General features: G+C 60.3%; 104 protein-coding genes, 4 tRNA genes, 1 pseudogene and 1 riboswitch (2 of these 110 cut by a window edge). Of the genes and pseudogenes, 68 read left to right on the top strand and 41 right to left on the bottom strand.

Annotated elements, in window-relative coordinates:
* The 4 genes from ACLH0I_RS22750 to ACLH0I_RS22735 all read left to right on the top strand — a co-directional run.
* A protein-coding gene (locus ACLH0I_RS22750) for a sensor histidine kinase (RefSeq protein ID WP_186706307.1) crosses the window boundary here: on the top strand, positions 1–311 show its 3' portion. Its footprint begins 967 nt before the window's first position; 311 of the gene's 1,278 nt are visible here — the last part of the coding sequence; the start codon falls outside the window, past its left edge; the stop codon is at positions 309–311.
* 114 nt (positions 312–425) lie between these two features.
* Positions 426–1,094 carry a class I SAM-dependent methyltransferase gene (locus ACLH0I_RS22745; protein WP_411385445.1) on the top strand — a complete coding sequence of 223 codons (669 nt, stop codon included), beginning with the start codon at positions 426–428 and terminating at the stop codon, positions 1,092–1,094.
* A gap of 4 nt (positions 1,095–1,098) precedes the next feature.
* Entirely contained in the window at positions 1,099–1,815 is a 717-nt protein-coding gene (locus tag ACLH0I_RS22740; RefSeq protein ID WP_250963912.1) for a lipopolysaccharide kinase InaA family protein, read from the top strand.
* Positions 1,812–2,039 carry a hypothetical protein gene (locus tag ACLH0I_RS22735; protein WP_186706304.1) on the top strand — a complete coding sequence of 76 codons (228 nt, stop codon included), beginning with the start codon at positions 1,812–1,814 and terminating at the stop codon, positions 2,037–2,039. The genes ACLH0I_RS22740 and ACLH0I_RS22735 overlap by 4 nt, the downstream gene beginning before the upstream one ends.
* A 256-nt stretch (positions 2,040–2,295) precedes the next feature.
* Here ACLH0I_RS22735 and ACLH0I_RS22730 read toward each other — a convergent pair whose 3' ends face one another.
* From ACLH0I_RS22730 to ACLH0I_RS22680, 11 genes are all read right to left on the bottom strand, one after another.
* Entirely contained in the window at positions 2,296–5,322 is a 3,027-nt protein-coding gene (locus tag ACLH0I_RS22730; RefSeq protein WP_411385444.1) for a multidrug efflux RND transporter permease subunit, read from the bottom strand.
* A gap of 13 nt (positions 5,323–5,335) precedes the next feature.
* Positions 5,336–6,484, bottom strand: a complete 1,149-nt coding sequence (locus ACLH0I_RS22725) for an efflux RND transporter periplasmic adaptor subunit (RefSeq protein WP_411385443.1) — start codon at positions 6,482–6,484, stop codon at positions 5,336–5,338.
* Between the two features lie 155 nt (positions 6,485–6,639).
* Entirely contained in the window at positions 6,640–7,737 is a 1,098-nt protein-coding gene (locus tag ACLH0I_RS22720) for a DUF1513 domain-containing protein (protein ID WP_411385442.1), read from the bottom strand.
* Positions 7,738–7,739: 2 nt separating this feature from the next.
* Positions 7,740–8,804: an imelysin family protein gene (locus ACLH0I_RS22715; RefSeq protein WP_250963916.1), complete on the bottom strand. Its 1,065-nt coding sequence runs from the start codon at positions 8,802–8,804 to the stop codon at positions 7,740–7,742.
* Between the two features lie 28 nt (positions 8,805–8,832).
* The gene (locus tag ACLH0I_RS22710; RefSeq protein ID WP_411385441.1) at positions 8,833–10,260 is read right to left on the bottom strand and encodes a di-heme oxidoredictase family protein; all 1,428 of its coding nucleotides are present in this window, start codon (positions 10,258–10,260) and stop codon (positions 8,833–8,835) included.
* A 256-nt stretch (positions 10,261–10,516) separates the two neighbouring features.
* The gene (locus ACLH0I_RS22705; RefSeq protein ID WP_186706298.1) at positions 10,517–11,857 is read right to left on the bottom strand and encodes an ATP-binding protein; all 1,341 of its coding nucleotides are present in this window, start codon (positions 11,855–11,857) and stop codon (positions 10,517–10,519) included.
* Between the two features lie 67 nt (positions 11,858–11,924).
* A complete protein-coding gene (locus ACLH0I_RS22700) occupies positions 11,925–12,362 on the bottom strand; it encodes a Spy/CpxP family protein refolding chaperone (RefSeq protein WP_411385440.1) in 438 nt (145 codons plus the stop codon).
* A gap of 313 nt (positions 12,363–12,675) precedes the next feature.
* Entirely contained in the window at positions 12,676–13,353 is a 678-nt protein-coding gene (locus ACLH0I_RS22695; protein ID WP_207964883.1) for a response regulator transcription factor, read from the bottom strand.
* 7 nt (positions 13,354–13,360) lie between these two features.
* Positions 13,361–13,771, bottom strand: a complete 411-nt coding sequence (locus ACLH0I_RS22690) for a translation initiation factor 2 (RefSeq protein ID WP_186706295.1) — start codon at positions 13,769–13,771, stop codon at positions 13,361–13,363.
* Between the two features lie 102 nt (positions 13,772–13,873).
* Positions 13,874–14,173 (bottom strand): YciI family protein, encoded by a 300-nt coding sequence (locus ACLH0I_RS22685; RefSeq protein ID WP_250963920.1) that lies wholly within the window; start codon positions 14,171–14,173, stop codon positions 13,874–13,876.
* A 1-nt stretch (position 14,174) separates the two neighbouring features.
* A complete protein-coding gene (locus ACLH0I_RS22680; protein ID WP_250963921.1) occupies positions 14,175–14,771 on the bottom strand; it encodes a septation protein A in 597 nt (198 codons plus the stop codon).
* A gap of 87 nt (positions 14,772–14,858) precedes the next feature.
* On the opposite strand from ACLH0I_RS22680, the gene ACLH0I_RS22675 reads away from it, so the two are divergent.
* The 5 genes from ACLH0I_RS22675 to rluB all read left to right on the top strand — a co-directional run bounded on the left by ACLH0I_RS22675 (position 14,859) and on the right by rluB (position 19,727).
* Positions 14,859–15,722, top strand: coding sequence for a PHP domain-containing protein (locus ACLH0I_RS22675; RefSeq protein ID WP_411385439.1), 864 nt, complete (start codon positions 14,859–14,861; stop codon positions 15,720–15,722).
* A 13-nt stretch (positions 15,723–15,735) separates the two neighbouring features.
* Complete coding sequence (locus ACLH0I_RS22670; protein WP_186706291.1) at positions 15,736–16,365, top strand: L-threonylcarbamoyladenylate synthase; 630 nt, start codon at positions 15,736–15,738, stop codon at positions 16,363–16,365.
* Positions 16,366–16,497: 132 nt separating this feature from the next.
* Positions 16,498–17,196: a segregation and condensation protein A gene (locus tag ACLH0I_RS22665; protein ID WP_186706403.1), complete on the top strand. Its 699-nt coding sequence runs from the start codon at positions 16,498–16,500 to the stop codon at positions 17,194–17,196.
* 11 nt (positions 17,197–17,207) lie between these two features.
* A complete protein-coding gene (gene scpB, locus ACLH0I_RS22660) occupies positions 17,208–18,167 on the top strand; it encodes an SMC-Scp complex subunit ScpB (protein ID WP_411385438.1) in 960 nt (319 codons plus the stop codon).
* A 324-nt stretch (positions 18,168–18,491) separates the two neighbouring features.
* Positions 18,492–19,727, top strand: coding sequence for a 23S rRNA pseudouridine(2605) synthase RluB (gene rluB, locus ACLH0I_RS22655; RefSeq protein WP_186706289.1), 1,236 nt, complete (start codon positions 18,492–18,494; stop codon positions 19,725–19,727).
* A 226-nt stretch (positions 19,728–19,953) separates the two neighbouring features.
* Here rluB and ACLH0I_RS22650 read toward each other — a convergent pair whose 3' ends face one another.
* Positions 19,954–20,919: a leucyl aminopeptidase gene (locus ACLH0I_RS22650; protein WP_186729823.1), complete on the bottom strand. Its 966-nt coding sequence runs from the start codon at positions 20,917–20,919 to the stop codon at positions 19,954–19,956.
* Between the two features lie 92 nt (positions 20,920–21,011).
* Positions 21,012–21,149, bottom strand: coding sequence for a hypothetical protein (locus ACLH0I_RS22645; protein ID WP_003178782.1), 138 nt, complete (start codon positions 21,147–21,149; stop codon positions 21,012–21,014).
* Between the two features lie 655 nt (positions 21,150–21,804).
* On the opposite strand from ACLH0I_RS22645, the gene ACLH0I_RS22640 reads away from it, so the two are divergent.
* Both ACLH0I_RS22640 and arfB read left to right on the top strand, forming a co-directional pair.
* The gene (locus ACLH0I_RS22640; protein WP_411385437.1) at positions 21,805–23,226 is read left to right on the top strand and encodes an amino acid permease; all 1,422 of its coding nucleotides are present in this window, start codon (positions 21,805–21,807) and stop codon (positions 23,224–23,226) included.
* 253 nt (positions 23,227–23,479) lie between these two features.
* Complete coding sequence (gene arfB / locus ACLH0I_RS22635) at positions 23,480–23,893, top strand: alternative ribosome rescue aminoacyl-tRNA hydrolase ArfB (RefSeq protein ID WP_018604539.1); 414 nt, start codon at positions 23,480–23,482, stop codon at positions 23,891–23,893.
* Here arfB and ACLH0I_RS22630 read toward each other — a convergent pair.
* The 3 genes from ACLH0I_RS22630 to ACLH0I_RS22620 form a co-directional block, all read right to left on the bottom strand.
* Complete coding sequence (locus ACLH0I_RS22630; RefSeq protein ID WP_411385436.1) at positions 23,890–25,089, bottom strand: MFS transporter; 1,200 nt, start codon at positions 25,087–25,089, stop codon at positions 23,890–23,892. The genes arfB and ACLH0I_RS22630 overlap by 4 nt on opposite strands.
* Positions 25,090–25,191: 102 nt before the next feature.
* Positions 25,192–25,422: a hypothetical protein gene (locus ACLH0I_RS22625; RefSeq protein ID WP_250963929.1), complete on the bottom strand. Its 231-nt coding sequence runs from the start codon at positions 25,420–25,422 to the stop codon at positions 25,192–25,194.
* Positions 25,423–25,459: 37 nt separating this feature from the next.
* Positions 25,460–25,603, bottom strand: a complete 144-nt coding sequence (locus tag ACLH0I_RS22620) for a hypothetical protein (RefSeq protein ID WP_162893862.1) — start codon at positions 25,601–25,603, stop codon at positions 25,460–25,462.
* A 289-nt stretch (positions 25,604–25,892) separates the two neighbouring features.
* Here ACLH0I_RS22620 and ACLH0I_RS22615 point away from each other — a divergent pair, with 289 nt between their 5' ends.
* The gene (locus ACLH0I_RS22615) at positions 25,893–27,518 is read left to right on the top strand and encodes a methyl-accepting chemotaxis protein (protein ID WP_411385435.1); all 1,626 of its coding nucleotides are present in this window, start codon (positions 25,893–25,895) and stop codon (positions 27,516–27,518) included.
* 208 nt (positions 27,519–27,726) lie between these two features.
* On the opposite strand, the gene ACLH0I_RS22610 is transcribed toward ACLH0I_RS22615, so the two are convergent.
* From ACLH0I_RS22610 to ACLH0I_RS22600, 3 genes are all read right to left on the bottom strand, one after another.
* Complete coding sequence (locus tag ACLH0I_RS22610) at positions 27,727–28,749, bottom strand: transporter (protein WP_186706282.1); 1,023 nt, start codon at positions 28,747–28,749, stop codon at positions 27,727–27,729.
* 186 nt (positions 28,750–28,935) lie between these two features.
* Entirely contained in the window at positions 28,936–29,241 is a 306-nt protein-coding gene (locus ACLH0I_RS22605) for a PepSY domain-containing protein (protein ID WP_250965845.1), read from the bottom strand.
* Between the two features lie 125 nt (positions 29,242–29,366).
* The gene (locus ACLH0I_RS22600; protein WP_411385434.1) at positions 29,367–30,494 is read right to left on the bottom strand and encodes a glycerophosphodiester phosphodiesterase; all 1,128 of its coding nucleotides are present in this window, start codon (positions 30,492–30,494) and stop codon (positions 29,367–29,369) included.
* A gap of 242 nt (positions 30,495–30,736) precedes the next feature.
* Between ACLH0I_RS22600 and ACLH0I_RS22595 the strand changes: the two genes are divergently transcribed.
* Entirely contained in the window at positions 30,737–31,063 is a 327-nt protein-coding gene (locus tag ACLH0I_RS22595; protein ID WP_250965846.1) for a DUF2025 family protein, read from the top strand.
* Positions 31,064–31,390: 327 nt separating this feature from the next.
* On the opposite strand, the gene ACLH0I_RS22590 is transcribed toward ACLH0I_RS22595, so the two are convergent.
* A complete protein-coding gene (locus tag ACLH0I_RS22590; protein WP_186710585.1) occupies positions 31,391–31,705 on the bottom strand; it encodes an antibiotic biosynthesis monooxygenase family protein in 315 nt (104 codons plus the stop codon).
* Positions 31,702–32,412: a CTP synthase gene (locus ACLH0I_RS22585; protein ID WP_411385433.1), complete on the bottom strand. Its 711-nt coding sequence runs from the start codon at positions 32,410–32,412 to the stop codon at positions 31,702–31,704. Before ACLH0I_RS22585 ends, ACLH0I_RS22590 begins: the two co-directional genes overlap by 4 nt.
* Positions 32,413–32,426: 14 nt before the next feature.
* On the opposite strand from ACLH0I_RS22585, the gene ACLH0I_RS22580 reads away from it, so the two are divergent.
* On the top strand, positions 32,427–33,374 hold the full coding sequence (locus ACLH0I_RS22580) for a LysR family transcriptional regulator (RefSeq protein ID WP_411385432.1): 948 nt from the start codon (positions 32,427–32,429) through the stop codon (positions 33,372–33,374).
* A 3-nt stretch (positions 33,375–33,377) separates the two neighbouring features.
* On the opposite strand, the gene ACLH0I_RS22575 is transcribed toward ACLH0I_RS22580, so the two are convergent.
* The gene (locus tag ACLH0I_RS22575) at positions 33,378–33,986 is read right to left on the bottom strand and encodes a TetR/AcrR family transcriptional regulator (protein WP_411385431.1); all 609 of its coding nucleotides are present in this window, start codon (positions 33,984–33,986) and stop codon (positions 33,378–33,380) included.
* Between the two features lie 188 nt (positions 33,987–34,174).
* On the opposite strand from ACLH0I_RS22575, the gene ACLH0I_RS22570 reads away from it, so the two are divergent.
* Positions 34,175–35,233, top strand: a complete 1,059-nt coding sequence (locus ACLH0I_RS22570; protein ID WP_411385430.1) for an MBL fold metallo-hydrolase — start codon at positions 34,175–34,177, stop codon at positions 35,231–35,233.
* A gap of 17 nt (positions 35,234–35,250) precedes the next feature.
* Here the strand turns inward: ACLH0I_RS22570 and ACLH0I_RS22565 are convergent, their stop codons facing one another.
* Positions 35,251–35,568: a helix-turn-helix domain-containing protein gene (locus ACLH0I_RS22565; RefSeq protein WP_250965852.1), complete on the bottom strand. Its 318-nt coding sequence runs from the start codon at positions 35,566–35,568 to the stop codon at positions 35,251–35,253.
* An 84-nt stretch (positions 35,569–35,652) separates the two neighbouring features.
* Positions 35,653–36,429, bottom strand: a complete 777-nt coding sequence (locus ACLH0I_RS22560) for an AraC family transcriptional regulator (protein ID WP_411385429.1) — start codon at positions 36,427–36,429, stop codon at positions 35,653–35,655.
* Between the two features lie 112 nt (positions 36,430–36,541).
* On the opposite strand from ACLH0I_RS22560, the gene ACLH0I_RS22555 reads away from it, so the two are divergent.
* Genes ACLH0I_RS22555 through ACLH0I_RS22545 form a run of 3 tightly spaced genes read left to right on the top strand, consistent with a single transcriptional unit; the run spans position 36,542 to position 38,466 of the window.
* Entirely contained in the window at positions 36,542–37,357 is an 816-nt protein-coding gene (locus ACLH0I_RS22555) for a sulfite exporter TauE/SafE family protein (protein WP_411385428.1), read from the top strand.
* Between the two features lie 44 nt (positions 37,358–37,401).
* Positions 37,402–37,752, top strand: coding sequence for a hypothetical protein (locus ACLH0I_RS22550; RefSeq protein ID WP_186710577.1), 351 nt, complete (start codon positions 37,402–37,404; stop codon positions 37,750–37,752).
* Positions 37,753–37,770: 18 nt separating this feature from the next.
* Positions 37,771–38,466 carry a DUF6933 domain-containing protein gene (locus ACLH0I_RS22545; protein ID WP_411385427.1) on the top strand — a complete coding sequence of 232 codons (696 nt, stop codon included), beginning with the start codon at positions 37,771–37,773 and terminating at the stop codon, positions 38,464–38,466.
* 34 nt (positions 38,467–38,500) lie between these two features.
* On the opposite strand, the gene ACLH0I_RS22540 is transcribed toward ACLH0I_RS22545, so the two are convergent.
* A complete protein-coding gene (locus ACLH0I_RS22540; protein WP_411385426.1) occupies positions 38,501–39,484 on the bottom strand; it encodes a hypothetical protein in 984 nt (327 codons plus the stop codon).
* Positions 39,485–39,799: 315 nt separating this feature from the next.
* Between ACLH0I_RS22540 and ACLH0I_RS22535 the strand changes: the two genes are divergently transcribed.
* Positions 39,800–40,672 carry a LysR family transcriptional regulator gene (locus ACLH0I_RS22535; RefSeq protein ID WP_411385425.1) on the top strand — a complete coding sequence of 291 codons (873 nt, stop codon included), beginning with the start codon at positions 39,800–39,802 and terminating at the stop codon, positions 40,670–40,672.
* Between the two features lie 27 nt (positions 40,673–40,699).
* Here ACLH0I_RS22535 and ACLH0I_RS22530 read toward each other — a convergent pair whose 3' ends face one another.
* Positions 40,700–41,320, bottom strand: coding sequence for a LysE family translocator (locus ACLH0I_RS22530; RefSeq protein WP_411385424.1), 621 nt, complete (start codon positions 41,318–41,320; stop codon positions 40,700–40,702).
* A 351-nt stretch (positions 41,321–41,671) separates the two neighbouring features.
* Between ACLH0I_RS22530 and ACLH0I_RS22525 the strand changes: the two genes are divergently transcribed.
* Together ACLH0I_RS22525 and ACLH0I_RS22520 are read left to right on the top strand one after the other, a co-directional pair.
* Positions 41,672–42,097 carry a helix-turn-helix transcriptional regulator gene (locus tag ACLH0I_RS22525; RefSeq protein WP_411385423.1) on the top strand — a complete coding sequence of 142 codons (426 nt, stop codon included), beginning with the start codon at positions 41,672–41,674 and terminating at the stop codon, positions 42,095–42,097.
* Positions 42,098–42,110: 13 nt separating this feature from the next.
* Positions 42,111–42,356 carry a type II toxin-antitoxin system Phd/YefM family antitoxin gene (locus ACLH0I_RS22520; RefSeq protein ID WP_411385422.1) on the top strand — a complete coding sequence of 82 codons (246 nt, stop codon included), beginning with the start codon at positions 42,111–42,113 and terminating at the stop codon, positions 42,354–42,356.
* 362 nt (positions 42,357–42,718) lie between these two features.
* On the opposite strand, the pseudogene ACLH0I_RS22515 reads toward ACLH0I_RS22520, so the two are convergent.
* From ACLH0I_RS22515 to ACLH0I_RS22500, 4 genes and pseudogenes are all read right to left on the bottom strand, one after another.
* A pseudogene (locus tag ACLH0I_RS22515) lies at positions 42,719–42,844 on the bottom strand (HNH endonuclease); the annotation flags it as partial.
* Between the two features lie 164 nt (positions 42,845–43,008).
* The gene (locus tag ACLH0I_RS22510; protein ID WP_411385421.1) at positions 43,009–43,542 is read right to left on the bottom strand and encodes a Bro-N domain-containing protein; all 534 of its coding nucleotides are present in this window, start codon (positions 43,540–43,542) and stop codon (positions 43,009–43,011) included.
* 390 nt (positions 43,543–43,932) lie between these two features.
* Entirely contained in the window at positions 43,933–45,183 is a 1,251-nt protein-coding gene (locus tag ACLH0I_RS22505) for a ribonucleotide-diphosphate reductase subunit beta (RefSeq protein ID WP_030142465.1), read from the bottom strand.
* Between the two features lie 489 nt (positions 45,184–45,672).
* Entirely contained in the window at positions 45,673–45,936 is a 264-nt protein-coding gene (locus tag ACLH0I_RS22500; RefSeq protein ID WP_186729835.1) for a DUF2790 domain-containing protein, read from the bottom strand.
* A 534-nt stretch (positions 45,937–46,470) separates the two neighbouring features.
* Between ACLH0I_RS22500 and acs the strand changes: the two genes are divergently transcribed.
* From acs to astE, 13 genes are all read left to right on the top strand, one after another.
* The gene (gene acs, locus ACLH0I_RS22495; protein ID WP_186710565.1) at positions 46,471–48,426 is read left to right on the top strand and encodes an acetate--CoA ligase; all 1,956 of its coding nucleotides are present in this window, start codon (positions 46,471–46,473) and stop codon (positions 48,424–48,426) included.
* A 725-nt stretch (positions 48,427–49,151) separates the two neighbouring features.
* Positions 49,152–49,925 carry an ABC transporter substrate-binding protein gene (locus ACLH0I_RS22490; protein WP_411385420.1) on the top strand — a complete coding sequence of 258 codons (774 nt, stop codon included), beginning with the start codon at positions 49,152–49,154 and terminating at the stop codon, positions 49,923–49,925.
* Between the two features lie 90 nt (positions 49,926–50,015).
* Positions 50,016–50,705: an ABC transporter permease gene (locus ACLH0I_RS22485; protein ID WP_411385419.1), complete on the top strand. Its 690-nt coding sequence runs from the start codon at positions 50,016–50,018 to the stop codon at positions 50,703–50,705.
* Entirely contained in the window at positions 50,702–51,400 is a 699-nt protein-coding gene (locus ACLH0I_RS22480) for an ABC transporter permease (RefSeq protein ID WP_053124415.1), read from the top strand. The genes ACLH0I_RS22485 and ACLH0I_RS22480 overlap by 4 nt, the downstream gene beginning before the upstream one ends.
* A gap of 56 nt (positions 51,401–51,456) precedes the next feature.
* Positions 51,457–52,221, top strand: a complete 765-nt coding sequence (locus ACLH0I_RS22475; protein WP_186710561.1) for an ABC transporter ATP-binding protein — start codon at positions 51,457–51,459, stop codon at positions 52,219–52,221.
* 113 nt (positions 52,222–52,334) lie between these two features.
* Positions 52,335–53,315, top strand: coding sequence for a GlxA family transcriptional regulator (locus ACLH0I_RS22470; protein ID WP_411385418.1), 981 nt, complete (start codon positions 52,335–52,337; stop codon positions 53,313–53,315).
* Between the two features lie 356 nt (positions 53,316–53,671).
* The gene (locus ACLH0I_RS22465) at positions 53,672–54,892 is read left to right on the top strand and encodes an aspartate aminotransferase family protein (protein WP_411385417.1); all 1,221 of its coding nucleotides are present in this window, start codon (positions 53,672–53,674) and stop codon (positions 54,890–54,892) included.
* A 236-nt stretch (positions 54,893–55,128) separates the two neighbouring features.
* A complete protein-coding gene (gene aruF / locus ACLH0I_RS22460; RefSeq protein WP_003178851.1) occupies positions 55,129–56,148 on the top strand; it encodes an arginine/ornithine succinyltransferase subunit alpha in 1,020 nt (339 codons plus the stop codon).
* 54 nt (positions 56,149–56,202) lie between these two features.
* The gene (astA, locus tag ACLH0I_RS22455) at positions 56,203–57,228 is read left to right on the top strand and encodes an arginine N-succinyltransferase (protein ID WP_186707069.1); all 1,026 of its coding nucleotides are present in this window, start codon (positions 56,203–56,205) and stop codon (positions 57,226–57,228) included.
* On the top strand, positions 57,225–58,694 hold the full coding sequence (gene astD, locus ACLH0I_RS22450; RefSeq protein ID WP_411385416.1) for a succinylglutamate-semialdehyde dehydrogenase: 1,470 nt from the start codon (positions 57,225–57,227) through the stop codon (positions 58,692–58,694). Before astA ends, astD begins: the two co-directional genes overlap by 4 nt.
* A 144-nt stretch (positions 58,695–58,838) precedes the next feature.
* Entirely contained in the window at positions 58,839–60,185 is a 1,347-nt protein-coding gene (astB, locus tag ACLH0I_RS22445) for an N-succinylarginine dihydrolase (protein WP_250963461.1), read from the top strand.
* 69 nt (positions 60,186–60,254) lie between these two features.
* Positions 60,255–60,542 carry a hypothetical protein gene (locus ACLH0I_RS22440; protein WP_003178862.1) on the top strand — a complete coding sequence of 96 codons (288 nt, stop codon included), beginning with the start codon at positions 60,255–60,257 and terminating at the stop codon, positions 60,540–60,542.
* A gap of 12 nt (positions 60,543–60,554) precedes the next feature.
* Complete coding sequence (gene astE / locus ACLH0I_RS22435) at positions 60,555–61,562, top strand: succinylglutamate desuccinylase (RefSeq protein ID WP_411385415.1); 1,008 nt, start codon at positions 60,555–60,557, stop codon at positions 61,560–61,562.
* 123 nt (positions 61,563–61,685) lie between these two features.
* Here the strand turns inward: astE and ACLH0I_RS22430 are convergent, their stop codons facing one another.
* Positions 61,686–62,195 (bottom strand): 6,7-dimethyl-8-ribityllumazine synthase, encoded by a 510-nt coding sequence (locus ACLH0I_RS22430; RefSeq protein WP_411385414.1) that lies wholly within the window; start codon positions 62,193–62,195, stop codon positions 61,686–61,688.
* 98 nt (positions 62,196–62,293) lie between these two features.
* Positions 62,294–62,462, bottom strand: a riboswitch (FMN riboswitch).
* A gap of 253 nt (positions 62,463–62,715) precedes the next feature.
* Here ACLH0I_RS22430 and ltaE point away from each other — a divergent pair.
* From ltaE to ACLH0I_RS22395, 7 genes are all read left to right on the top strand, one after another.
* On the top strand, positions 62,716–63,720 hold the full coding sequence (ltaE, locus tag ACLH0I_RS22425; protein ID WP_411385413.1) for a low-specificity L-threonine aldolase: 1,005 nt from the start codon (positions 62,716–62,718) through the stop codon (positions 63,718–63,720).
* A 146-nt stretch (positions 63,721–63,866) separates the two neighbouring features.
* Positions 63,867–66,491 carry an alanine--tRNA ligase gene (gene alaS / locus ACLH0I_RS22420; RefSeq protein ID WP_411385412.1) on the top strand — a complete coding sequence of 875 codons (2,625 nt, stop codon included), beginning with the start codon at positions 63,867–63,869 and terminating at the stop codon, positions 66,489–66,491.
* Between the two features lie 90 nt (positions 66,492–66,581).
* Complete coding sequence (locus ACLH0I_RS22415) at positions 66,582–67,823, top strand: aspartate kinase (protein ID WP_053124398.1); 1,242 nt, start codon at positions 66,582–66,584, stop codon at positions 67,821–67,823.
* Between the two features lie 184 nt (positions 67,824–68,007).
* Complete coding sequence (gene csrA, locus ACLH0I_RS22410) at positions 68,008–68,196, top strand: carbon storage regulator CsrA (protein ID WP_003178872.1); 189 nt, start codon at positions 68,008–68,010, stop codon at positions 68,194–68,196.
* Positions 68,197–68,258: 62 nt separating this feature from the next.
* Positions 68,259–68,349 (top strand) — tRNA-Ser (locus ACLH0I_RS22405).
* A 107-nt stretch (positions 68,350–68,456) separates the two neighbouring features.
* Positions 68,457–68,533: transfer RNA gene (locus tag ACLH0I_RS22400), tRNA-Arg, on the top strand.
* A gap of 72 nt (positions 68,534–68,605) precedes the next feature.
* Positions 68,606–68,682, top strand: a tRNA-Arg gene (locus ACLH0I_RS22395).
* 40 nt (positions 68,683–68,722) lie between these two features.
* Here the strand turns inward: ACLH0I_RS22395 and ACLH0I_RS22390 are convergent.
* On the bottom strand, positions 68,723–69,226 hold the full coding sequence (locus tag ACLH0I_RS22390) for a cell envelope protein SmpA (RefSeq protein ID WP_250963467.1): 504 nt from the start codon (positions 69,224–69,226) through the stop codon (positions 68,723–68,725).
* A gap of 321 nt (positions 69,227–69,547) precedes the next feature.
* On the opposite strand from ACLH0I_RS22390, the gene mgtE reads away from it, so the two are divergent.
* Positions 69,548–70,990, top strand: a complete 1,443-nt coding sequence (mgtE, locus tag ACLH0I_RS22385) for a magnesium transporter (protein WP_060741018.1) — start codon at positions 69,548–69,550, stop codon at positions 70,988–70,990.
* A gap of 449 nt (positions 70,991–71,439) precedes the next feature.
* Here the strand turns inward: mgtE and ACLH0I_RS22380 are convergent, their stop codons facing one another.
* Positions 71,440–71,766 (bottom strand): Arc family DNA-binding protein, encoded by a 327-nt coding sequence (locus ACLH0I_RS22380; protein WP_186707061.1) that lies wholly within the window; start codon positions 71,764–71,766, stop codon positions 71,440–71,442.
* Between the two features lie 527 nt (positions 71,767–72,293).
* Between ACLH0I_RS22380 and ACLH0I_RS22375 the strand changes: the two genes are divergently transcribed.
* The 15 genes from ACLH0I_RS22375 (at position 72,294) to ACLH0I_RS22305 (ending at position 95,072) form a co-directional block, all read left to right on the top strand.
* Positions 72,294–72,370, top strand: a tRNA-Arg gene (locus ACLH0I_RS22375).
* 454 nt (positions 72,371–72,824) lie between these two features.
* Entirely contained in the window at positions 72,825–74,486 is a 1,662-nt protein-coding gene (locus ACLH0I_RS22370; protein WP_411385411.1) for a ShlB/FhaC/HecB family hemolysin secretion/activation protein, read from the top strand.
* Between the two features lie 9 nt (positions 74,487–74,495).
* On the top strand, positions 74,496–75,014 hold the full coding sequence (locus ACLH0I_RS22365) for a toxin-activating lysine-acyltransferase (RefSeq protein WP_411385410.1): 519 nt from the start codon (positions 74,496–74,498) through the stop codon (positions 75,012–75,014).
* Positions 75,015–75,059: 45 nt separating this feature from the next.
* Complete coding sequence (locus ACLH0I_RS22360) at positions 75,060–84,281, top strand: hemagglutinin repeat-containing protein (protein ID WP_411385409.1); 9,222 nt, start codon at positions 75,060–75,062, stop codon at positions 84,279–84,281.
* The gene (locus ACLH0I_RS22355) at positions 84,281–84,610 is read left to right on the top strand and encodes a hypothetical protein (protein WP_250963470.1); all 330 of its coding nucleotides are present in this window, start codon (positions 84,281–84,283) and stop codon (positions 84,608–84,610) included. Before ACLH0I_RS22360 ends, ACLH0I_RS22355 begins: the two co-directional genes overlap by 1 nt.
* A 294-nt stretch (positions 84,611–84,904) precedes the next feature.
* Entirely contained in the window at positions 84,905–85,084 is a 180-nt protein-coding gene (locus tag ACLH0I_RS22350) for a hypothetical protein (RefSeq protein ID WP_411385408.1), read from the top strand.
* A gap of 70 nt (positions 85,085–85,154) precedes the next feature.
* On the top strand, positions 85,155–85,487 hold the full coding sequence (locus tag ACLH0I_RS22345; RefSeq protein WP_250963472.1) for a hypothetical protein: 333 nt from the start codon (positions 85,155–85,157) through the stop codon (positions 85,485–85,487).
* Positions 85,488–85,649: 162 nt separating this feature from the next.
* Positions 85,650–86,201 carry a DUF6990 domain-containing protein gene (locus ACLH0I_RS22340; protein WP_411385407.1) on the top strand — a complete coding sequence of 184 codons (552 nt, stop codon included), beginning with the start codon at positions 85,650–85,652 and terminating at the stop codon, positions 86,199–86,201.
* A gap of 10 nt (positions 86,202–86,211) precedes the next feature.
* On the top strand, positions 86,212–87,279 hold the full coding sequence (locus ACLH0I_RS22335) for a hypothetical protein (protein ID WP_411385406.1): 1,068 nt from the start codon (positions 86,212–86,214) through the stop codon (positions 87,277–87,279).
* Between the two features lie 51 nt (positions 87,280–87,330).
* Positions 87,331–87,945, top strand: a complete 615-nt coding sequence (locus ACLH0I_RS22330; protein WP_411385405.1) for a GAD-like domain-containing protein — start codon at positions 87,331–87,333, stop codon at positions 87,943–87,945.
* A 52-nt stretch (positions 87,946–87,997) separates the two neighbouring features.
* Complete coding sequence (locus tag ACLH0I_RS22325; RefSeq protein WP_411385404.1) at positions 87,998–88,867, top strand: hypothetical protein; 870 nt, start codon at positions 87,998–88,000, stop codon at positions 88,865–88,867.
* A gap of 916 nt (positions 88,868–89,783) precedes the next feature.
* Entirely contained in the window at positions 89,784–91,391 is a 1,608-nt protein-coding gene (locus ACLH0I_RS22320) for a tetratricopeptide repeat-containing response regulator (protein ID WP_186707053.1), read from the top strand.
* A complete protein-coding gene (locus ACLH0I_RS22315) occupies positions 91,384–92,076 on the top strand; it encodes a sensor histidine kinase (protein ID WP_060741029.1) in 693 nt (230 codons plus the stop codon). The genes ACLH0I_RS22320 and ACLH0I_RS22315 overlap by 8 nt, the downstream gene beginning before the upstream one ends.
* A gap of 328 nt (positions 92,077–92,404) precedes the next feature.
* Positions 92,405–93,646 (top strand): glutamine synthetase family protein, encoded by a 1,242-nt coding sequence (locus tag ACLH0I_RS22310; protein ID WP_411387548.1) that lies wholly within the window; start codon positions 92,405–92,407, stop codon positions 93,644–93,646.
* A 70-nt stretch (positions 93,647–93,716) separates the two neighbouring features.
* Positions 93,717–95,072 carry an MFS transporter gene (locus ACLH0I_RS22305; RefSeq protein ID WP_411385403.1) on the top strand — a complete coding sequence of 452 codons (1,356 nt, stop codon included), beginning with the start codon at positions 93,717–93,719 and terminating at the stop codon, positions 95,070–95,072.
* 61 nt (positions 95,073–95,133) lie between these two features.
* On the opposite strand, the gene ACLH0I_RS22300 is transcribed toward ACLH0I_RS22305, so the two are convergent.
* The 4 genes from ACLH0I_RS22300 to flgA form a co-directional block, all read right to left on the bottom strand.
* Positions 95,134–95,880 carry a flagellar brake protein gene (locus ACLH0I_RS22300; RefSeq protein WP_186707051.1) on the bottom strand — a complete coding sequence of 249 codons (747 nt, stop codon included), beginning with the start codon at positions 95,878–95,880 and terminating at the stop codon, positions 95,134–95,136.
* A gap of 92 nt (positions 95,881–95,972) precedes the next feature.
* Positions 95,973–96,440 (bottom strand): flagella synthesis protein FlgN, encoded by a 468-nt coding sequence (locus ACLH0I_RS22295; protein ID WP_250963480.1) that lies wholly within the window; start codon positions 96,438–96,440, stop codon positions 95,973–95,975.
* 47 nt (positions 96,441–96,487) lie between these two features.
* Complete coding sequence (gene flgM, locus ACLH0I_RS22290; protein WP_186707049.1) at positions 96,488–96,802, bottom strand: flagellar biosynthesis anti-sigma factor FlgM; 315 nt, start codon at positions 96,800–96,802, stop codon at positions 96,488–96,490.
* Positions 96,803–96,974: 172 nt separating this feature from the next.
* Positions 96,975–97,739, bottom strand: coding sequence for a flagellar basal body P-ring formation chaperone FlgA (gene flgA / locus ACLH0I_RS22285; protein ID WP_250963481.1), 765 nt, complete (start codon positions 97,737–97,739; stop codon positions 96,975–96,977).
* A 78-nt stretch (positions 97,740–97,817) separates the two neighbouring features.
* On the opposite strand from flgA, the gene ACLH0I_RS22280 reads away from it, so the two are divergent.
* The 6 genes from ACLH0I_RS22280 to flgE all read left to right on the top strand — a co-directional run bounded on the left by ACLH0I_RS22280 (position 97,818) and on the right by flgE (position 102,928).
* A complete protein-coding gene (locus ACLH0I_RS22280) occupies positions 97,818–98,744 on the top strand; it encodes a chemotaxis protein CheV (protein WP_186707047.1) in 927 nt (308 codons plus the stop codon).
* Positions 98,745–98,803: 59 nt separating this feature from the next.
* The gene (gene cheR / locus ACLH0I_RS22275) at positions 98,804–99,631 is read left to right on the top strand and encodes a protein-glutamate O-methyltransferase CheR (protein WP_003178919.1); all 828 of its coding nucleotides are present in this window, start codon (positions 98,804–98,806) and stop codon (positions 99,629–99,631) included.
* A gap of 353 nt (positions 99,632–99,984) precedes the next feature.
* Positions 99,985–100,392, top strand: coding sequence for a flagellar basal body rod protein FlgB (flgB, locus tag ACLH0I_RS22270; RefSeq protein ID WP_186707045.1), 408 nt, complete (start codon positions 99,985–99,987; stop codon positions 100,390–100,392).
* A 3-nt stretch (positions 100,393–100,395) separates the two neighbouring features.
* On the top strand, positions 100,396–100,845 hold the full coding sequence (gene flgC, locus ACLH0I_RS22265; RefSeq protein WP_411385402.1) for a flagellar basal body rod protein FlgC: 450 nt from the start codon (positions 100,396–100,398) through the stop codon (positions 100,843–100,845).
* A gap of 15 nt (positions 100,846–100,860) precedes the next feature.
* On the top strand, positions 100,861–101,583 hold the full coding sequence (flgD, locus tag ACLH0I_RS22260) for a flagellar hook assembly protein FlgD (protein WP_250963484.1): 723 nt from the start codon (positions 100,861–100,863) through the stop codon (positions 101,581–101,583).
* Between the two features lie 28 nt (positions 101,584–101,611).
* On the top strand, positions 101,612–102,928 hold the full coding sequence (gene flgE / locus ACLH0I_RS22255; RefSeq protein ID WP_411385401.1) for a flagellar hook protein FlgE: 1,317 nt from the start codon (positions 101,612–101,614) through the stop codon (positions 102,926–102,928).
* A gap of 272 nt (positions 102,929–103,200) precedes the next feature.
* On the opposite strand, the gene ACLH0I_RS22250 is transcribed toward flgE, so the two are convergent.
* Entirely contained in the window at positions 103,201–106,092 is a 2,892-nt protein-coding gene (locus tag ACLH0I_RS22250; protein ID WP_053124363.1) for a ribonucleoside-diphosphate reductase subunit alpha, read from the bottom strand.
* Positions 106,093–106,958: 866 nt separating this feature from the next.
* On the opposite strand from ACLH0I_RS22250, the gene ACLH0I_RS22245 reads away from it, so the two are divergent.
* Positions 106,959–107,681, top strand: coding sequence for a response regulator (locus tag ACLH0I_RS22245; RefSeq protein WP_186707042.1), 723 nt, complete (start codon positions 106,959–106,961; stop codon positions 107,679–107,681).
* A complete protein-coding gene (locus ACLH0I_RS22240) occupies positions 107,678–109,288 on the top strand; it encodes an ATP-binding protein (protein ID WP_208665517.1) in 1,611 nt (536 codons plus the stop codon). Before ACLH0I_RS22245 ends, ACLH0I_RS22240 begins: the two co-directional genes overlap by 4 nt.
* Positions 109,289–109,433: 145 nt before the next feature.
* On the opposite strand, the gene ACLH0I_RS22235 is transcribed toward ACLH0I_RS22240, so the two are convergent.
* Both ACLH0I_RS22235 and ACLH0I_RS22230 read right to left on the bottom strand, forming a co-directional pair.
* Positions 109,434–110,159 carry a 4'-phosphopantetheinyl transferase family protein gene (locus tag ACLH0I_RS22235; RefSeq protein WP_411385400.1) on the bottom strand — a complete coding sequence of 242 codons (726 nt, stop codon included), beginning with the start codon at positions 110,157–110,159 and terminating at the stop codon, positions 109,434–109,436.
* A 199-nt stretch (positions 110,160–110,358) separates the two neighbouring features.
* On the bottom strand, positions 110,359–111,150 hold the full coding sequence (locus ACLH0I_RS22230; protein WP_411385399.1) for a dienelactone hydrolase family protein: 792 nt from the start codon (positions 111,148–111,150) through the stop codon (positions 110,359–110,361).
* Positions 111,151–111,295: 145 nt separating this feature from the next.
* Here ACLH0I_RS22230 and ACLH0I_RS22225 point away from each other — a divergent pair, with 145 nt between their 5' ends.
* The 3 genes from ACLH0I_RS22225 (at position 111,296) to ACLH0I_RS22215 (ending at position 114,026) form a co-directional block, all read left to right on the top strand.
* Positions 111,296–111,895 carry a hypothetical protein gene (locus ACLH0I_RS22225; protein ID WP_411385398.1) on the top strand — a complete coding sequence of 200 codons (600 nt, stop codon included), beginning with the start codon at positions 111,296–111,298 and terminating at the stop codon, positions 111,893–111,895.
* A 110-nt stretch (positions 111,896–112,005) separates the two neighbouring features.
* Complete coding sequence (locus tag ACLH0I_RS22220) at positions 112,006–112,683, top strand: response regulator (RefSeq protein ID WP_053124352.1); 678 nt, start codon at positions 112,006–112,008, stop codon at positions 112,681–112,683.
* Positions 112,680–114,026 carry an ATP-binding protein gene (locus ACLH0I_RS22215; protein WP_250964203.1) on the top strand — a complete coding sequence of 449 codons (1,347 nt, stop codon included), beginning with the start codon at positions 112,680–112,682 and terminating at the stop codon, positions 114,024–114,026. The genes ACLH0I_RS22220 and ACLH0I_RS22215 overlap by 4 nt, the downstream gene beginning before the upstream one ends.
* A gap of 145 nt (positions 114,027–114,171) precedes the next feature.
* On the opposite strand, the gene ACLH0I_RS22210 is transcribed toward ACLH0I_RS22215, so the two are convergent.
* A protein-coding gene (locus ACLH0I_RS22210; RefSeq protein ID WP_250964202.1) for an AraC family transcriptional regulator crosses the window boundary here: on the bottom strand, positions 114,172–114,327 show its end. 843 nt of this gene lie beyond the right edge of the window; only the last 156 of its 999 coding nucleotides appear in the window; the start codon falls outside the window, past its right edge — the gene reads right to left on this strand; the stop codon is at positions 114,172–114,174.

Raw genomic sequence — 114,327 nt, 5'->3', positions numbered from 1 at the left:
CCACGTTCCTGACGGCGGTGATGGGCAACCTGCTGCGTAATGCCCTGCACTACACCGACCAGGGGTTCATCCGTCTTTCGCTGACCAGCACCGGATTCATGGTCGAGGACAGCGGTGTGGGTATTCCCGAGGAAAAACGCGAGGCGATGTTCGAGCCTTTCGTGCGTGGTAACGAAAAGCGCGGCGAAGGCCTGGGGCTGGGGTTATCCCTGGTGCAGCGCATTTGCGAGAACCGAGGCTGGACAGTCAGTCTCAGTACGATGGAACCCAACGGTTGCCATTTCGAAGTGGAATTGAATCCAAAGGGCTAAGCGACTGTGTTGAAAAGTCTTGTAAACATTGGAAGCTTTACCTGACTTTATTTTCACAAGGACATGACATCCCGATTCATAAGGTGGGGCCGATCAGTCATCGAGGCCCCGCCAATGTCCAAGCCCATCAAGTTGGCTTTTTCCGAAAAGTACAACGAGCAGCACGCCAGGGAATATTTTCATAAACATCGCACAGGTTTGAGTCGTCGTCTTTCCAATCAGCGAGACCAGCAATTGGCCCGGCGCGCTTTGACACTTGTCGGCGACCCCGGTCTCATCCTCGACTTGCCGTGCGGTGCCGGGCGTTTCTGGCCCTTGTTGGCGGAAAAACCGAACCGGATCATCATCGGCGCGGACAATTCCGAAGCCATGCTCAATACCGCATTGGACGCTCAACCGAGCGACGTCGTAAAACGGGTACGACCTTTGCACACTTCTGCGTTCGACATCGCCTTGCCTGATAACGCCGTCGATAGCATTTTTTGCATGCGCTTGCTGCACCACATCGGTGAACCCGCGCATCGATTGGCAATCCTGAAGGAATTCGAGCGTGTCAGCCGTGACAGCGTGATCGTTTCATTGTGGGTCGATGGCAATTTCAAGGCCTGGAAACGCAAGCGCCTGGAACGCACCCGTGGGCAGAAAGACTACCAGAATCGATTTGTGTTACCGACGGATACAGCAGAGAAGGAGTTTCGGCAGGCTGCGTTTCGCATTCAGGAACGGCTGGATTTCCTACCGCTTTATGCCATGTGGCGAGTCTATGTATTACGCAAGGGGTAACAGCATGGTTGTGCAGGCCGTAGAGACACCTGGCATTTCCCGCAGCAGCTTCGAACACTTCTGGAACCAGCAAGGCGAGTGGGTGGAAGAACCCAATGTGCGGCGTGGTGGTGAAAGCGGCGTGCAGCGGATCAGCAGCAACGATGGCGAGCTGTTGTATGCCAAGCGTCAAATCGGCCATATTTATCGCAGTTGGTTGTACCCGCTCGGTCGTCCGACCGTGCTGCGAGAGCAGGACGCGTTGCTGGCCTTGAGCCGCCTGGATGTCCGTGTGCCCGAGCTGATTTTTTGCGGCGCCCAGCGCGACCCGGCCTGCAAGTGGCGGGCGCTGCTGGTGACCCATGCCTTGGAAGGTTTCGAGCAGATCATGCACTGGTACGCCGGAGGCGGACGTGAGCGCCATGGCGAAGCGGTGCATGACCAGATCCTCCAGGGCCTGGCTGAGAACCTGGCCCGTATGCACAAGGGCCGCTGGCAACATGGCTGCCTCTACATCAAGCATGTCTTTGTACGTGTGACAGGCGAGGGCGAAGCGGCGAAGGCTGAAGTCGCCCTGCTGGATCTGGAAAAATCTCGCCAGCGCCTGACCGCCCGGCAGGCGGCCTTCCATGACCTGAGGCAACTGCGGCGCCATTCGTCGTTCAGCGATGCTGACTGGAAAAAAGTCGTCTATTTTTATGAGGCGGCGTTTGGCAGCGCTATCAAAGGTTTATGGCAATGAAACTCGAAATTGCTAGAGGTTTGTTTTTAGTAGGAGCCTTGGGAGTTGCATCGATGGCGGTGGCGGTATGGGAACAGCCACGCTCGCAGGTCCTCAGCGTTTCGAATGCTGGTACACATTGTCCTTTGCCACGGGTGGCAAAGGCCAGCGAGGCGATCCAACCGGACAATGACCTGCTGCTGTTCATGTTCAGCCTGTCCCAAGGGATGAGGCCGCAGAGTTGAAAGCCCCGAAACCAGGATAAAGGCCTCCCTTGTGTGAGGCCTTTATTTTTTTGTTTTTCCAATGCCACCACAAACCTTCAGCCAAACACACAACCCGTGGCGAGGGAGCTTGCTCCCGCTGGACCGCGAAGCGGTCCCCATCGGTTTTCATGACCAGGCAGGCGTTCGTGCATGACGACTGCTTCGCAGCCGAGCGGGAGCAAGCTCCCTCGCCACAAAAACATCCCGTATCCGCGTGAGTTTGCTTGAACAGTCCTCAGGCTTTGTCTGGCTTGGCCAGCAGCGTGTAGATGCAAGGCAAGACGAACAGCGTGAACAAGGTCCCAATCGACATGCCGGTGGCGATTACCATGCCGATGTCGAAGCGGCTTACTGCCCCGGCGCCTGTGGCGAAAATGAGCGGTACCATGCCGAACACCATCGCCGCAGTGGTCATTAGCACCGGCCGCAGGCGAATCGACGCGGCTTGTTCTATGGCTTCTCGCGGCGTCAGATGTTGTTCCCTGCGCAGTTGGTTGGCGAACTCGACGATCAGGATCCCGTGTTTGCTGATCAGCCCGATCAGCGTCACCAGGCCTACCTGGGTGTAGATATTCATGCTCGACCAACCGAGGAACAGCGGAATCAGGGCACCGCAAATGGACAACGGTACAGTCACCAGGATCACCAGTGGGTCGCGGAAGCTTTCGAACTGCGCGGCCAACACCAGGAAGATAATCGCCAGGGCCAGGGCAAAGGTTACCCACAACGCGCTGCCTTCCTGTACGAATTGGCGCGAAGCCCCTGCGTAATCAAAGGCGAACCCCACCGGCGCTTCTTCTCGGGCGATCTGGCGGATGGTCTCGATGGCCTCGCCCATGCTCACGATGGGGAAGCCTGAAATCGTCACCGCATTGAGCTGCTGGAACTGGTTCAGCTGTCGCGGTCGCGCCCGGTCGCTGACCTTGATCAGGGTCGACAGCGGTAGCGATTCACCCTGGGCATTTTTCACGTAATAGCTGTTCAACCAGTCCGGGTTGTCCCGGAACGGCCGTTCGACTTGGGCAATGACTTTGTAGCTGCGGCCCTCGAGGGTGAAGCGGTTGATCTCGGATTCGCCCAGCAGTGTCGCCAAGGTGCCGCCCAAGTCCTCCATGGATACGCCCATCTGGGCAGCCTTGGCGCGATCGATATCCACCACGACTTCTGGCTTGTCGAACGCCAGGTCAATGTCCATGAAAGCGAACTTGCCGGATTCCAATGCGCGCTTTTTGACCCGGTCGGCAACCTCCAGCAACGTTGCATAGTCTTTCGGGGAGTTGATGACGAACGCGAACGGCAAGCCTTCGCCAGTGCCCGGCAGCGAGGGCAGGTTGAAACCGAAGATCTGCAGGCCAGGCACGCTTTCCAGCCTGGCCTGGACCTCTGGCAGGATTTCCATCTGGGTGCGGCTGCGTTCGTTCCAAGGCTTGAGCAGGAAGCCGCCGATGCCCGACTGCACACCGTCATAACCATTGATCTGGAACGAGGAGTAATACTCCGGGAACTCCTTGAAGAGGGTGATGAAGTGATCGGTATACGTGTTCAGGTAGTCGAGGTTGGTGGGCTGCGGGGCGTTGGCCATCATGAAGATAATGCCCTGGTCCTCGTCGGGGGCCAGTTCGGACTTGCTGAACATGATCAGCACCGGGATCAGCAACAGCACGATCGCCGCGAACACCAGCACCACCGGCCGGGTATTGAGCGTGCCATGGAGCATGCGCTGGTAACGGCTCTTCAAGCGTTCGAAAACCATGTCCAGCCGATGGGCGAGCCCCGAGGGGTTCTCGTCGTGGCGCAGGAGCAGGGCGCACATCATCGGCGACAGGGTCAGGGCGACGATCCCGGAGATCACCACCGCCCCGGCCAGGGTCAAGGCAAATTCCTTGAACAAGGCGCCCGTCAGGCCCTCGAGCAGGCCGATCGGTGCATACACCGCCGCCAGGGTGATGGTCATCGAGACCACCGGCATGGCGATTTCCCGGGCACCTTCTATCGCAGCGTCGAACGGGGTCTTGCCTTCCTCGATGTGCCGGTGGATGTTCTCCACCACCACGATGGCATCGTCCACCACCAGGCCGATGGCGAGTACCATGGCCAGCAGCGTCAGGAGGTTCATCGAATAGCCCATCAACTGCATGAAGAACATCACGCCGATCATCGATAAGGGGATGGTTACCACCGGGATGACCACCGAGCGCAAGGCGCCGAGGAACAGGAACACCACGACGATGACGATCAGTACTGCCTCGAACAGGGTTTTCACCACCTCGTCGATGGACGCCTGGATGAACAGGGTGGCGTCGTAGGCGATCTCGGCCTTGAGATTGGTCGGGAGCTGGGCCTCCATCTCCGGCATGATCTTGCGCACTTCCTTGATCACATCCAGCGGGTTCGCACCCGGCGTGGCCTTGATCCCGATGTACACCGAGGGCGTGCCGCCAAAGGAACTGATGCTGTCGTAGTTCTCTGCGCCCATTTCCACACGGGCGACGTCCCGCAACAATACGCGGCTGTCGCCCTCGGTCTTGAGCGGGATCGCGGCGAAGTCCTCGGCGGACTTGAGTTCGGTGTTGGCGTTGATGCTGGTGACGACGTATTCGCCTTTCACTTCACCGGCGGCGGAGAGGAAGTTGTGCTGGCGCACGGCATTGGTCACGTCGGCGGCGGTCAAGCCGAAGCCTGCGAGCTTGATCGGGTCCAGCCACAGGCGCATGGCGAAGACCTGGTTGCCGAGGATCTCCGCCTCGGCCATGCCGGGCAGTGTCGCCAGCTTGGGCTGGATCACCCGGGACAGGTAGTCGGTGATCTGCGGGTTGTTCAGTTCCTTGCTGAAAAAGCTGATGTACATCAGTGCCGAGGCATCGGCGGCCTCGCGGCTAAGGACCGGGTCCTCGGCGTCCTGGGGCAGTTGGTTCTTGACCTCGTTGGCCTTGGCCAGCAGTTCGGTGAAGAGCCGGTCGCTGTTGGAACCGATGCGGGCATAGACCGAGATCACCGAGAAATTCTGGCGACTGACCGAGGTCATGTAGTCGATGCCCTCGGCACTGGCCAGGCTCTGTTGCATCGGTTGGGTGATGTAGCCCTGGATGGTCTCGGCGTTGGCCCCGGGGTAGGCGGTGGTCACCGTGATCAGGGCGTTTTCCATTTGTGGATACTGACGCAGGGGCAGCTTGCTCCAGGCCTGGAAGCCCAGCAGCACGATCAACAGGCTGACCACGGTGGCAAGCACCGGGCGGCGGATGAACGGATCGGTAAAAGCCATGGGGGTTCCTTGATCAGTCCGCGCGCGGCGGGCTGTTCTGTTCGGTCAGGGTCTTGTCGTCGCTGATGGCGATCGGCGTACCGTTATCGAGCTTGAGCTGGCCGGCGATCACGACTTGTTCGCCGCTCTGCACGCCTTTGGACACCAGTACCTGCCCGTCGCGTCGCTCACCGGTTTCAACGAAACGCCGTTCGGCGATCAGGACCGGCTGGCCCTTGTCGTCTTTCTCGACGGTGCCGTCGGCGGCTTTCTTTTGCGTCACCACGTACATGGAATTGCCGTAGAGGGTGTAGGTCACGGCACTTTCCGGGACGACGATCCCGGCGGAGACATCCGGCAGGATCACCTGCAGGTTGGCGAACATGCCGGGCAGCAATTTGCCGTCGGGGTTGGCCAGGGTGGCGCGCACCAGGACGTTGCGGGTGCTGTCCTCGACCTTGGGGTTGATCGCGCTGATGGTGCCGACGAAGGTCTGCCCGGGGTAGGCCGAGACGCTGACATTGACCGGCTGTGCCACGGCGAGCCGGGGCACGCTTTGCTCAGGGACGTAGAAGTCCACGTACAGGCTGCTGAGGTCCTGCAGGGTGGCGATCACCGTGCCACTGGCCAGGTAGTCGCCGACATCCACCTGGCGAATGCCGATGGTGCCGCTGAACGGCGCCAGGATGTGTTTCTTGGCCAGCGAAGCCTTGAGCTGGTTGACCGTGGCCTGGTTCTTCTTCAGTTGCGCCGAAAGCCGGTCGAATTCGCCCTTGGAGATCGCCTGGCTGCCCACCAACTGTCGGCCACGACCAAAATCCAGTTGCGACAGGCCAAGATCGGCCTCGGCGGTTTCCAGCAGGGCGCTTTCGACTTCGCTGTCCAGTTGCAGGAGCGGCTGGCCGGCCTTGACCTTCTGCCCGGACTGGAATTGAACCTTCTGCACGGTCCCGGCGATTTCCAGGCTCAGGTCCACGCCTTGCAGCGCCTTGAGACTGCCAACGGTGGGTAGGCGGGCCTGCCAGGGTTGCTGGGCCGCTGTGGCCACTGCGACACTGACCGGTGGTTTGGGGGCAGAAAACGTCTGGATCTGCTGGTAAACGGAGAAGGCCTTGTAGCCGGCGAGCAACAGCACCACCAGCAGCACAACACCCAACATGATCAGCATGCGGCGTCGCAGCATGTTCCACTTCCTTGGAAAGAGCCGAGAGAAAATACAGATAGGCCGGCACATTACTCTGAGTGTGCGGGCTATTCCAGATGCTGGCGGGACGGTGGAGCGTGGGACTTTTCCGAAAAACCGAGGCGCTCGGCGCCGATCGGCTTCGCTCCCCGGCGTCAGACCAGATGCAAATGGTTGTCCCAGAGCCCCGCCGGCAGATCCAGTGGTTTTGCAACCAGTTGTGTCTGCCGACAATCGTAATAGCGACAACGGCCTTGGCCCGACGTCACGACAAAACCGTCGGCCACCGCGCCCACGCCAGCACAGTCCGGCAGGGGCGCATCCAGGCGGACTTCGCCGCTGTCCAGGTCCCAGATGAAAAAGCGGTTGCCGCGGGGGGCGGTCAGGGCCACCAGGCGCAAGTCGCTGTGTACGGCAACGCTGGCGGTGTAGTGCCCCATGGCCTGCAATTGCTCTGCGGGGACCGGGAATGCCTGGAACGGTTGTCCTGGCCGTTTGATCGCCACCAGTTCCGACGATTCGTGGGCTGCGCCCATGAACTGCTGGCCGGAGACGATGGTGCCGTCGCTGGCGATGCCCAGGTGGCGCACGCTGTTCATCGATTGGGCGAGGGTTTCCTTGCTCAGCAGGGTGCCATCGCGTTGCATCAGCACCAGGCTCGGCTCCATGGCGTCGAGGTTCATTTCGACCCGGCTTTCGGCCTCGGTGCGAATGCCGCCGTTGGCGACCACCAGCGTCTCGCCATCGGGCATCCACGACACCTGGTGAGGACCGATGCCATGGGTGGGAATCTCGCCGCTGTGCACCAGTCGCTCGCCGTCGAAACGGTACACGCCCAACAGGCCGCGTCCCGGATCGGTGGTGTCGTTCTCGGTGGCATACAGCCATTCGCCGCTTTTATGGATGACCGCGTGGCCGTAGAAGTGCCGGTTCGGCAACGAGGCGATGGTTTGCAGCAGCGCCCCGTCGCGCAGGTCGATCAGGTAGCTTTCGGTGCCCGGGCGACGGGCGACGAACAGCGCAATCGGCTGCGTCGGATGGTTGATGATGTCATGGCAGCGCTGGCCGACCTGGGTGGCAAACACCCGCGTGCCGTCCAGTCGATAGCCGACGGCATAGTGCTTGCCGTCGCCATCGTCCCGTGCCGAAAGCAAGAGTGGGTGCTTGTCCTTTTGCTTGAACAGCGTCCAGCCGCCCAGGGTGACGGCGCCGAGCAGCAAGCTGCCCAGTGCCAGGACCTGACGTCGAAACATGATCAGTCACCGTCGTTGGCATTGAAGCCCAGTTGAATGCCCAGCGCCTTGGCCAGTTCGCCTTCATGCAGGCGATGGACGACGTTGAGGCTGTCGTACAAATCGTTGAGTTGCTGGCGCCCGGCATCGTCGCCGAGCATTTCGGTCAGCGAGCGCTGGCTGCTGGCGAACAGTTTCAACGAGGCATCGTAGGCGGCGTCGATCTTGTCCGCCAATGGCTTCTGGTCGCTCGGCAGCAGGCCGCGCAGGCCCTTGTTGTCCACGCCGACCCAGACGGTCCTGGCCGCGCCCAGGCTGGCTTCCAACCCTTGCAGCGACGACTGGCTGCGCCAGGCATCGGCCTGGAATGGCTGAGGTACGCCTTTGCTCTGGCGGCCCATCGGCGTGCCGAGTTTTTTCTTCAAAGTATCCAGGGCAGTGACCTGCACACGGAGCAGGTCGGCGATGGCCTCGTGGGAATCGGCGTAGCGCTGGTTGGGAAACTTGCTCATCTGGGCGAGCATGCCGTCGTTGCTGTTCCAGCCCGACAGGATCTCTTCGGCCAGCTGTTTCTGGCGTTCGCCAATGGCGATGAGCAGCGGGCAGTACTTGGCTTTCTGTGCGCTGTCGGCCATGTCGATTTTCGCGTCGAACAGCAGGTATTCGTAGGCCGACAGCCCTTGCACGACCACGCTGGACTTGGCCAGGCCGGCGGCGTCGATCTGTGGCTGGCTGTTGACCAATTGCTCGACCTGACGACCCACCAGGTTTTTCTTGTCCGGCCAGAATTGCACCTGCCAGGCGCGGTTGCCCTCGGCCAGCGGCCCGATCAGCAGCGGTTGCAACTCGGCCCAGGCTTTTTGCGCCTTGAGGAAGTCGGCGCGGGCGGTCTCCAGGTTTTCTTTACCTTGGCAGAACGCCAGGGCGCTGGTCGCCAGTTGCCGGTCGGCCTCGACCCAGCGGCTGTAGGTCGGCAGGATCACTTGCTTGGCGATGGCGGCCGAAGTGACGGCTTGCGGATCCTGGGGCGAGCAGGCGCCGAGGGCGAGGGCGGCGAGGCTGGTGAACAACAATTTGGGACGGAACATGTCAGGCTCCCATTTCTGGAAAAGGCATTTAAAGGGAATTCAGAAAGGCCAGCAACGCAGCGCGCTGCTCGGCATCGAACGCTAAAACCTGTCGCTGCGCCGCTTGTGCTTCGCCGCCATGCCACAGCACGGCTTCGAGCAGGTTGCGGGCACGGCCGTCATGCAGGAACTGGGTGTGGCCGTTGACGGTTTCGGTCAGGCCGATGCCCCACAGCGGCGGGGTTCGCCAGTCGCGGCCACTGGCCTTGAATTCGCTGCGGTTGTCGGCCAGGCCTTCGCCCATGTCGTGCAGCAGCAGGTCGGTGTAGGGGCGGATGACTTGGTTCGCCAGTTCCGGCTCGGCGGCGTTGGCGGCGGTGGTGTATTTCGGTGTGTGGCAGGACTGGCAACCGGCCTGGAAAAATAGATTCTTGCCTGCCAGCACTTGGGGGGAATTCACGTCGCGACGGGCCGGCACCGCGAGGTTGCGGCTGTAGAACAGCACCAGGCGCAGGATGTTGTCGCTGACTTCCGGTTCGCCGTCCGGGCTATTGCCGCTGGGCGCACGCTTGCAGTCGACTTGGGTCTCGGTGCAGTCGTCGAACGGCCGCAGGCTGGTTGTCAGGCCCATGTCGCCGGAAAACGCGTGGACGTTCTGTTGGTTGAGGTTGGGCTGTCCGGCTTTCCAGCCGAAACGTCCCAGCACGGTCTTCTGCTGCACATCGTCCCATACCTGGTTGGGGCGACCGGCGATGCCATCGTTCTCCCGCGCCTGGGCTTCGGCGTTCGCCAGCAGCGCCTCGTCGGGGATGGCTTCCAGCAGGCCCAGGCCGATCATCGGCGGTGCCACGCGGGCCGAAAAACGCGTGTCGGGGTGCATCGGGCCATATCCCAACTGAGTGATCTGCAGGATTGGCTTGCGCAATTCGACGACGGTGCCGTCCTTGAAACGCACCGGGACCGGGGTGTAATCGACCCGCACCTTGCCTTCGGGGGCGACGCCGGGCACTGACATGTCCTGCAACTGCCCACCATAGACCGGCTCTGGCACTACGCCCAGTTGCTCAATGACCTTGGCGTAGGCGGGTGCGTCGGGAATCGACAGGCGCACCAGCATCGACACCGCGCTGGTCGCATCCGGCGCCGGCGGATGGCCGCGACCGTCCTTGACGTGGCAGTTCTGGCAGGCGTTGGTGTTGAACAAGGGCCCGAGGCCGTCCCGGGCGGTGGTGGTCGAGGGGGCGATCACCCAGGGGCTGCGGAAGAAACTGTTGCCGACACTGAAATCCACGCGCCGCGAGGGTGGCAGGTTGGCCGAGGGCAGGGAAAAGGCGTTCTGATCACTCTTGCGGACCGTCACGGCGCCACCGGAACGGGCTTCACCCGGTTCGGCCTGGGTAAAACGCGGGGCATCATCGCAGGCACTCAGGCCCAGGGCCATGAACAGTGCACATAAACGAAGAGGCAACGACAGCATCGGGCGTCCCGGGGATGAGTGAAAACGAGGGCGCAAAGTCTAACAGGGCGGGGCTGTTTGAATAAGAGGAATTATCGTTTGGTTTGAGGGGGCGCGCTTGCCGTTGGGTTTGGCCACGCCGCTCAACTCGCCTTGTTTGATTTCCCGTGGCGAGGGAGCTTGCTCCCGCTGGGCTACGAAGTAGCCCCAAGATTTTACGGTTGCTGCGCAACCGAGCGGGAGCAAGCTCCCTCGCCACAGGGGGTATTTGCAATGCTTACGGCTGGACGACAGCCCCCGGCACCAACGGCAGTTCCAGTGTCGCAATGAAACCACCTTCGGGATGATTGCCCAGCACCAGCGCACCGCCATGGCGTTCAGCGGCACGGCGTGCGATGGCCAGGCCCAGGCCATGGCCGGCGGCGGTCTGGCCGGGGGCGCGGTAGAACGGCTCGGCCAATTGCCCGAGGTGTTCGGCCTCAACGCCGGGCCCGTGGTCACGTACGCTGACCAGGATCCGTTCGCCTTGGCGCCGCGCGTGCATCTCGATCGATTGCCCGGCCGGATTGAAGCGCTGGGCGTTGCGCAGCAGGTTGTCCACTGCTCGCTCGATCATGGTCGGCCAACCCTTGAGAGTCAGGTCCGCCTCGGCTTCAAGCTGCACGGTTTGCTCCGGTGAAGCCAGCTGCGCATCTTTTTGCAGGGTGACCAGCAGCGCGTTGAGGTCGACTTCTTCGGCGCTGGCGTTGTCGGCATCGACCCGGGCGAGGACCAGGATTTCGCTGATCAGCGCCTCCAGGCGATCGCATTCACGGGTCAGGCGCGGCCAGAGCTTTTCACGCTCCTCGGGGCTGGCCCGTTCCGCCAATGCCAGGGCAATGCGCAGCCGGGCCAGGGGCGAGCGCAGTTCGTGGGACACGTCCCGCAGCAGTTGCCGCTGGCTGGCGATCAGGCTTTGTAAACGCGCGCCCATGCGGTTGAAGTCGGTGGCCAATACGCCGAACTCGTCCCGCCGGTTGGCCAGTTTGGCGAGGCTGTTCTGCTGGTAGGTGGCTTGGCCCAGGTCATGCACCGCACCGCGCAGTCGACTCAGCGGACGAGTGATGGAGAGCGTCACCAACAAGCTGAACAGAGTTAGCACCACCAACGCGATCCCCAGGGCACTGAGGGGCCAGAGCAGACTGCCGCGGTGCCAGGCGTCCAGTTCGGGATGGGGGATGCGGTAGATGAATAGGTAGGTGTCGCCGCTTTTGGCGCTGGTGAACTCGTCGGTGAGCCGGCGCCAGGGCAGGCGGCGGTCGTCGTTGTTCTGCCGAGCCTCGAAGGCGGCGGCGCGATGGGGAAAAGTGCCACGTACCACCGGGTCGCCGCTTTCGTTGAACACCTGGACGTCAATGTGATACTGGCGCTTGCGCTGTTTCAGAATTTCCTGGGCGGCGTCCTCGCCTTGGGTTTCGTAGGTCTGCGTCCACTCTTCGGGCAGGGTATTGAGCCCCGGGTGGCGGCTGAGGATCCAGGCGTCCTGGTTCAGCATGTGGCCCATCAGGATCGAAAGGCCTGCAACCAGAGTGATGGCCAGCCAGAAACTGGCCAGGATGCGCCAGAACAATGAACGCACGATAAATCCTCGAAAACAAAGAAAGCCCAACGGCGCTTGACCGTTGGGCTGGGGGAACTTCAGCGCATTATTGCGCTTTTTGCGGCTGTTGCGCTTTCCAGGCCTTGAATTCGGCCCACTCGGCGCGACGCTCGGCCTGTTTCTTCTGGATCGCGTCGAATTCTTTTTGCTGCTCAGGCTTCAACAATCCACGAATCTGGGCGTCGACCTTCTGGTGCCGGGCTTGCATTTCGTCCTGCATGGCTTTCTGGTCGGCTGGGGACAGCTTGGCCAGGTACTTGTCGACCAGTTCCCGTTGTTCGTGGCGCTGTTCGCCCATGATGTGGCGAATCTGCTGGCGTTGTTCGCGGCTCAGGTCCAGTTGGCTGTACGGGCCTTTGTCGTGCATCTGGCCGCCGTGACGCGGGCCGTCCATCGGCCCCATCGGGCCAGGGCCTTCAGGCATGGCCATGGCCACGGTCGGCAGGGCAGCAGCGAACAGCAGAGCGATAAGGGTCTTGCGCATGGTGTGTCTCCTTGTCTCATTCCCGGTCAGTTCCGGATGTGTGCAGATTACGGAGATCAAGGTCAGCGGCGGTCAGGGGTGGGTAAAGCTTGGGTAAAGACGGTTTGGTGCAGGCCTGACAAATCTGCAGGACAACACAAGATCCAGGGGGGCGGCTCTTGTGGCGAGGGAGCTTGCTCCCGCTGGGCTGCGAAGCGGCCCCAGGATTTTGCGGTTGCTGCGCAACCGAGCGGGAGCAAGCTCCCTCGCCACAAAAGTCTCCAGAGGCTGTGATAGCCGCCGCCACCTCTGGCTGTAATCGCAGCGACAACCTCTAGAGGCTGTAGTAGTAACCGCGGCTACGCAGCGCCACGATGCGCGGGCGGCCGTCGGGGTGGGGGCCGATTTTCTTGCGCAGGTTGCTCACGTGCATGTCGAGGCTGCGGTCGTACAGGGTCAGCTTGCGGCCCAGGGCGATCTGCGCCAGTTCCTGCTTGTCCAGCGGCTCGCCCGGCTGCTTGAGCAGCGCTTCGAGCAGGCGGCTTTCGGACACGGTGAGGGTTTGTTCCTGTTCGTCGATGCTGACCACGCCACGCACCGGGCTGAAGGTCAGGTCACCCAGTTCGATCTGGCTGGACACGGCCGTCGGATGGCTGCGGCGCAGCACGGCGCGCAGGCGGGCGGTCAGTTCCCGTGGGTCACAGGGCTTGGCCAGGTAGTCGTCGGCCCCCAGTTCCAGGCCCAGGATACGGTCCAGCGGTTCACCCCGGGCCGACAGCATCAGCACCGGCAGCTCCGCGTGATCGCTGCGCAATTGCTTGAGCAGTTCCAGGCCACTGCCGTCGGGCAGCATCACGTCCAGGACCACGGCAGCCGGGGCGGTTTCGGCCAAGGCCTTGCGGGCACTCTGGCCATCGTGACAGGCGCGGACCTGAAACCCTTCCTGGCTCAGCCAACTTACGAGGAGCTCACACAGCTCCTGGTCATCATCTATCAGTAACAGCTCGCTCATGACTCACTCAATTTAGCCATTGCCGACGTTGTCTACGTCCACCGCTGGCAAAGATACCGCAGAGCAAGGCCAATAGCGCTACCCCGGCACCAATGACGAACCACTGCTGTTGATCGGTCAACAGGCGCGGCAGGGGGCTGGCCTGGGCTTCCTTGAGTTGCAGTTTCAGGCGCTGGTTCTCCTGGCGCAGCCGGCCCACCAGCGCGCTTTCCCGTTCGCCGTTGGTGTTTTGGAGTTGCTGGGTGAGTGCTTCACGCATGCGCTCGCTGTCTTTCAAGCGTTGCTGCAATTCGGCGATCTGGCCGCCAGCGCTCAGGGACAAGGGCGCCGAATGACTGCCCTCGGTGCTTTCCTCGCCATGGGCAGGCGCCCCGATCGCCAACGAGACCAACAACAGGCACAACGGACCTTTGCGCATTGCAACTCCTGAATTCCAATCGAGATTAGACAGGTTGTCGGCAGGCGAACGAGAAAGATGAGCAACAGGGCAATGAGCCGCGCAGGCTCATTGCCCTGGGATTTACGGCAGGACTTGCTTGAACGGCTTGACCACGACCTCGGCGTAGACGCCGGCCTCCACGAACGGATCGGCCTTGGCCCAGGCTTGCGCGGCGGCCAGGGAGTCGAATTCGGCCACGATCAGGCTGCCGGTGAAACCCGCGGCGCCCGGGTCATTGCTGTCCACCGCCGGGTGCGGGCCGGCCAGCACGATGCGACCTTCGGCCTTGAGCTGTTGCAGTCGCTCCAGGTGGGCTGGGCGCACGGCCAGGCGTTTTTCCAGGGAGTCGGCGACGTCGGTGGCAATGATTGCGTAGAGCATGTCAGTCCTCGGTTTTGGGCGTGGTGGGGTCGGCTTCGTGCAGGTGACGGGACAGGTAGATACCCTGGCCAATCAGGAACAGCAGCGTCATGCCCAGGCTGCCGAAGACCTTGAAGTCGACCCAGTACTCCTGGAACGTGAACGCAACGAACAGGTTGGCGGCGCCGCAGAACAGGAAAAACACGATCCAGGCGATGTTCAACCGGGTCCAGATCAGGTCTGGCAGGTTGATGGCATGGCCCATGATGCGCTTGATCAGCAGGCGGTCACCGATGAAATGGCTGCCAATGAACGCGAGGGCGAACAGCCAGTTGACCACCGGGGCCTTCCATTTGAGGAAGGTTTCGCTGTGGAACGCCAGGGTCAGGCTGCCGAACACCAGGCAGGCGATCAGGGTCAGCCACTGGCTCTTCTCCAGCTTGCGCTGGGACACGAACAGCGCGCCGTAGACCACCAGGGAACTGATGATCAGGACTGCGGTGGCGCTGTAGATACCGCCTACAGTCAAGGAGTGACCGGCGAAGTCGACGGTGCGGGGATCAAGTTTGTAGACGATGAAGAACAGCAGGAGCGGGATGAAATCGATGAATTGTTTCACAGTGGCAGCCAGAAGCAGGATGTGGCGGCATAATAACAAACATCCTTGGCCGCGATAGGGCCAGCTGATTTGAGGTAACAAACTCTCGTGAATGTTGATTTGCACTGCCATAGCACGGCCTCCGATGGTGCCCTGGCGCCTGCGGTTCTGGTGGCGCGGGCGTTCGAGCACGGCGTGCGAGTCCTGGCCCTGACCGATCACGACACCCTCGAAGGCCTCGACGAGGCCCGCGGCGCCGCCACGGCGCTGGGCATGCAGCTGGTCAACGGGGTGGAGTTGTCCTGTACCTGGGGCGGGGCGACCATCCATGTGCTGGGCTACGGTTTCGATGTGAATGCGCCGGCGCTGGTCCAGGCCATCGCACAACTGCACGACGGGCGCTGGCTGCGGTCCGAAGAGATCAGCCGCAAGCTGGCCCTCAAGGGCATGCCTGGTGCGCTGGACGGCGCCCGACAGATCCAGCAGGAACTGGGCGACAGCGGCAACGCACCGGCCCGGCCACACTTTGCCGACTGGATGGTGCGCGAAGGGTTCGTCAAGGACCGCGCCGAAGCGTTCCGCAAATGGTTGGGGGCCGGCAAGCTGGGGGACGTCAAGCAGCATTGGCCGACCCTGGAAGACACCGTCCAGACCCTGCGGGCAGCGGGTGCCTGGGTCAGCCTGGCGCATCCATGGCACTATGATTTCACCCGCAGCAAGCGCCGACGCCTGGTCACCGACTATATTCAAGCGGGGGGCCATGCCATCGAGGTGGTCAACGGCCATCAGCCTGCCGAGCAGGTCGGCAGCCTGGCGATCCTGGCCCGTGAGTTCGGCCTGCTGGTCACCGCCGGCAGTGATTTCCATGGCCCTGGGGGCTGGTCCGAGATCGGCGAATACCGCCCGTTGCCGGAAGATCTGCCACCACTCTGGTGTAGATTCAAACATGATCCCGTTATCGCCGCCGTCTGAACAGGTAGAACACGTGAGTCAATTTTTCCAGATTCATCCGGAAAACCCGCAAGCGCGCCTGATCAAACAGGCCGTGGAAATCATTCGTGGCGGTGGCGTGGTGGTCTATCCCACCGACTCGTCCTACGCCATCGGTTGCCAGATCGGCGACAAGAATGCCGTGGAGCGTGTCAGACGCCTGCGTCAACTGGACGACAAGCACAATTTCGCGCTCATCTGCAGCGACCTGTCGCAGTTGGGCCTGTTCGCCAAGATCGACACCGGCACCTTCCGCCTGCTCAAGGCGCATTTGCCGGGGCCGTACACCTTCATCCTCAATGCCACGCGGGAAGTCCCGCGGCTGTTGCTGCACCCGAAAAAGCGCACCATCGGCCTGCGGGTGCCGAGCCATCCCATCGCCCTGGCGCTGCTGGCGGAACTGGGTGAGCCGCTGATGAGCGTGACGCTGATCATGCCTGGCGAGACCGAGCCGTTGAACGATCCCTATGAGATGCGCCAGATACTCGAACATCAGGTGGACCTGATCATCGACGGTGGTTTCGGCGGCATGTCGGCGTCCACGGTGATCAACCTGGCCGATGGCGAGCCCCAGGTGGTGCGTGTCGGTTGCGGCGATCCGACGCCGTTCATGGTCGAGGCCTGAATGTCCGTCGTGGAAACCGCCGTGGACAATGTCGACAGCCAGGCCGGCGCGCAGCAGGAGTTGCCGTTCGCCATGGTCTATGGCCAGGCGGTCATGGAAATGCCCCTGGACCTGTACATTCCACCGGATGCGCTGGAGGTGTTCCTCGAAGCCTTCGAGGGCCCGCTTGACCTGCTGCTGTACCTGATCCGCAAACAGAACATCAACATCCTCGACATTCCCGTGGCGGAAATCACCCGCCAGTACATGGGCTACGTCGAGTTGATGCAGTCGGTGCGCCTGGAACTCGCCGCCGAATACCTGGTGATGGCGGCCATGCTCGCCGAGATCAAGTCGCGGATGCTGCTGCCGCGCTCGGCAGAGGTCGAAGAGGAAGAAGACGACCCGCGAGCCGAGCTGATCCGCCGCTTGCAGGAATACGAACGCTTCAAGGCCGCCGCCGAAGGCATCGACGGCTTGAGCCGGGTGGGGCGCGATGTGGTGGTGCCCAAGCTCGATGCGCCCGAAGCGCGGGCGCGCAAGTTGCTGCCAGACGTGAGCCTGGAAGAGTTGCTGATGTCCATGGCCGAGGTCCTGCGCCGGGGCGATATGTTTGAAAGTCATCAGGTCAGCCGCGAAGCGCTGTCCACCCGCGAGCGCATGAGTGATGTGCTGGAGCGACTCAAGGGCGGCGGCTTCGTGCCGTTCGTCGAGCTGTTCACCGCCGAGGAAGGGCGGTTGGGGGTGGTGGTGACGTTTATGGCGGTCCTGGAATTGGTCAAGGAATCCTTGGTCGAGCTGGTGCAGAATGAGCCGTTCGCAGCGATCCACGTGCGGGCACGAGCCGAATAACGAGCAAATCAATGAATCTGACTGAACCCCGCGAGCTGGCCCCCTTGCTTGAAGCTTTCCTGTTGGCCTCGGGAAAGCCGCAATCGATGGAGCGCCTGTTCGAACTCTTCGAAGAAGGCGAGCGGCCCGAGCCGGCCGTGTTCAAGAAAGCCCTGACATTGTTGGGCAAGTCCTGCGAGGGGCGGGCTTTCGAACTCAAGGAAGTGGCGTCCGGGTACCGCCTGCAAATCCGCGAGAAGTTCGCGCCGTGGGTGGGGCGCCTGTGGGAGGAACGGCCGCAGCGCTATTCCCGGGCGCTGCTCGAAACCATGGCGCTCATCGCCTATCGCCAGCCGATCACCCGGGGCGAGATCGAAGATGTGCGGGGCGTGGCGGTCAATAGCAACATCGTCAAGACGCTGCTGGAGCGCGAGTGGATCCGCGTCGTCGGTTATCGCGATGTGCCTGGCAAACCGGCGATGTTTGCGACCACCAAGGCCTTCCTCGATCACTTCAACCTGAAGAACCTGGACGACCTGCCGCCGCTGGCCGAATTGCGGGAACTGGAACCCGAACCGATGCTGGAGTTCGACGACGCCCCGGTGCCCCAGGGCTTGCAGGAACTGGCGGACGCCAGCGCCGAGCCTGAGGAACCGAAGGAAGAGACCAGTTTCCACTCGTTGTTGCTGGAGCTGGACACCATGGAGGAGGGCTTGAAGACTGATTTCGACGACTTGCTGCGGGAAGGTCCTGGTCCTGAGGGCGACTCGGATGAGCTGGCGGAGCCCGATAGCGCGGTGGCACCAGAGCCAGAAGCGGAGCCGGAACCGGAACCGGAAGAAGATATCCTCGGCGTTGCCCAAGCCCGGGAAAAACTCCTGGCCGCCGTCGCCGCCCTCCAGCCGCCGGAACCCGAACTGAGCGACGAAGAAGCCGAAGCCCGCGCCTTGGCCGAAGCGATCGAGAACGAACGGCGCCAGTTCGACGATTGATCCAACTGATTTGGAAACGCTGGCTGATCCTGTGGGAGCCGAGCTTGCTCGCGATGACGGAGGAGCATTCGGCATCAATGCAGGCTGACCCACCGCCATCGCGAGCAAGCTCGGCTCCCACAGGGGGGACTCATTAATTCCCCGCCAGGCCGGGCATCACCGGTCGGCGGAAAAAGCGCCGGGCGCTGGTTGATCAGCTAGTCTCTGATGCGCAATCGCTTCAACGCGCGTATGATTCGCGACCCCTTGGCGATCCCTTCGCCAAAGACCCGTATTCAAAGCGTCAGGCCAAGCCTGACCCGACCACACCGGGAGGTGCCCAGAATGAAAGACCAAGACCAGAACGACAGCCAGGAAATCGGCCCAGCAGGCGAGAAGCTGCAAAAAGTCCTCGCCCGTATCGGCGTCGGTTCGCGCCGTGACGTGGAAGCCTGGATCACCCAGGGCCGGATCAAGGTCAACGGCAAAGATGCCACCTTGGGCCTGCGGGTTGACATGCACGATGCCATCACCATCGATGGCAAGGTGATCAAGCGCGAAGAGGCCGCCGAAACGGTGCGCCGCGTGATCATGTACAACAAGCCCGACGGCGAGATCTGCACCCGTGACGACCCGGAAGGTCGCCCGACCGTGTTCGACAAGATGCCGCGTCCGAAAGAAGGCCGCTGGATCAACATCGGCCGCCTGGACATCAACACCACCGGTTTGCTGATGTTCACCACCGACGGTGAACTGGCCAACCGCTTGATGCACCCGTCCTACGAGATGGACCGCGAATACGCCGTGCGTGTGCGTGGTGAGGTCGACGACGAGATGATCGAGCGCCTCAAGGCCGGCGTTGTGCTGGAAGACGGCCCGGCGCGTTTCACCGACATCAAGCAAGCGCCCGGCGGTGAAGGCTTCAACCATTGGTACCACTGCGTGGTGATGGAAGGCCGTAACCGTGAAGTGCGACGTTTGTGGGAATCCCAGGGGTTGGTGGTCAGCCGCCTGAAGCGCGTGCGTTTCGGTCCGGTGTTCCTCAATTCCGACCTGCCGATGGGCCGCTGGCGCGAAATGAGCCAGTACGAAGTCGACATCCTGGCCGCCGAAGTGGGCCTCAAGCCGGTGGCTATGCCGCAGATGACCGCCAAGAGCAAGGACAAGCTGGAGCGGATGCAGCGTAAATCCTCGCGTCCGATGGGCAAGACCGAGCGCGTGCGTACGCTGCGCCCGGCTGCTGATGGCGTGGCGACCGGCCCGCGTCCTTCGCGCGAGCCGCAGATCGAAGGCGAACGCCCGGCCCGCAAGCCTGCACCGCGTCAGGACGGCGAGCGTGGCCCACGCACGCCGCGTCCGGCCAATGGTCGCACTGAGCGCGGCGAAGGTCGCGGTGCACCGGCGGGTCGCGGTACGCCCGTCGCCGATCGCCCGGCCGACACCAAGCGTCCGGCCAAGCCGGCACCGAAAAAGCGCCCGGGCATCATCCTGGCCGACCGCGACACGCCATCGGGCAAGCGCCGTGGTGCCCCGGCAGGTTCGGGACAGCGTCCGGGGTTCGGGCGTCGTAAGCCGGAGTGAGGCAGCGGTGAGTTTCTAGCTGCAAACTGCAAGAAAAAACGCCAACCGTTGGGTTGGCGTTTTTTTTGTCTGACTTTTAGTCAGGCAGTGCTTTTGAGGCCGCCTTCGCGAGCAAGCTCGCTCCCACAATGGAGCGGCGCCGAACACACATCCCCCAGTCACCAAGATCAACTGTGGGAGCGAGCTTGCTCGCGATGGCGTCAGCAGCCCCACAACCGATCCCAGCCTAAAGCACAAACCGCCCATCAAACATCGGCTCTTTGTCCAGCGCCAGCACACCGCTTTCGAAAATCAGATCCAAATGGTGGCTGCCCTTGGCCCCGCCACCCAGTCCCAGGTGCAGGCCGCAGTGGCGCTCTTCGAAACCGGCGTTGCGGGCGTACAGGCTCTTGACCCCTTCGTTGGTGCCGATCCCCAGTTCTTCGATGCGGCGGTTGGACGGGTTGGCGTCCAGGTATTTGTTGAAGTCGTGTTCCAGGCCCGGCACGTCGGTGGCGATTTTCTGGATGGTGGAGTCTTCGATCCACAGCTCGAGGGGCGATTGCAGCACGCCGTACTTGCGTGCGAACGGGATGGTGCTCAGGAACGTGCCGACGAATTTCACCTGGCCGTTGATGGTGTCGCTGTGGGTGGCGATTTCGCCGGGGGCCAGGTCGTAGTTGCCGAGGCCGTTGATGTCGGTCCACTTCTTCACGCTGCCCAGGGCGGTGTCGAAATACGAACCGTGGTCATCCTGGAAGCTCAGGGTTGTCGCTTGGGACATGCGCCGGATCAGGTGACTGTTGAGTCCGGCGATACGCTGGGGAATCACGCTGAAGGTGTCGTAGAAATAATCGCCGTAATCCTTGAACAGCAGCGATTTCTTCCAGTTATCGGCCATCACGCCTTGCAATGCCCGAACAAAGTCCGGGCCGTCGGGGCGTGGATTGGGCAGGGTGGAAGAGTCGTAGAAGAAAATATACAGATCGCTGTCGGCAATGGCCTTGGACAGGCGCTCCGTGGATTCGAGGTCCAGGCGCATGGCGCTGAACCGGAACGGCGAGCCGCTGCCCGCCTGTTCGGCAATGGCGCCGGTCAGTGCTTCGTAGTCAGCGGTATGGCCGAGCAACACCTTGGCGGGCTGGATGCCGGCCAGGGCGGGATGGTGTTCGAGGTAGTAAAGGAAATGTGAGATGGCTCGTTGTGTGTCCATGCTTATTCTTCCCTGACACGTTCATTTAATGTCCCTGACAACCGACAAGAGTGGCGGAGTCGACCGGCCGGATCGCCTCCGCCGGGCAGTGCCTACAGAGGCCACATCGCCGTGCCGAACGGAACCACGGCGTCGGCTTGCATCATTTCAACGGCGGCCTCATGGGTCGGCGCTTCAAACCATTCGTCCAGTTGCAGTTCGGTTTCCAAGTCTTTGTCCAGTGCTTGCATAGTGAATCTCCTAGATGACTTTTGCGGAAAACGCGGGCCGATTCGGCGAGTCATACCCGACAGAACCGGCACCGCAGAACTTGTCGGCACGATGCCTTGGCAAGTCGCTGAAAACCTAGTCGAGGGTTTTTTGGATTGCAAAAAATAATTTTATTTTTTTCTTTTGAACTTTTTGTTCCATTTTTCGCGTTGAAATTACTCATTCAAAAACAGCTGCCTGGGTGATTTATTTAATAGGTAGCTACCTACCGTCAATTTGCAGTCAGCCTACAGAATATTCCTACGTGGAAAGTCTGCGTTACGCGCTGTAAAGGAATGCTGACGATTTTGGCCGTTCGAACTGACCGGTGTCGGCGTTTGGGAGGGCTGTAAGAAAAAGCTGCCGAGTGGGCCGGCTTGGCGGGTTTTTTGAGACTTCGCAGCGCTTGTTTCAAGCCAGCGGGAAAGGTCAGATGCGCGCCAGACCTCAAGTGCGGGGGCAGACGCTGATCCGGTGGTGTCTGGTAGCAGGGGAACTGCAGTGTACAATGCGCCGCGTTTTACTGTGACCCTTCGCGTACCCACGCACTTTCAAGGTTATCCGCCTTGTTCACTCCGCCATGCCATAAGCGTGTCGGGTTCGATTTCGTCACAGATAAAAACAAATAGGTGACGCATGACCGTTGTAGAAAATACGCATTCGGGCGAGCTGAAACGCGGCCTGAAAAATCGCCATATTCAACTGATCGCCCTCGGTGGCGCGATCGGCACCGGCCTGTTCCTCGGCTCGGCGGGGGTGCTGAAATCCGCCGGCCCGTCGATGATCCTCGGCTACGCCATCTGCGGCTTCATCGCCTTCATGATCATGCGCCAGTTGGGCGAAATGATTGTCGAAGAGCCGGTGGCCGGGTCCTTCAGCCACTTCGCCCACAAGTACTGGGGCGGTTTCGCCGGGTTCCTGTCGGGTTGGAACTGCTGGATCCTCTACATCCTGGTGGGCATGTCGGAGCTGACCGCGGTCGGCAAGTACATCCATTACTGGGCGCCCGAGATTCCGACCTGGGTGTCGGCGGCGGCGTTTTTCGTCCTGATCAATGCGATCAACCTGGCCAACGTCAAAGTCTTTGGCGAGGCCGAGTTCTGGTTTGCGATCATCAAGGTCGTGGCGATTGTCGGCATGATTGCCCTGGGCAGCTATTTGCTGGTCAGCGGCCATGGTGGCCCGCAGGCGTCGGTGACCAACCTGTGGTCCCACGGTGGGTTCTTCCCCAACGGCGTGAGCGGGCTGGTGATGGCCATGGCGATCATCATGTTCTCCTTCGGTGGCCTGGAAATGCTCGGTTTCACCGCCGCTGAGGCCGACAAACCGAAAACCGTGATCCCCAAGGCCATCAACCAGGTGATCTACCGGATCCTGATTTTCTACATCGGCGCGCTCGTGGTGCTGTTGTCCCTGACCCCTTGGGACAGCCTGTTGAGCACCCTCAACGCGTCCGGCGATGCCTACAGCGGCAGCCCGTTCGTGCAGGTGTTCTCGATGCTGGGCAGCAACACCGCTGCGCATATCCTCAACTTCGTCGTGCTGACCGCCGCGCTGTCGGTGTACAACAGCGGCACCTACTGCAACAGCCGCATGTTGCTGGGCATGGCCGAGCAGGGCGATGCGCCCAAGGCCTTGTCGAAGATCGACAAGCGGGGCGTGCCGGTGCGTTCGATCCTCGCGTCGGCGGCGGTCACGCTGGTGGCGGTGCTGTTGAACTACCTGGTTCCGCAGCATGCGCTGGAGTTGTTGATGTCGTTGGTGGTCGCGACCCTGGTGATCAACTGGGCGATGATCAGCTACTCGCACTTCAAGTTCCGCCAGCACATGAACCAGACCCGCCAGACGCCGCTGTTCAAGGCGCTGTGGTACCCGTACGGCAACTACATCTGCCTGGCGTTCGTGGTGTTCATCCTGGGCGTGATGTTGCTGATCCCCGGCATCCAGATCTCGGTCTATGCGATTCCGGTGTGGGTGGTGTTCATGGCCGTGTGCTATTGGATCAAGAACAAGCGCAGTGCCCGGCATGAACTGGCGGTGGCGGCTGCCGCCAAGTAAGCATCGCTGAAACAAGACAAACCCGGCCGAGTGCCGGGTTTGTCATTTCAGGCAAGACAACACCTGCCCCTGTGGGAGCGAGCTTGCTCGCGATAGCGGTGTGTCAGTCGACATCAAGGTTGCTGATCCACCGCTATCGCGAGCAAGCTCGCTCCCACATTGTTCGGCAGTGTTCATAGCGTTCATTCCCACAGGATCGGTGTTGTCGGGGGGATTCGCGGTATCCTGTGGGGCCTGACACCGGACACTTTCCATGCTGGTCATTTCCAACACCGTGCACATTCCGGACGCCGAGATCGAGCTGACGGCCATCCGCGCCCAAGGGGCCGGCGGGCAGAACGTCAACAAGGTTTCCAGCGCCGTGCATTTGCGCTTCGACATTCCGGCTTCGTCGCTGCCCGAGTTCTACAAGGAGCGGCTGCTGGCGCTGCGCGACAGTCGCATTACCAGCGACGGTGTGTTGATCATCAAGGCCCAGCAATACCGCACGCAGGAACAGAACCGGGCCGACGCGCTGGAGCGCCTGACCGAACTGATCCTCAGCGCCACCAAGGTCGAAAAGAAGCGCCGTCCGACCAAGCCGACCCTGGGGTCGAAAAAGCGTCGCCTGGAATCCAAGACCAAGCGCGGCTCGATCAAGGCCGGGCGCGGCAAGGTGGACTTCTAGTTCTTCTCCCGCGCTTCACGGTACCGAGGCGCCTGACGGTACAAGTAGACGCTCAAGGCCAACCCTCCCAGGGCCGCCAGGGCAGCGAACAGAAAGATCGAGGCAAAGCCGAAGCCAGCGGCAATCGCACCGGCCAGCGGCCCGGTGATCCCCAGCGACAGATCAATGAACAGTGAATAAGCGCCCACCGCGGCCCCACGGCTGGAGGCCGGCACCAGGTTGACCGCTTCCACGCCCAGCGCCGGAAACACCAGGGAAAAGCCGAAACCGCTCAACGCCGCGCCCGCCAGGGCCCAATGGGCATCCGGTGCGAGCCACAACAGCAAGAGCCCCAGGGTTTCCACCGACAGGCAGGCAATCGCCACGCGAAAGCCGCCCAGGCGGTTGATCAGGTTGCCGAACAGCAGGCGCGCGCCGATGAAGCTGGCGCCGAACAGGCTCAGGCACAGCACCGCGTTATCCCAATGCTGAGTGGCGTAATACAGGGTGATGAAGGTCGCGATGGTGCCAAACCCGATGGAACCCAGGGCCAAACCGCAGCCGTGTGGCAGCACACGCCCCAGCACGTGCATGAACGGCAGGCGTTCGCCAGAGACAATGGGCGCAGCAGTCTTGCGCCAGGCCAATGCCAGTCCCAGCAGGCCCAGCAAGATGATGCTGGCGCCCATGCTCCACAGCCCCAACACGTTGACCAGCCACACCCCCAACGGCGCACCGATCGCCAGCGCGCCGTAACTGGCGATACCGTTCCAGGAAATCACCTTGGCGGTATTTGCCGCGCCAACCCGGCCGATGCCCCAGCCAATCGAACCCGACCCCACCAGGCTTTCGGCACTGCCCAGCACCAGGCGACCGATCAGCAGGCTGATCAGGCTGAACGTTGGCAGGTGGGGCGTCCAGGCGGACACCAGCATGAACACACCGCTCAGCCCGCAGCCGGCGAGGCCGAACATCACCGCGCGCTTGCTCCCCAGGTTATCGATGATTCGTCCTGCGTAAGGACGACTGAGCAGGGTGGCCAGGTATTGCACGCTGATCACCAGCCCGGCGATCACCGCGCCGAAACCCAGCTCGCCGTGGACGAAACCGGGCAGCACGGCCAGGGGAATGCCGATATTCAGGTAGCCGATGAACGTGAACAGGACGATGGAAACGACTTGCAGCGTGACCGCCAGGGGGCGCTGGGAATCTGACATGGGAAAGAGGTCCACGGAGCAGCTGGATAGATAGGCTGCTTATGATAACGGCGACCGTGGCGTCCGGGCGGGGAAAAGTAAAACTATTTGCCCAATGGTGGCTCAGCGGTCGTTCTGTTCGCTGACCAGGCGCGTGGTCACCAGCGCGGCGATGGCGTTTTCTTCGCTGCCAAACCGGGCCAGCAGGGCCGCTTGTTTCTCGGTGGGAAGGCGGGTCCAGATCTCGACCATTTTCTCAGCGGTGCCGATCAGGACGCTGGCCTGGGCTTCGCTGAAGGGAGGGGTGTCATCGGTCATGGGGGGCTCGGGATTCAGGCAGTGTGGAAAGCGCATCTTAGCGCTTTCCACACGGTCTGGTGGTACGGGTCAATCAGTCTTCGCTGTCGGCCTGGCGGCGTTCAGTGGCTTCCTTGGGCTCGGGTTGCTGGGCGTCAGGTTGCCCTCCGGCTTGTAGCGTGGTCGTCTGCTCAGTGTCGTGCAGGCTTGGGAAGGGGAGATTAGGGATCTCGTGCATTTCGCGCTCCTCGCAAAGTCTGTGGATAGATCTGGTAGATCCGCGCTTTTACAAAGCCTGGGCAGGATACAGCAGGAGAAATGACAAAAAGACTTTTAAATCCCATCGCGCCGACAAAAGGGATTGTCTGGACAGGTCATGTCCAGTCAGCAAAAAACGATCCCGCTACCGGTGGTCGCCACCGCTCAAGAACACCCCGTACAGGCCGATGATTTGCACATATCCTCCCCATTCCGTTGCAACTGTGGACCCCGGACATGGAGGTTCTTCATTTGAAGAGATCGACTCCATGTTTCTACAAAAATCCCTGAGAGCACAGATTCTCGCCCTGCTCAGCGGCAGCCTGCTGGCCATGTTGCTGATTGCCCTGGCGTCCTTTCACTTCCTTTCCGATGGCATCCAGAATTATCGTCAACTGCTCGACGGTCCGTTGCGTGCGTCGCAATTGATCGACGAGGCCAACCTGCAATTCAAGGTGCAGGTCCAGGAGTGGAAAAACGTCCTGTTGCGCGGCAAGCAGCCAGCGGACCTGGATAAATACTGGAAGCAATTCGAGGCACGCCAGAGCGATGTCCAGGGCATCCTTGGCCAGTTGACGACCCACGAAGGTGTCCCGGCGCAAATCAAGACACGTATCGAGCGTCTGCGGGGCGAACATGCCCAGTTGGGCGCGGCCTACCAGAAGGGCCGTGATGCGTTTGTGGCGGCGGGCGGCGACGCGGCGGCGGGCGATGCCGCGGTCAAGGGCGTGGACCGCGCGGCCAGTGAGCAGATGAGCGAGTTGGTGGTTGAGCTGCATAAGCTGGGCGACGAGCAATCGGCGCTGATCAGTGCGGGTGCCGACCGCACGATCATGCTGGGTACGGTGATCATGCTCGCCTCAGGGCTGCTGGTCGGGTTGTTGAGTGTGTGGCTGGTCAACCGCAACCTGGTGCAGCCTATCCGTAACCTGATCGCGTACGTGACTCAACTGAGCCGCGGGCGTTTCGCCGAGCGTGTGACGAGCACGCGCCAGGATGAATTGGGCGACCTGGCCCTGGCGGCCAATACGCTGCGCGATTTCCTTGCTGAAACCTTCACGCGCTTGCAACGCAGTGCCACGGAGCTGGACAGCGCCAGCGGTGAGCTCAATGCGATTGCCAGCCTGATGAGCCAAGGCACCAGCGAGCAATTCGAACGCACCGATCAAGTCGCGACCGCGATGAACGAGATGTCCGCCACCGCCCAGGAAGTTGCCCGTCATGCCGCCGATGCGGCGCAGGCTGCCGATGATGCCGATCATTCGGCGCAGCAGGGCGAGAAAGTGATGCAGGGCACGATCCACACCATCACCCAAATGCGTGGCGAAATTGCCAACACCGCCACGGTGATCCGGCGCCTGGAAGCCGACAGCGGACGCATCGGCAAGGTGCTGGAAGTGATCCGCAGGATCGCCGAGCAGACCAACCTGCTGGCCCTCAACGCTGCCATCGAAGCAGCACGGGCGGGTGAGGCCGGGCGTGGTTTTGCGGTGGTCGCCGATGAAGTCCGCAGCCTGGCCCAGCGCACGGCGTCGTCCATCATCGAGATCAACCAGATCATCCAGACGGTTCAAACAGGTGCGGTGGACGCGGCCCAGGCCATCGAAAGCGGCCAGTCGCGCAGTGAGGAAAGTGTCGAGCAGGTGACCCAGGCCGGCGCGATGCTGGAACGCATCACCCAGGCGGTGGAAGCGATCCGCGACATGAACCGTCAGATCGCCACCGCTGCGGAAGAGCAGACCTCGGTGGCCGAGGATATTTCGCGCAACCTGACTGAAATCACCTGCATTGCCAGTACCAACCTCGACAACGTAAAACGCACCGAAGCGGCCAGTCGGGATTTGCACGGGTTGTCGGGGCAGTTGAATGAAGTGACGGCGCGGTTGAGTGCCTGACGGTATGTTCCTGATGCAGTAGCCCACCTGTGGCGAGGGAGCTTGCTCCCGCTGGGCTGCATAGCAGCCCCAAAGCCATTCAGCGCGGTGCATCAGGAATAAGATGGTTGGCAGATTTTGCGACTGCTGCGCAGCCGAGCGGGAGCAAGCTCCCTCGCCACAAAAGCTCATACGGGCGTGAAGTGAGTAGGGGGGCAGAGGATCACTCTCAATAATCGCGACGCTTGCGAAAGGCCCATCGGCCTGCAATCACGGTGAAGGTCGCCACCAGCGCTACCAGGATCCAGAAGCCCTCGGGATCTTCGGCCAGTGGCACGCCGCCGACGTTCATGCCGAAGAAACCGGCAATGATGTTGATAGGCAACGCCAGCACCGTGACCACCGTCAAGGTGAACAGCGTGCGGTTGCTTTGTTCGTTGAGGTTGGCGGCGATCTCTTCCTGCAGCAATTTGATCCGTTCGCCCAGGGCGGTGAGGTCGTTGATGATCAGGGCGAACTCCTCGGTGGACTTGCGCAGCTCCTTGACGTCTTCCTTCTGCAACCATTGCGGCGGGCGGTTGAGCAGGCGCAGCAACGAGCCCGGCTCCAGGGCCAGCAGGCGTTGCAGGCGTACCAGCACGCGGCGCTGGCTGCCCAGCTCGGCGCGGTTGTTGGACACGCGCGAAGACAGCAATTGGTCTTCGATCTGGTCAACGCTGAGGCTGGTCTTGCGCACGATCTGGGTCAGCACTTCGCCTTGGTCGCGCAGCAGATGCACCAGCAATTCCAGCGGCGAGCGAAAGCTCTCGCCGGCCTTGACCGATGAGCGCAGCTTGTCGACCGAGTGCAAGGGTTGCAGGCGCGCACTGATGATCAATCGACTGTGTACGCACACCCACAAGGTGGAGACATCCGAGGACACCAGGTTGCTGAGGTTGAACACCACATCGTTCACCACCGCCAGCAGTGCCGAGTCCACATGTTCGATACGGGTCGATCGCGAGCCTTCGTGCAGGGCTTCGAAGAATTCCTCGGGCAAGGCCAGGTGGCTTTTCATCCAGCGCTCGCAGGCGGCGTGGGCTAGGTTCAGGTGCAGCCAGAGAAACTCGTCGGCATCCTGCGGTTGTTGCAGGCTTTGCAGGGCTTGGGCCGAATCGATTTCCCGGCCGCGCTCGCCGGGGCGAAAACGAAACCCGTAAAGCAGGCCGAACAGGTCCGGATCGCGATGGCTTTGGTCGATGCTGTGGTTCATGAGGGCTCGCTGGCGGGAAGTGCCTGTCGCAGCGGCCACAGGTTCACTTGAGCGGCATCATTGCAGGGTTTTTTGATGGTTGTGTGACAGTTGTGCGGCGTCGTCAGATCGGCGGCGGTTTACAGACGGTCTACGCAAAAAAGCCGCGCAACTCGAAAGTTGCGCGGCTCTTCTTTAACCGATGGATCAAGTGTCTTGCTTGTCGGACAGGACTTTGCCGGTAGTTGCGTCGAAGTCCACGTCAAACTCTTTGCCGTCGGCCGTCTTCAGTTCCACTTCATATTCATAGCCGTCGAAGTGGTTATCCAAGTCGGTGTCGGTGATGGTCGCGCCTGGGTGCAACTTCAGGGCTTCCGCATTCATCGACTCAAGGGATTTGATCTTGCCGTCCTTGACCAGTTGAGGAATCTGGTCGATTCGTACGTCCGCCTGGGCCAGGCCAGCGGTGAGGGTCAGGGCAGCAGCGGTAAACAGGGCAGTCAACGTTTTCATGAGTGCTTTCCTTGGTGTCGTTATTAAGGGTGAGTCGTTTAAGTGGGTTCAGATTATCTGTGGCAACTTAATTCACCCTTAATTCGAAAAATCTTGAAGCAAGTTTCCTGGAAAGGTCTTTCGACTCAGTAGCCGTTCTTTTCCAATAGCTGCGCCACGCTGCCTGTCTCGGGACGCTTGAAGTACTTGAGCAGCTCACTGGCCCGGTTGGTGAAGATGCCATCAACGCCGGCCTCCATCACTTTCTTGAAGTCCACCGGCTCATCCACGGTGTAAACGTGCACCAGCAAACCCTGGTCGTGGGTGTACTGGTTCATCCACGGCTGCACCAGGTCCGAATAGCTCTGGCTGCCGCCATGGGTCAATGCCGCCGAAGGACCGGTGCCGATGGCGCCATGGGCCTTGGCGTACTGGACCCATTGTTCGAACTCGGCCTTGTCCTTGGGCTCCTGCTTGGCGTAATAGGCGGCCTTGTCCGTTTCGCCGGACTCGGCAAACGTTACCTTGGACTTGGGTTCGATGTTGCCTTCGCCCACCCACAGCAGCAGGATCTTCGGCACCTTCGGCATCTCTTTGTGCAACAGTTCGAGACTGCTCTTTTCAAAGGTCTGCAGCACCACTTTGCCCTTGCCCTGGCCGACGCCGGTGGCGCTTTTGGCCAATTTCGACCCAGCGGGGCTCAGCCAACCACGGTCCTGCAGTTTGTCCTTCAGGTCGCGCTCGATGCCGGGGAACAGCTTCGGCTCCTTGGTTTCGATGTACAGCCCCGGTTTATGCAACGGGTTGCCCTCGGCGATGTTGATCACTTCATCGAGGGTGAGGATTTTCTGGCCGACGAACGAAGGGCGGGCGCGGTCCGGGTAGGCGGTGTTGAACCAGCTGCCGGCATCGAGGGTTTTGAGTTCCGCCATGGTGAATTCATTGGCGGTGCTGTCCTTGCGTTCGGGAAACTGGGTCGCGACATCCGTGGTGCGCAGCAGGCTGTCGTCATGCAGGACGAACAACACGCCGTCCTTGCTGCGCTGCAGGTCCAGCTCCAGGTAATCGGCGCCCAGGTCACGGGCCAGCTTGTAGGCGGCGGCGGTGGATTCCGGCGCGTCGAACGAGGCACCACGGTGGGCGATGACTGCCGGGTGTGGAATGCCTTGAAGGGTGGCCAGGGCCTTGGGACTCGGGGCCTCGGAGGCTTGTGTCTGGCTGAAGCCGAGCAACAGGCTCAGCATCAAGGCGCTGCGGGTGAAGGTGACAGGCATGCTCGAGATCCTTTCGTAGAGGAGGCAAAACCTATCTTTTAACAATTGAACGCTGTCGGCGCTATCGCCATACCGACATAAACCTGTGTGAAGCAGATTTTTCCCACCCATTTTTCGGCCGCTTTGCAGTACCCTTGACCGCACCAGTTTCCCCGGCAGAGGGAAACCTTAAAATCTGTTCACTTGCCCTGCGTGTAAACCATCGATCAGACGTCCCGAGGGACGCATCCATGAGGTTTACCATGCGCACCACTTCGACACTCATCTGCCAGGCCGCCGACCAGCTCAAGGGTTTTGTCGGCCTGAACCGCAAGACCGGCCAATACATCGTGCGGTTCAGCGAAGACGCCTTCGGCATGGACGTGGCTGATGACGGCATCATCCCCACCAGCGAATTTGTCTGGGCCCCCGGGGCGGATGGCACCGTGACCCTCAGTCGCGAGCGAATCCAACTGTTGCTGGACCAGAACATCGACGACCGCATCAACCTGACCGAACCTTTGCGGGTGTACATGGCCCGCGGCGACCTGCCGGAAATCAAGGCGGTGCGGCAGTTGGTGGAAGGCTGAAGCCCCCGATCCTGAAGTGAACGGAAACCCTGTGGGGTTCACAAGAATTGTTGGAACGACACGGTCCTGTGGCCAGAGATTGCTCCCGCTGGGGCGCGCAGCGGCCCCAAAAATTGATGAGCGCTGCGCACTGGAGCGCCAGCCCGGTCAAGCGGGAGCGAGCTCCCTCGCCACAAAAACTTCCCAGCTATAACGCTATAGATTGATCAACGGTGAACACTGTGGGAGCGAGCTTGCTCGCGATGGCGATAGGTCAGTCACAGTGATGTTGGCTGATCTACAGCTATCGCGAGCAAGCTCGCTCCCACAGGGACTTTTGTCCTGGCATCAGGTTGGGCGTTGGAAGGCATAGTCCCGTTCAACCTTGCACACCCTCGTCTGGCATTGGGTATACCAGGTGGAGCGGCCTCGCTCACGAATCGCGCTGTGTTCGGGATGTTGCTTCCAGGCCAGGATCGCCGCTTCATCACGCCAATAGGACACGGTAATCCCCAGACCATCGTCGCCACGGGCCGATTCAACGCCTAAAAATCCAGGTTGTTCCCGAGCAAGGGCCAGCATGCGCTCGGCGGCTTCGGCGTAGCCTTGGTCCCCCTCGGTACGCAGGGAGGTAAAAATCACTGCGTAATAATGAGCGCTCATGACATTTGCCTGGCGCAGGCTTCGACAAACGCGCTGACCAGCGGTGGCACGCGGCCTTCCAGTGCGGCACGTTCAGGCTGGAACAGCGTGGCGACAAAGAACGGATGGTCTTGCAGTTCCACCGCTCGCAAGTCACCGGCCGAATCCCGGGCAACGGCGTGCAGGCGCTGGCTCAGCAAGTCTCTTTCAAAGTCTGGATTGACCCCGAAGCGGCAATGGTAGCCCTCGAACGCGGTCTGTCGGCCGTAGGCCTTGGCAATCAACGAGCCCGCATCGAACTGGAGGCTGTCGATGGTTTCGACCAAGGCACAGTTCAGCGGTGTCAGCAGCGCCCGTTCAGCCTCTGGAGAGGTTTCACCATGGACGGCATCGACCCAACCCATCACGTGACGGGCATATTCCAGCACGGCGTGCTGAAAACCGCCGCAAGTGCCCAGGAAAGGGCGACGCTGTTCGCGGGCAAAACGAATGGCCAGCACGGCACCGGCTTCGTTTTGGTAGGGGCTGCCGGGCACGCACCAGACACCGTCGAAATCTTCCAGCACGGCGGTGTCGGCGATGAGTGACGTTGCCAGCCATTGGAAGCGAATGGCCTGGCCGGTTTGTGTGCCCGCCAGCTCAAGTGCGAGGGGAATTGCCCGGTGAGCGGTGATTTGAGGGTCGTGGTCGCCGATCAGGGCGATGTTTAAAGGACGTTGATTTTCCATGGGAGGCTCGCCGCTTGTTGATTCCTGGTGGCCACTATAGATTGGCGTTCACGCAATCAATATTGGCGTTTACCCAAGTGATCAATGCAGCGACGCACTATCGTCTGGACTATCCCGACCTGTCCCTGATCCTCGCGCTGGTCCGTGGTGGCTCGCTGGCCAGGGCCGCTCGGCTGCTGCAGGTGGACGTGTCGACGGTGTTTCGTTCGGTACGTCGATTGGAAGCGGCCCTGGGTCAGCCCTTGTTCGAGAAAAGCCGTTCCGGGTATTTGCCCACGAGCCTGGCCCAGGCGTTGGCTGAACAAGCCGAGCGCGCCGAGCAGGCGTTGGAGGCGGCGCGGGTGGGGGTGGAGCAGGGCGGCGAAGTCATCAGCGGGACGGTACGCCTGACGTGCAGTGATTCAGTCTTGCAAGCGTTGCTGCTGCCGGCTTTAGCGCGTTTCATGCCTGCCTATCCGGCGTTGACCCTTGAGTTGAGCACCTCGAACGACTTCGCCAACCTGAACCGCCGCGACGCCGACATTGCGTTGCGACTGACCCGTACGCCGCCAGAACACCTGGTCGGTCGCAACCTGGGCAAGGTGACTTACCGGGTATGCGCCAGCGCCACGTATCTGCGCTCGGTAGAGGCGGGTGACCTGGCTTCCATGATCTGGATCGCGCCAGACGATTTCCTTCCGGATCACCCCACCGTGGCCTGGCGGCGCCAGCATCTACCCGGCGTGATGCCTGCCTATCGCTGCAACAGCATGCTCTCGGTCACCGAACTGGTGCGGGCTGGTTTAGGCGTTGCGGCGCTGCCGGACTTTCTGATCGACGAACGCCAAGGCCTGATGCCCCTTGGCGAATCGCTGGAAGGATACGATACGGCGCTGTGGCTCCTGACCCGCCCGGACTGTCGGGCCTTGCGCTCGGTGGTGACCTTGTTCGATGAGCTGGGGCGCAACCTGCGCTGGGGTTGAGATTCAGGCCTGGTAACGACTCAGGAACATGTCGAGGGCCGATTCGATGACTTGGGTTTGCTCCTCCTGGGTCAGGCTCGGCTGCCCCATCGAAACCTGCGGCCAGAAAGCGAATGTCTTGAGCAGCCCATGCATTTGTTGGGCGGCAAAGGCCGGCTCCACGGGTTTCAATCGGCCATCGGCCTGGGCCTGGCGAATCCAGGCGGTCAGGCCTTCCTCACGCTGGCCCATGCGCGAGACCATGTCCTGGGCGCGCTCCGGGGAGTGAATGGTTGCGGCGATGGCGATGCGCGCCAGGTCGAGGAAATTTTCGTCCGCCAGCAGATGCAGTTTGGCTTGCAGCAACGTTTGCAGTTGCTCCCGTAGCGGCGTTTGCGGGCTGTAGGGCATGTCCTGTTCTGCGGTGATGCTGTTCCATAACCGATTCAGGATTTCGGCGAACAACGCTTCCTTGCTCGGGAAATGGTTATACACCGTGCGCTTCGATACGCCGGCGGTCGCCGCGATCCTGTCCATGCTGGTGATCTCGAAACCGCTGCTACGGAATTCAGCAATCGCGGCCTGGAGGATGGCTTCGCGTTTTCGCTCGGTAAGGCGCTGCGGTACGGTCATGGGCATTCGTCGGTTGAGAGGAGAGAACTTACACTCGGCAGTTTACTTGCTCCCGGGATTCATGCAATCTGGAAACTACACCGAGTGGTGTAGGTTTTCGTCTGACGGCTATGCGTGCATGCAACGGCCATCCAGCGTCCCACAACGACGAAGCGCAATGGCGACGACGTCCTTGGAGTTATCGCACCATGACCATTTCCTCTCATTCGACCGACAGCCCGCCTGCCCACGATTCATCCCGGCAAGAGCAGGGCAAGTATCGCAATCATGCCTACACGCCGCGGGAAGGCTTTGGCACCACCCTGCGCATCATCTGGAACATGATCTTTCACAAGCCGCATTCCACTCGCCCTGCAGGTGCCATCGACGTTCGACCGCTGACGCGCGCCGCGCTGCTGGCCGCGCCGAACCACAGCGTCTTCCGTCTTGGCCATTCCACCGTGCTGCTCAAGCTGCGGGATAAATTCTGGCTGACAGACCCGGTGTTCTCCGAACGTGCCTCACCCGTGCAATGGGCCGGACCGAAGCGTTTCCATCAGCCGCCCATCAGCCTGGACGAGTTGCCGCCCATCGAAGCGGTGATCCTTTCCCACGATCATTACGACCACCTCGATCATCAGGCCATTCTCAAGCTAGCGACCAAGACCCGCCACTTCCTGGCGCCCCTGGGCGTGGGCGACACCCTGGTCAAATGGGGCGTCGACGCCAGCAAGGTGCGTCAGCTGGACTGGTGGCAAGGCACCGAGGTGGACGGCATCGAGTTCATCGCCACGCCCTCCCAGCACTTTTCCGGACGCGGCCTGTTCGACAGCAACAGCACTTTGTGGGCGTCGTGGGTGATGATCGACGGCGCCACGCGAATTTTCTTCAGTGGCGACACCGGTTACTTCGAGGGTTTCAAACGCATCGGCGAACAATACGGCCCCTTCGACCTGACGCTGATGGAAACCGGCGCCTATAACGTTGACTGGCCCCATGTCCACATGCAGCCGGAGCAGACCTTGCAGGCCCATATCGACCTCAAGGGCCGTTGGCTACTGCCGATCCACAACGGCACGTTCGACCTGGCGATGCATGCCTGGTATGAACCCTTCGACCGCATCCTGGCCTTGGCCTGGGAACGCAACGTTTGCATCACCACACCGCAAATGGGCGAAGCTTTCACCCTGACGCAGCCGCAACGTGGCCGCGCCTGGTGGCTGGATGTGGACCCCTCGACCTATCAGGACCAGGCCGGTATCGCCTAGAACCTGCTCCGCGGGGGTCATTCGATCATCGCGTAATCGGAACGCCCCATGGGGTCCGGCGTCGCGCCCTTGATGTTCATGCCGCGCCCCGGTGCGAAGCCGGGGAAGAACACCAGGCCTTCCGCCTCCAGGCGAAATGCCAGGGCCAGGCGGGTGACATCGAGCAATTCGCCACCGGCCTCAAAGCGGCGGATGGCCCGAACCGAGACGCCGGATTGCCGGGACAGCTCCTCGACACTCCAGCCCAACATGGCTCGCGCCTGTGCACAGTGGGCGGGGGTGAACTGATAGACAGCGATGCGTTCCAGGGTGGTTTTGATTGCGAGAGAGGCCATGGGGGGTGCTCCAAAGCTGTGGGATTAAAAAATACTGTGTTTTTGTACAGTTGTTTTGAATCCCGATCAATCTCATTTTTTTGATCAATGACCGGCGGTCTTCGCCAACCAAGCGCTCGGCGCGTGACCCAATACGCGACGGAACATGGTGGAGAACGCAGCGGGACTGTCGTAGCCCAGGTCCAAGGCTATGCGTGTCACCGAATCCCCTTCAGCCAGGCGGGCCAACGCCGACATCACACACGCCTGCTGCCGCCACTGGCTGAAACTCAGCGCGGTCTGCCGGCTGAACAGGCGATTGAATGAGCGCAGGCTGATGTGCAATTGCGCCGCCCATTCCACGGGCGAGGCATGGGCGTCGGGGTGTTCCAGGAGCGCCTGGCACAGGCTGAGCAGGCGAGGATCCTTGGGCAGCGGAAGGTGCAGTGGCAGGTGGGTGCTGCGCAGCAACTCGTGTAGTAGCAGATGAATCAACGCCCCGTCCCGACCCGCCTCGTCGTAGTCCGGCGCAAGCTCGACGGCCTCCATCAGCAACTGGCGCATCAGGGGCGACACACTGATGACCTGGCACTGCGTGTCCATGGCCATAACCGCGTCCGGTTCGATGTACAGGCTGCGCGTACTCACGCCCAGCATCAGCACTTCATGATCGACCCCCGGCGGAATCCACACCGCCCGTTGCGGCGGCACCACCCAATTGCCGTCCGCCGTGCTGACCTGCATGACCCCGGTGGCACCGTAGAGCAACTGCGCGCGGCGATGGCGATGCAACGGCAGTACTTGCCCGTGAGCGTAATCGGTGCCGATGGCAACGACGGCCCTGGGTGTCGCATCCAATAAATCGATCGAAATGTTGCGCATCGACGGGCCGCTCACGATTGGCGTAAATGCGAACATTATTGGCCTGTTTGCTGCTGCAGGCCAAGCTTCGCCTCCCTATCGTAGACGCCTCCCCTTCCACGGATGCACCTCGATGCTCTATGTATTGCTTGCCTGTTTCGGCTGCCTGAGTGGCATCACCGCCGTGCTGTTCGGCTTCGGCGGCGGCTTCGTCGTGGTGCCCTTGCTGTACCGCATGCTCACCGCCAGCCACGGTGCCGACGACCCTGTCGGCCAATCGGCGATGCACATTGCCGTGGCCACTTCGACCTGCGTGATGATCGTCAACGCACTGATCGCCACGGTGAAGCATCACCGCGCCCGCAACCTCATTCGCCATTATGTATGGCCGTTGGGCGGCTTCATCGGCCTGGGCGCTGTCGTCGGCGCCATTGCCGCGATGTGGGCGAGCAGCGAAGTCATTCGCTATGGGTTCATCGTTTATCTGGGCGTGACCATTCTGGACTGCTTGTTCAGACGCGGTTTTCTGACACAGTCTGACGCTGTGATCCCACGGCGATTGGGCAGGGCAGAGGTCTCGGCGGGCGGGATCAGCATCGGTGCCATCGCTACTTTCCTGGGCGTGGGCGGCAGCGTCATGACGGTCCCGCTGTTGCGCCGTTGCGGGCTGAACATGTCGCGCGCGACGTCCATGGCTAACCCGTTGAGTTTGCCGGTTGCGGTGGCCGGGACGCTGACTTACATGGCCATGGCCGGGTTTGCCGAGTTTGATTTGGGGCCGTGGTTTGTGGGTTACATCGACTTGATGGCCTTCGCTGTGCTCACACTTGGCGCGCTACTGGGTATTCGTCTGGCAACGCCATGGATCGGACGGATACCGGATGGGGTTCATGCCTGGGTCTATATTGGATTGTTGGTCGTTGTGATGCTGAGCATATCGATACAATAAAATTTCCATGCAGCGTTGCCGATGTCTTGTAGAAGGAGGATGGCATGTCGGTATCCGATAGTGATTGGAAGCTTTACAACGGACTCCGCGATCTGGCGCTGGAGCGCTTCTGCCAAGGCGTTCTTTCGGATGCGCAGGCGGTGGTCCAGAACGAAGCGTTATCAGCTCACGCTCGATATCGCACGCTCTACGACCTCATGCGAGAGCGGGACAAGAGCTTGGCGATGGCGTTCAACGTAGGTCGACGTCGAGACATTTCTTTATCTTTGAGATTGCTGATTGCGTACGATCTGCTGAGCGATGAGGAATTGGCGATTCTGAGCGAGGAGCTTCGTGAAAGGGTTTCCGACGCTGTCCGTCAACCCTTTGAAATCGAATGGGCCGAAGACGCCTGATATTTTCCGAGAGTTTAAATGCTGATATTCAACTGCACCGAAGCGGCCAGCAATTTTTTCAGCCGCGTGAGCAAAGGTAAGAAAGTCACCCCGGTAGGAAAACCGCCATCCCCTGTTATCGAGGACGATGAGCTGGGTGAGCTCGACGAGCAATGGCTGGTTCATGTGATCACTGTGCAGCGCAAACACGTGTTGTTCGTCATCCACGTGCAAACCCGTTACTGCATGATTTTCGCCGGTGCTAAAAAAGCGGACGTTGAAGGTTTTGTCCAGCGGTTTTCCGAACGTTGGATCAATGGCCTGATGCGTCACGCGGGGCAGCATGATCTTCTTCGCTGGGTCGATGATGAAGCGATGATGGAGCGCTTCCAGGAAAGTTGTCGTGATTACATCTTTTATAAACGTGGCCATCGTGGTGCGCAAAAGCACCTCAACGAGATTTCTTGGATTTTTGAGGACTGCGCTGCCGAATGGGGCACGTTACCCTCTGATGAGTTCTCTGCAGGTCGCTTCGACGGCAATATGAATGACACCCCGAGAAGCAGTAAGGGACATAAGGACTATTACTACCCGGACGAAGAAATGATCGTCCATTGGTTGCGGCGTTATGGTGGCTTGGATGAGCCTGCCGCCCAGGCAGCACGTGAGCGGTACATCGAAGTGAAACGAGAGATGCGGTCGTTTGAACGGCAACTTGCCCAAGAAGCGCAATGAAGGAGGCGTAGCGCTACGGCTAGCCAAGGCGAAATCAGTTATCGGTTAGCCCCGGCGCCTCCCGAATAATGAAGTGATCCAGGTTCTCGATATTGGCACTGAACACCCCGAACGTTTCTTCGGGGTTCTTCTTGCTCGGCACCTGTTTCAACTCCGGCGTGACGCCATAAAAGAAGCAATACAACGGCGCGTCACTGTCGATGGCATGCTTGATCTCTGCCAGGAACGCCTTGCGCTTGCGGTAGTTATCGATCAGCCTTTTGCTCAGGTAAACGTTGACCGAGTAAGGCTTCTTCTTCGCCTCGTCCGGCTGCTTGAACCAGACCTTTGCTTCGAAGTCGATGCGAAAGCTCAGGGTGTAATCCTTGATCTCCTTGATCTTGCCCCAGTAAATCAAGCCCTTGTTGTCCTGCAAATACTCGATCTTCTTGAAGAACGATCCATAGGGCGCCGTGTGCTCGCCAATCTTCAGCGGCTTGCGCTTGAGCAGATCCTTGTTATCGAAATTCGAAACGAAACACTCCACCGGATGGGCGAAGATGCTGGTCTTGTCCGGTGTTGAATCCAGCGCGGAATGAGCGCTATCACCGTGGGAAGATACGGAGGGAGGCGTAGGCCGAGTCGCGTCAACATCCTTCGATGGATCGGACGGCTTACGCAGGTACTGACGCCGGGCCAGCAACAGCTCCGACGGAAAATGTTCCTCGCGATCATCCTCCGCCTCAATACTATCCGCATCCAGCCCCGGCGTTTTCGGACTGACATAAGGACAGCCCTCGATATGCTGGGTCGTCGGCTGATTCTTGAAATGTGGCGTGCGGATGTAGTTAACGTTCTTGGCGTTGAACGTCGTCAGCCGATTACTCTCATCAAACGCCGCCCGACAGGCCTCGTTGGGGCACTGAAAGCGCTCCTTGGCCGAGTCGAAGGCCATGGTCTCGTCGAAATTCAGATCCCGAACGTCATAGATCGAAAGCTTGGCATCGAGGCTGAGGCAATAGGCAGTGTCGAATTTCATCGGGGCTCGGGTCCGTGAGAGGAAGTGTATTAATACCGAAGGACGCGACGGGCTGCACCCAAAGTTTCAACCCACCACGCGCCCCCTGTGGGAGCGAGCTTGCTCGCGATTCCCAAACCCAACCCAACCATCAAGCCTGCCATCCGTGGCGAGGGAGCTTGCTCCCGCTGGGCTGCGAAGCGGCCCTCGTTCCGCATTTCCCTGCTCTGAGAAATCGATATCATGATGCTGGTTTTTGCTCGACAACGTGGCCTCTAGTTATTTCGAACAGAAATAGGGAGAGATCGATTTTCCATTTTTGGGTATGTCATCAACATGGATTGGGATGATCTGAAGGTTTTTATCTTCGTGGCTAAATCGAACAACGTGACCGAGGCAGGAATCTCGCTCAAGGTTTCGGCCTCGACGGTGTCGCGCAAGATCGCAGCGCTTGAGGAATCGCTCGGTACGGTATTGTTTTCGAAGAAAACCAACGGCTACTTCCTGACTGAAGCGGGAAGGGCGTTGCTGCCATTGGCACTGGAAACGGAAGAGCGTTTCAAACTGATCGAGCGGCAGATGTCGCAACCCGGTGATCGGATGGCGGGACAGGTGCGCATTGATTGTCCGGAGCTCATGGGCACGCACTTGATCATTCCGCAACTCGCGGTATTTCACGATCAGCACCCCGAGATCAGCTTCGACTTCATTAACTCGGCGGTGTCGTCGAAACTTACACAAAGCCACAGCGACATCATTATCCGCTTGCGCAGGCCGGAGAACGGTAACTTCACCATGCGCCGGGTCGGCACATTGATGCAGGGGCTTTTCTGCTCCCAGGCGTATGCCGATGCCAACGGCCTGCCGGCCGAACCCGCCGACCTCAAGCACCACAGCCTGATCGGCTGGACCGAAGAAATGTCGTACATGCCGCTCGCCCAATGGTTGAGCGAAATGGCCGGAAACCATAGGCTGTGGATGCGCGTTTCAAACCTGAATGCGCAGCTCAAGGCGGTCGAAGCCAATCTGGGGATTGCCGCGTTACCCGTTTATGTCGGACATCAGTCTGGTCTGTGCCAGGTGTTGGCCGATCGCCCTACGCGCAGCTCGGAAATCTGGCTGCTGCGCAATCAGGCTACCCAGGGTGTGAGCCGCGTTGATCGAGTGGTGGAGTATCTGACGGAGCTGTTTCACGGCGATATTGCATGAACAGTGGGTCTGGCCATAGAAACCTCCTTAAAGCGGACCGATGCGCAGGAAAATCCATACAGCCACCGCTATCAGCATCAGGCCGAACGCAGCGTTCTGGAACATCAGCAATTTAGGGCGCGATTGGATCAGTTTCTGCACGGTCGACCCCATCGACACCCAGATGACGTGCGAGAAGAAGTTCAGCGAAATCAGCGCCGCACTGAGGATCAACACGACCGTGCTGCTGGTCTCGCCGGAAGGCATGAACGTGGAAAACATCACCAGCAACATCACGATCCCTTGCACGTTGCCCAGTTGTACAACAATGCCGTCCCGAAATTGCAGGTGCATGGCCTTGTCGGTGGGCTCCTTCAGTGGCCGACGCAGCATGCACACACCTAGCCACAAGATGTAGAAGCTGCCCACCACTTGCAGCGTCCACACCAGCGTCGGATTGTTCGTCAGTGTGTGATAAAGGCCTAAGCCGACCAGTACGGCGATCAGGAAGTAAGTCATGTCGAGCCCAACGATAAACCGCACCGAACGACGCACACCGCTTTGCGCACCCGACGTCGCCACCATCAAGTTGCCAGGGCCTGCACTCAGGGTCAGCGGCACCATGGTCGATAGCCAAAGCAACCAGTTGATGCTGAAAATTTCTTGCATGTTGTCTTCCTTAATCACAACGCGGACTGAACTCCGGCAAGTCTAATTCGCGGTTGCTTCTAAGGTTATGGCGAGGAGCGCAAGGCGGTTTTTCATAAATGGGGGAAGGGTGGTGGGGAGGGGGGCGCTCGCGACTACAACAAACAATTCAGCCATCAAGCCTGCCACCTGCCTGCGCCCTGACACCAACCCGTGGCGAGGAGATTTAGCGAAACGTCGCACCGCCCCGCTGGGCTGCGAAGCGGCCCCTTTTCCAGTCTCAGATTGACGTAATCGGTATCATAATGCCGGTTATGGCCTGACCTTCCAGGTAACCGGCAATATATTGCCGAAACAACAAATAGAATTTCGATGAAAGAGAATACGGGTGAACGACGCAGGGCGATCATTGACGACATCGTCATGCAACATGTGACAGGGGCCCAAACCCTGGGAACCTCTATCCGCCGGCTGAGACTTGAGGTTACTGGGCTCGACCAAGAGACCTTCGCAGTTATGTGCAAGATGTCGACAAAGGCTCTCTACCAGATCGAAAAGGACAAGGGTAATCCGACCATCAGCACCCTCGACGCGATCCTGAGAAAGTTTGGACTGCGCTTGGGGTTGATGGCTGCTGTACCTCTTTACACGCCGCCACCCCGACCGCAAAAAATCGACCCCAAAGCGCCCACTCGGGGCGCCAACCCTAAACGAAAGCCCACAGAACAGCCCGGTAGAGTTACTACTCCCAGAGCCACTAAAGAGGTAAAGGATGGCGACAATGGCCCAGGCGAATGAGCGGAGACGGTGTATGAGCGAACAGGTTCAAGTAACCCTGCACGAAGCGAGGTCTCAGCTCTTACAACTGGGTGCGCGCGCATGGCAGGGCGACAGGGTGGTGATCACCAAGGCCGGCAAGCCTTATCTGGATCTGCTGCCTCATGTCGATACACCGCACGCGCGCAAGCCTGGGCGGTTGAAGGGGAAGATTCGGATGTCGGCGGATTTCGACCGCACACCTGAGGGCATCCTCAAGGGTTTTGAGTGCCGGCCCTGAGTGTAGGTGAATTCTCTTAAACTGAGATTTCAGCAGATACCTCAGCCATGCACGCCTCGTCGAACTCTCTCATGGTGACCTCGTTGATAGCGCCGATTTTCAGCAGCGCTTCGGCCGAGTTGTGAATCGACTCGAAGACCTCACTTCTTATTTTTTTCGTCATCACTTATCCCCATATGTCCTTTTTCGTCCAACAGAAACTGGACGCTTCCCGAAACCATTATTCCAAAGCCGTGGGAACCTGCCCGCGATTCTCAAAAACCGCAGCAATCACGCCTTACACCAACCTATGACCTGACACCCGTGGCGAGGGAGCTTGCTCCCGCTGGGCTGCGCAGCAGCCCCAACCCAACGGAGAGTTTTCACTCAACGACCAGCCGACCAATCTTCTGATACAGCGACAAGGTAAAGGCCTCTCTGTCACTGGCAAGATGACAACGTCGATGGCAGTTCGGGCAAAGCGCAACAGCGTTAGTAATGCTGTCCGACGCATCAACCGAAGCCTCAAGCTCTTCGTCGCTCCAGCCGCTTTTTTCCTTTTGGGTATCCATACAATCGCCGAGGGTTTAGACCCTCGGACGATACTGACTGGCCATTACGACTGTCTACGAAAACTCCTACAGAAAAAGCAGAGTCTTCCGCTCGGAGCGTCCTACGACACTGAATGCCCTGAAACATGAAACACCTCTAGCAACCTACGCCACCAAGGCTTAGTCGCTGCCGCCCGACCTCGAGTTCGATTGAGCAACAGATAGGGCATGTCCCGAAGTCGAATCCAGCCGTCGTTTTGCCAATGCAACAGGCTTAAGGACATCTCCGGCCAATCCAGCACGCTCAGCATCGGCCGCTCGGTATCGGTTGATGCCTGTGCGTCCCGCAAGGCCGGTACAACCTGATGCGTGAGCCATTCACGCAGCAAGCGATTCCCTGGCGCGTAGTGATAAACCAACAAGGCATACACGCCAGACTCGCTGAGCATCAGCCGCGTTTCAGGCTGGCCGTGGTATCGAATCAGCAGAGCGTGTCGCTGGTCCTCATCCAGTTTGCTGACCATGCGGTCGTTCAGATGCACACCCATTAAGCGTCCGAGGTCGCGGGCGCAAAACCAAGGTTGGTTTTCCAGAAGCAGGGCGTGAAGGTGGAGGTTATGACGGATGAAAACCGCCGGAATGTAAGCATCAGACATGATGGATCTCCGAGGTATACGGAGAGCAGAGCTGCGTTCTTGTGGGCATAACCACCTCTACGTTCGAAGGTTAACGGCGCGAGCCCGACGTAGAGGATGTAAGAAAATCCCAACTAGCTATTTCTCCCACACAAAACCGCAAATGTCCTTGGACAGTACGCGGCTCTATGTTTGGCGATTAGCTACTACGTTGGGCGTTTCTTAGGCACCTGCGATTAAGATAGGTAACGAGGCGATGTAGCGTCAATACGGAACAATTCTGAGTTTTGCGTAGGGGAACGGTAGGGTGCCGGCCTCAGAGTTAAACGCGGTTTTTGGTTCTGTAGAACAAAAAAACCCCGTTTTCACGGGGTTTCTGTTACGCGTGCAGCCTAGGATTTTTCTGTCGAATCAATCCCAGCTCAAAGCCCCACCCGTCTGATACTCAATCACGCGCGTCTCAAAGAAATTCTTCTCTTTCTTCAAGTCCATGATCTCGCTCATCCAAGGGAACGGGTTAGTCGTCCCCGGATACTCTTCTTTCAACCCAATCTGCGACAAACGACGGTTAGCGATGAACTTGAGGTAGTCCTCCATCATCGCCGCGTTCATCCCCAGCACCCCACGAGGCATGGTGTCGCGGGCGTATTCGATTTCCAGTTGGGTCCCTTGCAGGATCATCTGGGTCGCTTCTTCCTTCATCTCGGCATCCCACAGGTGTGGGTTTTCGATCTTGATCTGGTTGATCACGTCGATGCCGAAGTTCAGGTGCATGGATTCGTCGCGCAGGATGTACTGGAACTGCTCGGCGACGCCGGTCATTTTGTTGCGGCGGCCCATGGAGAGGATCTGGGTGAAGCCGCAATAGAAGAAGATGCCTTCCAGGACGCAGTAGTAGGCGATCAGGTTGCGCAGCAGCTCTTTGTCGGTGTCCGGGGTGCCGGTTTCGAACTTCGGATCGGAGATCGAACGGGTGTATTTCAGGCCCCAGGCAGCTTTTTTCGCGACCGATGGAATCTCGTGGTACATGTTGAAGATTTCGCCTTCATCCATGGCCAGCGATTCGATGCAGTACTGGTAGGCGTGGGTGTGGATCGCCTCTTCGAAGGCCTGGCGCAGGATGTACTGGCGGCACTCCGGGTTGGTGATCAGGCGGTACACGGCCAAGACCAGGTTGTTGGCAACCAGGGAGTCGGCGGTGGAGAAGAAGCCCAGGTTGCGCATCACGATGCGGCGTTCGTCGTCGGTCAGGCCTTCCGGGTTTTTCCAGAGGGCGATGTCGGCGGTCATGTTGACTTCTTGCGGCATCCAGTGGTTTGCGCAGCCGTCCAGGTACTTCTGCCAGGCCCAGTCGTATTTGAATGGCACGAGCTGGTTGAGGTCGGCGCGGCAGTTGATCATGCGCTTTTCATCGACGGCGACACGGGCGGAGGCGCCTTCGAGTTCGGCGAGGCCTTCGGCGACGTCGAGTTTGTCGAGGGCGGCCTTGGCGCGAATGATCGCGGCCGAGTCGCTGGCCGTCACGGCCCGGGCTTCGAGGGCGGCGGCACCGCCGGCGCTGTCGAGGCGGTCCATGTTGGCTTCAGAAGCGTGGCCGGCGTTGGCGCCTTTTACAGCGACTTCGCCACTGTCTTCTTTGTCGAATTCGTCCCAGCTCAGCATGACTTGTCGTCTCCTGCGTGAGGGCCAGATGCCCAATGAAGGCCTACTGGCCGCGGTGGATCTTGAAAAATCGTTTGTTGCAGCAGCTGACGCAGGCAATAAACAGAAAAATGTACGGGTCATTCCGGAGCGGCGGTGAACGCGAGGAGGCGATGGGCCTCTGCGTGGGCTCCAGGCTGGCGTGATCCCCTGTAAGGGAATATTGCAGGCCCGTTTAAGGCGGCATTATAAGGACTTTTTTGCCTACGTGCTGCGGCGAAATAGCTCACAGAAGGGGCGGCGGGGGGCATATCCGCGTGGGAGCGAGGGTTTACAAGGCTTTGGCCGCTCAAGATTTTTTTTGCATGAAGCGGATCGCGGATTTTTTTGATCAAAAAAACAGCGTTTTTTGCGGTTTTGCACTACATGTTGTGTTTGTGGAGGGTTTTCGGCGGTTCTAGACACAACCTGGCCCGATCGAAATCGGGCCATGGAAATTGCCAGTTGTGATCAGCCGTTGGAGCAACCGTTGCCCATGATGCTGTAGCGCAGGATGTGGCGTTGGCCTTTGGAGTCGTCGTATTCCATCTTCGCCGGAACCACTTCGCAGACGTTCGGGATGTCGCTCATGGAGATGACTTTGGCGATGTCCAGGTGGGTGGAGTAGGTGTACTCCTCGATGGCCGGTTTTTGCTGTGCTGCGTCGGTCGGGGCCTCATCCGCCATCGCGGTGGCGCATAGGCTGCCGAGGACCAGGACCCATAAAGCTTTCATCTGTATTTCACCTTTTTTGAGGTCGAGTGGGGTCACGCAACCTTTTTGGGGTTGCGTGTGGAGCAAGTGTTGGAAGTTGGATTAACGGCCTTCGTGGGGGCTGTGTTGCGCTAATCGTGTTTGCCGGTTGGCGAGGTGGATTTTAGAAGGTGAGGGTGGGGGTAAACAGACTCGGTTTTGATAAACACTGTTGGTTGATCTGGTAATAATCGACTGGGAGTCGGTGGCTGTCTGGTGAATTGCTATTGGATGGGCAGGCGCCATCGCGAGCAAGCTCGCTCCCACAGGGGGAGCGGCGTTGGACGTAAAGTGAGCGTTCAATGGAGATCAACTGTGGGAGCGAGCTTGCTCGCGATAGCGGTGGATCAGTTTGCATGGATATTGACTGACCCACCGCCATCGCGAGCAAGCTCGGCTCCCACTAGTACCGACATTTTGTAGGGACTTGTTACTACCATCGTCGAATGGTTCTATAGGCCCGCCCCGGGCTACAACGGGATCATACAAAAACAACTATTCACCGAGGTAAGAAAGATGAGTGCGGCTTCTGTGTATCCCGTTCGTCCCGAGGTAGCGGCCAATACGCTGACTGACGAGGCGACCTACAAGGCCATGTACCAGCAGTCGGTCGTCAACCCCGATGGCTTCTGGCGCGAGCAGGCCAAGCGCCTCGATTGGATCAAGCCTTTCACCACGGTGAAGCAGACTTCTTTCGACGATCACCATGTCGACATCAAGTGGTTCGCCGACGGCACCTTGAACGTGTCCTACAACTGCCTCGACCGTCACCTGGCCGAGCGCGGCGATCAAATTGCGATTATCTGGGAGGGCGATGACCCGTCCGAGAGCCGCAACATCACTTATCGCGAGCTGCACGAAGAAGTCTGCAAGTTCGCCAACGCCCTGCGCGGCCAGGACGTGCACCGCGGCGACGTGGTGACCATCTACATGCCGATGATCCCTGAAGCCGTGGTCGCGATGCTGGCCTGTACCCGGATCGGTGCGATTCACTCGGTGGTGTTCGGTGGTTTCTCCCCCGAAGCCCTGGCGGGCCGGATCATCGACTGCAAATCCAAAGTGGTGATCACCGCCGACGAAGGCATTCGCGCCGGCAAGAAGATCCCGCTCAAGGCCAACGTCGATGACGCGCTGACCAACCCGGAAACCAGCAGCATCCAGAAAGTCATCGTGTGCAAGCGCACGGCGGGCAACATCAAGTGGAACCAGCACCGTGACATCTGGTACGAAGACCTGATGAAGGTCGCCGGTACCGTTTGCGCGCCGAAAGAGATGGGCGCCGAAGAAGCGCTGTTCATCCTCTACACCTCCGGCTCCACCGGCAAGCCGAAGGGCGTGCAGCACACCACGGCTGGCTACTTGCTGTACGCGGCGCTGACCCATGAGCGCGTGTTCGACTACAAACCGGGCGAGGTCTACTGGTGCACCGCCGACGTGGGTTGGGTCACCGGCCACAGTTATATCGTCTACGGCCCGCTGGCCAATGGCGCGACCACGCTGCTGTTCGAGGGCGTGCCGAACTACCCGGACATCACCCGGGTGGCCAAGGTTGTCGACAAGCATAAGGTCAGCATCCTCTACACCGCGCCGACCGCGATCCGCGCGATGATGGCCTCGGGCACCGCCGCAGTCGAAGGTGCCGATGGCAGCAGCCTGCGCCTGTTGGGGTCGGTGGGCGAGCCGATCAACCCGGAAGCCTGGGACTGGTACTACAAGAATGTCGGCAAGGAGCGTTGCCCGATCGTCGACACCTGGTGGCAGACCGAAACCGGTGGCGTGCTGATCAGCCCGCTGCCAGGCGCCACGGCGTTGAAGCCAGGTTCGGCCACGCGTCCGTTCTTCGGCGTGGTGCCGGCACTGGTGGACAACCTCGGCAACCTGGTCGAGGGCGCCGCTGAAGGCAACCTGGTGATCCTCGATTCGTGGCCAGGCCAGGCGCGTACGCTGTACGGCGACCATGACCGTTTTGTCGACACCTACTTCAAGACCTTCAGTGGCATGTACTTTACCGGTGACGGCGCTCGTCGCGACGAGGACGGCTACTACTGGATCACCGGTCGGGTGGATGACGTGCTCAACGTCTCCGGCCACCGCATGGGCACCGCCGAGATCGAAAGCGCCATGGTCGCCCACCCGAAAGTCGCCGAAGCGGCGGTGGTGGGTGTGCCGCACGACATCAAGGGCCAGGGCATTTATGTCTACGTCACTCTCAATGCCGGCGAAGAAACCAGCGAGGCCCTGCGCCTGGAGCTGAAGAACTGGGTGCGCAAGGAGATCGGTCCGATTGCTTCGCCAGACGTGATCCAGTGGGCACCGGGGCTGCCGAAGACCCGCTCCGGCAAGATCATGCGCCGCATCCTGCGCAAGATCGCCACGGCGGAATACGACGGGTTGGGTGATATCTCCACCCTGGCCGACCCGGGTGTGGTGGCGCACCTGATCGAGACACACAAGACCATGAACGTGGCCTGACGGTCGCGTGTAGCACCTAAGAGCCCCGCCCGGCGTTTGCCGGGCGGGGCTTTTTTATGGGCGCGCTGGGAGGGCCTGAAGTGTGGTGCCTTTGTGGCGAGGGAGCTTGCTCCCGCTCGGCTGCGCAGCAGTCGTAAACCGGTCAATGCGGTATGCCTGAACAAGCGCGGTGCCTGGCTATTGGGGCTGCTGCGCAGCCCAGCGGGAGCAAGCTCCCTCGCCACAGGGTTTGGTGTTTGGCTGATAGGTGTTCGAATAAATATCGGCGTTTAAAGTAGGAGGCGTCTGAACGTTACCGACGTTTCGAAATGTGTAACCAAAGGCGCCATAACGGGGCGATGTGAAACGCTAAGCCCCGCCATAGGGCGGTTCCAGGCGTCTGTGAAAATAAGCCGACACGCTGTGCTTGCCGGATTAGAAGGGTTTGCGAATAATGGGCCCGCTATTTGCAGCATAGATCGGTTTCCCTTCTTTTGCTCTTGCATGAATTTGCGGGGCTGTCAATGTGCTCAAACAGCTTTCTTGGTGCTTCTGTAATTTGTTGTCGCATTGAAGAAATATCGGCTTCGGGCCTGTCGTTAGAATGCCGATCACTCGCTCGTCGTGGCTCGCGTTGGATAAATCGTGAGCCTCCTAGGACGCAGCACCAAAGTTCGTTTCACCCATTCGCATATTGGGCTGTTGCTCACTCTGCCGTTTTTGCCCTTTACCGATGGAGTCCCAAGATGAAGAAACTTGTGCTGCTTGGCGCCCTGGCACTGTCCGTGCTGTCCCTGCCGACCTTCGCTGATGAGAAGCCCCTGAAGATTGGTATCGAAGCGGCTTACCCTCCGTTCGCCTCGAAAGCCCCGGATGGCAGCATCGTCGGTTTCGACTACGACATCGGCAATGCGCTGTGCGAAGAGATGAAGGTCAAGTGCGTGTGGGTCGAGCAAGAGTTCGACGGCCTGATCCCGGCGCTGAAGGTGCGCAAGATCGACGCGATCCTGTCGTCCATGTCGATCACTGAAGATCGCAAGAAGTCGGTTGATTTCACCAACAAGTACTACAACACCCCGGCCCGCCTGGTGATGAAGGCCGGTACCCAGGTCAGCGACGGCCTGGCCGAGCTCAAGGGCAAGAACATCGGCGTGCAGCGCGGTTCGATCCACGAGCGTTTCGCCCGTGAAGTCCTGGCCCCGCTGGGTGCCGAGATCAAGCCGTACGGTTCGCAGAACGAGATCTACCTGGACGTGTCCGCTGGCCGCCTCGACGGCACCGTGGCAGACGCTACCCTGTTGGATGACGGCTTCCTCAAGACCGATGCCGGCAAGGGCTACGCATTTGTAGGTCCAGCCTTTACCGACGAGAAATACTTCGGCGACGGTATCGGTATCGCGGTTCGCAAGGGCGATGCGCTGAAAGGCAAGATCAACAACGCGATCACCGCCATTCGCGAGAACGGCAAGTACAAGCAAATCCAGGACAAATACTTCGCTTTCGACATCTACGGCAAGTAACGACGTCCCGCCACTCGTGCGAAATGGCGCAAGCAACAGGATCTCTGCGGTTTGCGCCATTTTTTCATCCCACTTTCGAGGACCTGAATCATGTTGAAAGGCTACGGGGCTGTCATCCTCGATGGCGCATGGTTGACGCTTGAGCTCGCCTTGTCGTCCATGGCCCTGGCCATCGTCCTGGGGTTGATTGGTGTCGCGTTGCGCCTCTCGCCGGTGCGCTGGCTGGCGTGGCTGGGCGACCTGTATTCCACGGTCATCCGTGGTATCCCGGACCTGGTGCTGATCCTGCTGATTTTCTACGGCGGCCAGGACCTGCTCAACCGCGTCTCGCCGATGCTTGGCTATGACGACTACATCGACCTGAACCCGCTGGCGGCCGGTATCGGCACGCTGGGTTTCATCTTCGGTGCGTACCTGTCGGAAACCTTTCGCGGTGCCTTCATGGCGATCCCCAAGGGGCAGGCCGAGGCGGGCATGGCGTATGGCATGAACAGCTTCCAGGTGTTCTTCCGGGTGCTGGTGCCACAGATGGTTCGCCTGGCGATTCCGGGTTTCACCAACAATTGGTTGGTGTTGACCAAGGCCACTGCGCTGATTTCCGTGGTGGGCCTGCAAGACATGATGTTCAAGGCCAAGCAGGCGGCGGATGCCACTCGCGAGCCTTTCACCTTCTTCCTCGCAGTGGCGGCGATGTACCTGGTGATCACCAGTGTCTCGTTGCTGGCGTTGCGTCACCTTGAGAAGCGCTACTCGGTAGGCGTAAGGGCGGCTGATCTATGATCTTCGACTACAACGTCATCTACGAAGCTTTGCCGCTGTATTTCAGCGGCTTGCTGACCACTCTGAAGCTGTTGGCCCTGTCGCTGTTCTTCGGCCTGCTGGCGGCGCTGCCCCTGGGGTTGATGCGGGTGTCCAAGCAGCCGGTCGTCAACATGACGGCCTGGCTCTACACCTACGTGATCCGCGGCACGCCGATGCTGGTGCAGCTGTTCCTGATCTACTACGGGTTGGCGCAGTTCGCGGTCGTGCGCGAGAGCTTCCTCTGGCCATGGCTGTCCAGCGCAACGTTCTGTGCGTGCCTGGCGTTCGCCATCAACACCAGTGCCTACACCGCCGAAATCATCGCCGGCAGCCTGCGGGCCACGCCCAACGGTGAGATCGAAGCGGCCAAGGCCATGGGCATGTCGCGCTACAAGCTGTATCGCCGGATCCTGCTGCCGTCGGCCCTGCGCCGGGCGCTGCCGCAATACAGCAACGAAGTGATCATGATGTTGCAGACCACCAGCCTGGCCTCCATCGTGACCCTGATCGACATCACCGGTGCCGCGCGCACGGTGAACGCGCAGTATTACTTGCCGTTCGAGGCCTACATCACCGCCGGTGTGTTCTACCTGTGCCTGACCTTCATCCTGGTGCGCCTGTTCAAACTGGCCGAGCGCCGCTGGCTGGGTTACCTGGCCCCGCGCAAGCACTGATAACGCATCGATCCGATCGACTGCTCAACGACTGACGTTTTGTGAGAACCGACCGCATGTACAAGCTTGAAGTCCAAGACCTGCATAAACGCTATGGCAGTCACGAAGTGCTCAAGGGCGTGTCCCTGAAAGCCGCCGCTGGCGATGTGATCAGCATCATCGGCTCCAGTGGCTCCGGCAAGAGTACTTTCCTGCGTTGCATCAACCTGCTTGAGCAACCCCATGCCGGCAAGATCCTGCTCAACAACGAAGAGTTGAAGCTGGTGGCGGGCAAGGACGGCGCCATGAAGGCTTCGGACCCCAAGCAACTGCAGCGCATGCGTTCGCGGCTGTCGATGGTGTTCCAGCATTTCAACCTGTGGTCCCACATGACCGCGCTGGAAAACATCATGGAGGCGCCGGTGCATGTACTGGGCGTGGCCAAGGCCGAAGCACGGGAGAAGGCCGAGCACTATCTGAACAAGGTTGGCGTGGCTCATCGCAAGGATGCCTACCCGGGCCACATGTCCGGCGGCGAGCAGCAGCGCGTGGCGATTGCCCGTGCGCTGGCGATGGAGCCTGAGGTGATGCTGTTCGACGAGCCGACCTCGGCGCTGGACCCGGAACTGGTGGGCGACGTGCTCAAGGTGATGCAGGCCCTGGCCTTGGAAGGCCGGACCATGGTGGTGGTGACCCACGAAATGGGCTTTGCCCGTGAAGTGTCGAACCAGCTGGTGTTCTTGCACAAAGGCATCGTCGAAGAAAGCGGCAACCCGCGCGAAGTGCTGGTGAATCCGCAATCCGAGCGCCTGCAACAATTTCTGTCGGGCAGCCTCAAGTAATCGCTCCCGTTACGCACCTGATTTGGGTCATGCTGCGCACCGCGCGCCAGATGGTCTAATTTGGTTGCAGCCGCTTTTGGCTTTAACACTGTTTTCGCTTCGGATCGCCCGCCATGACTGCCCATCGAATAGGTTTCCTGATTTGGCCCAGCACTAAAGCCTTGACGCTGGCGCTGGCCGAGGACGCCTTGCGTGTCGCCCAGCGGGTGCATCCGGATGTGGTCTACGAGTTGTCGTTCTTGCAGGCCGAGCCACCGGCCGACGGCGCCTGGCAATTGCCGGGCGAACCCTGGGCCGGCAAGCTCGAGGGTTTCCAGAAGCTGTTCCTGCTGGCCGATGAGCCGCCGACCGCGCTGGCCTCGCCCCTGGGCAGCGCCCTCAAGCAACTGGTGCGTGCCGGTTGTGTGATCGGCGGTTTGTCTGCCGGTGTCTATCCCCTGGCGCAATTGGGGTTGCTCGACGGTTACCGTGCCGCTGTGCATTGGCGTTGGCAGGACGATTTCTCCGAACGCTTCCCCAAGGTCATTGCCACCAGCCATCTGTTCGACTGGGATCGCGATCGCCTGAGCGCTTGCGGCGGCATGTCGGTGCTGGACCTGCTGCTGGCGGTGCTGGCCCGGGATCACGGCGCGGAACTGGCCGGCGCGGTGTCGGAAGAGCTGGTGGTCGAGCGCATTCGCGAGGGTGGCGAGCGCCAGCGCATTCCGTTGCAGAATCGCCTCGGCTCCAGCCATCCAAAGCTCACCCAGGCGGTGTTGCTGATGGAGGCCAACATCGAGGAGCCGCTGACCACCGACGAAATCGCCCAGCATGTGTGCGTATCCCGTCGGCAACTGGAGCGGATCTTCAAGCAATACCTCAACCGCGTGCCCAGCCAGTATTACCTGGAGCTGCGCCTGAACAAGGCCCGGCAGATGCTGATGCAGACCAGCAAGTCCATCATCCAGATCGGCTTGTCCTGCGGTTTCTCCTCGGGGCCCCACTTCTCCAGCGCCTACCGCAACTTCTTCGGCGCCACGCCGCGGGAAGACCGCAACCAGCGACGCAGCAGCAGCCCGTTCGAATTGTCCTCGGTGCCCTCCGAACGGGGCTAAGCGGCAAGACTGCGGATAGGCGGTCAACACAAGAACTGTGGGAGCGAGCTTGCTCGCGATGGCGGTATTTCAGTGAAATGAATGTTGGCTGACACTCCGCCATCGCGAGCAAGCTCGCTCCCACAGGTGTTTTGTGTCTGGCAGCGCAAATGTGAATGCGGGCACCTCAAATACACCGGCAACGTTTAAACTGCGCCTTTGCGACGCTATTTGTCGCATTGCCGTAAACCCGCGCAAAACGTGGGTTGGCGCTATAAGAAGTTGTCGCTTGGCGGCAAGGCCGGGCTGAAAACTGTCCTTACAATCCTTACCAAGCTCGCCAGTTCCAGGCGGGTGTTCCTCATCAGGAGACTCCGATGTCCGTTGAGCAAGCCGCGGTACAACGCGCCGATTTCGACCAGGTTATGGTTCCCAACTATGCACCTGCTGCCTTCATTCCTGTGCGTGGTGCCGGTTCCCGCGTATGGGATCAATCCGGTCGCGAGCTGATCGACTTTGCTGGCGGTATCGCAGTCAACGTACTGGGCCATGCCCACCCGGCGCTGGTCGGTGCACTGACCGAACAGGCCAACAAGCTGTGGCACGTCTCCAACGTTTTCACCAACGAACCGGCCCTGCGCCTGGCTCACAAACTGGTCAACGCGACCTTCGCCGAGCGCGCGTTCTTCTGCAACTCCGGCGCCGAAGCCAACGAGGCCGCCTTCAAGCTGGCCCGTCGCGTCGCCTTCGATCGTTTCGGCAGTGAAAATTACGAAATCATCGCCGCGCTCAATAGCTTCCACGGTCGTACCCTGTTCACCGTCAACGTCGGCGGGCAATCGAAGTACTCCGACGGTTTCGGGCCTAAAATTACCGGCATTACCCACGTTCCTTATAACGACCTGGCTGCTTTGAAAGCCGCCATTTCCGATAAGACCTGCGCCGTTGTGCTGGAACCGATCCAGGGCGAGGGCGGTGTGTTGCCGGCCGAGCAGGCCTACCTGCAAGGCGCCCGCGACCTGTGCGATGCCCACGATGCGCTGCTGGTCTTTGACGAAGTGCAGACCGGCATGGGCCGCAGCGGCCATCTGTTCGCCTACATGCATTACGGCGTGGTCCCGGACATCCTCACCAGCGCCAAGAGCCTGGGCGGTGGTTTCCCGATCGCGGCGATGCTCACCACCGAAGCGCTGGCCAAGCACCTGGTCGTCGGCACCCACGGCACCACCTACGGCGGCAACCCGCTGGCGTGTGCGGTGGCCGAGGCGGTAATCGACGTGATCAATACCCCTGAAGTGCTCGGTGGCGTCAAGACCAAGCACAACAAATTCAAGGCACGCCTGGAACAGATCGGCGAGAAGTACGGCCTGTTCACCCAGGTGCGTGGCCTGGGCCTGCTGATCGGTTGCGTGCTGAACGACGCCTGGAAAGGCAAGGCCAAGGACATCTTCAATGCCGCCGAACAGGAAGGCCTGATGATCCTCCAAGCCGGCCCGGACGTGATTCGCTTCGCCCCGAGCCTGGTGGTGGAAGACGCCGACATCGACGCCGGCCTGGACCGCTTCGAGCAGGCGGCGGCGAAGCTGACGCAAGCCTGAGGCTGACCCGGACCTCCCTTGTGGGAGCGAGCTTGCTCGCGATGGCGGTGCTTCAGTGAAATGAATGTTGACTGACACACCGCTATCGCGAGCAAGCTCGCTCCCACAGGAGTCTTGCAGCGGCTGAAAAATCGAAGACCGCCGCAGATGCAATGCGGGCCAGGGTGTTTGTTTAGTTTTTTTCTGTGTATCGACCCTTTGGTCGAACCGTTTATTTCAAGTTAAGGAGTGACACCATGCTGGTGATGCGCCCCGCGCAAATGGCTGATCTGGGCGAGGTACAGCGTCTGGCTGCGGACAGTCCGATCGGTGTCACCTCCTTGCCGGATGACGTTGAACGCCTGAGCGACAAGATCGCCGCCAGCGAAGCCTCGTTTGCCGCCGAAGTCAGTTTCAACGGCGAAGAGAGCTATTTCTTCGTCCTCGAAGACACCGCGACCGGCAAGCTGGCCGGCTGCTCGGCCATTGTCGCTTCGGCCGGTTATTCCGAACCGTTCTACAGCTTTCGCAACGAGACCTTCGTTCACGCGTCCCGTGAGCTGAAGATCCACAACAAGATCCACGTACTCTCCCAATGCCACGACCTGACCGGCAACAGCCTGTTGACCAGTTTCTACGTGGTGCCGGAATTGGTGGGTTCGCCGTGGTCGGAACTCAATTCCCGCGGGCGGCTGTTGTTCGTCGCCAGTCATCCGGAGCGGTTCGCCGATTCGGTGGTGACCGAGATCGTCGGCTACAGCGATGAGAATGGCGACTCGCCGTTCTGGGACGCCATCGGCCGCAATTTCTTCGACCTCAACTACGCCGCCGCCGAGCGTTTGTGCGGGCTGAAAAGCCGTACGTTCCTCGCCGAGCTGATGCCCCATTACCCGATCTACGTGCCGCTGTTGCCGGACGCCGCCCAGGAAGCCATGGGCCAGGTTCATCCGCGGGCGCAGATCACCTTCGACATCCTGATGCGCGAGGGTTTCGAGACCGATCACTACATCGACATCTTCGACGGTGGCCCGACCCTGCATGCCCGTGTCTCGGGCATCCGTTCGATTGCCCAGAGCCGCGTGGTGCCGGTCAAGATCGGCGAACCGGTCAAGGGGGCCGGCCGCCAATACCTGGTGGCCAATGCCCAATTGCAGGATTACCGCGCCGTGCTGCTCGAGCTCGACTACGCGCCAGGCAAGCCTGTAACGCTGGACATGGAAGCGGCCGAAGCCTTGGGCGTTGGCGAAGGCGCCAGCGTGCGTTTGGTAGCGGTATAACGCTTTACAGCTGAGTTTCGCGGGTGGCGAGAGCGGCCCGTCTGAGGAGATAGCATGATCGTTCGTCCCGTACGCAGCAGCGACTTACCCGCTCTGATCGCCCTGGCCCGCAGCACGGGCACCGGCCTGACTACCTTGCCGGCCAACGAAGAGCGCCTGGCCCATCGGGTCGGCTGGGCCGAGAAGACCTTTCGCGGCGAAGCCGGGCGTGGTGACGCGGACTACCTGTTCGTGCTCGAAGACGATGACGGTCGCGTGGTGGGCATTTCCGCCATCGCCGGCGCGGTGGGATTGCGTGAGCCCTGGTACAACTTCCGGGTCGGCCTGACGGTCAGCGCGTCCCAGGAGTTGAACATTTATCGGGAAATCCCGACGTTGTTCCTGGCCAACGACCTGACCGGCAATTCGGAGCTGTGCTCGCTGTTCCTCCACGCCGACTTCCGCAATGGCCTCAACGGCCGGATGCTGGCCAAGGCGCGGCTGTTGTTCATCGCCGAATTCCCGCAGTTGTTCGGCAACAAGATCATCGCCGAGATGCGCGGCATGTCCGACGACAACGGGCGTTCGCCGTTCTGGGAAAGCCTGGGCCGGCATTTCTTCAAGATGGAATTCAGCCAGGCCGATTACCTGACCGGCGTTGGTAACAAGGCGTTCATCGCCGAGCTGATGCCCAAGTTCCCGCTGTACACCTGCTTCTTGTCCGAAGATGCCCGGGCCGTGATTGGCCAGGTTCATCCAGATACCGAACCGGCGCTGTCGATGCTCAAGAGCGAAGGGTTCAGCTACCAGGGTTACGTCGACATCTTCGACGCCGGCCCGGCGGTGGAATGCGAAACCGGCAAGATCCGCGCGATTCGCGACAGCCAGGCGCTGGTGCTGGCCATCGGCACGCCGGGCGATGACGCCACGCCGTTCCTCATCCATAACCGCAAGCGCGAAGACTGCCGCATCACCGCGGCACCGGCGCGCTTTGCCGCAGGCACACTGGTGGTCGATCCGCTGACCGCCAAACGTCTTCAACTCAACGCCGGCGACCAGGTGCGTGCCGTGGCGTTGTCTGCTGCCCGGGAGTCAAAATGATGAAGTCGTTGTACATCGCAGGTAGCTGGCTGGAAGGCCAGGGCGACCTCTTCGAGTCGTTGAATCCAGTGACCCAGCAGGTGTTGTGGTCGGGCAACGGCGCCACCGCGGCGCAGGTGGAATCGGCGGTGCAGGCCGCGCGCCAAGCGTTCCCGGACTGGGCCCGCCGCTCGCTGGATGAACGCATCCAGGTGCTGGAGGCCTTTGCCGCGTCCCTGAAAAGCCATGCTGACGAACTGGCCCGGTGCATCGGTGAAGAAACCGGCAAGCCGTTGTGGGAAGCGGCGACCGAGGTGACCAGCATGGTCAACAAAATCGCCATTTCGGTGCAGAGCTACCGCGAGCGGACCGGCGAGAAGAGCGGCCCCCTGGGCGACGCCACCGCCGTGCTGCGCCACAAACCCCACGGTGTGGTGGCGGTGTTCGGCCCTTACAACTTCCCTGGCCATTTGCCCAATGGCCACATCGTGCCTGCGCTGCTCGCCGGCAACTGCGTGTTGTTCAAGCCGAGCGAGCTGACGCCGAAAGTCGCCGAGCTGACGGTCAAGTGCTGGGTCGAGGCGGGTTTGCCGGCGGGCGTGCTGAACCTGCTGCAAGGCGCGCGGGAAACCGGTATCGCCCTGGCGGCGAACCCGGGCATCGACGGGCTGTTCTTCACCGGCTCCAGCCGCACCGGAAACTTGCTGCACCAACAGTTTTCCGGTCGCCCGGACAAGATCCTCGCGCTGGAAATGGGCGGTAACAACCCACTGGTGGTGGATGAGGTGGCGGACGTCGATGCGGCGGTCTACACCATTATCCAATCCGCCTTCATTTCCGCCGGGCAGCGCTGCACGTGTGCGCGCCGCCTGCTGGTGCCGGTAAGTGCCTGGGGCGATGCCTTGCTGGCGCGCCTGGTGGCGGTCAGTTCTACCCTTGAAGTGGGTGCCTTCGACCAGCAACCGGCACCGTTCATGGGCTCGGTGATTTCCCTGGGCGCGGCCAAGGCGCTGATGGATGCGCAAAACCACTTGCTGGGCAAAGGCGCAGTGCCGCTGTTGGCCATGACTCAGCCGCAGGCCCAGGCTGCATTGCTGACGCCGGGTATCCTGGACGTGACGGCCGTGGCCGAGCGTCCCGACGAGGAGTTGTTCGGGCCGTTGCTGCAAGTGATCCGCTACAAGGATTTCCCCGCAGCGATTACCGAAGCCAACAACACGCAATATGGCCTGGCCGCCGGCTTGCTGTCCGATTCCCAGGACCGTTACCAAGAGTTCTGGCTGCAAAGCCGCGCCGGTATCGTCAACTGGAACAAACAGCTGACCGGCGCCGCCAGCAGCGCGCCGTTCGGCGGTGTCGGTGCCTCGGGCAACCATCGCGCCAGCGCTTATTACGCGGCGGATTATTGCGCGTACCCGGTGGCTTCCCTGGAGACGCCGAGCCTTGTCATGCCGGCGAGCCTGACGCCTGGCGTAAAAATGGTTTAAGCCCCAATCGCGAGCAAGCTCGCTCCCACAAGGACGGTGCAAGACCCTGTGGGAGCGAGCTTGCTCGCGAAGGCCGCGCCTCGGTATTCGATCAAAACCGTTACCTGATGCCTATAAAAAACAGATTCTCGTGGAGCCTCGCTGATGAAATCCTATGAAGTCAACTTTGACGGTCTAGTGGGGCCGACCCATAACTACGGCGGGCTCTCGTACGGCAACGTCGCGTCCCAGAGCAACAGCCAGCAGTCCTCGAACCCCAAGGAAGCGGCGTTGCAGGGCCTGGCGAAAATGAAAGCGCTGATGGACATGGGTTTCCAGCAAGGCGTGCTGGCACCGCAGGAGCGCCCGGACGTGGCGGCTTTGCGTCGGCTGGGCTTTGCCGGCAGCGATGCCCAGGTCATCCAGCAGGCCGCGAAAGAAGCGATGCCACTGTTGGTCGCCAGTTGCTCGGCCTCCAGCATGTGGGTGGCCAACGCCGCCACGGTCAGCCCGAGCGCCGACACGGCCGATGGCCGCGTGCACTTCACCGCCGCCAACCTGAACTGCAAATACCACCGCAGCATCGAGCATCCGACCACCAGCCGTGTGCTGGGGGCGATGTTCGCCAACCCGCAACACTTCGCCCATCACGCCGCGTTGCCGGCGGTGGCGCAGTTCGGCGATGAAGGCGCGGCCAACCACACCCGTTTCTGCCGCGCCTACGGCGAGGCCGGTGTCGAATTCTTCGTCTTCGGTCGCAGTGCCTTCGACACCCGTTACCCCGCACCGCAGAAATATCCGGCACGCCAAACCCTCGAAGCCTCCCAGGCGGTTGCGCGCCTGCATGGTCTGCGGGAGGAGGGCGTGGTCTACGCGCAACAGAATCCGTCGGTGATCGACCAAGGCGTGTTCCACAACGACGTGATCGCGGTGGGTAATGGCGAAGTGCTGTTCTATCACGAGGACGCGTTTCTCGAGACCGACAAGATGCTGGCCGAATTGAGCAGCAAACTCGCCAAGGTCGGTGGGAAATTTCAATCGGTGTGCGTACCGCGTTCGGCGGTCACCGTCGATGATGCGGTTCGTTCCTACCTGTTCAATAGCCAGTTGCTGTCGCGTCCCGACGGCTCGATGCTATTGATCGTGCCGGAAGAATGCCGCGGCAACGAACGCGTCTGGCAATACTTGCAAGGCCTGACGGGCGCTGGCGGCGTTATCCGCGAAGTGAAGGTCTTCGACCTCAAGCAAAGCATGCAGAACGGCGGCGGCCCTGCTTGCCTGAGGTTGCGCGTAGCGCTGAATGAAACCGAACTGGCGGCCGTCAACCCAGGGGTTATCATGACCGCGCCGCTGTACGATTCGCTGACCCAATGGGTCGAGCGTCACTACCGCGACCGCATGACCGAGAATGACCTGGCAGACCCGCAGTTGCTGCTCGAATGCCGCGGGGCACTGGATGAACTGACACAAATCCTTAAACTTGGCGCGGTTTATCCTTTCCAGATCAATTGAAAGCGCGCGCGACCTGACTACAGTCAAAGCAGGGCGCGTTGCCTTATCCCCAGACGAGAATGTAAAGACATGAGCGATACCCTGCAGCTGATCCTCGAAGACACCGACGGCACCCAACTGGAAACCTCCTGCACCCGCGTCGCGGTGATGTGGCAAGGCAAGGAATTGTGGATCCAGCAGGATGGCCGCGGTCAGCTGCTGATCGGCGTTGACGTCGAGGAAGGGGACGAGGAATACGCCAACCTGTTGTTGCGTCCATTGGCGACCAACCTGGTCAGCCTGCAACTGGAAATGGAACCGGCGGACGTCGGCGACGATGACCATGTCCATGGCCCGGATTGCGGCCACGACCACTAAGGAAACCGCGCTATGCTCGCCCTCGGCAAACTGCTTGAACTGACCCTCGCCGGCCGTGAACCGGCGGAGAAGACTCAACTGACTGTCGAAGGCGTACGGATGCGCTGGTTGAGCGAGGGCGCGCTGGAGGTCAAGCCGCCCGAAGCCTGGGACAACGGCCTGGACCTGCTGCTGTCGGCCGGCATCCACGGCAACGAAACCGCGCCGATCGAATTGCTCGACCGCCTGCTGCATGACATCGCCCGTGGTGACCTGAAACCCCGGGCACGCATTCTGTTCCTGTTCGGCAACCCCGAGGCCATCCGGCGCGGTGAGCGTTTCGTCGAACAGGACGTCAACCGGCTGTTCAATGGTCGCCATGAGTTGAGCGGTGGTCCTGAGGCGCTGCGGGCCTGCGAGCTGGAGCGGCTGGCCGCCAGTTTTTTCAGCCGGCCGGAGCGCAGTCGCTTGCACTACGACCTGCACACTGCCATTCGTGGCTCGAAGATCGAGCAGTTCGCCCTCTATCCATGGAAAGAAGGTCGCCAGCATTCACGCCGGGAACTGGCGCGCCTGCGTGCCGCGGGCATGGAAGCGGTGCTGCTGCAGAACAAGCCGTCCATCGTGTTCAGTGCCTATACCTACGATCAGCTCGGTGCCGAATCCTTCACCTTGGAGCTGGGCAAGGCCCGGCCGTTCGGGCAGAACGACGGAGTCAACGTCAGCCTGCTGGAAACTGGCCTGCACCAGATCATCGAAGGCAACGAGCCGGAGTTGGACGAGGGCCTCGATGGCCTCCAGCTGTTCAGCGTGGCCCGGGAAATCATCAAGCACAGCGACAGTTTCCGCCTTAACCTGCCGGCGGATGTCGAGAACTTCTCCGAGCTTGAAAAAGGCTATGTGCTGGCCGAAGACATCGCCCAGACCCGCTGGGTGATCGAAGAGGAGGGCGCGCGGATCATCTTCCCGAACCCCAAGGTCAAGAATGGCTTGCGGGCTGGCATCCTGATCGTGCCGGCGACTGATGAAAGCCTGGTCTAAAACCTCCACAAAACCAATGTGGGAGCGAGCTTGCTCGCGATAGCGGAGTGTCAGTCGCCTTCAATATAGACTGGAACACCGCTATCGCGAGCAAGCTCGCTCCCACAGGTTTTTTTTGCAGCTTTAGACCGCTACCGCCCGCTGTTCACTGCGACGCAACGTCCGGGTCTTGTGCAAGGTATCGGCGCAGGTCTTCGCCGCCTCCTGGCCCTTGTGCACGAAATGCTCGAAGAAGAACTTCTGATGTTCTTCCCCGGCATGGAAGTGATGCGGCGTGAGCACGACCGAGAACACCGGCACTTCGGTTTCCAATTGCACCTGCATCAGGCCACTGATGACCGATTGGGCGACAAACTCGTGGCGGTAGATACCACCGTCCACCACCAGGCCGGCGGCGACGATGCCGGCGTAGCGGCCTGACTTGGCCAGCAGCTTGGCGTGCAGCGGAATTTCGAAGGCGCCGCCGACTTCGAAGAAGTCGATATCACTTTCCTGGTAACCCTGGAGGATCATTTCGGCGACGAAGCCTTTCCGGCTCTGGTCGACGATTTCCTTGTGCCAGCAGGCCTGGATGAACGCGACGCGCTCGCCCGGATGACTTTTGCTTTTGCTGTCGATTGCAGTGGGTTGCATGTTCTGGTTCCTGTTTGTGTGAAAAACAGGGCGTCATGAATCGAAGGGGATTCGAGGGTACGCCGCGCACGGAGTCGCAGTCGGCCCTTGGGTGTCGATCCCGTTCTCTCTTCATCCGGACTATGACCGTCGGCCCCGGAATCACACCGGGTCTGCTGACCTTGTCGCTACACCCCAAAAAGCGATGTAGCGCCAAGCGCTCGCGGGCTATGCGCATTGCGCGCAATTACCGCCGGTGGGGAGTTGCACCCCGCCCTGAGAACGTTTTGCCGCCACGGCATGTGACGGCGGAGATTTTTTAACACATAAACCACTGTGGGAGCGAGCTTGCTCGCGATAGCGGTGGTTCAGCTTGCATCGATGCAGGGTTTACTGCCGCCATCGCGAGCAAGCTCGCTCCCACAGGGGATTTGGATAATCTGTTGGGTTAGTGTGGTCCTGGGCTTGATTATTCCGCGCCATGCCCGCAGTAATTGTCCTTCGAAAGGGAATTCCCCAAACAGCACCCGAGGCCAGATTCATGAGTGTTATCGATCTTCGCAGCGACACGGTCACCCAACCTTCCGCCGGCATGCTCGATGCCATGGCCAGTGCGCCGACCGGCGACGATGTGTATGGCGAAGACCCGACCGTCAATCGCCTCGAAGCTGAACTGGCCGCGCGCCTGGGCTTTGCCGCAGCGCTGTTCGTGCCGACGGGCACCATGAGCAACCTGTTGGGGTTGATGGCCCACTGCGAGCGCGGCGATGAGTACATCGTCGGCCAGCAGGCCCACACCTATAAATACGAAGGCGGCGGAGCGGCGGTGCTCGGTTCGATCCAGCCCCAGCCTCTGGAGGTGCAGGCGGACGGTTCCCTGGACCTGGCGCACGTCGCCGCGGCGATCAAGCCCGATGACTTCCACTTTGCCCGCACCCGCCTGCTGGCCTTGGAAAACACCATGCAGGGCAAGGTGCTGCCGCTGGAATACCTGGCTCGGGCCCGGCGTTTCACCCAGGAACATGGCCTGGCGCTGCACCTGGACGGGGCGCGGTTGTACAACGCTGCGGTCAAGCTGAATGTCGATGCCCGGCAGATCACACAACATTTCGATTCGGTGTCGGTGTGCCTGTCCAAGGGCCTTGGCGCGCCAGTGGGCTCGGTCCTGTGCGGCAGCGTCGAGCTGATCGGCAAGGCGCGTCGGTTGCGCAAGATGGTCGGTGGCGGCATGCGCCAGGCCGGCATTCTCGCGGCGGCGGGGCTGTATGCCCTGGAACATCACGTGCAGCGCCTGGCCGATGACCACGCCAATGCCCAGCGGCTCGCCGAGGGCTTGCGTGCGGCGGGCTACAAGGTCGAGCCGGTGCAGACCAACATGGTCTACGTACAAATGGGCGAGCGGGCCGAGGTGATCAAGGCGTTTGCCGATGAACGGGGCATCAAGCTCAGCGCGGCGCCACGCTTGCGAATGGTGACGCACATGGACGTGAGCGCGGCGCAAATCGACCAGGTGATCGCCGCTTTCGTCGATTTTTCCCGCCAATGACCCGTTAACCTGGGCAATTGACAGTTTCTATCACATAAACACGCTGTACCCCACGCGCAGGGCCGATATAATGCGGCCCTTTGCCGTTGCTTCGTCTGTTGACGTTTTGCACAGGCCTTTGGCCGCAGCCTCCGTGGAAGAACCTAATGAAAAGCGCAGAAATCCGTGAAGCCTTCCTTCGCTTCTTCGAAGAGCAAGGCCACACCCGAGTAGCCTCCAGCTCTTTGATTCCGGGCAACGACCCGACCCTGCTGTTCACCAACGCGGGGATGAACCAGTTCAAGGACTGCTTCCTGGGCCAGGAAAAACGTGCCTACACCCGTGCAGTGAGCAGCCAGAAGTGCGTGCGTGCCGGCGGCAAGCACAACGACCTGGAAAACGTCGGCTATACCGCACGTCACCACACGTTCTTCGAAATGCTGGGTAACTTCAGCTTCGGTGATTATTTCAAGCGCGACGCTATCACTTTCGCCTGGACCTTCCTGACCTCCGACAAGTGGCTGAACCTGCCCAAGGAGAAGCTCTGGGTAACGGTCTACGCCACCGATGACGAAGCCTATGACATCTGGACCAAGGAGGTCGGTGTCCCGGCAGAGCGCATGGTGCGCATCGGCGACAACAAAGGCGCGCCTTACGCCTCCGATAACTTCTGGACCATGGGCGACACCGGCCCATGCGGTCCTTGCACCGAGATTTTCTACGATCACGGCGCCGACATCTGGGGCGGCCCACCCGGCTCGCCGGAAGAAGACGGCGACCGCTACATCGAGATCTGGAACAACGTGTTCATGCAATTCAACCGCACCGCCGATGGCGTGTTGCATCCGCTGCCAGCGCCGTCGGTGGACACCGGCATGGGCCTGGAGCGGATCAGTGCGGTGCTGCAGCACGTTCATTCCAACTACGAGATCGACCTGTTCCAGAGCCTGCTGAGCGCGTCGGCCAAGGCCATCGGTTGCACCAACGACAACCAGGCTTCGCTGAAAGTCGTCGCTGACCACATCCGTTCCTGCGGTTTCCTGATTGCCGACGGTGTGCTGCCTTCCAACGAAGGTCGCGGTTATGTGCTGCGCCGGATCATCCGTCGCGCCTGCCGTCACGGCAACAAGCTGGGCGCCAAGGGCAGCTTCTTCTATCAGATCGTCGGAGCGTTGGTGGCCGAGATGGGCGAAGCCTTCCCGGAACTCAAGTCCCAGCAGGCGCACATCGAGCGCGTGCTCAAGGCGGAAGAAGAGCAATTCGCCAAGACCCTGGAGCAAGGCCTGAAGATCCTCGAGCAGGACCTGGCCGAACTCAAGGGCAGCGTGGTCCCGGGCGACGTGGTGTTCAAGCTGTACGACACCTACGGTTTCCCGATGGACCTGACCGGCGACATCGCCCGCGAACGCAACCTGACCCTCGACGAGGACGGTTTCGAGCGCGAGATGGAAGCCCAGCGGGTGCGCGCGCGTTCCGCCAGCTCCTTCGGCATGGACTACAACAGCCTGGTCAAGGTTGACGTGGCCACCGAATTCACCGGCTATGCCGGCACCACCGGTTCGGCCAAGATCGTTGCCATCTATAAGGATGGGCAGTCGGTGGACATCCTGAGCGAAGGCCAGGAAGGCGTGATCGTGTTGGACAAGACGCCGTTCTACGCCGAGTCCGGCGGCCAGATCGGCGACAGCGGTTACCTGCAAGCGGGCAGCTCGCGTTTCGACGTGCGTGACACCACCAAGACCGGTGGTGCTTTCCTGCACCATGGCGTGCTGGCGTCGGGCAGCTTGATGATCGCCGCTCCCGTGGCGGCCCATGTCGATGCCGAGGTTCGCCACGCGACATCGCTGAACCACTCCGCCACGCACTTGCTGCACGCAGCGTTGCGCCAGGTGCTGGGCGAGCATGTCCAGCAGAAGGGCTCGTTGGTGGACAGCCAGCGCCTGCGCTTTGACTTCAGCCATTTTGAAGCCATCAAGCCTGAGCAGATCAAGGCGCTGGAAGACATCGTCAACGCCGAGATTCGCAAGAACTCTCCGGTAGAGACTGAGGAAACCGACATCGAGACCGCCAAGCGCAAGGGCGCGATGGCGTTGTTCGGTGAGAAATATGGCGACAATGTGCGCGTGCTGAGCATGGGCGGTGATTTCTCCGTGGAGCTGTGCGGTGGTATCCACGCCAATCGCACCGGCGACATCGGCCTGCTCAAGATCATCAGCGAAGGCGGCGTCGCCTCCGGCGTGCGGCGTATCGAGGCGGTCACTGGCGCAGCGGCGCTGGCGTACCTCAACGCGGCGGAAGAACAACTCAAGGAAGCGGCAAGCCTGATCAGGGGCAGCCGCGACAACCTGATCGACAAGCTGTCGGCTGTGCTGGAACGCAACCGCCTGCTGGAAAAGCAACTCGAGCAGTTGCAGGCCAAGGCCGCCAGCGCCGCGGGCGACGATCTGTCGGCCCAGGCCGTGGACGTCAAGGGCGTGAAGGTGCTGGCCGTGCGTCTGGATGGCCAGGATGGCAAGGCGCTGTTGGCGCTGGTCGATCAACTGAAAAACAAACTCGGCCGCGCAGTGATCCTGCTCGGCAGTGTCCATGAGGAAAAGGTCGTTCTTGTCGCAGGCGTGACCAAAGACCTGACTGGCCAACTCAAAGCCGGTGATTTGATGAAGCAGGCCGCTGCGGCAGTGGGCGGCAAGGGCGGTGGTCGTCCGGACATGGCGCAAGGCGGTGGTACCGACGTCGGCGCACTGGACGCGGCACTGGCCCAGACCGTTGCATTTGTAGAGCAGGGTATTTAAGGCAGCGTCGCGGGCTCGTGGTCTAGTGACGAGCCCGCGCGCTGCTGATTGAATTATTGGGCGCCCTTCATGGGCAGAGGCGGCTTTGAAATGGCTTTGATCGTACAGAAATTTGGAGGCACCTCGGTCGGCACTGTCGAGAGAATCGAACAAGTCGCCGACAAGGTTAAGAAATTCCGTGAAGCGGGCGATGACCTGGTGGTTGTGCTGTCGGCCATGAGCGGCGAGACCAACCGTCTGATCGATCTGGCCAAGCAAATCAGCGGAGACCAGCAACCGGTTCCCCGCGAGCTGGACGTGATCGTTTCCACTGGCGAGCAGGTGACCATCGCCTTGCTGGCCATGGCGCTGATCAAGCGTGGTGTGCCGGCGGTGTCCTACACCGGCAACCAGGTGCGCATCCTGACGGACAGCGCGCACAACAAAGCGCGTATCCTGCAGATCGACGACCAGAAGATCCGCGGTGACCTGAAGGCTGGCCGTGTCGTGGTCGTCGCTGGTTTCCAGGGCGTGGACGAGCAGGGCAACATCACCACCCTCGGCCGTGGCGGTTCCGACACCACCGGCGTGGCGCTGGCAGCGGCTCTCAAGGCTGACGAATGCCAGATCTACACCGATGTGGACGGCGTCTACACCACCGACCCACGGGTCGTGCCTGTGGCCCAGCGCCTGGACAAGATCACGTTCGAAGAAATGCTGGAAATGGCCAGTCTAGGCTCGAAGGTGTTGCAGATCCGGGCGGTTGAGTTCGCCGGCAAGTACAACGTTCCGCTGCGCGTTCTGCACAGCTTCAAAGAGGGTCCGGGCACCCTCATTACTATCGATGAAGAGGAATCCATGGAACAGCCGATCATTTCCGGCATCGCTTTCAACCGCGATGAAGCCAAGCTGACCATCCGTGGCGTGCCAGACACCCCCGGCGTGGCGTTCAAGATTCTCGGCCCGATCAGCGCCGCGAACATCGAAGTCGACATGATCGTGCAGAACGTTTCGCACGATAACACCACCGACTTCACCTTCACCGTGCACCGCAACGACTACCAGTCTGCCGAAGCGATCCTGAAAAAGACCGCTGGCGAGATCGGTGCCCGGGAAGTGGTGGGCGATACCAAGATCGCCAAGGTCTCGATCGTTGGTGTCGGCATGCGTTCCCACGCGGGCGTGGCCAGCCGCATGTTCGAATCCCTGGCCAAGGAAAGCATCAACATCCAGATGATCTCTACCTCGGAAATCAAGGTTTCCGTGGTCATCGAAGAGAAGTACCTGGAACTGGCCGTGCGCGCCCTGCACACGGCTTTCGAACTCGACGCTGCTGTCCAACAGGGCGAGTAAAGCGTTGTCTTGAGGGCGCGGCTGGACCGCGCCCTTTGTTTTTCTGAATGGCGCGTCTCAAAACTGTTCTTTTGCCCGCGCTGGTCAATACTAGGCCTGTAGGCTTCGACCGTTTCGGTTGTAGGTCCAATGCCTTTTTTTTGCAGACTGTTGTCCCTTAAGTGAATTGCGTGAGGAGAAAGGTATGCTGATTCTGACCCGTCGGTGTGCAGAAAGCCTGATTATTGGCGATGGCGAAATCACCGTGACCGTGCTCGGCGTCAAAGGAAACCAAGTGCGTATCGGCGTCAATGCCCCGAAAGAGGTCGCTGTACACCGGGAGGAAATCTACCTGCGTATCAAGAAAGAGAAGGACGACGAACCAAGCCATTAATTTTTATCGATTTTTATGTTTGCAAACGGGGATGAAGGTGGTTAATATACGCCCCGTGTTGCGGAGAGCTGGCCGAGTGGCCGAAGGCGCTCCCCTGCTAAGGGAGTACACCTCAAAAGGGTGTCGGGGGTTCGAATCCCCCGTTCTCCGCCATTATTCGTTTAGTGCGTCAGAACCTGGCTTTATCAGTAAGTGGTTGAAATTGCTGAAAAAAGCGCTTTACAAAAGGAATTGACGACCTATAATGCGCGGCAACAAATGCACTCGTAGCTCAGCTGGATAGAGTACTCGGCTACGAACCGAGCGGTCACAGGTTCGAATCCTGTCGAGTGCACCATTTAAGAGTCGTTTGCAGCAATGCAAATAACTTGGCTTCAACCAGTTGTGATCTGGTATAAAACCACAACTTGCACTCGTAGCTCAGCTGGATAGAGTACTCGGCTACGAACCGAGCGGTCACAGGTTCGAATCCTGTCGAGTGCACCAAACACCAAAAAGCCCGCGTTTAACGCGGGCTTTTTGCTGTCTACGATTTGCCTTTCACGCACCCCTTCTCATCGAACACAACCTCGGCGCTGCGACCTTTCTTCGCCTTGTAGGTATAGCGTGTGCTCGAATTCCTGACTTTGATCGAGTCTGGCTTGCCCAAGGCGCTTTCTACATCTTGTTGGCTCATGCCGGCGACGATGCGTCGTTCCAGGATGGCATTGCGCCGTTGCCTGGCATCGATGAGGTTTCCGCAGCGGTCCTGGAACTGGCCAACCACGGTCGGTTCCTTGCGGGCGGTTGTGTTGCCGGATGTTTGTCGGTGCTCCGCTTCGGGCAGCATCGCTTCGGTCGTCGGCTCACTCGTGCCAGGGCTGTACGGGTGGATCTGCTGCAGCGACAGGGCTTCTCCCGGGCCGCAGCTCAAGGTGGTGAACGTCACGTGCCCCGCAAGACTTTCGCAGCGGTGCACAGTCTGCCCGGCTGCCCACAACGGCAGGCAGGGCAGGGCGGCGAGCAGGAACAGGTAGTGGCTGACAGGCATCCGGTCGTCCTCCTTGACGGTGCAGGAGAAAAGGGTAGTCGCTGCATTCCTGCCGGCGCGTGTGTTTTCTTTTCTGGATAAGTCGTCGTAAGGGGATGGTTCAGCCTGTGTTCAGGTTTGTCTCGCAAGCGCTTGTTCTTGCCATGATTTTTTAGCGTTTTAAAGCGTCAAGCGGTGTATGATTGCGCCCGTCAGCCCCGCCGGGGCTTTGGAATATCTCCATGGACTTACCCAGTAGTTACTCAATATCTAGTTTTGCCAATCATGAATTAACTGATTGATCCTTCCGGCGTGCTCCACTGCTGGGAGTGGAGTTCGCCTATGACCCAAGTAGAAGTAAAAAAAACGCAGGAAAGCCTTCAGGATCGCCTCGCTCAAGTCGTTGAGCTGCTGCAGCGCCAGCGGGTCGTCGAAGACCTGACGCATCGCCAGGAAGGCCCGAATCATGACCGGGTCGAGAACCTGGTCCACCGGCAGAACCTTGTTGAGCTGCAACGCAAGCTCGATGACCTGCACTCCGCCGACGTCGCCTACATTCTTGAAGCCCTGCCACTGGAAGAGCGCCTGACGGTCTGGCAGTTGGTCAAGGCTGACCGCGACGGTGACATCCTGCTCGAAGTGTCGGACTCGGTTCGGGAAACCCTGATCGCCGACATGGATGATCACGAGTTGCTGGCGGCGGCCAAGGAGATGGACGCCGACGAACTCGCCGACCTGGCGCCCGAACTGCCGCGGGACGTTGTCCACGAACTGATGGAAGCCCTCGACGGCCAGCAGCGTGAGCGTGTGCGCTCGGCGCTGTCCTATGACGAGGAGCAGGTCGGTGCGTTGATGGACTTCGAGATGGTGACGATCCGCGAGGACGTCAGCCTTGAAGTGGTCTTGCGTTACCTGCGCCGTCTCAAGGAGCTGCCCGGCCATACCGACAAGCTATTCGTGGTCGACTATGACGGCGTGCTCAAGGGCGTGCTGCCCATCAAGCGTCTGCTCGTCAACGACCCGGAAAAGCAGGTCGCCGAGGTCATGGCCAGCGACCCGGTGAGCTTTCACCCGGACGAAGACGCCTATGATGCGGCCCAGGCATTCGAACGTTACGACTTGATTTCCGCACCGGTGGTCGACAAGAACGGCAAGCTGATCGGCCGTTTGACCATCGATGAAATGGTCGACTTGATTCGTGAGGAAAGCGAAAGCGAAGTCCTCAACATGGCCGGTCTGCGCGAAGAGGAAGACATCTTCGCCTCGGTCTGGAAGTCCCTGCGTAACCGCTGGGCCTGGCTGGCGATCAATCTGATCACGGCGTTTGTCGCTTCCCGGGTCATCGGCCTGTTCGAAGGCTCCATCGAGAAGCTGGTGGCGCTTGCGGCGCTGATGCCCATCGTCGCCGGTATCGGTGGCAACTCCGGTAACCAGACCATCACCATGATTGTCCGTGCCATGGCGCTGGACCAGGTCAGCACCGGCAATACCTCGCGGTTGATGCGCAAGGAACTGGCTGTCTCCTTGATCAACGGCGTGATTTGGGGTGGCGTGATCGGTGTGGTGGCTTACCTGCTTTATGGTAGCTGGTCGCTGGGTGTGGTCATGACGGCCGCGATGACACTCAATCTGCTGCTGGCAGCATTGATGGGAGTCTTGATTCCCATGACCCTGGCCCGTATGGGGCGTGATCCAGCCATGGGTGCCAGTGTCATGATTACCGCGGTGACCGACAGTGGCGGGTTCTTCATTTTCCTGGGGTTGGCGACGATTTTCCTGCTTTGATCATTTATCGGGAAAGCCGCCTGTTGGCGTAATACTGTTCACTTGGAAAAACGGCGCTTGTTTCAGAAATGAAAAGCGCCGTTTTTTTGAAAAGTCCAATCGCCTTTTTCCAGGCGGGTGGTGTGCATATCCGTTGCTGCGGTAACGGCTGCTTAGGGTTCTCCGACGCGGCCTGGTAGCCGACCTGGCTCTTGATGGAGACCGCTCCCACATTCAATTTCCAGTGAACACAAAATTTATATCCAACACAAAACCCCTGTGGGAGCGAGCTTGCTCGCGATGGGGCCGGCAAGCCCAACATCCATGTGACTGAACCACCGCTATCGCGAGCAAGCTCGCTCCCACAGGTTGGCGGGCTTTTTTGTGAGCACGAGAAAAATGGAGCAGGAGGGCCAAACGCCAGGCATAAAAAAGCCAGCACGAGGCTGGCTTGAGTGTTTTGCGTGTGATCAGCTCGGCTCTGCGGCCATCTCTACGTCATGAGCAATCAGCGAAACGAGGGCGTTCTGCTGGCGGTGGGAAAGTTGTCGGAAGCGTTGAAGCAACTCGCGCTCATGCAAAGACAGCTCTGGGCTGTCCAGGCGCATGCTCAACTCTTCACCCAGTGCACCTTCCTGAATCAGGCTTTGCTCCAGGCGCGCAATGATTTCAGAGTTCATGCTGCGATGATGATTACGAGCCACCTCGGCAATGCGTTCCCGCATTCCGTCTGGCAGACGTACGACGAACTTGTCAGCCGTACGGCTGGAATAAATTGCCTGTTTCATTGGGCGCATATTTATTTAACCGGTTAGTTCAGGGGAGCGGTTCTTGGGATTGGCCGCAGGATGTCGATAAGACAAGCCCCATTGCCAAATGTTCAACCTGAATTGTTAAGAGGCCCGCATCATGCCTCAAAATTGCCAGATCATTGGCGCCAATTCTGTGACAAATTCTGATCCGGGTAAAGGCGTTATGCCAGCACCTTTCATCAAAAAAATGCGGACTGATTGGAAAAAACAACAGGTTCGCATTTTGTGACCGTCAGATTGTGTCGTTGTGCCATACCGTCTGGCGGATAACGGAAATGGACAAAAACGCCTGCCGTCCCTGTCTTGTACAGGATAGTGGCAAATGGCCGATTTACTAGGATGAGCAAGCCAGGGGCAGATGAATGGTGGCCGAGGCATGGCCGTCTGGCCTATCCAGCCTTCCGGGCAGTACCAATTACCTACACTTAAAAAAAGGGACGACATGACAAACGCAGGGCAGGTCGTTAACATGCACGCCGTTCCGCGCACCGCATTCCTCGTGGTCGACTCGTGTCTCAGTAGCTCAATTGGATAGAGCATCCCCCTCCTAAGGGGAAGGTTGGCAGTTCGAACCTGCCCTGGGACACCATTATAAACAGTGGGTTAGCGTGTTTTCCGCTCACTTTCCCCTGCTTGCATTCCCCATCTGCGCACGATCATCTTCGCCTTCAGCGCGCCATGCGTGCCTTGCACCGCTCTTCATTCCCCCAGGCTGTGATCGACTGCCCATTTTTGCTCTTTTTTACCGAGCCTGTTTCGGTAACGCGAAACTTTCTCCCCCCTCTGCTATCTGACCGTCTCGGTACGTTGTAGGACTTTTCCTTCGTAGCCGATGGAATACGTACCTCTTTTTTACCGATGTCGGTGCCGCATTTCGCAGGCCTGACCCACCGTGTCTTTGATTCAGGCCACAAGGATGTGACATGCAGCCAGCCGCACCCTGCCGACCGCGTAAACCGAGCAGCCCTCGCCGTTGTGCTGACGGAACCTGCTCATCTGCACAAAACGCCAAACGCCTCGCCCTGCTGCTGATAGCGGCCTGGATGACGGGCGCGTGGAGCGTTGCGCAGGCGGCTGGGCCTGAAGAAGAACTGCTGCGCCAGCAAGAGCGCGAACGGGTGTTGCGCGATCAGTTGGAGTCCCGGCCCGACGTGCGCCTGCAGGCGACACCCGTGGATGAAGGTGTCGAGCGCTTGCCCGCCAAGGAGAGTCCCTGCTTCGCCATCAATGACATTCGCCTGATCGGCGAAGCGTCGGAACAATTCCAGTGGGCGTTGCGCGCCGCCAACCCCAAGGATGATCCGGCCATTGGCCGTTGCCTCGGTGGCGGCGGGATCAACCTGACGATGAAGCGCATGCAAAATGCGATCATCGAGGCCGGCTACGTCACCACGCGCGTACTCGCCGAAGCCCAGGATCTGAACAGTGGGGTCCTGGTGTTGACCCTCGTGCCGGGGCGCATCCGTGAGATTCGTTTCGAAGAGGGCACCAGCTCCCGAGCCAATGCCTGGAACGCGATGCCGGCCAGTCCTGGCGATCTGCTCAACTTGCGCGACATCGAGCAGGCGCTGGAGAACTTCAAGCGCGTGCCGACCGCCGAGGCCGACATCAAGATCGCGCCAGCCCGTGCCGCCGACGCCAAACCCGGTGAGAGCGACGTGGTAATCGCCTGGAGCCAGCGGTTCCCCGCTCGGGTGAGCCTGTCGGTGGACAATTCGGGCAGCAAGACCACGGGCAAATACCAGGGCAACGTGTCGCTGTCCTTGGACAACCTGCTGTCGCTCAACGATTTGTTCTACGCCAGCGTCAACCATGACCTGGGCGGTGGCGAGTCCGGCCATCGCGGCTCCGATGGCAGCACGCTGCATTATTCGCTGCCGTTCGGTTATTGGCAGTTGGGGTTCACCAGCAGCGAATACAACTACGAACAGTCGGTCGCCGGCGCCAACCAGACCTATCTGTACCGGGGCGAGAGTCGCAACAACGAGGTGCGCCTGTCACGCCTGCTGTACCGCGACGCCGTTCGCAAGACCACGGCCTGGGGCAGCCTGTGGACGCGTTCCTCTGAGAACTTCATCGACGACACCGAAGTCGGCAACCAGAAACGCCGCATGGCCGGTTGGCAGTTGGGGTTGGATCATCGGGAGTTTATTGGCGCTTCGATTCTTGACCTGGGCGTCGCCTATCGTCGCGGCACTGGTGCCCATGATGCGCTCAGGGCGCCTGAAGAAGACTTTGACGCCGGCACGTCGCGCTCGCAGATCATCACTGCCGATGCCCAATTGCAGGTGCCGTTCCAGGTTGGCGATCAGCGCCTGCGCTACATCGGCGGCTGGCGCGCGCAATGGAACCGCACGCCGCTGGTGCCTCAGGATCGTTTCTCCATCGGCGGGCGCTACAGCGTGCGCGGTTTCGATGGCGAAAACATTCTGTCCGCCGACCGTGGCTGGACCCTGCGCAACGAAATCGGCCTGTCCCTGGGGCAGACCGGCCAGGAACTCTACACCGGTATCGACTATGGCGAAGTCAGTGGTCAATCCAGCGAATTCCTGATCGGCCAGCGCCTGGCGGGGGCCGTGGTGGGTATACGCGGCGGTTACAAGAGCCTGTCCTATGACTGGTCGGTGGGTACGCCGTTGAAGAAGCCCGATGGTTTCGAGACAGCCAACGTGACCAGCGCGTTCACCGTCATCTGGTCATTCTGAGGTGATCCCATGCAGTTCGAGACGCTAGACATTATCGCCCCCGGCCTGATCGACGAACCCTGGAGCGAAGCCGCGGTGTTCGGCTCCGCCACCTGGTTGTGGATGCACTCCAAGGCCCATCGCGATGCGCCGTTGCACACCTTGCCAACGCTGCTGCTGCCGGCCCTCAAGCATCGCCAGTTCGTGCTCGGCTCCGAACACGGCAAGCCGGTGTTCTACCTGTCCTGGCTCAACCTCGACGAGGCGGCGGAGCAACGTTATCTGCGCCAGTCGCCGTTGGCGCTGACCCAGGACGACTGGAACAGCGGCGAGCGCCTCTGGCTCAACGACTGGGTCGCTCCCTTTGGCCACACGGCGATATTGAGCCGCTTGTTGCAACGTCATCTTTTTATCGATCGCTGTGCCCGTGCCCTCTATCACCGAGGCGACGAGCGCGGCCTGCGGGTCAAGACATTCCAAGGCATCGGGGTCATTCCCGAACAGGCCCAGGCCTGGTTTGCCGCCCATCCGCTGGCAATCGAAGCGTAACTCCAACCACTGCTCGTGCGGGCTGGCTCCGCAAATGGAATTGCTATGAACAAGCATCTGTACCGAATCGTTTTCAACAAGGCCCGCGGACTGCTGATGGTCGTGGCCGAGAACGTCACCAGCCAGGTCAAGGCGCCGGGGACCCGTTCCGGGCCGGCGGCGGGCGCAGCGGCTTGCACGGCGACACTCGGAGCGTTGCGCTTTGCCCTGATGACAGCGATTGGCCTGGTGTCCTTGAACGTGGCGCCGAGCTGGGCTGGCACCATCGTCGCTGACCCAGGCGCCCCGGCTGGGCAACGACCGACGGTGATACAAAGCGCCAACGGCACGCCGCAGGTGAATATCCGCGCGCCTAGCGCTGGCGGTGTCTCGCGCAACACCTACAACCAGTTCGACGTCGATGGCCGGGGGGTAATCCTCAACAACGGTGCGGGCAATAGCCAGACGAAACTGGGCGGTTGGATCGAAGGCAACCCGATGTTGGGCAATGGCAGCGCGCGGGTCATCCTCAACGAAGTCAATTCCAGCAATCCCAGCCAATTGCGCGGTTACGTCGAAGTCGCCGGCCAGCGCGCCGAAGTGGTGATCGCCAACCCGTCGGGTATCACCTGCAACGGTTGCGGCTTCATCAACGCTGACCGGGCCACCCTCAGCACCGGTCGGGCGCAGTTGGAGAACGGTCGCATCACCGGCTACACGGTGCAGGGCGGGACCCTCAACATCGAAGGCAAAGGCCTGGACGCCCGCGAGGCCGACTATACGGATCTGATTGCCCGTTCGGTACAGGTCAACGCCGGGGTGTGGGCCAACGACTTGAAGGTTACGGCCGGACGTAATCAGGTCAATGCCGACAACACCCAGGCCACGCCGCTACCAGGCGCCGAGGGAGAAAAACCCACCGTTGCCATCGACGTGGCCAAGCTCGGCGGCATGTATGCCGGGAAGATCATGCTGGTGGGCACGGAGTCCGGCGTGGGTGTGCGCAACGCCGGGCAGATTGGCGCCATGGCGGGCGAGGTGGTCATCAGCGCCGACGGCAAGTTGCAAAACCAGGGCGCCATCAGCAGCGCAACGGAGACCCGGGTTGCTGCCACCAGCGTTGAAAACAGCGGCACGCTCTACGCCAAGGGCGACCTGAGGCTCGACAGCACCGGTGACATCGACAACAGCGGCACCGTTGCCAGCCAGACCAACACCACGCTGACCGCCAAGACCCTTCGCAGCACCACGGCCTCGAGCCTGGCGGCGGGCGTCGGCGCGGACGGCAAGCTGGGCAGCAGTGGCAACCTCGCGCTACGGGCCACCACGGTCAAGGCGCAGGGCCAGAATCTGGCTGGCGGCGATGTCAGCGTCGAGGCGGCTGACCTGGACCTGAGCGGCAGCCAGACCCTGGGCCGCAACGTGACCCTGACGGCCAGTACCGGCGATGCCAACCTCACTGGCAGTCAAGTCGATGCGACCCAAGTGCTGAATACCAAAGCGGCCAAAACCTTGCGCACCGATACGGCCAAGGTCACTGCGGGGAACCTGCAGATGGGCGCGCGGGATATTTCCAATGCCGACGGCGAGCTGGTGCAGACCGGCACCGCCGACACGTCGATCAAGGCCGCCGCCACGCTCGACAACAGCGACGGCCGGATTGCCTCCAATGCCACCAATGTGAAACTTGGCGCCGACCGGTTCGACAACAGCACGGGCAAGGTCGAGCACGCCGGCAAAGGCACCCTGGATATCCAGGCCACCCAGTTGGCCGGCAGCAAAGGCACCTTGGCCAGCAATGGCATATTGAACGTCAAGGCTGGCGAGGTGGTGGTCGATGATGGCCTGACCCAAGGCCAACAGATCACGCTCGACACCACGACGTTGTCCAACCAGCGTGGACGGATTCTCCAGACCGGCGCGCAACCGCTACAGGTCACCGCCCGTGAACGCTTCGACAATCAGGCTGGGCAAGTCAGCGGTCCCGGTGCCGTGGCGCTGAAGGTCGGCACGCTGAACAACCAGGGCGGCAAAGTCCTCGCCACCGACAACGGTGCCTTGACCGTCACGGCCGACGAAGCGGTCAATAACGGCGGCGGGACGCTGGCCGCCAGCGGTACGACAAAGGTCAGCGGCAAGGCGCTGGATAACACCCAGGGCACCGTGAGTGCCGGCGGTGAGCTGCATGCGACGTTCGACCGCTTGGACAATATCGGCGGCACGCTCGCCGCCACCCAGCGCATGGAGATCATCGCCGGGCAGTTGAACAACACCAATGGCGTGCTGGGTTCGGTGAAGTCCGGGCTCAAGGTCAGCGTCTCGGCGGATGCGCTGAACAACAGCGGCGGACGCCTTGAAGCGCTGGGCGATATCACCCTGTCGGCCCAGGGCTTGAATAACCAGGGCGGGGTGATCAGTGGCCAGGCTTTGGACCTGAATAGCCACGGCCTGCTGATGGACAACAGCCAAGGCACGCTGAATGCCGGCGCGACCCTGGACCTGCGCAGCGGTGAATTGCGCAACGCCGCGGGCCTGATCCAGGCCAAGGGCAAGCTGTTCATCGACACCGGCAGCCAGGCGCTGAACAACCTCCAGTCCGGCACCACCCAAGGCATCAGCGGCCAGGATGCGGTGGAAATCCGCAGCGCCCACCTCAACAACAGCACCGGTTTCCTCGGCGCCAAAGGTGCGCTGGTGCTCAAGGCCACCGACCTGACCAACGGCAGCGGCGGCCAGATCGTTGGCCAGAAGAGCGTACAGGTCGAAGGCGCCCGGGTGGATAACCGCGGCGGTCAATTGCAGGGCCTCGGCGATGTCCAGTTGGTGCTGGGCGAGACGCTCAACAACCAGGGCGGACTGGTGCGCAGTGGGGGAATCCTGGGCGTGACTGCCAACGTGCTCGACAACAGCGCCACCCAAGGCGCCAATCAGGGCCTCGAAGGCCGCGCCATGAGCCTGGCGCTCGACACCTTCGGCAACCAGGCCGGTGCCGTGCGCACCGACGAAGGATTGTCCATCGGCGTCAGCCAAGCGCTGGATAACCAGGGCGGCCTGATTTCCTCGGGGGCCGGCCTGACCATCACTGACCGCGATCCGGCGCAACGTCGCCAGGCGGTGCACAACCTCAATGGGACCTTGCTCGCCGGCAGCTTGTTGTCGCTCAACGCCGCCTATTACGGGGGCAGCGGCCGAGCCCTGAGCCTGGGCGACCTGACGTTCAGCCTGCAAAGTGGCCTGGACCTGAGTGGACAGATCCAGGCCAATGGCAAGGTTGACCTGAGCACCGAAGGGGCTTTCAACAACAGCGGGAAACTGCTGGCGGGCAATCTTCTGCTGGTTCACTCGCAGACCCTGGACAACGCCGCCAACGGCGAGATCAGCGCCGGCCAGGTTCGCCTGACCGTCAACGACAGCTTGACCAACCGTGGCCTGATCGACGGCCAGCAAGTGCGTGTGCAAGCGCTGTCGCTCAATAACCTGGGCACGGGACGTCTATACGGCGACCGATTGGCGATTGCCACTTCGGCCCTGAGCAACCGCGATGAGAATGGCGTCGCCGCGACCATCGCCGCCCGCGAGTCGCTGGACATTGGCACCGGCACCCTGGACAACCGCGAGCAGGCAATGATCTTCAGTGCCGGGGACCTCGCCATTGGCGGTGCGCTGAGCGCCACTGACAAAGCCCAGGACCGGGCCCAACTGTTGACCAACGCCAGTGCGACCATCGAGGCCCTCGGCAACCTGTCGCTCGATGTGCAAAGCGTGCGCAACACCAACGAACACTTCAGCACCCAACAGGTGGAAGTCAGCCGCACCGCCTTGCAGGAATTCCAGCTCAGCGGTTCGCCGAACCGCTACCAGGGCAACCAGATTTCCGTGAGCCACGACGAGGTCAATTACCTCAACACGCCCGAGGGAAGCAAAGATAGCTGGAACCGCTACGACTACACTCGCGTGGTCCAGGAAACCCAGATCGCCACCTCGGCACCGGCGCAGATCCTCTCGGGCGGGACGATGCAGATCAATGCAGGGGATGTGCTCAACGACAAGAGCCGCATCATTGCCGGTGGGTTGTTGCAGGCCAACATTACCAGCCTGACCAACACCGAACTGACCGGCCAGCGCACCACCACCGACAGCGGCACGGCAACGAGCTTCTATCGCATCCAACGCAAGGGTCGGGACCGTCAAGGAACAGCCGTCACGGCCTACACGCCTGCGCCCTTGATCCAGGACATCAGCCTGCAACCGACCGTGTTCGCCCAGAACGCCGCCGGCAACGGTACCGGCACCCAGATCAGCGCCCGCGCCACACAGGGCGTCGGCGAACAGATCACCGCCACGGGCGCGGTCAGCGCTCCGGTCGACAGGACCTTTCAAGTGGCGCCCATCGTTCAGGTCGCGGCCCAGACCACCCTCAACAGCAAGGGCGTGGCCGAGCAGATCCGCAGCGGCGGGCCCTCCCTGGCATTGCCGAGCAACAGCCTGTTCACCACTAATCCCCAGAACACCAGCAGCTACCTGATCGAAACCGATCCGCGTTTTGCCAGCTACCGCACCTGGCTGTCATCGGACTACATGCTGCAGCGCCTGCAAGTCGACCCGGCACTGACGCAACAACGCCTGGGCGACGGCTTCTACGAGCAGAAATTGATTCGTGAACAGATCGCGCAACTCACCGGCCGCCGTTTCCTCGACGGCTACGCCAATGACGAAGCGCAGTACCGTGCCCTGATCGACAACGCCGTGACCGTCGCCAGCCAATGGCAACTGGTGCCCGGCGTGGCCCTGACCTCCGCGCAGATGGCCCAGTTGACCAGTGACATCGTCTGGCTGGTTCAGAAGCAGGTCACCCTGGCCAACGGCGACACCCGCAACGTGCTGGTGCCGCAAGTGTACGTACGGGTCCAGGAGGGCGACCTCAACGGCTCCGGTGCCCTGATTGCCGGGCAGCAGTTGAACCTGAACATCGCTGGCGACCTGGTCAACAGTGGCAGCCTGGCCGGGCGCAGTGTCATGGCGATCACCGCGCAGAACATCGAGAACCTCGGCGGGCGCATCCAGGCCGACAAGGCATCGTTCACCGCGCGGGAAAACCTCAACAACCTTGGCGGCCTGATCGGTGCCGTGGACAGCCTGTCGCTCAAGGCCGGGCAGGACATCAACGTCGTCTCCAGCAGCCGGGACAGCAGCAGCGCCCAAGGCACCCGCACCAACCTGTCGCGGGTGGCCGGGCTGTTCGTCAGCGGCGCCCAAGGCACGATGGGCGTGAGTGCCGGCAACGACCTCAACCTCACCGGGGCCCAGGTGGTCAATGCCGGCAAGGGCGGCAGTACCTTGCTGGAGGCGGGCAAGAACATCAACCTGGCCACCGTCGGCGAAGCCCACGAGCAAGCGCTGGCCTGGAACAGCAGCAACTGGCGCAAGGATGCCAGCCAGACCGAAGTCGGCTCCCAGATCCAAGGGCAGGGCGACGTGCGCTTGAGCGCCGGCCAAGACCTCAACGCCCGCGCGGCCCAGGTCACCAGCGAGCAAGGGGCGGTGTTTGCCGAGGCCAAGCGCGACGTCAACCTGACCGCCGGCCAGAACTACCAGTTCGCCGATGAAGCCCACAAGGTCAAGGGCAGCAACGGGATGTTTTCCAGCAAGACCACCACCACCCGCGACACCATCAGCCAGACCTCGGTCGAAGGCTCCACCCTCAGCGGCGAGCAGACCTATGTGCAGGCCGGTCGCGACATCAACCTGAAGGGTAGCAACGTGGTGTCCACGACCCAGACGGTGCTGGTGGCGGACAACAACGTCAACATCGAAGCCGACACCGCCAGCAGCAGCGAACGCCATGACAAGTCCGTGAAGAAAAGCGGCCTGTTCAGCGGCGGCGGCATCGCCGTGACCATGGGGACCCAGCAACAGAGCGTCAAGGACCTCACCACCGAGCACACGGCCGTGGCGAGCACGGTCGGCTCGACCACCGGTGATGTGCTGATCGAAGCGGGCAAGGGCTATCGTCAAGTGGGCAGCCAGGTGTCGGCGCCACAAGGCAACATCGACGTCACGGCGCAGACCATCGACGTCGTCGAGGCGCGCAACACCCGCGAGCGCGAACGTGAAACCCTGTTCAAGCAGACCGGGTTCACCCTCACCGTGACCAACCCGGTGATCAGCGCGATCCAGACGTCCCAGCAAATGAAACGGGCATCGGAGAAAACCGACGACGGGCGCATGAAAGCCCTGGCCGCCGCCACCGCGGTACTGGCGACCAACAATGCCGCCACCGCCGTGGCGATGGACCCGGGCGCGGCGGGCGGGATCAACATCAGCCTGTCCCTGGGCACCAAGAAGAACGAAAGCACCACCACGTACACCAGCGACAGCGCGGCCGGCTCGACCATGACCGCCGGCAACGACGTTCGCCTGCGCGCCACGGGCGCGGGTGCCGCGAGCAACATCACCGTACAAGGCAGCGATATCAAGGCCGGCCGCAACGCCAGCCTGCTGGCGGACGGCGACATCAACCTGCTCGCCGCCCGCAATATCGACAAACAGGAAACCGACAGCAAAGGCAGCAGCGCGAGCATCGGCATCGGCTTCTCCCTCGGTGCTCGCAACGGTTTCACCTTGGACCTGGGGGCATCCGGCACTCGCGGCCAGGCGGATGGCGATGGGCTCACCCACACCAACACCCATGTCCAGGCGGGCAACCAGTTGCTGCTGTCCTCGGGCGGTGACACCAACCTCAAGGGCGCGGTGGCCAGCGGCAAGCAGGTATTGGCCGATATCGGTGGCGACCTGAATATCGAAAGCCTGCAAGACACCAACACCTACGTGGTCGACGAGAAGAGCCTGGGCGTTGGCATTAGCCTGTGCATTCCGCCGTTCTGCTACGGCATGAGTTCGGTCAACGGCGTCAGCGGCAGCTTCGGTGCCACGGATATCGATTCCAACTACGCCAGCGTGACCGAGCAATCGGGCATCAAGGCCGGGGACGACGGCTTTGACATTCGCGTGGGGGGCAACACCGACCTGGTCGGCGCGGTCATCGCCAGCAGCGACAAGGCTGTGCAGGACGGCAAGAATCGCCTGGTCACCGCCAGCCTCACCAGCCGCGACATCAAGAACAAGGCCGAGTACGACGCCAGCACCGTCAGCGTCGGTGGCGGCTATCGCGAAGTCGGCAAAGACCAGCAAGGCAACGCCACCAGCGGCGGCACGCAAACCCCGGGCACCGACCTGCCGAAGAACGACAACGACCTCAGCGCCACCATGCCGATCGCCATCAGTGCCAGCGACGACGCCAGCAGCGTCACCCGCAGCGGCATCAGTGGCGGCACCATCGTCATCAGCAACGACGCCGAGCAACAGAAACGCACCGGCCAGAATGGCGAGCAAACCGTCGCCAGCCTCAACCGCGATGTCTCCAGCGATCGCGACACCACCAACACCCTCAAGCCGATCTTCGACGAAGACGAAATCCGTGCCGGTTTCGAGATCGTCGGGGCGTTCTCCAACGAAGCCAGCACCTTGCTCGCCAACAAGGCCAAGGAAGTCGACCTCAAGCGCAAACAGGCCGAGAAAGCGCAGGCAGCGGCCCTGGACCCCAACGCCCAACTCACCGACAGTGAACGCTTGGCGCTGCTCGGCAGCGCTCAGCGCCTGAATGCCGAAGCCAGCGGCATTGCCGACAAGTGGGGCGCGGGCGGCACCTACCGGCAGATCACCACCGCCCTGGTGGGCGCGGCCAGCGGCAATATCAGTGGCGGCAACAGTGCGTTCGTCCAAGGGTTGGTGGTCAACTACCTGCAACAGCAGGGCGCCGGCTACATCGGCGACCTGGTGGCGGACGGCAAACTCACCGAAGGCTCGCCACTGCACGCCGCCCTGCACGGCATCGTCGCCTGTGCGGGTGCCGCCGCCAGCAGCCAGAGCTGTGGCAGCGGTGCCGCAGGCGCGGCGGCGTCGAGCCTGCTCACCGGCCTGTTCTCCGAAGCCAGCCCCGATGAAAGCGAAGCCCAGCGTGAGGCCAAGCGCAACCTGATCGTCAGCATTGTCACCGGGTTGGCCGCCACCAGCTCCTCGCTCGACCCGGCTACCGCCAACAGTGCGGCGGGCGCTGCGGTAGACAACAACTGGCTGGCGACTCAGCAGTGGGTTCAGGCGGAGAAGGAGTACAGCGCGGCTGACGGTCTCGGGGCCAAAGCGCAGGTGATCGCCAAGTGGGCGTACATCCACAAGAAACAAGACGTCCTGACCCGCTTCGGCGTGGGCAAAGGTTTGGCGCAGGCGGGTTGGAGCGATGTCGAAGGCTTGGCGCAATTCCTCCTCAATCCGGTTGAAGGGATCAAAGGTATCAAAGCCTTGATCGACGATCCCGAGGCGCGCCAGAGATTAGGCGATGAAATGGTCGGTGACGCCAAAGCCAAAATCGCACGTATCGAAGACGCCCTGGAACACGGCGGCGACGAACGTGCCGTGCAACTGGGCCAGGATATTGGCGAACTGGTCTGGCAAGTCGGCACCATCGCCACGGGCGTGGGCACGGCGGCCAAGGGCGGCGTGGCGCTGGCGAAAGCCGGGATCAAGGTAGGGGCCAAAGAGCTTGAAAAAATGGCCGATATGGCCAACATTGCCAAAGCTGAAGTGTCGGCCGGTAAGCCGATGAACTGGAGCAGCGTGGAGGGGGCGTATAGCAAGAAGCTTGAGGGGGGGTATGGTCCTGGCACGACGACCGTTAATGGGAAGGTTGTTGAGAATCCTGGGGACTATAGTGCTGGGATAAAAAAACCTAGTAAAGTGCTACGCGAAGTAGAAATTAACTCTGGTGGTAAGGGGGCGTGGTCCAAAGAGCTGAATAAACCTGAGCCCAATACAATTTATAAAGTGGATGGCAACAAGATTTATCAAACCGATAGTTTGGGTCGCGTTGAAAAGGTTGAATCTGAGCTTTCGCTTGTGAAAAATGACAGGAATACATACCAGCAGTGTGTCGCTGGAAAGTGCGGAGTTGCTGGTGATGAAGGGGGGCATCTAATTGCAAGCATTTTTAACGGCCCTGGTGAAAAGTTAAATTTGCTTCCCATGAATGGGAATCTAAACAAAGGTGAGTGGAAGGTGATGGAGAATGCATGGGCTTCCGCACTCAAGGAGGGTAAGAGCGTCAGCGTGAAAATCGAGCCTGTCTATACAGATGCTGGCCTCAGGCCGGATAGATTCAATGTTAGATACTCGATTGATGGTGGACGTCCTGTGATTGTTGATTTTAAAAATGCACCTAAAGGTGGAAACTGATGAGCGAGCAGGGGCTGTATCAAAAAATTGGCCAGCTTTTATTGGATGCTGGTCCTTCGGGGGCTCAAAAAATAGTTGTTAGAGCTAGGCTTTTTGCCGAGGGCGATGGAGGAAGTTATGAGTTTGATTATTTCGATAAAACAAACCGCTCAAGCTGGTTTGATCCAGACAGCAGAGCTGTGGGAGATTTGACAGAGTTGTTGGTTGAGCTCCGGCGCTACTATGTTGAAAATGGGTTGTGCCAAAATGGGAAACCTTGGTCTTCGTGTGCAGTTACTTTGGATGTAGAGAAAATGAAAATTAGTATTAACTACAGTTATGATGGTTAAGTTTTTTGCGGAGGTAGGGGGTGAAAATGTTGCGTTGTAGGAAACGGTGGGTATCTAATTGCTCTGTTCTTAAATAAACTCCCCCTTTTTTCATGATGAGATTTTCAAGGTCTATAAGGTAATTGGCTATGTACCCCATTGGGAATATCCGGATGGTGACGAGTATGCATTGTATGGTGTTGCCGTCCGTCGAGGTTTTGAGCCTTACGACATGCCTTTAACTCCGCCCTTTGTCAGCGTGCTCTAGGCTATGGCCCGGATGAAGTCATTGCATGACTGCAAGGAAAGTATCGTATGGCGGTTCGGCTGATGGATGGGGTTTATTGGGTTCTCAATGATGACCCGGACATGTCCTATGAAGCCTTTGTGGAAATGAATGAGCAGATCAAGCCGATCTTGGGGCTGGTCTCGCGGGCATATCTGGGAAAAGCGGGAAAGGGGAGGGATTTATTTAATGGCTCGGTGCTTAAATGAATTTGTCCCCTTTTTTTGCTTGGTGGTTGTCCTGAAGAAGTTTATTTAATGATTCGCCAAGAGGTGTTCGGTGCGTGGCGACAATGATATTTACAATGATATTGGTGCGATTTTATTCGATGTCGCTCCAAAGGGGGCGTGTAAGGTTGTGATGCGCGCACAGTTGGCGCCGGAATTGGACAGCTGCGAGTATGAATATGATTTCGTAGATGAACAAGGTAATGTGTCCTGGTTTGCCGCTGGAGGGCGTGCAAATACGGATATGCTGAAGCTGTTGGTGGAGCTCCGACATTGGTATTTTGAGAATAAGCTAACGGCAGGTATGTCTGTTTGGAATGGTTGCGAAGTAACGATTGACTTGGTTGAAGGAAAAATCGGGGTTGAATTTATATATTCGCAATGAATGGGGGGTGGAAAGTTGTGAGTCCTAAGTCTTTTTGGGGAATGGGGCGGAGGTCACAATAGAAAAAAGAGATTTGTTGTTTAGGCAAAGAGAAGTGGTGGTGTTGATTTGGTTTCTAAATAAATCTTTCCTCTGTTTTATGAAGTTTTCTGAGGCGAGGTAATGGGAAGGGAAAATGTTGTATTGATCTTGAGCGAGCAGGGCTGGGTTTGTAGCAAGGATGAAGTTGGTGATTATTTTTGTGTCACTGATGTCGGAGGAGTCCAACTGCAGATTATCCCATCTGTGGGTAAGCGCTCGGACCATTTTCGGGTTTCGCTTATTGCCTCCATCTCATCCAAAGAGTTTTCGGAGGCTGTTTCTATCATATTGGGCGATGGCGGTGGTAATGCTCCGGTTATAGTTAGAAATGAAGCTCCGGAAAAACTGTTCAGTTTTTCTAGTGATGATGTTATTAGGCTGTCTGAGAAGGCTATCTCTTGGGCTCGCTCTCAGAGTATTGACGAAGGGCTGGCGGTTTATAGGAGGCTGCCAACTGAAGCTAAAGGTGCAATGCCTATCCGACATTTGGCGGCTCTAGCAATAACAGGTGATACTGGGCGCTTAGAAGAATATAAAAAAAGTTTTGAGAAAGGCGACAGGCTCGGATTTGTGCCTTACATTACTTCCGAAATGATCGAGCGGGCACTTATGATAGCTAAAGAAAGTAAATAATCAAAACTCCATGAATGCAGCAGATATAGAACTATGGTTTTATGCGCGTCCTGACAGAGCTTTATCTATAGATCAGCGGCATGCTGAAGTCATGGATAGGATGTCTCGGATTGGTGCTCTTTTAGGATTCGCAGGTCTTGAGCTACCGTCCACCCCGAGTTGTGGCGACGGGTTGATTGCTACCTATACTGTTAAGCTTCCTATCAGAGGGCTTCGGTTTGTGGGGGACTATGCGTATCGTTGTGATAGATACATATATGAGGATAGGGCCTCCTATGACGAGCACTTGCGTTTTGGATTTAAAGTATCAAACAAGGCTATTGATTATAAGCTTGTTGTGAATGAGCAGTTGCCAAAAGTGATTGAGGCGTTTAAGGGGTGTACTTCAAAGCAGGTGGAAAATAGATCCTGGTTTACTGCTGCCTCTACCAAAAGCTGGAGGGAAGTAGGTATGAAGTCTTTATTGTCCGACTGGTGTGCCTTCTGTGAAGGCAGGGCGGTCTTCGATAAATCTCACTTTTTGGGATTGTTGAAAGCGCAAAGTGGTTCCGAGGAGCTTCGACGGATATTCAGCTATTTTCCGTTTTCGGAAGAGTTGGCTGATAGAACGGAGCGCGTTCTAGCCTCTGGAGATATAGAGAAGTCTCTGTATCTCTTGCCAAGACTTAAAGTTGGAAAGGACGAATTAATTCAGCTAGGCTGGGAGTGGTTCAAGGAGCAAGAAAGAGTGTGCGGGGTGCTCGGTGATTCCGAGGTTCTAAAAATTTGTGAAAGTGCCCAGGTGCTTTTTGTTGATGGTCACGATATAGATCACTGGCTTCAGCAAGATATTCCTCATTATTGGTTGTTTGATGAAATTGGGGATGCAATCAGGGAGAGCAGAGTTTCTGATACCGAGCAGACTTATGCGCTGTTTGAGGCGTTCTATGGATTGGCTGCGGACTACTATCTCGCTTGGTATATTGGGCAGCCGTTGTTTAAATTTGATATTGATTTGGCGTCCTATTTTAAATTCTGGGGGGCTGGCGGAAGGTGTGCTCTCACCGAAAGCGGCTTCTTAGTGGCTAACCAGGAATAAGGCGGCCAGGCCAGTAAATAAAATTTGGCGTTGAGTTACGGGAGGCACAGGGTGCGAGACGAAGATTTTGAGTGCTTCATTGGTGTAATGGGTGAGGCTACATCACATCGACCGGTGCTTGATTCCCAGGTTGCGAAATATAGGGGGGTACTGCCGGACGCGTTGCTCACCTATTGGCAGAAAGAAGGTTGGTGTGGGTATGCCAATGGACTTTTCTGGACGGTGGATCCGGACGATTACAAACACCTGCTCGATACGTGGTTAGCCGATACTGAACTTCCGCAAATAGATAATTACCACGTTATTGCCCGGAGTGCTTTTGGAGCGTTGTATGCTTGGGGCGAGAAATACAATCAGAAAATTGTTGTTTCATGCTCGACGGGATCTATCGTCGCGTTGATGAATAAGTTGAAAGTACCTAATAAAAATCCGGATCTAGCCATCCAGACATTTTTCGCTATGTCTGATAAGGAACGTTATGATCTGGAGGATGGTCGAGGTGATTTTTTATTTGATCGAGCGCTAGATAAGTTAGGGACACTTGACGAGAGTGAGATCTACGGCTTTGAGCCGGCATTGTTTGTTGGAGGGACGGCTTCGCTGGATCAGTTGGTTAAGTGCAATTTGGAGGTTCACTTAACGAACCTTCGACAGATGCGTTCCTGAGTGAGCACGGTAAGCGGAACGACGTTGTACTGGCGTAAAGGAGTATATCGAAATGGATGCAATCAACGTCCGGCTTCATCAGCACCGGCGCTGGCTGTCACAGTCGGAAGGCCTGATGGCTCAAGAGCTTGATTTTATTGATGAGGACCTTGCCAGCGACTCATTAAACGGATTGGACAATGTGGCTGACTCGTTGGGAATGCTGGCGACTTATTGCGGCATTCGGGGCGAAGTTGCGATCAGTGATGGAGAGGCTTCTGGCTGGGAGCAGGTCTCGCGCTCGATGATGTACCGTTATTGGGCGCTGATGCTCAAGGCCAAGGCTTTCTCCAAAACGAGTTTTCTTCAAGGCATCCAAACCGTCCCCAATCTGACTAACCAGTTGAGCATTGCGGGGTGCTTGCTGGCCGGGTTGATAGCGGTTGATCGTCGTGATCTGGCTGCATCCGTGGCCGATGTGCTTGCCGGAATGTTGTCCGTCAAAGGCGCCGTCGATTCGAGCTATCTTGAACGGCGTCGATTTGAACCTTTCATGCTCTGGCTTTATTCAGTCTATTCGCAAGGTGCTGCGCTTCCGGACATCAAGTCGATGGATCTGGGCATTTATCAAAACGTGATAGACGAATGGACAAATGAGCAAGGGCTAGCTGATGCGTTGGAAGCGCTTTGTCGATATCACTTATCCAACGCTGAAGACAACGGTGGGGCCTGGGATCCTGAGTTCAAGCATGCGCCTTTCGATCTGTTGCCTTTAGAGATCCACGCGATTTTCCAGGTCCGACAGCAACTGGGTTTGACTGCTCCAGCGGTGTCGAGTCCGTTGTTGTCCGCAAAGACAGCTGCGCTAGAAAATCTGGTCACCGTTCCTGATCAGCTTGCTGTTCGGGTGGAGGCGGCCTACGAGCGTTTCTTCGGGCTTTAGACGCAGGCGCGACCCTTTTTTCAGTTAAGCAATGACATGCGGTGAGCTGAAATGAATTATTACTTATTGCGAGAAGACGTGCGGTTTCCTGAGCGCTGGTATCTGGGCGATATCAAACATTGCAACAACTGGCTCTTCATCGACCCCCCTTCTGAGTACATGGAGCCGTGTACCTACGCCCTTGAGGTTCGTAAGTAGGGTGTGAGTCTGGATTTTTCCTTGGCTGGTTATGCCTCTGTGCCGATCCTGAGCGAAAAAGCCAGGACTGTATTGCATTGATCGTTAGCGAGGAGGTGAAGCTTCGGCTGGAGCGAGCGGGGCTCACAGGAATGCTATTCGAGGGAGTGAATGGCGAAGGCAAAGTTATTTGCTGATTCGCGAGAGCCAGTAGGCACCCGGCGAGGCAAGAGGCTGAATCGCCTGCTACGGTGGTTGTAAAGAATAGGACTGAGCCGAGGGGGGAGGGCCTTACATCATCCGCTGTGGCGAGGGGATTTATCGTGGCGAGGGGATTTATCCCCGCTGGGCTGCGGAGCAGCCCCCTGAGTTTGTGCTCGCGTTGTATCAGTACGCTCGGGTGTCTGCTTACTGGGGCCGCTTCGCGACCCAGCGGGGATAAATCCCCTCGCCACAGATTCTTTGTTTGCCATGGTTCTACGGTTGGAGGTCGTCTGCGCTCGGTTTCTCCCACACCTTCCTCTTAACGGAACGCCATCGCCTGCCGATAACCTGATGAGCCCGGTTGTTTCCTGCGTTTCGGCTCGCAATGTGCGTCACGACACAGCCAGGCCAAGCGGGTGCTGAAATCCCTTGAACGTTGCTGGCTGGTGACTATCATCTGCGCGCCTCGGGGTTGTGACACGGCGTTTCGTTGTTATGCCATTGGGTTATTTTTTTACTTGCCTGGACATCCTCGATGCTGGCGTACCACCAAAAAAGCTTTTTGATCGTCGATGATTTCTCGGATTTCCGCAGTTCGATCCGCTCCATGCTGCGTGAGCTGGGCGTCAAGGACGTGGACACCGCCGACACCGGTGAAGTGGCGCTGCGCATGTGCTCGCAGAAGCGCTATGACTTCATCCTGCAGGACTATCACCTGGGCGACGGGCGCAAGAATGGCCAGCAGGTGCTGGAAGACCTGATGGTCGAGAAGTTGATCAGTCATGAAAGTGTCTTCCTCATGGTGACCGCCGAGACCAGTCAGGCGATGGTGCTCAGTGCCCTGGAGCACGAGCCGGATGCGTACCTGACCAAGCCATTCAACCGCTCTGGCCTGGCCCAGCGGCTGGAGCGGCTCGAGCAGCGCAAGACCCTGCTCAAGCCGATCCTGCAAGCCCTCGACCGTGGCAAGCCGATGGAAGTGCTCAATGCCTGCATCGCCCTGTGCAAGCAGGACCCGCGCTACGGGCCGTTGTGCCTGCGTTATCGCGCCGATGCGTTGCGCGACCTGAATCAGAACGAGGCTCTGGAGCGGCTGTACAACTCGATCATCGCCGATCGCCCGTTGCCCTGGGCTTACGCGGGGTTGGGCAAGTTGATGTTCAAGCGCGGCCAGGTGACGCAGGCCAAGGCCGTTTATGAAAAAGCCCTGAAAGTCTTTCCGATGATGCCGGCGTTGTACGACGGCATGGCCGAAGTGTTGATGGCCGAAGGCGACACCAAGCAGGCGCAGCACGTGCTGGAAGAGGCAGTGCGCCTGTCGCCGCTGGCGGTGCGCCGCCAATCGTTGCTGGGCAAGCTGGCGATGACCAACGAAGACTTCGACACGGCGTCCCGGGCCTATCGCCAAGCGGTGGGGCAGGGCGCGCAGTCGCGCTTCAAGGACCCGGAAAGCAACCTCGGCCTGGCCCATGCGCTGATCAGCAAGGGCAGCGAAAAAGGCCTCGACACCCGGACGCGGCTGGAGATCAACACGACCCTCAGCGCCGTGGCGAAGGAGAACCTCAACGACCCCGGATTGCAGGTCCGGGCGCGGTTGATGAAGGCCACGAGCCTGTTGCTCAACGATGCCGAAACCGCCGAAAAGCTCACCGAACAGGCCTTGCAGCGCCTCGATGGCATGGAGCAGTTCATGAGCGCCGAGGCCGCGTTGCTGGTGGCCAAGCAGTTGCAAATGCTCGGCCAGACCAGCGCCGGCGAGTCGATGCTCAAGAACTGCGCGGAGATCTACGGTGATGACCCGACGGTGATGCAAGGCATCGCCAAGCTCACCGACGACCCGAACATCCTCAACCAGGGCAATGCCGCCGCCGAGTTGAATCGCGAGGGCGTGCGGGTCTACAAGACTGGTGCATTGCCGGAGGCGCGAGAGCTGTTCCGCCGCGCCCTGAAGATGCAACCGAAGAACATCAGTATTGCCCTGAACATGGCGCAATCGCTGCTGCATGGCACCGACACCACTGTGGAGTCGGAACTGCTGCAGGAGTGCCGTGCCTGCCTGAAACTGGTGGGCATGATGCCCGATACCGATGCGCGTTTTGCGCGCTATCAAAAACTGCGAAGCAAGGCATTTGGCGATGAATGACAGCGAACAGGCACTCGATTTTTCCACGGTGATCGCGTCGACCGTGCATGACATGAAAAACTCCCTGACCTTGCTCATGCAGGCGCATGGGCAATGGCTCGAGCGCTTGCCCGAATCCGAGCGACAGACCTCGGAGCAGGGCGTCATCGAGTTCGAGTTCGCCCATCTCAACGGTCTCATGGTGCAGTTGCTGGGGTTGTACAAGCTCGGCGTCAACCAGTTGCCACTGCACCCGGCCTACCATGAGCTGGATGACTTCATCGAGGCGCAACTGGCCGGCCATCAGGATGTGTTTCGCAGCCGTGGGATCATGGCCACCTACGACGTCGATCCGCTCAGCCCGCTGGGTTTTTTCGACCGCGAGTTGGTCGCCTCGGTGCTCGACAACTGCATCAACAACGCCATTCGCCATGCGCGCCAGGCATTGTTGATCAGTGTGAGTGATGAAGCCGGGCAACTGGTGCTGACCATCAACGACGACGGCGAGGGTTACCCGCCAGAGATGATCGAGCGTCAGGCCGAGTATGTGCAGGGCATCAACCACAGCAGCGGCAGCACCGGGCTGGGCCTGTATTTCGCCGCGCGGATCGCCGGGTTGCACCAGCGCGGCGGCGTGAGCGGGCGGACCGAGATTGCCAATGGCGGTGTGTTGGGCGGTGGGGTGTTCCGGCTTTATCTGCCCTGAATAATCGTCCTGACAATACAAATCCCCTGTGGGAGCGAGCTTGCTCGCGATAGCGATGTATCAGCCGACTCAATATTGGCTGAGCTGACGCCATCGCGAGCAAGCTCGCTCCCACACTCGTATTGCATAAGATTTTAATTGCCTCCGGGTGCTTGATATTCCGAACAGCCGGAGCCTATTTTGTACGGGTTGCCGTTCGCGGCTCGCACATAACAAGGATTGCGTCATGACGACCGATGGCCAGCGTTCACTCGCGCAGCGACTGACGGGCATTGATGAGATTGAATGTGTCACGCCGGATTTGAATGGCGTGCCGCGGGGCAAGGTGATGACCGCCGAGGGGTTCCTCGAAGGCCGGCGGTTGCAGTTGGCGCGGGGCGTGCTGCTGCAATGCATCATGGGCGGTTATCCGCCGTCGCGTTTCTACGGCAGCGACGACGGCGACCTGGCGCTGGTGGCCGATCCGAAACAGATCCACCGCCTGCCCTGGAGCCAACAGCCCCGTGCCCTGGCGATCTGCGACGCCGACGAACTGACCGGTGAAAGCTCCCGGCTCTCGACACGCGGCCAGCTCAAGGCAGTTGTCGCGCGTTATGCGGCCCTTGGCCTGGCGCCGGTGGTGGCGACCGAGCTGGAGTTCTTCGTATTCGCCCCCAACCCGGACCCGACCCAGCCGTTCCAGCCGCCGATGGGCCTGGATGGACGGCGCGAAGACGGCCAATCGGCGTTCAGCATCAGTTCCAACAATGGCCTGCGCCCGTTCTTCAGCGAAGTCTATGCCTGCATGGCGGCGCTCGGCTTGCCTCGCGACACCTTCATGCACGAAATGGGCGTGAGCCAGTTCGAGATCAATCTGCTGCACGGCGACCCTTTGTTGCTGGCGGACCAGACCTTCCTGTTCAAGCACCTGCTCAAGGAAGTCGCCCTCAAGCACGGCCTGACCGTGGTCTGCATGGCCAAGCCCCTGGCCCACACGCCGGGCAGCTCGATGCATATCCACCAGAGCGTCGTCGAGGCGGCCAGCGGCCGCAACGTGTTCAGCGACGACGCGGGCGAACCGACGGCCACGTTCCGGCATTTCATCGGCGGGCAACAGGCGTGCCTGGCGGACTTCACCGCGTTGTTCGCGCCGAACGTGAATTCCTACCAACGCCTGTGCAATCCGTTCGCTTCGCCGAACAATGCGTGTTGGTCCCATGACAACCGTTCGGCCGGGTTGCGGATTCCCGCCAGTTCGCCGGTGGCCCGACGGGTCGAGAACCGCTTGCCCGGGGCCGATGCCAACCCCTACCTGGCGATTGCCGCCAGCCTGGCCGCCGGGCTGTACGGGATCGAACATCGCCTGGAGCCGAGCGCGGCGATCCAGGGCGAATTCGAAGTACCGGATAATCTGTCGCTGCCATGTACCTTGCATGCCGCCCTGGAGCGTCTGAAGCGTAGTCATCTGGCGAAGGAACTGTTCGGAGCGGAGTTCATCGAAGGCTACATCGCCTCCAAGACCCTGGAGCTAACCAGTTTCTTTGACGAAATCACGCCCTGGGAGCGGCGTGTCCTCGCGGCCCAGGCCTAACGAACCGTCGCATTCGGGCTATCTTCAACGGATAGCCTTTACTTACCTCAAGGAGCCGCTCGGAACGCCGATGCGCCAAATCTGGAAACCTTTTCGAGCGCTTTATTTCGCCTCGCTGATGATGTTGATCGGCTCGGGCCTCTTGAGTACTTACCTGGCCTTGCGCCTGGCCGCCGACCATGTGGACAGCCTCTGGGTCGGTGCGCTGATGGCCGCCAACTATTTCGGCCTAGTGCTGGGCGGCAAGATCGGTCACCGGCTGATCGCCCGCGTCGGGCACATTCGCGCCTACTCGGCCTGTGCCGGGATCGTCGGGGCGGCGGTGCTGGGCCATGGTCTGGTGAACTGGCTGCCGGCCTGGATCGTGCTGCGGATGATCGTTGGCCTCGGCATGATGTGCCAGTACATGGTCATCGAGAGTTGGCTCAACGAACAGGCCGACGCCAAGCAGCGCGGTGTGGTGTTCAGCGGCTACATGATCGCCTCGTACCTGGGGTTGGTGCTGGGGCAGTTGATCCTGGTCATGCACCCGGCCCTGGGCCTGGAACTGCTGATGCTGGTGGCGCTGTGTTTCGCCCTGTGCCTGGTGCCGGTGGCGCTGACCCGGCGGATTCACCCGGCACCGCTGCATCCGGCACCGATGGAGCCGCGTTTCTTTATAAAACGCGTGCCACAGTCTTTGACCACGGTGTTGGGCTCGGGGCTGATCGTCGGTTCCTTCTACGGTCTGGCGCCGCTCTACGCCTCCCAGCAGGGCCTGAGCACCGAACAGGTCGGCCTGTTCATGGGTAGCTGCATCTTTGCCGGCCTGTTGGTGCAGTGGCCGCTGGGCTGGCTATCGGATCGTTATGACCGGGCACTGTTGATCCGCTGCTTCGCTCTGGCCCTGGCGGTGTGTGCGTTGCCGCTGGCCATCTTGTCGAAGGTGCCGCTGGAAATATTGTTCGTCGCGGGGTTCTGCTGTTCGTTGGTGCAGTTTTGCCTGTACCCGCTGGCGGTGGCGTTTTCCAACGACCATGTCGAGGGCGATCGCCGGGTGTCGCTCACGGCGATGCTGTTAGTGACCTACGGCGTGGGCGCCAGTATCGGCCCATTGGTGGCCGGCGTGCTGATGAAGCTGTACGGCAGCCAGATGCTGTATGGCTTCTTCGCTTTGTTTGCGTTGGTGCTCGTGTGGCGGATTCGGCCGAAAGCGGTCACCAATCTGCATCAGGTCGATGATGCACCGCTGCACCATGTGGCCATGCCGGACAACATGACCAGCTCGCCCTTGGTGGCGTGCCTTGATCCAAGGGTCGACGAGCAGGTCGTTCAGGAGCAGATGCAGACATCGCCCAATCCGGACGCGGAGCCTGAGCCAGCCGCCGAAGCCGCTGCGGAAACCGAGGAGCCCGAGGGGCCCAGTTTTACCCAGGCCAGGCCTTGAAACAGGCATAAAAAAACGGGCAGTCACCGCAAGGGACTGCCCGTTTTTCATGCCTTGAGGATCAGAGGTCGTCTTTGTCGAAGCGGCGGGCTTCGCGCTGGAGCTGGTAGACGAACCGCTCGACTTGCCGTTGCACCAGGCCGCTGATGTTGTGGAAGCGTACGCCGGCGAACGTAGTGTTGAATCGTTCTTCGAAGTGCAGGTAGCGCAGCTCGACGGGGGCGGTCATGTTGCCAAACGGCAGGGCTGCGACGAAGCGCTCGTACACTTGGCCCAATTGCAGTCGCTCGGTGATATCGCCGTCGAAACGCAACTTGCAACCGGTGGCGGAAATGTCCAGCAGCTTGCCTTCTACGGGGGACTTCATCTTGTCGCCGCCCAGTTCAACGCTCACCAGTTGCGCCAGTTTCAGGGCGGCGCGGAAGGCGTTGCGACGTTGGTGGTAGACCACCTCGTCGGGCAGGGCGCCGCGGTAGCAGCGACCGTCGCTGGATTCATCGATGGTCAGCGGGCCCTTGCCATCCCACGCGATGCGCACGCCGTCATGGAAGCCCTCGACGCGAAACGGCTCGCCGGCCAGTAGGAAGCGCTCGCCGTCCCGGGGAATCATTTCATCCAGGGCGATGGAATTGGTCTCGCGATCGACATTGACCAGATAACTCTGAAAGCGCTGGGTACGTTCATGGAACGTAATGATCAGCGGGTCGTGGCTATCTTGCAGCATCCGCAGGTTGCCGGAGATTTCCAGGGGCGTGGTAAGGACCTTGGGTGGCTGCGGAGCATCATCCGCGTTTGAGGCATTGAACACGGTGGGTCAATCTCCAGGCAAAATACGACTACGAATGGCTAGCATTTTGCCAGCATGTTTCGCGCGTTGATAGAGCGAAGGCATAGTTCGTTTCATGCCTGGCTGAGCGGACGGTGCTTGACCATTCTGGCCGTCGAACCGCTGGCGTCATACAGTGTCGGGATCTCGCCGCCGTTGAGAATGCGCAATTGGTTGGCGGTGGCGGCCTGCTGCATCTGGATCGACTGGCCGTTACGGGCGTTGGTCGCCTGGCATTGGGCGAGCAGGTCGTTGAGCACCTTGCTCTGGGACAGCAACTGATCGCCGATCGTCGATTGGCTGGCCAATTGCTCGAGGCCGTCATGATTGGCGGGCAGGTTGAGGCTGGCGAGGATCTCGCTGCGCTTGCGGCCATGCTGGTCGAGCAAGATGATCAGTGCCTGTTTCTGCGCCAGGATGTTTTCCAGCAAAGGCATGTCACGACCGTGCAGGGCCACGGATTCGGCCTGCAATAACTCCAGCAATTGTTGCGCTGGTACGAAGTCGTCGATGATCAGTTGCAATAATTGAGTGTCGTGCATGGCTGGCCTTGGGTCTTAGCGTCCAAAAGCCTGGCGCAGGCGGCGGCCTAGCGCTGGGCTTCGAAGTTGAGCAGTTTGCTGGCTACGCGGTTGCTGTCGACTTTGTAGCTGCCATCGGCGATGGCTGCTTTCAACTCGGCCACGCGGGCGTTGTTGACGACAGGTTGATCGCGCAGCTTGTCAGTGAGCTTCTGCAACTGCTGAGCCTCATTGCTGAGGTGTACAGACTCCCCGTTGCTGACTTCGGCTGGCGTGGACAGCGGCGCGGATTTGTCGGTTTCGACGGTTTCCTTGGTGGCGCTGGTACGCGTAGTGCCTGTCAGCGGTGAAGAGCTGTTTAAACGATTGAAATCGATGACCATGGTAAAAAACCTCTGGGTATTTGGACGCTTGCCATGTTTTCGGCCATTCCCAAAAAAACTTTAGGCTCATTTATTCAATGAACGTGCGCACGTCTGCGCTTGCCTTTGCATAAGGCACAGTCTAGGGAACACCGGGATCAAGCGCCAGCTTTCTACCTCCTTTACCAGGTTATTACATCGCCACTTCCACTTGGCCGGGGGCCATCACCTGCGCCTTGATGACGCGCTGGGAGTTAAGGTTTTTTACTCGTATCTGTTCACGCATGCCGCCATTGGACAGGGCCTCGCCGGGCATCCGCACGGCCAGGGAACCGCTGCGGGCGGTGATGACCACCTGGTCGCCCTTGCGGACCACCTCGGCCTGCTCCAGGTGCACCAGTGTCACGACCTGGTCGGCGACCATTGGTCGGACAAGTTTCTGCCCGATGGCCTGATCGACCGAGGTCAGGAAACCCTGGGTGATCTGGCTGATGTCGCGTTCGCGCAACATGACGTCCTGTGGCTCGACGATCCCGGCCCGCTTGAGCGGACGGGTGGTGGTGACAATTTCCCGGAACAGGCGCACTTGAGCGGGCACGAACACCGTCCAGGGCGCGGCGCTGTCGCAACGGACCTTCACCGTGACGCGCCCCAGGGGCCGGGCCGGGCTCTCCAGGGAAGCAGTCAATTCCTTGTCACACATGGGCATGCGCAGGCGCGGGTCGAGCTGGTTGACTTCGATTTCGTAACGACCTTCGGTTTGACTGGTTGCCAGATAGTCTTCTACGGTGAATTCAAGAAAGCCCTGAGTGACGCCGATAAGGAGATCAGGCAAGGTAACCGGAACCGCCGCAAGGGCAGGACCGCCCGAGGTGAACAGGCAGGCAGCCAACAGTGCACCGAGCCAGTGGCGGCAGTGAGTGGTCAGGCGTCGAGAAAATGTCGTTTGTGCGTTCATGCCGGTTCAATAGCAAGCCCCGTGCCGTTTAGTGATGAATGCGCGTCGGACACATTAGCGTTAGGTAGGAGTCAGGGCATGGCGGGAGTAATGGATTCGGTAAACCAGCGCACTCAGCTGGTCGGTCAGAATCGCCTGGAGCTGTTGTTGTTCCGTCTCGACGGCCAACAAATGTATGGGATCAACGTATTCAAGGTCCGCGAGGTGCTGCAATGCCCCAAGCTAACCCTGATGCCCAAGTCCAGCCCCGTCGTGTGCGGTGTGGCCAATATCCGGGGTGCGACCATCCCGATTCTCGACCTGGCGATGGCGACCGGTTCCGGTCGGCTGCTGGACCAGAGCAATCCGTTTGTGATCATCACCGAGTACAACACCAAGACCCAGGGTTTCCTGGTGCGCTCGGTGGAGCGCATCGTCAACATGAACTGGGAAGAGATCCATCCGCCGCCCAAGGGCACCGGTCGCGATCACTACCTGACGGCGGTGACGCGGGTCGATAACCAGTTGGTGGAAATCATCGACGTGGAGAAAATCCTCGCCGAAGTGGCACCCACGCCGGAAGCGATCTCCGCGGGCGTGGTGGACGCCGAGACCCAGCACAAGGCGATTTCGCTGCGGGTGCTGACCGTCGACGATTCTTCGGTGGCCCGCAAGCAGGTCACTCGTTGCCTGCAAACGGTCGGCGTCGATGTGGTGGCGTTGAACGACGGGCGACAGGCGCTGGATTACCTGCGCAAGCTGGTCGATGAGGGCAAGAAGCCCGAGGAAGAGTTCCTGATGATGATCTCCGACATCGAGATGCCGGAGATGGACGGGTACACCCTGACCTCGGAAATCCGCAGCGACCCGCGTATGCAAAAGCTGCACATCATCTTGCATACTTCGTTGTCCGGTGTTTTCAACCAGGCGATGGTCAAGAAGGTCGGTGCCGACGATTTCCTGGCGAAATTCCGCCCCGATGACCTGGCTTCCCGGGTCGTCGATCGGATCAAGGCAGCAGAATAAAGTAGAGGTCGGGCGCGTTGTGCGTCCGGCAAGTCAACACGAATGAAAGAGGCGGTATCTTGTCTACGGGTAATTTGGATTTCGAACAGTTCCGGGTCTTCCTGGAAAAAGCCTGTGGCATCCTGCTTGGTGAAAACAAGCAGTACCTGGTGTCGAGCCGTCTCAATAAATTGATGGAGCAACAGGGCCTCAAGTCATTGGGCGAGCTGGTGCAGCGTATCCAGACCCAACCGCGCAGCGGCTTGCGCGAGATGGTGGTGGACGCGATGACCACCAACGAAACCCTGTGGTTTCGTGACACCTATCCATTCGAGGTACTGAAGAACAAAGTGCTGCCGGCGGCCATCAAGGCCAGCCCGGGCCAGCGCCTGCGGATCTGGTCGGCGGCCTGTTCGTCGGGGCAGGAGCCCTATTCGTTGTCGATGTCCATCGATGAGTTCGAGCGGACCAACCTGGGCCAGTTGAAAGGTGGCGTGCAGATCGTTGCCACCGACCTGTCCGGCACCATGCTCAATAACTGCAAGACCGGCGAGTACGACAGCCTGGCCATCGGCCGTGGCCTGTCGCCGGACCGCCTGCAACGCTACTTCGACCCGAAAGGGCCGGGCAAGTGGGTGGTCAAGGCGCCGATCAAGAGCCGGGTCGAGTTCCGTTCGTTCAACCTGCTGGACAGCTACGCCAGCCTGGGCAAGTTCGACATCGTGTTCTGCCGCAACGTGTTGATCTACTTCTCCGCCGAAGTGAAGAAAGACATCCTGCTGCGTATCCATAGCACGCTCAAGCCGGGTGGCTACCTGTTCCTTGGCGCCTCCGAGGCGTTGAACGGTTTGCCGGATCATTACCAGATGGTCCAGTGCAGCCCGGGGATCATCTACCAGGCGAAGTGATTGGCTTGGTTTCAGAAAAAACGGGAGTCCCATGGGGCTCCCTTTTTTTTGCCCGCTGTTTTTCATTCACCCGCGTCCCCTGTGGAAGCGAGCTTGCTCGCGATAGCGGTATTGCAGACGACATCAATCTTGACTGACACACCGCCATCGCGAGCAAGCTCGCTCCCACATTTGCTCCCCATTGCCTGGCGAAAGCGGCAGAAAAGCGGCAGCCAGCGGAAGCCGATTGCCGCTTTTCTGGCATTGCCGCTTTGCCGATCCCCGCAAAGCCCCGGTTTACGGGGCTTCTGAAAGTGGCACGACGCTTGCTAAAGCCATCGTACGTACATTCTGGTCACCCAAAGGTTTCCGACATGAGCATCAGCTTCGATAAAGCGCTCGGTATCCACGAACAGGCCCTGAGCTTCCGCGCCCAACGTGCCGAAGTCCTGGCCAACAACATTGCCAACGCCGATACCCCGAACTACAAGGCGCGTGACCTGGACTTCTCCAAGGTGCTCGCCGAGCAGAACGAGAAGACCAAGAACGGCCACTTCGCCTTGAACATGACCAACAACCGTCATATCGAAGCCGAAGGCGTGGGCAGCGGCGACGAATCGCTGATGTATCGCACGCCGATGCAGCCGTCGATCGACCAGAACACCGTGGACGCTCAACTGGAACAGTCCAACTACGCGGAAAACTCCGTGAACTTCCAGGCCAGCTTCACCCTGCTCAACAGCAAGTTCAAAGGGCTGGTATCGGCCCTGCGCGGAGAATAAGCCATGTCGATCGCTAGCGTATTCAACATTGCCGGCAGTGCCATGAGTGCCCAGACCACTCGCCTGAACACCGTCGCCAGTAACATCGCCAACGCCGAGACCGTTTCGTCGAGCATCGACCAGACCTACCGCGCCCGCCACCCGGTATTCGCCACCATGTTCCAGGGCGGCCAGTCCGGCGGCAGCGACTCGCTGTTCCAGGACCAGGACCAGGACGCGGCGGGGCAGGGCGTGCAAGTGCTTGGCGTGGTCGAAGACCAGAGCAACCTCGAAGCACGTTATGAGCCAAACCATCCGGCCGCGGACGCCAAGGGTTACGTCTACTACCCGAACGTCAACGTCGTCGAAGAAATGGCCGACATGATTTCCGCCAGTCGTTCGTTCCAGACCAACGCCGAAATGATGAACACCGCCAAAGCCATGATGCAGAAGGTCCTGACCCTCGGTCAGTGATAAGGGGCGAGTCACATGAGCGTTACCAACACTACCAGCGGTTTGAGCCTCAACGAGATTCTGGCCAACTCCTCGGTCAAGACCAACACCACGACCGATGGCCTGGGCGCAGCGACCACCGCTGCCACCGGCAAGAAGGAATTGGGCAAGGATGCGTTCCTGCAACTGCTCGTGACCCAGCTGAAAAACCAGAACCCGCTGGAGCCACAGGATAACGGCGAGTTCGTTGCCCAGTTGGCGCAATTCAGCAGCCTGGAAGGCATCACCACGCTCAACGATACCGTGAGCGGCATCGCCGGCAACTACAACTCGTCCCAGGCGCTGCAGGCTTCGTCCCTGGTCGGTCGCTCGGTGATCGCGCCCGGTGACAAGGCCGTGGTCGACACCTCCAAGAGCCTCAACGGCACGGTGGTGGTACCAGCATCGGTGTCCTCCGTCGCCGTCAAGATCGTGGACAAGGACGGCAAGACCGTTCGCACCATCGACCTGGGCAGTCAGAACGCCGGCAATTCCGCCTTCATCTGGGATGGCAAGAACGATGCGGGCACGGTCGTTGAATCGGGCACTTACACCTTCGCGGCCTCGACCACCATCGATGGCAAGGCCACGTCGCTGATCACCAACCTGCCGGCCACGGTCAGCAGCGTGACGATCAGCCAGACGGGCGGTGAGCTGATGCTCAACCTGGCCGGGCTGGGCAGCATTGCCCTGTCCAAAGTACAAACTATTGGTATGTAGAGCCGACTAACCGGCAAAAGGAGTCAACATGTCTTTCAACATCGGCCTTAGCGGTCTCTATGCAGCCAACAAACAGCTGGACGTGACCGGCAACAACATCGCCAACGTGGCGACCACCGGTTTCAAATCGTCCCGCGCGGAATTCGAAGACGTCTACTCGGCCACCAAGCTGGGTTCGGGCAGCAAGACCGTCGGCAACGGCGTGCGCCTGGCCAACGTTTCCCAGCAGTTCGGCCAGGGTGACGTGAACAACACCGGCAACGTGCTGGACATGGGCATCCAGGGCCAGGGCTTCTTTGTCCTGAGCAACGACGGTTCCCTGAGCTACACCCGTGCCGGTACGTTCAAGACCGACAAGGAAGGCTTCATCACCAACAGCGATGGCACCTCGCGCCTGCAGGGCTATGGCGTGGATGCCAACGGCAAGATCCAGAACGGCATCCTGACCGACCTGCGCATCGACACCTCGAACCTGCCGCCAACCGCCACCAGCCTGGTATCGTCGACCATCAACCTGAACTCGACAGCGACGCCGATCACTGCCGCGTTCAATCCGGCCGACACCGCTACCTTCACCAAGCAGTTCACCACCCCGGTCTATGACACCCAGGGCAACCAGCACTCAATGGACCAGTACATGGTCAAGACTTCCGGCAACACCTGGAATGTCTACACCTTGATCGACGGTCGTAACCTCAATGGCAGCGCGCCGACCACGACCGGTGCGAACGCGCCGATCCCTTCGACCATGTCCTTTGATTCCAGTGGCCGGTTGACGCAGGTCAGCACGCCGCCAGTGCCACCTGCCACTACGCCGACTATCAACAGCGATCTGGTATTGACTGGCTGGGTTCCTGGCACCGTAACCAACGGAACATGGACCGCCAACGGTGCCGCCAGTGCGCCGACCATTACGATTTCCATGGGCAACACCACCCAGTTCAACGCCGACACCGCGCGCTCGATCCCAACCCAGAACGGCTACGCCACCGGCCAGATCACCAACCTGACCATCGACGGCAGCGGCGTCTTGCTGGCCAACTTCAGCAACAACCAGACCAAGCCGATCGGCCAGCTCGCCCTCGCCAGCTTCACCAATGAGCAGGGCCTGCAGCCTGTAGGCGGCACCAGCTGGAAAGAAACCTTCGCCTCGGGCATCCCGGGCTACGATGCGCCACAGACCGGTACCCTGGGTTCGATCGTCTCCAACTCCTTGGAAGAGTCCAACGTCAACCTGACCAACGAACTGGTCGAGCTGATCAAGGCGCAAAGCAACTACCAGGCGAACGCCAAGACCATCTCCACCCAGAGCACCATCATGCAGACCATCATTCAGATGGCTTGATGTCGATGGCTGTTTGAAGGCTGCACAAGGAGCCCCCTCGCAAGAGGGGCTTTTTTGTGGGCGGCTATTTTGTGTTGCCTGTCCCGGCCTCTTCGCGAGCAGGCTCGCTCCCACATTGGGACCTGTGTACACATATCCCTGTGGGAGCGAGCCTGCTCGCGAAAGCGGTAGGTCAATCAGCACCTTATCCCAGGCAAAAGAAAACCCCCGATAAACCAGCGGTCTATCGGGGGCTTCTTCAGCGGGCGCTTTTACACGCCCACCCGCTCAGCTTATTGGCAAGCTTCGCAATCCGGCTCGTCGATCGCGCAGGCCTTCGGCACTGGCGCAGGTCCGGCTGGAGCAGCCAGGACCGAATCGTCACCGTGGTTGCCGCCGCTGGAAACCGCGTTCAGCTTACCGGTGTTGATGGTCGACTTCTCGGTGCTGGTGGCGGCCAGGGCACGGAGGTAGTAGGTGGTTTTCAGGCCACGGTACCAGGCCATGCGGTAGGTCACGTCCAGCTTCTTGCCCGAAGCGCCGGCGATGTACAGGTTCAGCGACTGAGCCTGGTCGATCCACTTCTGGCGACGGCTGGCGGCGTCGACGATCCACTTGGTGTCCACTTCGAACGCGGTCGCGTAGAGCGCCTTGAGCTCTTGCGGGATGCGTTCGATCTGCTGCACCGAACCGTCGTAGTACTTCAGGTCGTTGATCATGACCGAGTCCCACAGGCCGCGAGCCTTGAGGTCGCGAACCAGGTACGGGTTGATCACGGTGAATTCGCCCGACAGGTTCGATTTCACATACAGGTTCTGGTAGGTCGGTTCGATCGACTGCGACACGCCAGTGATGTTGGCGATGGTGGCGGTCGGTGCGATGGCCATGATGTTGGAGTTACGGATGCCTTTCTGCACACGGGCGCGAACCGGTGCCCAGTCCAGGGATTCGTTCAGGTCGACGTCGATGTACTTCTGGCCGCGCTGGGCGATCAGGATCTGTTGCGAGTCCAGCGGCAGGATGCCCTGGGACCACAGCGAACCCTGGAACGTCTCATAGGCGCCACGCTCGTCGGCCAGGTCGCAGGAAGCCTGGATCGCGTAGTAGCTGACCGCTTCCATGGACTTGTCGGCGAACTCGACCGCAGCGTCCGAACCATACGGGATGTGCTGCAGGTACAGCGCGTCCTGGAAGCCCATGATGCCCAGGCCCACCGGCCGGTGCTTGAAGTTGGAGTTCTTCGCTTGCGGCACCGAGTAGTAGTTGATGTCGATCACGTTGTCGAGCATGCGCACGGCGGTGTTCACGGTGCGTTGCAGCTTGGCGGTGTCCAGCTTGCCGTCGACGATGTGGTTCGGCAGGTTGATCGAGCCCAGGTTGCAGACCGCGATCTCGTCCTTGTTGGTGTTCAGGGTGATCTCGGTGCACAGGTTCGAGCTGTGGACCACGCCCACGTGCTGCTGCGGGCTGCGCAGGTTGCACGGGTCCTTGAAGGTCAGCCATGGGTGGCCGGTTTCGAACAGCATCGACAGCATCTTGCGCCACAGGTCTTTGGCCTGGACGACTTTGAACAGCTTGATCTTGTTGTACTCGGTCAGGGCTTCGTAGTACTCGTAGCGCTCTTCGAAAGCCTTGCCGGTCAGGTCGTGCAGGTCCGGCACTTCGGATGGCGAGAACAGGGTCCACTTGCCGTCATCGAAGACGCGCTTCATGAACAGGTCCGGGATCCAGTTGGCGGTGTTCATGTCGTGGGTACGACGACGGTCATCACCGGTGTTCTTGCGCAGCTCGATGAACTCTTCGATGTCCATGTGCCAGGTTTCCAGGTAGGCACAGACCGCGCCCTTGCGCTTGCCGCCCTGGTTGACCGCAACGGCGGTGTCGTTGACCACTTTGAGGAACGGCACGACGCCCTGGGATTTGCCGTTGGTGCCCTTGATGTACGAGCCCAATGCGCGAACCGGGGTCCAGTCGTTACCCAGGCCACCGGCGAATTTCGACAGCATGGCGTTGTCGTGGATCGCGCCGTAGATGCCCGACAGGTCGTCCGGAACGGTGGTCAGGTAGCAGCTCGACAGCTGCGGACGCAGGGTGCCGGCGTTGAACAGGGTCGGGGTCGAGGCCATGTAGTCGAAGGACGACAACAGGTTGTAGAACTCGATCGCACGGTCTTCACGCTGCTTCTCTTCGATGGCCAGGCCCATGGCCACGCGCATGAAGAAGATCTGCGGCAGTTCGAAACGCACGCCATCCTTGTGGATGAAGTAACGGTCGTACAGGGTTTGCAGGCCCAGGTAGGTGAACTGCTGGTCGCGCTCGTGGTTGATCGCCTTGCCGAGTTTTTCCAGGTCGAATTCGGCCAGGACCGGGTTCAGCAATTCGAATTCGATACCCTTGGCGACGTAGGCTGGCAGGGCCTTGGCATACAGGTCGACCATTTCGTGGTGGGTCGCGCTCTCGGCGACTTCCAGGAAGCTCAGGCCTTCGGCACGCAGGGTGTCCATCAGCAGGCGGGCGGTCACGAAGGAGTAGTTCGGCTCGCGTTCCACCAGGGTCCGCGCGGTCATCACCAACGCGGTGTTGACGTCCTTGAGGGCGACGCCGTCATAGAGGTTCTTCAGGGTTTCGCGCTGGATCAGGTCGCCATCGACTTCTTCCAGGCCTTCGCAGGCCTCGGTGACGATGGTGTTCAGGCGGCCCATGTCCAGCGGCGCCAGGCTGCCGTCGGCGCGTGCGATGCGGATCGAAGGGTGGGCCTGGACCGGGGCGTCGGCAGGGGAGCGGGTAGCACGCTCCTTGGCGCGGGAGTCACGGTAGATCACGTAGTCGCGGGCCACTTTCTGCTCGCCGGCACGCATCAGGGCCAGTTCGACCTGGTCCTGGATTTCTTCGATGTGGATGGTGCCGCCCGACGGCATGCGACGCTTGAAGGTCGCGGTGACCTGTTCGGTCAGGCGGGCCACGGTGTCGTGGATTCGCGACGAAGCGGCAGCGGTGCCGCCCTCAACTGCGAGGAACGCTTTGGTGATGGCGACGGTGATCTTGTCATCGGTGTAAGGAACGACAGTGCCGTTACGCTTGATCACACGCAGTTGGCCCGGCGCGGTGGCGGACAGATCCGGGCTCGAATCGGCGGCCAGCGGCGCGGTGCCCTGCGGGTTCTCGCGAGTTGTGTCGGTGTGCATGGGTGTCTCCACGTTCTCTATGTTTGTTTGGGCACCATCACGGTGCCCACCGTTCCGTCCTGAAGCACTACAACCGACTGGCGCCGGGCATAACAACTTCGGGACAGTAGGAAGCAGGCGTTTAATGCCGCTTCCATCCGAAGTTCTCAGGTTGCGAGCGGGGCTCGAAACCGGGTTGCCGGGGTGGCAGCAATTGACTGCAACACCCGTACCGTTTCGGTCGTTTCGGACCTTGAAACAGTTGCCATCCGCAGGGGCGGTCTGGGCTTGGGGAAATGCGATGTTTCAGTTGGACAGAAGCAAGAAAAGCGCTTGAATTCTCTGCCCGACTTGTGTTTGGTTTTTGGCCTGAAACCCTACATGTAGGGTTTTTTGCGCGGCGGGCTACAAGATAATGCGTTTTGGGGGGGTATGCAACGTACTACCTGTGGATAAGCCTGTGCGTAATTTGTGTGCGAAACGCGGAACAGCTCTGTAGGCCGCGACCTAGCTGGAGTGGACCTTTTTTCATTGGTTTTCGACGATTCGAAAACAGCTTGAAGGTTTTTGCGGGCGCGGACGTTACCACAGAAAACCCACCCGATCGAAACGCATTTGTCTGCTTGTTTTCTGCGCAGGCGACGTTTATACAATCGGCCCATGCATGGGTGTGTTTATCCTCCTTTAACATGACAAAAAGATGGGTGGGAGGCACAGGACCCAACCTGTGGGAGCGAGCTTGCTCGCGATAGCGGCCGACCAGTTGCAGGGAGGCTGGCAGACACATCGCCATCGCGAGCAAGCTCGCTCCCACGGGGTTCGTGCCTTGTCAGTGATATTGGCAACATGCCTCTCTTTATTTAGCTAATCAGCCAAAAGGTCCCCCAGTGGAACAAGAAGCCTGGCAGGTATTGATCGTCGAGGATGACCAGCGTCTGGCCGAGCTGACCCGGGAATACCTCGAAAGCAACGGATTGCGTGTCGCCATCGAAGGCGACGGCGCGGTGGCGGCGGCGCGGATCATTGCCGAGCAGCCGGACCTGGTGGTCCTCGACCTGATGCTGCCCGGCGAAGACGGCCTGAGCATTTGCCGTAAAGTGCGCCAGCAGTATGACGGGCCGATCCTGATGCTCACCGCTCGCACCGACGACACCGATCAGATCCAAGGCCTGGACCTGGGCGCCGATGACTACGTCTGCAAGCCGGTTCGCCCGCGTCTGCTCTTGGCGCGCATCCAGGCCCTGCTGCGGCGCAGCGAGCCGGAGCCGAGTACGGCGCAGAAGCCGCGGCGCCTGCAATTCGGCCCGCTGGTGGTCGACGATGCCCTGCGCGAAGCCTGGTTGCAGGGCAACGGTATCGAGCTGACCAGCGCCGAATTCGACCTGTTGTGGCTGCTGGTGTCCAATGCCGGGCGCATCCTGTCCCGGGAAGAAATCTTCACCGCCCTGCGCGGCATTGGTTATGACGGCCAGGACCGTTCCATCGACGTGCGCATTTCGCGCATCCGCCCCAAGATCGGCGACGACCCGGACCATCCACGGCTGATCAAGACCATCCGCAGCAAGGGCTACCTGTTCGTTCCTGAAGCTTGCGTAGACCTGGCGCCGTGAATTCGATCTTCCTGCGTATTTACGGCGGCATGTGCGCCGCGCTGGTGTTGGTGGCGGTCCTCGGTGTGCTGGCCCTGCACCTGCTCAACCAGACCCGCGGCGAGCAATACCGCGAGCGCCTGGCCCACGGCACGTTTTCGTTGATGGCCGACAACCTGCGGCCGATGAACGACACCGAGCGCCGCCGGGCGCTGGCAGTGTGGGAGCGCCTGCTGGGCATTCCCCTGGCGTTGCAGACCTTCACCCAGACCGACCTTGACCTCGGCCAGCGCACCCGTGTGCTGCGCGGCCAGGCGCTGGTCGAGCAGACCGGGCCGCACGCGGCAAAAGTCTACCGGTTGGTCAATGATGCCGAGCAATTGATGTTGGTGGGGGAGGTCCAGCAGATCAGCGAGCAACTGGCCCGCGCGACCATTTACCTGTTGGCCGACGAACTGGTGCGTTACCCGGTGGCCGAGCAACCCAAGCGGTTGGCGCAACTGGAGCAGGAAAAAGGCTTTGGTTTCGACCTGCGACTCATGACCGCCGAGCAGGCTGACATGGACGAAGACCAGCGCCGTCGGGTGTCCGAGGGCGATACGGTGATGGCCCTGGGCAAGGGCGGCGACTCCATCCGGGTCTTCGCTGGCATGGTCGGTACGCCGTGGGTACTGGAGATCGGCCCGCTGTACCAGATGAACCCTTATCCGCCGCAATGGCTGGTGTTGATCGCGGCGCTGGGCTTGAGTCTGATCGGCTTGATCGTCTATCTGTTGGTGCGTCAGTTGGAGCGACGGTTGCGTGGCCTGGAATCGGCCGCCACCCAGATCGCCCAGGGCAGCCTGGAAACCCGGGTGCCCGCCCGAGGCGCCGACTCGGTCGGGCGACTGGCTGCGGCGTTCAACGGCATGGCCGAACACCTGCAGCAACTGTTGGCGATCCAGCGCGAGCTGGTGCGGGCGGTGTCCCACGAATTGCGCACCCCGGTGGCGCGCCTGCGCTTCGGCCTGGAAATGCTCGGCAGCGCCACCACGCCCCAGGCCCGGGACAAATACCTGGCGGGCATGGACCACGACATCGAAGACCTGGATCGGCTTGTGGACGAAATGCTCACCTACGCGCGACTGGAACAAGGTTCACCGGCCTTGAATTTCCAGCGGGTGGATCTGGATGCGCTGGTCAATCAGGTGATCGATGAACTGGGACCGTTGCGGGCCGGGATCACCGTTGAACGCGGTCTCTGCCTGTCGGCCGCTGATTGCGACGGCGCCTGGGTCGAGGCCGAGCCACGCTTCCTGCATCGCGCGTTGCAGAATCTGGTGGGCAATGCCATGCGCCACGCCCATTCCAAGGTCACGGTCAGTTACCAGGTGGGCCAGTTGCGCTGCCGGGTGGATGTGGAAGACGACGGGCCCGGCGTGCCGGAAGCGGCGTGGGAGCGAATTTTCAAGCCGTTCCTGCGCCTGGACGACAGTCGCGCCCGTGCGTCGGGCGGCCATGGGCTGGGGTTGTCGATCGTGCGGCGGATCATCCACTGGCACGACGGCAGGGCGCTGATCGGCAAGAGCAAGAGCCTGGGTGGGGCGTGTTTCAGCTTGAGTTGGCCGAGGCATCAGGACAGGTCTTGATATATGCGGCGCCTGTGCTGGCCTCATCGCGAGCAAGCTCGCTCCCACAGTGGATTTATGTTGTGGCCAAAACTTGAGGCCATCCCAAATAATCCTGTGGGAGCGAGCTTGCTCGCGATGAGGCCCTCCCAGACACCAAAAAATCTCAGGCCCTGATCCCCACCAGGCTCAACAGCTGCCCATCCTTCACCCCAAACTGCGCCTGCAATTCACTGCCATGGTGCCATTCGGTCGACAGGTCCGTCAGCAAGCGCAGCCGCACCTGGCCGTCATGTGTCCAGTCCAGCACCTCGGCATGCTCGAAATAAAAACGCTGCCTGACAATGGGGTACAGCGCCTTGAACAGACTTTCCTTCACTGAAAAGGTCAGGGTCACCAACAAGGCCTGGTCATCACGGGCGAGCCGGGTCATGCGTTGCAGCTCTGGCGAGGTCAGGATTTCACCGGCCAGGCGTTCGGCGCGTTCGGGGTCGAGCAGGTTCTCCACGTCCATGCCCAAGCCTTGCCAGTGTTCTTTTTTCGCGACGATGGCCGCTGCCCGGCCCGTGCTGTGGGTGATCGAGCCGCTGATATGCGCCGGCCACACCGGGGCGCGGTCTTCGCCAATGGCCGGTACGCAAATCTGGCCGTCGAGTCGCTGCAACGCCGCCCGAGCGCAGATCCGCCCGGCCAGGAACTCTGCCTGACGCTTGGCCACTGAACGCTGGATGCTCGCCGGCGGCTCGATGACGCTGTTGGTGAAGTCGGCGCCCACCAGCAACAACGGGTCGAAGCGGGTGCTCAGCAGCACCGTATCGGGCAGGGCGTCGGGCAATAGCCAGTGCTCATCCAGGGGCGAGCAACAGGCGGGGAGGGTGGGGAGTGTCTTCATGCCGGGCATTTTGCCGGGTTGGTGGAAGGCTGGGTAGTGGGGGGCGCGTGTATGGGGCAGAGGCTGGCTTTTGTGGCGAGGGAGCTTGCTCCCGCTGGGCTGCGAAGCGGCCCCAAAAGATCTGTGAGCGCTACGCACTCAAGCGGGAGCAAGCTCCCTCGCCACAAAAACATCATTTTTTCATCTGAAAGAAGTGTGCTCAGCCAAAGATTTTCTTGAAGAATTTCTGCATATCCGCCCACGATTTCTCATCGGCTTCCTTGTTGTAGGCGATGTCCGGTCCGCCATGGTCGCCGTGGCTCAAGCGGTCGGCGTCGGGGTTGCTGAAACCGTGCTTGGCGCCTTCGAGGTTGACGAATTTATAGTCGGCACCGGCCTTGTCCATCTCGCTCTTGAACGCGGTCACGTTGTCCTGGGTAACCATGCTGTCCAGGGCACCATGCTCCACCAGCACCTTGGCCTTGACGCTGCCTGGCGTGGCCGGGGTGTTGGTCACCAGCGCACCGTGGAAGCTCACCACGCCGGCCAGCGGCACACCCTGGCGCGCCGCGTCGAGCACGACTTTGCCGCCGAAGCAGTAGCCAATGGCGGCGAGTTTGTCCGGATCGGTCTGGGGCTGTTTCTTCAGCAGGTCGAGACCGGCCTGGAAGCGGGCGCTGGCCGCCTTGCCGTCCTTGAGCGCCGCCTGCATGAAGGCCATGGCGTCCTTGGGGTGCTCGGTGTTCTTGCCGTCGCCGTACATGTCGATGGCCAGGGCGCTGTAGCCCAGGCCCGCGAGATCACGGGCGCGGCGCTTGGCGTAATCGTTCAGCCCCCACCATTCATGCACCACCACCACGCCTGGGCGCGGGCCTTTGACGGCGTCGTCATAAGCGTAATAACCGATCAGCTGGGTGCCGTCGGCACTGGTGTAGGGGATCTCCTGGGTCTGGATGGCGGCGTGGCTCACACCGCTCATGGCCAGAAGTACAACAGCTAGCAGCCTGCGCATGACGGATCTCCTTATAAAAAGTGGTCCGCACAGATTAGCCGATTCATTCAGCGCCGGTTCAGAGAACGTTCAACGGGTGTTCAGGGACCGCTGGTTAAGGTGACGGCGACTCCACAACACATCCACGCTGCAAAGGAACTTGATCATGACTGCTATGAAAAAACTGCTGCTGGCTTTCACCGTGCTGGGCGCCAGCGCCATGGCCCACGCCGATGACAATTTCGCCAGCCTGACCCTGGGCCAGACCAGCGACAAGGTGAAGAAGTCCGACGCCTTGGACAGCGCCCTGAACAACCCGAACGCCGACGGCATCATCGGCAAGGACACCACTTATGGCCTGCGACTGGGCAAGCAGAACGACCAGGGCCGCTACTACGCCACCTACGACAACGTCTCTGGCACCCACAACGGCATCAAGTTGCGCCAGGAAAACCTGTTGGGCAGCTACGATGTGTTCTATCCGGTCACCGGCAGCACCAAACTGTTCGGTGGCGGCACGGCGGGCCTGACCAAGCTGACCCAGGATTCGCCTGGCTTCAGTCGCGACAGCGACATCGGCTACGCGGTGGGCTTGCAGGGCGGCGTGCTGCAACAAATTTCGCAAAACACCTCGATTGAACTGGGTTACCGTTACCTGCGCAGCAACGCCAGCACCGAGATGAGCCCGCACGGTGGCGCCAAGGTTGGCTCGCTGGACCTGACCAGCAGCGCCCAGACCTACCTGTCCGCCAACTACACGTTCTAAGCAGGCGAGGGCACGGTGAGGAAATCCAGCCGGATCGGTCGAAGACGATCCGGCGCCTTTCGTTGAGGTGCGCCGCGCCGGATTGTTTGATTTGCCTGGGGAGAGGCTCCATGAAATTACTGGTCGTCGAAGACGAAGCGCTGTTGCGTCATCACCTGCAAACCCGGCTCACCGACAGCGGCCATGTGGTGCAGGCCGTGGCCAATGCCGAAGAGGCCTTGTACCAGGCCCGGGAGTTCAACCATGACCTGGCGGTGATCGACCTGGGCCTGCCCGGCATCAGCGGGCTGGAGCTGATCCGCCGGCTGCGCGCCCAGGACAAGACGTTTCCGATCCTGATCCTGACCGCCCGCGGCAACTGGCAGGACAAGGTCGAAGGCCTGGCCGCCGGTGCCGACGACTACGTGGTCAAGCCGTTCCAGTTCGAAGAGCTGGAGGCTCGGTTGAACGCCCTGTTGCGCCGCTCCAGCGGCTTCACCCAGTCGACCATCGTCGCCGGGCCGTTGCTGCTGGACCTCAACCGCAAGCAGGCGTCCCTCGACGAGGAGCCGCTGGCGTTGACCGCCTACGAATACCGCATCCTCGAGTACCTGATGCGTCACCACCAGCAGGTGGTGGCCAAGGACCGCTTGATGGAGCAGCTTTACCCCGACGACGGCGAGCGCGATCCCAATGTCATCGAAGTGCTGGTAGGACGCCTTCGCCGTAAGCTGGAGGCCCCGGCCGGCTTCAAGCCAATCGACACCGTGCGGGGCCTGGGTTATCTGTTCAACGAGCGCTGCCAGTGATTCGTTCGCTTCGGCTGCGGCTGATGCTGGCCGCCATGACCCTGGCGGTGCTGTTCATGCTAGCCTTGTTGCCGGCCATGCAAGGGGCGTTCAGCCTGGCCTTGCAAGAATCCATCGAGCAACGCCTGGCCTCGGACGTGACCACGCTGATTTCCGCCGCCCGGGTGGAAAACAACCGCTTGAAGATGCCGGCGCAGTTGCCCGATGAACGCTTCAACCTCGCCGACGCCCGCCTGCTGGGCTACATCTATGATCGCGAGGGGCGGCTGGTCTGGCGGTCGAAAGCGACCCAGGAAGAAAACATCAACTACACGCCGCGTTATGACGGCCAGGGCAACCAGTTCGCCCGCATTCGCGAGAGCAATGGCCAGGAGTTTTTTGTTTATGACGTCGAGATCAAGCTGCTCGGCGGCCAGAGCGCGGCGTTCAGCATCGTCACCCTGCAACCGGTGCGCGACTACGAGGTGACCTTGCAGGGACTGCGGGACAATCTCTACCTGGGCTTTGGCGCGGCCCTGGCGGTGTTGCTGGCGCTGTTGTGGATCGGCCTGACCTGGGGCCTGCGGGCGTTGCGGCGCCTGAGCCAGGAGCTGGACGAAATCGAAAGCGGGGCCCGGGAAAGCCTCAGCACCGAGCACCCCCGGGAACTGTTGCGCCTGACCGGCTCCCTCAACCGCTTGCTTTATAGCGAGCGGGAACAGCGCAGCCGTTATCGCGACTCCCTCGATGACTTGGCCCACAGCCTGAAAACCCCGCTGGCGGTGTTGCAGGGCGTCAGCGAAGACATGGCCCGGCGCCCCGAGGACCGTGGCCAGGCCTGGGTGCTGCAAACCCAGATCGAGCGCATGAGCCAGCAGATCGGCTACCAATTGCAGCGCGCCAGCTTGCGTAAGAGCGGGCTGGTGCGTCATCAGGTGCGCTTGCGCCCGGTGCTGCAAAGCCTGTGCGACACCTTGGACAAGGTCTATCGCGACAAGCGGGTCACCGTCAGCTTCGATCTGCCGGAGCACTGCCAGGTGCCGATCGAACAGGGTGCCTTGCTGGAAATGCTCGGTAACCTGCTGGAGAACGCCTATCGGCTGTGCCTGGGCGAGGTGCGCGTGAGCATGCACCAGACCCTCGGCGGCACCGAGTTGAGTGTCGAGGACGACGGGCCGGGCGTGCCGCCGGATCAACGGGCGCGGATTCTCCAGCGTGGCGAGCGGCTGGATCGCCAGCATCCGGGGCAGGGCATTGGCCTGGCGGTGGTCAAGGACATCATCGACAGCTACGGCGCCCGCTTGACCCTGGGGGATTCAGAGCTGGGCGGGGCGGCGTTCCGGATTCACTTTCCGGTGGTTTGACTGGAATATTTTCGGTGTGTTTGCTGGCCTCATCGCGAGCAAGCTCGCTCCCACACTGGATTTTCGGCGCACACAAATCCCCTGTGGGAGCGAGCTTGCTCGCGATGAGGCCAGCCAGCACACCACAAAAAACCAATCCAGAAAATCAGCTCTCCAACTCCCGATAAGCCCCCGGCGTCACACCCGTCCACTTCTTGAACGCCCGGTGAAACGCCGAAGGTTCGGAGAAACCCAACTCCTCGGCAATCTGCTGCAACGACAGCTCGGCACGCCCCAGATGGTAGATGGCGATATCCCGCCG

This window comes from Pseudomonas sp. MPB03 (assembly GCF_046605385.1).
GTDB lineage: Bacteria > Pseudomonadota > Gammaproteobacteria > Pseudomonadales > Pseudomonadaceae > Aquipseudomonas > Aquipseudomonas zanjanensis.
This window is presented reverse-complemented; position numbering and strand designations above follow the sequence as displayed.

Bases quoted from the DNA above. Each gene is read 5' to 3' on its own strand.
- ACLH0I_RS22745 (WP_411385445.1), top strand. From the start codon at position 426: ATGTCCAAGCCCATCAAGTTGGCTTTTTCCGAAAAGTACAACGAGCAG.
- ACLH0I_RS22740 (WP_250963912.1), top strand. From the start codon at position 1,099: ATGGTTGTGCAGGCCGTAGAGACACCTGGCATTTCCCGCAGCAGCTTC.
- ACLH0I_RS22735 (WP_186706304.1), top strand. From the start codon at position 1,812: ATGAAACTCGAAATTGCTAGAGGTTTGTTTTTAGTAGGAGCCTTGGGA.
- ACLH0I_RS22730 (WP_411385444.1), bottom strand. From the start codon at position 5,322: ATGGCTTTTACCGATCCGTTCATCCGCCGCCCGGTGCTTGCCACCGTG.
- ACLH0I_RS22725 (WP_411385443.1), bottom strand. From the start codon at position 6,484: ATGCTGCGACGCCGCATGCTGATCATGTTGGGTGTTGTGCTGCTGGTG.
- ACLH0I_RS22720 (WP_411385442.1), bottom strand. From the start codon at position 7,737: ATGTTTCGACGTCAGGTCCTGGCACTGGGCAGCTTGCTGCTCGGCGCC.
- ACLH0I_RS22715 (WP_250963916.1), bottom strand. From the start codon at position 8,804: ATGTTCCGTCCCAAATTGTTGTTCACCAGCCTCGCCGCCCTCGCCCTC.
- ACLH0I_RS22710 (WP_411385441.1), bottom strand. From the start codon at position 10,260: ATGCTGTCGTTGCCTCTTCGTTTATGTGCACTGTTCATGGCCCTGGGC.
- ACLH0I_RS22700 (WP_411385440.1), bottom strand. From the start codon at position 12,362: ATGCGCAAGACCCTTATCGCTCTGCTGTTCGCTGCTGCCCTGCCGACC.
- ACLH0I_RS22695 (WP_207964883.1), bottom strand. From the start codon at position 13,353: ATGAGCGAGCTGTTACTGATAGATGATGACCAGGAGCTGTGTGAGCTC.
- ACLH0I_RS22690 (WP_186706295.1), bottom strand. From the start codon at position 13,771: ATGCGCAAAGGTCCGTTGTGCCTGTTGTTGGTCTCGTTGGCGATCGGG.
- ACLH0I_RS22685 (WP_250963920.1), bottom strand. From the start codon at position 14,173: ATGCTCTACGCAATCATTGCCACCGACGTCGCCGACTCCCTGGAAAAA.
- scpB (WP_411385438.1), top strand. From the start codon at position 17,208: ATGAATCTGACTGAACCCCGCGAGCTGGCCCCCTTGCTTGAAGCTTTC.
- rluB (WP_186706289.1), top strand. From the start codon at position 18,492: ATGAAAGACCAAGACCAGAACGACAGCCAGGAAATCGGCCCAGCAGGC.
- ACLH0I_RS22650 (WP_186729823.1), bottom strand. From the start codon at position 20,919: ATGGACACACAACGAGCCATCTCACATTTCCTTTACTACCTCGAACAC.
- ACLH0I_RS22645 (WP_003178782.1), bottom strand. From the start codon at position 21,149: ATGCAAGCACTGGACAAAGACTTGGAAACCGAACTGCAACTGGACGAA.
- ACLH0I_RS22640 (WP_411385437.1), top strand. From the start codon at position 21,805: ATGACCGTTGTAGAAAATACGCATTCGGGCGAGCTGAAACGCGGCCTG.
- arfB (WP_018604539.1), top strand. From the start codon at position 23,480: ATGCTGGTCATTTCCAACACCGTGCACATTCCGGACGCCGAGATCGAG.
- ACLH0I_RS22630 (WP_411385436.1), bottom strand. From the start codon at position 25,089: ATGTCAGATTCCCAGCGCCCCCTGGCGGTCACGCTGCAAGTCGTTTCC.
- ACLH0I_RS22625 (WP_250963929.1), bottom strand. From the start codon at position 25,422: ATGCGCTTTCCACACTGCCTGAATCCCGAGCCCCCCATGACCGATGAC.
- ACLH0I_RS22620 (WP_162893862.1), bottom strand. From the start codon at position 25,603: ATGCACGAGATCCCTAATCTCCCCTTCCCAAGCCTGCACGACACTGAG.
- ACLH0I_RS22615 (WP_411385435.1), top strand. From the start codon at position 25,893: ATGTTTCTACAAAAATCCCTGAGAGCACAGATTCTCGCCCTGCTCAGC.
- ACLH0I_RS22610 (WP_186706282.1), bottom strand. From the start codon at position 28,749: ATGAACCACAGCATCGACCAAAGCCATCGCGATCCGGACCTGTTCGGC.
- ACLH0I_RS22605 (WP_250965845.1), bottom strand. From the start codon at position 29,241: ATGAAAACGTTGACTGCCCTGTTTACCGCTGCTGCCCTGACCCTCACC.
- ACLH0I_RS22600 (WP_411385434.1), bottom strand. From the start codon at position 30,494: ATGCCTGTCACCTTCACCCGCAGCGCCTTGATGCTGAGCCTGTTGCTC.
- ACLH0I_RS22595 (WP_250965846.1), top strand. From the start codon at position 30,737: ATGCGCACCACTTCGACACTCATCTGCCAGGCCGCCGACCAGCTCAAG.
- ACLH0I_RS22590 (WP_186710585.1), bottom strand. From the start codon at position 31,705: ATGAGCGCTCATTATTACGCAGTGATTTTTACCTCCCTGCGTACCGAG.
- ACLH0I_RS22585 (WP_411385433.1), bottom strand. From the start codon at position 32,412: ATGGAAAATCAACGTCCTTTAAACATCGCCCTGATCGGCGACCACGAC.
- ACLH0I_RS22575 (WP_411385431.1), bottom strand. From the start codon at position 33,986: ATGACCGTACCGCAGCGCCTTACCGAGCGAAAACGCGAAGCCATCCTC.
- ACLH0I_RS22570 (WP_411385430.1), top strand. From the start codon at position 34,175: ATGACCATTTCCTCTCATTCGACCGACAGCCCGCCTGCCCACGATTCA.
- ACLH0I_RS22565 (WP_250965852.1), bottom strand. From the start codon at position 35,568: ATGGCCTCTCTCGCAATCAAAACCACCCTGGAACGCATCGCTGTCTAT.
- ACLH0I_RS22560 (WP_411385429.1), bottom strand. From the start codon at position 36,429: ATGCGCAACATTTCGATCGATTTATTGGATGCGACACCCAGGGCCGTC.
- ACLH0I_RS22555 (WP_411385428.1), top strand. From the start codon at position 36,542: ATGCTCTATGTATTGCTTGCCTGTTTCGGCTGCCTGAGTGGCATCACC.
- ACLH0I_RS22550 (WP_186710577.1), top strand. From the start codon at position 37,402: ATGTCGGTATCCGATAGTGATTGGAAGCTTTACAACGGACTCCGCGAT.
- ACLH0I_RS22545 (WP_411385427.1), top strand. From the start codon at position 37,771: ATGCTGATATTCAACTGCACCGAAGCGGCCAGCAATTTTTTCAGCCGC.
- ACLH0I_RS22540 (WP_411385426.1), bottom strand. From the start codon at position 39,484: ATGAAATTCGACACTGCCTATTGCCTCAGCCTCGATGCCAAGCTTTCG.
- ACLH0I_RS22535 (WP_411385425.1), top strand. From the start codon at position 39,800: ATGGATTGGGATGATCTGAAGGTTTTTATCTTCGTGGCTAAATCGAAC.
- ACLH0I_RS22530 (WP_411385424.1), bottom strand. From the start codon at position 41,320: ATGCAAGAAATTTTCAGCATCAACTGGTTGCTTTGGCTATCGACCATG.
- ACLH0I_RS22525 (WP_411385423.1), top strand. From the start codon at position 41,672: ATGAAAGAGAATACGGGTGAACGACGCAGGGCGATCATTGACGACATC.
- ACLH0I_RS22520 (WP_411385422.1), top strand. From the start codon at position 42,111: ATGAGCGAACAGGTTCAAGTAACCCTGCACGAAGCGAGGTCTCAGCTC.
- ACLH0I_RS22510 (WP_411385421.1), bottom strand. From the start codon at position 43,542: ATGTCTGATGCTTACATTCCGGCGGTTTTCATCCGTCATAACCTCCAC.
- ACLH0I_RS22505 (WP_030142465.1), bottom strand. From the start codon at position 45,183: ATGCTGAGCTGGGACGAATTCGACAAAGAAGACAGTGGCGAAGTCGCT.
- ACLH0I_RS22500 (WP_186729835.1), bottom strand. From the start codon at position 45,936: ATGAAAGCTTTATGGGTCCTGGTCCTCGGCAGCCTATGCGCCACCGCG.
- acs (WP_186710565.1), top strand. From the start codon at position 46,471: ATGAGTGCGGCTTCTGTGTATCCCGTTCGTCCCGAGGTAGCGGCCAAT.
- ACLH0I_RS22490 (WP_411385420.1), top strand. From the start codon at position 49,152: ATGAAGAAACTTGTGCTGCTTGGCGCCCTGGCACTGTCCGTGCTGTCC.
- ACLH0I_RS22485 (WP_411385419.1), top strand. From the start codon at position 50,016: ATGTTGAAAGGCTACGGGGCTGTCATCCTCGATGGCGCATGGTTGACG.
- ACLH0I_RS22480 (WP_053124415.1), top strand. From the start codon at position 50,702: ATGATCTTCGACTACAACGTCATCTACGAAGCTTTGCCGCTGTATTTC.
- ACLH0I_RS22475 (WP_186710561.1), top strand. From the start codon at position 51,457: ATGTACAAGCTTGAAGTCCAAGACCTGCATAAACGCTATGGCAGTCAC.
- ACLH0I_RS22470 (WP_411385418.1), top strand. From the start codon at position 52,335: ATGACTGCCCATCGAATAGGTTTCCTGATTTGGCCCAGCACTAAAGCC.
- ACLH0I_RS22465 (WP_411385417.1), top strand. From the start codon at position 53,672: ATGTCCGTTGAGCAAGCCGCGGTACAACGCGCCGATTTCGACCAGGTT.
- aruF (WP_003178851.1), top strand. From the start codon at position 55,129: ATGCTGGTGATGCGCCCCGCGCAAATGGCTGATCTGGGCGAGGTACAG.
- astA (WP_186707069.1), top strand. From the start codon at position 56,203: ATGATCGTTCGTCCCGTACGCAGCAGCGACTTACCCGCTCTGATCGCC.
- astD (WP_411385416.1), top strand. From the start codon at position 57,225: ATGATGAAGTCGTTGTACATCGCAGGTAGCTGGCTGGAAGGCCAGGGC.
- astB (WP_250963461.1), top strand. From the start codon at position 58,839: ATGAAATCCTATGAAGTCAACTTTGACGGTCTAGTGGGGCCGACCCAT.
- ACLH0I_RS22440 (WP_003178862.1), top strand. From the start codon at position 60,255: ATGAGCGATACCCTGCAGCTGATCCTCGAAGACACCGACGGCACCCAA.
- astE (WP_411385415.1), top strand. From the start codon at position 60,555: ATGCTCGCCCTCGGCAAACTGCTTGAACTGACCCTCGCCGGCCGTGAA.
- ACLH0I_RS22430 (WP_411385414.1), bottom strand. From the start codon at position 62,195: ATGCAACCCACTGCAATCGACAGCAAAAGCAAAAGTCATCCGGGCGAG.
- ltaE (WP_411385413.1), top strand. From the start codon at position 62,716: ATGAGTGTTATCGATCTTCGCAGCGACACGGTCACCCAACCTTCCGCC.
- alaS (WP_411385412.1), top strand. From the start codon at position 63,867: ATGAAAAGCGCAGAAATCCGTGAAGCCTTCCTTCGCTTCTTCGAAGAG.
- ACLH0I_RS22415 (WP_053124398.1), top strand. From the start codon at position 66,582: ATGGCTTTGATCGTACAGAAATTTGGAGGCACCTCGGTCGGCACTGTC.
- csrA (WP_003178872.1), top strand. From the start codon at position 68,008: ATGCTGATTCTGACCCGTCGGTGTGCAGAAAGCCTGATTATTGGCGAT.
- ACLH0I_RS22390 (WP_250963467.1), bottom strand. From the start codon at position 69,226: ATGCCTGTCAGCCACTACCTGTTCCTGCTCGCCGCCCTGCCCTGCCTG.
- mgtE (WP_060741018.1), top strand. From the start codon at position 69,548: ATGACCCAAGTAGAAGTAAAAAAAACGCAGGAAAGCCTTCAGGATCGC.
- ACLH0I_RS22380 (WP_186707061.1), bottom strand. From the start codon at position 71,766: ATGCGCCCAATGAAACAGGCAATTTATTCCAGCCGTACGGCTGACAAG.
- ACLH0I_RS22370 (WP_411385411.1), top strand. From the start codon at position 72,825: ATGACGGGCGCGTGGAGCGTTGCGCAGGCGGCTGGGCCTGAAGAAGAA.
- ACLH0I_RS22365 (WP_411385410.1), top strand. From the start codon at position 74,496: ATGCAGTTCGAGACGCTAGACATTATCGCCCCCGGCCTGATCGACGAA.
- ACLH0I_RS22360 (WP_411385409.1), top strand. From the start codon at position 75,060: ATGAACAAGCATCTGTACCGAATCGTTTTCAACAAGGCCCGCGGACTG.
- ACLH0I_RS22355 (WP_250963470.1), top strand. From the start codon at position 84,281: ATGAGCGAGCAGGGGCTGTATCAAAAAATTGGCCAGCTTTTATTGGAT.
- ACLH0I_RS22350 (WP_411385408.1), top strand. From the start codon at position 84,905: ATGGCGGTTCGGCTGATGGATGGGGTTTATTGGGTTCTCAATGATGAC.
- ACLH0I_RS22340 (WP_411385407.1), top strand. From the start codon at position 85,650: ATGGGAAGGGAAAATGTTGTATTGATCTTGAGCGAGCAGGGCTGGGTT.
- ACLH0I_RS22335 (WP_411385406.1), top strand. From the start codon at position 86,212: ATGAATGCAGCAGATATAGAACTATGGTTTTATGCGCGTCCTGACAGA.
- ACLH0I_RS22325 (WP_411385404.1), top strand. From the start codon at position 87,998: ATGGATGCAATCAACGTCCGGCTTCATCAGCACCGGCGCTGGCTGTCA.
- ACLH0I_RS22320 (WP_186707053.1), top strand. From the start codon at position 89,784: ATGCTGGCGTACCACCAAAAAAGCTTTTTGATCGTCGATGATTTCTCG.
- ACLH0I_RS22315 (WP_060741029.1), top strand. From the start codon at position 91,384: ATGAATGACAGCGAACAGGCACTCGATTTTTCCACGGTGATCGCGTCG.
- ACLH0I_RS22310 (WP_411387548.1), top strand. From the start codon at position 92,405: ATGACCGCCGAGGGGTTCCTCGAAGGCCGGCGGTTGCAGTTGGCGCGG.
- ACLH0I_RS22305 (WP_411385403.1), top strand. From the start codon at position 93,717: ATGCGCCAAATCTGGAAACCTTTTCGAGCGCTTTATTTCGCCTCGCTG.
- ACLH0I_RS22295 (WP_250963480.1), bottom strand. From the start codon at position 96,440: ATGCACGACACTCAATTATTGCAACTGATCATCGACGACTTCGTACCA.
- flgM (WP_186707049.1), bottom strand. From the start codon at position 96,802: ATGGTCATCGATTTCAATCGTTTAAACAGCTCTTCACCGCTGACAGGC.
- flgA (WP_250963481.1), bottom strand. From the start codon at position 97,739: ATGAACGCACAAACGACATTTTCTCGACGCCTGACCACTCACTGCCGC.
- ACLH0I_RS22280 (WP_186707047.1), top strand. From the start codon at position 97,818: ATGGCGGGAGTAATGGATTCGGTAAACCAGCGCACTCAGCTGGTCGGT.
- flgB (WP_186707045.1), top strand. From the start codon at position 99,985: ATGAGCATCAGCTTCGATAAAGCGCTCGGTATCCACGAACAGGCCCTG.
- flgC (WP_411385402.1), top strand. From the start codon at position 100,396: ATGTCGATCGCTAGCGTATTCAACATTGCCGGCAGTGCCATGAGTGCC.
- flgD (WP_250963484.1), top strand. From the start codon at position 100,861: ATGAGCGTTACCAACACTACCAGCGGTTTGAGCCTCAACGAGATTCTG.
- flgE (WP_411385401.1), top strand. From the start codon at position 101,612: ATGTCTTTCAACATCGGCCTTAGCGGTCTCTATGCAGCCAACAAACAG.
- ACLH0I_RS22250 (WP_053124363.1), bottom strand. From the start codon at position 106,092: ATGCACACCGACACAACTCGCGAGAACCCGCAGGGCACCGCGCCGCTG.
- ACLH0I_RS22235 (WP_411385400.1), bottom strand. From the start codon at position 110,159: ATGAAGACACTCCCCACCCTCCCCGCCTGTTGCTCGCCCCTGGATGAG.
- ACLH0I_RS22230 (WP_411385399.1), bottom strand. From the start codon at position 111,150: ATGCGCAGGCTGCTAGCTGTTGTACTTCTGGCCATGAGCGGTGTGAGC.
- ACLH0I_RS22225 (WP_411385398.1), top strand. From the start codon at position 111,296: ATGACTGCTATGAAAAAACTGCTGCTGGCTTTCACCGTGCTGGGCGCC.
- ACLH0I_RS22220 (WP_053124352.1), top strand. From the start codon at position 112,006: ATGAAATTACTGGTCGTCGAAGACGAAGCGCTGTTGCGTCATCACCTG.